The sequence below is a fragment of the Metabacillus litoralis genome (assembly GCF_020524045.1).
GTDB classification, from domain to species: Bacteria; Bacillota; Bacilli; order Bacillales; family Bacillaceae; genus Metabacillus; species Metabacillus litoralis_C.
In genome coordinates, this window is sequence record NZ_JAIVKL010000010.1 from 1 (window position 1) to 115,343 (window position 115,343).

The window sequence follows — 115,343 nt, forward strand, 5'->3', positions numbered from 1 at the left end:
TGGGATTACGTCGGATTGTAGCATTGATAATTCGCCCATCAACTTCACGACTTTTGGCAAACCGAACAAGACCAAGTTTAGGTAACTTGATATGTTTATCTAGAACTGCGATATTTCCACTGGTTTGCTTCGTGATATAGGATTGTACCTTATTCTTTTTACTTTTAAATTTAGGCGCTTTATTTTGTTTCTTATAATATCTTTGGTAAGAATCAGCCAGGTTCTCAACGGACTTTTGGAGGGAGATGCTATCCACTTCTTTTAAAAAAGGATAATGTTTTTTCAACTGTCGAACAGCTTTTACCGAGTTGTATTTATTGAAAAACTCACCTTTCCAGTTGTTAGAAGGTAATTGTCCGTTTTGTTTCATTCCCTCTACGATGTACCAATAAGCGTCCTTTTGCTTTTGTTTAGCAAGGAAGAAATTGAACACGAATCTGGAACACCCAATCGTCTTATTGATTAGCTCAATTTGTTTTTGGTTAGGGAAGATACGAAACTTAAACGCCTTTTTAACTAACATGATTTCACCTCACTCACCAGGAACGTATGTTCTAATTATACCATGACAGTGGGTGTTTTGGCTATCGCTAACCGCCATTCATCTCCCTCTTATCACTGAGCTAAAGCTCTTCACGCGATTGAAGAGGGAGTCTTCTGTCTGAGAATGATAAATAAAATGAAACTCTCTCCCCATACTTAAATCTTTAAGAAATTCCTCATAGCTATATACCATAAATTGAAACCCCTTTTCAAAACAATCCGTTCTGTTTACGACTGCACCCGATTTAATAAATAAACTGCAAAGCTGATAAGCAAAACAAATAAGATCCTAATACTGATACTCGAGCCTTTTCTCAAAATAGCTCAAAATTAAAAAATAAGTGTCAATTTCTTTTTGAAATTGGCACTTATCTAACTTAACAATGACACATTATTTATCGTAATTCATTTTCCATAATGAAATGAAAAGGAAAACGAAACCAAAGCCGAACAAAACAAGGCAATTAACTATCACATCACTGAAACCTAAGCCTCTTACTAAGATATCTTGATATCCAGTTAGTGCCCATGCATGAGGTGTGATTAAGGCAATTTTTTGCATCATGTCAGGCATAATGAATAACGGAACCATCGTTCCACCTAATGCAGCTAAGGTTAAAGCAAGTAATACCGACCATCCAGATATTTGAGAGTCAGTTTTAAAAATTGCAGCAATTAACATTCCTAAGCAAGAACTTGCCCAAACAAGTGTTAGTGTAACGAAAAGCAATCCTGTAAATGAAGAACCTAAAGACATATCAAATACAAAGTGACCAAAAGCAAACAGTACAACAACCTGTATAATACCGATAAAATAGTTAGGAATCATCTTTCCAATAAATAACTGCCAATGATCTACAGGTGCAGATAATACTCTTCTAAAAGTACCATCATTTCTTTCATTTAAAAATGAGCGTCCTGCATACATTATAATAAAAAATGCATACATAACCGTATATCCTGGTACATTTTGTTGAAAGGCATCTGGACGATCAACCACATCACCTTCTGAAGCAGAGTAATTTCCAATCGTAACACTAGGGTTATTTAGAGAGAGCTTTGCAGTGTCTACCAACTCTTCTTTCATTTCAGTGAGATCTGGTTCATTGTCTTCCTCATTTTTCACTTGTGAAGAAACAGGCTGAGATTGATTGTTTGTAACAGTGTTAAGTTGATTACTAAGAATCGTGATTTGCTTCATATATTCATTTTCTACTTTTTGAATTTCCTTATTTACATTTTGTTTTATGTTTGATACTTGATTTTCAACCATTCGACTAACTATATATTCAACCTCAAATCCTTGAGCAACACCTTCTAATGCTCTTCCTATAATTGAGGTCATATTTGCTTGAGCAGGATCTTCAAAGGTGACTAATTCGATTTGATCTCCAGTTTGAATCTTACTTCCAAATTCTTCAGGAATGATTAAAGCTAATGGGTACTTTCCATCTTCCACCATGTTTCTAACCTGTTCTTGAGTGAAATCTTTCTCATCATTTGATGTTTCTAACTTAATTCCTTCTGTATTTTTTAGTAATTTAACAAATTTTAATGATTCTTCTGTTTTATCTTGATCAACGATTGGTATAGCTATTGCTTCATCCCCTCCGCCCTGAAATACAGGCATTAAAGCAAAACTCATAATGGTAATCAGCATTAAAGGTAGCATAAACAACACGACAATTGCCCCAGGGTCCTTCAACATAATTCTTAAATCTTTTTTCGCGATTGCCCACCATTGCATAGTAGAAAAATCTCCTTTATCTATAAAGTTACTAATCTCTCAGTTTTTTACCTGTTTTATATAAAAATAAGGTTTCTAGTGAAGGGTGCATCATGTTTATCACCTTAATTTGGCTATCATTTTCATTTAAGATCTCTAGTAATTCGGCAACATTTTTGTTTATGTCTTCTACCAAGATATCCAGTTTATTTTCAGCTAATCGTATGTTTTTGACAAAGGATTTCTTTTGAAAAAGATCTCTCACTTGAACAACCTCTTCTTCATCTTCCCCTGATAACTCGACAACTCCACCATATACTTGTGAAACTAGTTCATTGACAGTTCCTAATGCAATCATTTTTCCGTTATCTACTATCGCTACCCGATCACATAATGCTGTCGCCTCTTCCATATAATGTGTTGTGTATATGATCGTGATTCCTTGGCTTTTAAGTAGTTTAATTAATTCATATATTTGGTTCCGTGATTGTGGATCAATCCCAACTGTTGGTTCGTCCATAAATACAACTAAAGGTTGATGTAATAAAGCAGCAGCAATATTGATTCTTCTTTTCATTCCACCAGAATAGTTTTTTATCGGCTCCTTGGCTCGATCTGCTAAGCCTACTAAATGAAGCAACTCCTCTACTCGTTCTTTTAACATTTTTCCTTTTATTCCATAAAGCTCTCCGAAAAATTTCAAATTATCAAAAGCATTTAACATTGGATATAGAGCAATATCTTGAGGAACAATTCCAACAATTTTCTTTACTTCTTTTCCGCTCTCTTTTACATCCAAGTCATTAATTTTGATTGTCCCATTAGATGGTACTATTTGTGATGTCATCATCGAAATTGAAGTAGTTTTACCTGCACCATTAGGACCTAATAAGCCAAAAACCTCACCTTTATTTATGATTAAATCCAAATCAATAACAACATGATGATTATCATATTGTTTATTTACTTTTTCACATATAATCATACTCATAAATAACTTTTCCTCCGATTTATAGTTTTTTAATGGAGCTAGATCGATTGTTATGGAATGAACTGTTTTCTTAAACTTGATATCAGAAATAGTTGTGGGTGTGACTTGTATATAGAAGTGTTATCTAGAAGACTATAAGAATTTCTTAGATGTTTTTTAGAGTTGGTGAATGAATTAAATTCAGTATAGTGGTTGAAATTCATAAGTATAATACCTGTGTGTGTGACATCTATGATGAATAAAGAAGGCTTTGTGTTAAAGCTTAAGGTTTATTTCTAGCACTTTGTTGATTGGCGTTGAATATATGAGACTCCTGCCTAAAAGCGTGTCGAAAGGAGCCCAAGACGCGCAGCAAAAAGCCGTAGTTGGACTTTTTCATTATTCTTCCTCAAAAAAGCGAATGTCTTTAACGGAAATCAACAACAAAGTTAAACAAAGCCTAAAAGAAAAACTTTAGATAATTTACATTTTTTCCATTTCCCACCACTTACAAAACTACCACATCCCTTTATATCCGTAAAGAATATTCAGTGAATTTAGATGTTTAACATGATTATTATGACTCCTGTCTTTGTGCGTTGAACAGATTTCAATTCAAACCTCAGATCTGATTTCGCAAACTTTGTAGCTTTTATTAGTCTCCCAAAGCAATCAGCACTGTATTAAGTCTAGCGGAATCTTTTCTTCATAAAATAGAACCCTTATAGTGAAAAAACACTGTTTTCACTCCGAATTTTGGTTACACAGCAACAATCGTTCAGAAAAGTGTCACCCTAAAAGAGCTAGACCCAGAAGCCACGACAAACTATAGAAATTTATATTATTATGCAAAAAGGAGCTGAATATCTCAGCCCCTTTTTGTTAACTCATAATTTTATTTTTCAATAAACCAATTTCCTCAATTTCAATCTCCACTATATCTCCAGGTTTTAAGAACTTTGGAGGATTAAAGCCCTTTCCAACGCCTGAAGGAGTACCTGTTGCAATGATATCTCCAGGCTCTAATGTTGTTCCTTGTGAAATCGTCGAAATAATATGTTCGATCGTAAAGATCATATCCTTTGTGTTTCCGTTTTGTCTTAATTGATCATTAACCTTTGTTTTTATAGAAAGATTATATGGATTTTTAATTGCCGATTTATGAACAAGAAATGGTCCCATTGGACAAGAGGTATCTAAGCTTTTGCCAAGTAGAAATTGCTTGTGCTTTGATTGTAAGTTTCTTGCTGTTACATCATTAATAATTGTATATCCAAATACGTACTCCATTGCTTCTTCTTCGTTTATCTTTTTCCCTTTCTTACCTATTACTATAGCCAGCTCTCCTTCATAATCAAGCTCACTTGTAATATGTAAATGTGGATCAATCTCCTCTTCATGTCCAATCACTGTTGTAGGTGCCTTAGAAAACAACATCACATGTTTTGGGATGTCTTCCACACCCCCCATTTCAATCGCATGTTCTCGATAGTTTTTCCCAACACAGAAGATGTTTTTAGATGGTTTAGCAATAGGTGCATTCAGTTTAATATCTTGCAATGGATAGAGATAACCTTCAGAGCCATCCACATTAATTTTATCAACGATTTGTTGGACGTCCTGGATGAATTTATCTCCTAAAGCAACACACTCAAACAGTGTTGTAGGAAAGGAAATTATTTCAAAAATATCTTTTTCGGCTTTGTGTAAATCAATCACTTTATCTTCATATAACAGCCCAATAAATGGCTCATTATGGATAGTTGCTGATACAAACTTCATCATATCTTCCTCCTTTATTTTTCTATTATTTTCTTCCTTTCTTCTTTTAACACGTTTCCTGCAAAAACTAGCACATCAATTCCAATAAATAGCTGTTCAACATTTCACATCTACCTTTACTTAAGGTTGATTTTGTATAAGATAACTTCTTCTAAAAGAGCTTAATCTTAAAGACTGTATAGATTCTTTGTATTTGTTGTTACATTTTTAGTTAATTCTTTTTCCGGGATTGAAAGTATATTCGATAAGCTAATGACGATTTCCTTTAAAAAAAGAGGAGTCGTTTCCCGTTCCTTAAACTTTTCATTAAACTGCCAAGGAGCATCTGTTTCAATTAATAGCTGGTGGACTGGAACTATTTTAGCTAATTGCTGATCGCGTTCTCGGTAACAAACTTCAGGTGTAACAGAAATATAATATCCACATTTCACTATTTCACTTACCGCCTTCTTTGATGATTTCAACCAATGAAAATGGGCCCTTTTTATCTCATGTTTCTTCAGAGATGCAAGTGCCTTCTCTGATTCTTCATGTACAGCATGAATGGCAATTGGTAAGTTCTCAGCTTTTGCGACCTGTAGGAACTGCTCCAATAATTCCTCGAATACTTCTTCATGATCATGTTTATATAATACATTTTTATTATAAGTTGGTAATCCAATCTCACCTATACCTGATAATAAATCTTTTTCCCTTTTTATTAAGTGAAGTAACTCCTGTAATTCCGTGGATGATGGTGGTGGAAATTCAGGATGATGCCCTATAGCGGCCCGAATAAATGTAGGATATTTTTGTTTCAATTTTAGAGTATGGTAGCTTGAGCTTAGGTTTGTTGCTACAGCTACTACACTCTCTATCCCATTCTCCTGCCAATCATGTATGTATTTTTCTAATAACTCATCTGGATATTGATCAAGGTGAATGTGTGCGTCAATCATCATTTTCTTAACCTCTCAATTATCATATCATTACCATTTCCTTTATAGTTACCTATCATTTTACATTGTTATAGAAAAACTGCACAAAAAAACTGTTTTTCCTCTTAAATGACAGAAGGTAATGCCTACATTTTTTGTAGAAATTTGTTATTAAATCAGTTATTTTAGCGAATGTAAGTTTTTGTTGAAATTACATTGTATAATAAGTTTGTTTACATAAATCATTTCTATCAGCCTACTTTACTAACGTCTAAATCACTAAGACGCGATGAATGCAAAACACCTAAATTAGGTATATGTAAGGAGTTTGATTATTAGAGCTACTCGGAAAGAGAGTTGATACCCCTGACAATATTAAGGGGCATATAATTTAAATAACGAGAGAAGGATGAAGATGATTGTTAATGAAATTGAACTAAAAAGAAAAACATTATTAACAATGGCAAAAAGATATGGTCTTACCTCAGTAGAAACGATTCGATGTAGTCAAGAATTAGATGTTCTTCTTCTTCAACAAATTAAAAAAATCAATACAGAGAAAAAAACGAAACAGCTAGATATAAGGTAAGTAGCCTCTTAGACTTTTATTCATTTTATTAAAGTGTTACTGTTCATTCAGCTATTTCTACATAACTTCAATAAACCACTCCAACTTTTCAGCGTTTAACACACAATTTTCCGTTTGAATCATAAAATATAATAAAAGCATTAAATATATACACAAAAAGGATGTTTTACATGCCAGCTATTGTCGGTGCTTTTAAGGTTAATGCTGTAGGAACAAGCAGCATTGTTCATGTTGGAGATGTTATTACAATTTCTCCTTATAGCGAAGTTAAAACGTTTGCTGGTGCAGGATCTTTTAACACTGGAAATGGTCTTAATATCTACAATCAAAACTCTGTAACAAATACCTATGATAATGATGTTATTGATCAGCCTATGGCAGGTAACTTATAACCTAACTCTTTGTCATTTTTGCCTTGAAGTTTACTTATAAGCCCTTTCTAGAAACAACAAGGGAGTGATTTCAATGAATTTCTATATTAATCAATCCATTTGTATTAATTATTTAAGAGTTGGATCTGTAACTAACTCTTCCGTTTTACAAATTGGGAGTGCCGGGATGATCAAACCTCTTTCAAATTTATATAATTCAGGTGGCTTTGTTCAAGCTGCACCACAAATTGAAACAGAGCAGCCTACTGGTGTAGTTCCTGAAGAGGCAGAGGGTCCTTTGGTACCTCTTTCTACTCCTACAGCATAATGTTACTGGGCATTCACCCATCTGATACGTCTTGCATACAATAAATCAAAGTTATTTTGAGCGAGGAATAAAGGTGGGTGAAGATATGTACTATAATACCGACACAATGCAGTATATCCAGCAGCTTCATCATTATGTTCAACAACAAGATAAAAAAATCCAGCAGTTAACTGATATCATACAGGAACTACGTGCAGATGTTGATCGTATTAAAAGTCAACCCGTCACAAATATTGAACGAATTGAATATAAGTTTGATCAATTAAAGGTGGAGCAGCTAGATGGTACGTTGAATATCGGATTAAATCCAACAGATCCGGAACAAATTGATCATTTTGATGTTCAGCAAAAAGGGTTAAACGTGAATGGTGTTCAACAACAGCTTCGAGATCAGCTTTTGAAGCAGTGTAGCCAAGACGTTAATCAATTTTTAAATAAAGATTGTGTTGGGTATATCCAACAAGCAGAAAAGCAATTTGGTTTAAGTTTAGATGATCCACATCGTAAACATATTATCGAAGACATAAGAAAACAAATAGATAGTCGGATCCAATATTACATTAATAGTCAACCACTAGCAGAACAAGATTCGTTGTTAAAGAAAAAACAAGAAATCCTGTCTAAAGTAAAACAAGATGTAGAAAATTCGATTCAACACTTTCTCCAACACTTTCCTAAAGATACAAAATAAGGATGTTCTATAAGGGTGATATTAAATGAATTTTACTGTTGTAAATAAAGATATCCAGGTAGGAGCAATAGATGTAACGGGTGTTTCTAGTTCATCCGTTTTTTTAATTGGAGATACCAATACAATTTCCCTTTCTTCAGTATTTGATACACCACCAGAATCATTAATCATTGGTCCTTTAGTACCGTTGGCGCCTCAATGATCAGTCGATTCTCACAAGTAACTTCAGCATATGTTAATTCAATAGGTATCTCTTCTGTATTTAATATTGGGGATTCACAGAGAATTACCCCATCTTCACGAGTTTTAGCGATTCAACGAGAAGAAGAACGTTATTCAGGTGATGAAGGAGATTTATCAGAATATCCTATCTATGAAGAGGAAATTCCACAACCACAATTTTATGAAAATGTTACGACTAATTTTTTTCATATAAATCCGAAAATAAGTGTTTCTAATGTAAATATAATTGCTATATCAAGTTCCTCTGTTTTTCAAATTGGTTCAACAAAGGACATTATCTGTGAAACTCGTGTTAAAAACACTCGACAACTGAAAGAGTAATAAAGATGACGGTTTGTCTATTTTCGTTAAAAATACGAACAATCAGAAAATCTTTCGCATAAAGTAAAGTACTAGAGAAATAAAAAGGATGTTTTTTATGCCAGCTATTGTAGGTCCAATTAAAATTAACAGTGTAGGTGGAGGCGTCGTTAATTTTGGGGATACCTTTTATTTATCTCCGAAAAGTCAGTCTAAAAGTGCCTCAGGCTCTGGTGGCGGAAGTACAGGAGATTTCCATATTATTAACAACGGTCTTAGTGCAACAAATATGATTGATCCTGATGTAACAGATCAAAACATGGTTGCCAATAATTAAAACAATAACAAGGGAAGAAGCTACGTGAGCTTCTTCCCTTGTTTTCGTTTTAGTTAGTACAAATCCGATCAATCTTGCTACACCTTAATATCATCGAAGACAACATTTACTACAAAAACATCTTGAAGTTGAATACAAATACCAAAAGATAATTCCTACCGACCTCTTTGTCGTCGTTCATTAGATTTTCTTATTTGGACTAATTTACTTGAGGGTTGTTTGCGAATCCATTTCACAAAGCTTTTAAGTTTCTCATCCCTTTTTAACTCATCAATTGTAGATAGTCGTGCAGCTAGTTCATCATTCATATATAAAGCATGAACTTGTTTATGGCAAGGAATACATAGTTTAGCAGTTGGCAAAAATGCCCCACCCATCTCTTTTGGTGTTAGGTGATGAATGGTTGTTTCAACATTTTCTCTTCCACAAAGCTCACATCTACCGATTTGTTTTTTTGACATTGTGACAATCCTCTAGTTTATAATATAGTACCTTCTAATTGGAGAAACCATTCCATTACAAAGATTCTAAATATACGGATGATCCTTTTCCTGATGGCTCTGCTGGTTCAACAATTAACTTTCTTGGTAATCTTGCTCGTAATTCTTGAACATGACTAATGATTCCTACAGAAAGATTTTGTGCCTGAAGCTTTTCAAGAGCAGTAATGACTGTATCCAACAGTTCAACATCCAATGTTCCAAAGCCTTCATCTAAGAAGAAGAATTGAAGTGGATATTCGCCACGAAGCTGAATTTGTGTTGAAAGTGACAATGCTAACGCAAGAGATGTTAAGAATGTTTCTCCACCTGATAAAGAAGAAACAGGTCTTCTAACACCACCATTTGCATCATCTCTCATAATAAATCCACCTTGTGAATCAACTTCTATTGCATATCTTCCTCTTGTTAATAAACTTAGTCTTTCAGAAGCATCTCTACTCACTTGTTGCAGTTGCTCTTCTGCTACATATTCCACAAAGCTATTTCCTTTAAAAACACTCGTTAATTTTTCTAATTTTTGCAGTAGATCATCTAGTTCTTTTTGGGCTGTTTCAATCGCAGTGAAGCGTTCGTGTTTGTCTAATAACTCTTGTAATGCGTTAGTGGCAGCACCTTTATTTGCAACAGCTTCCTCAACCATTGTTTTAGCTTCAAACTTCACTTGTTGAATTGTATTCCATTGTTCTAATGTTACCTCTTTATTAGACAGCTTTTCTATTATACGGTTTAAGTCTGTGTTAAGCTGCTTCATTTTATCCAGATAGAATTCAATCTCAGCCTTCATCTGTTGCCTTTTATTTTCTGTTAAAAGAGAGGTTAGTGTTTCTTCAATCGTATGAAAAGATGTGTTGTCACAGAACTTTGTCCACTTTTGTTCAGCTTCTAAAGTCTTACTAGTTGCTACTTCAAGTGTTTTTTCATTTGTAGCAAGTTCACTTTGAACAAGATGTAGCATATTTGTTTTCTCCTGCATTTCTTGATAAAGATTATTTTCACGATCTGTTAAGTCTTTAAGGTTTGCTTCTGTAGACTCAATTAGTGAAGATATTGAGAAATCAGCATTATCCGATATAAACTCTTTCAGTTTTTCTTGCTTTTCGTTTATTAACATCTCTCGATTATCAATTGTTGTTTTTAACCCAATTTGCTCTTCTGAAAGTTGTTGTCCTGATTTTTCTTGCGCTTTAACCATTGCTTGTTGTTCTTCAATAAAAGTAAAGCTTTTTTGAATTCGTTCACTTAATTGCTCATATTCTTCATCTTTTTTAGTCATTTCCTTTTGGTATTGTTCAAGATCATCAATTGGAATAGAAGAGAAATGATCTTCATAGTACGTTTTGTATTGTTCATATTTTTGTTTATTTTGTTTTTGTTTAACAGTCCACTCGTTAACATCAACGCTAGCAGTAGATATAAAATTACTGATTCTAAATTCTTCCTCTTTTAGCTCACGTAGCTGTTTTACGACTTTTTCAGCAGCTGCCTTAATTTCAAGAAAGTCTTGAGTCATTGCTTTAAATTCAGACTTGAAAATCTGGTAGATCTGAATAATTGAGAAATCCTGTTCTTTTGACACAAGTTCTTCCACATGAATTTCCTCTTGTTGTTGTATGTTCTCTAAAAAAGAAAAGTCAGATACAAGTTGCTGTGATAGGCTTTCTGCCTTTAGTTGTATTGTTTGTGTTTCTGCATTAATGCTTTGTAGTTGTTCTAGTTGCTGTTTAAGTTCTGCAGCTGTTACTTTTTCAGATTTCTGCGTTTGTTCTTCAATATGGATTGGGCTTGGATGCTCGCATGATCCACATACTGGACATGGTGTACCTTCCTCTAGCTGCTTCACTAGTTCAAAAGCAAGTTTTTTACTTTTTTCAGCTTCTTCTTGTTCTACAGCTTTTTCTTGTTGATTTTTTGCAAAAGCTACATATTGCTTATACTGTTTTTCATATTCTGCTACATGATAGTAAAGATTATTTAATCTAGTGTATTCATCTTGCAGCTGCTTTTGTCTTTTTATTCGTTCAGCCTCAATAAGCTGTTTTTTATGTTTTTCGTTATCTAATGTTTTTATTTTCGTATTTAAAAATTCTGCTGTTTCATTATGTTGTTGCTTGCTTTGAAGTACATTTTGCTTCGCTTCCATTGCAGCACGTAATTGTTCACGTTCTTTTGCTGTGACAAGCTTTGTTTTTTGTTCTTCTTGTAACAACAACTGCTTACTTACTGCTTTTTCAACTAACTGCTGTGCCTTCTTTAATAATGATTCACTCTCTTCACGTTGTTTTTGCAATTTTATATTTTTATTTTGAAGCTCTTCTAGATGCTTTTGATCGTTTTGTAAATCAATTTCCACTTTTTGCAATGAAACAAGTTTCTCACGTTTTGCTACTAATTTTGGCTCTTGTTCAGCTTTTTCTTTCCGTATCTTGTCATAATCTTGGCTTATTTGATCATATTGCTGCTTGATTTCACTATATCTTTTCTTTACTATTTCAAGATTAACTTCAGCTTCTTGTTTTTCTTTTCTAAGGTCTTGTAGTGCTTCAGCATAAGGTCGTAATGTTTCTGCTTCATCTGCCCTTTTTAGTTGTTGTTGTAAATCTTCAATTCTACCTTCTTGTTTTATTAAATTCACTTTTTCCTTCTCAAACTCTACCTTTTGCTGTTGAAGATCCCATAACACTTTTTTATCTTCGAATTCCTTCGTTACACTCTCGAATTCTTTATTGCGTTTTTGTAATAACACTTCGGCATCTTTTAATTGTTGCTTTGCTTCCTTTACTGCTTCAGAAGACGCATTTCCCAGACCCGTTTTCTCTGCTTCAAGCTCATTACGAGAAATTCTTGTTGCTGTTACTCGCTTCTTTAATTTTTTCATCAACTGATCACCGTATTGCTCTAAATGAAATAACCTTTGAAGCATTTGTCTTCTTTCCGCACCTTTTAATGAAAGAAACTCAGCAAATTTACCTTGTGGAAGTACAACAGCACGTGTAAAATCATCAATTGTTAACCCAAGAAGTCCGTACACTTTTTCATTAACGTCAACTGCTTTATCTGCTAAAACAACATGCTCTTCTCCAGCTTCAATTAACCTACATATCGCAGTTTTCACGCGTATATCGTCTGTTCTTTTGAACACACGTTCAACAACATATCTTTTCTTCGCTGAAGCATTTTCGAGTTCAAAAGAAAAGGAAACGGTCAGCTGGTCTTCTGCATGATTTAAAATGCCATGAGTATTATTCATTGCTCGCTCCACTTTTCCATATAAAGCAAGAGTCATCGCATCTAAAATTGATGACTTTCCACTTCCAGTCGGTCCAAATATTCCAAAAATCCCACCATCACAAAGAGAGTCAAAATTGATTGTTTGCTTTTCTCTAAAGCTATGCAAACCAGATACAGTTAACTGGATTGGCTTCATACCTCATCACCTTCCTCTGACTCTTCATCTTGTTGGATAAGCTCTAAAAATAATTTCACTAGCTCATCCTCAGGCTTTGCTCCACCTGTTTGCTTTTCATAAAATTGCGAGAATAATTGATCAATAGGTAAATTAGCTTGTCGTGTAGCAGCTACCTCTAACTCTTTTTGAAAAACAGGTCGAATGTGAATAAACCCTGAATGCCACTTACGTAAGCGATGAATTTCTTCAATTGAAAGTGTTGATGTTAAATGAATTTCTAAGTCAATCCATGCGGAAGAATCTCTTCCTTCATCAAGCCAATGATGAACTTGACTTATTCCTTGTGTCGCTTTCCATTTCACAAGAGGTCTTCCAGATGATAACGGTATCTCTTTCATTTCCACAGGCTTATTTGGCTCCGCATCGATAATTGTCACTGACTTTGCATATCCTATTTCTGAGAAGCTATAAGCAAGAGGTGATCCAGAATATCGTGTTAGTGTTTTCGCACGGTTAATATTTTGTGGTCGATGTAAATGACCTAATGCTACATATTGTGCAGCTTCAGGCATACTTGTTGCTGCAACTGTATATGCCCCACCAACTTCAATAGGTCTCTCTGAATCTGTTGAACTACCACCTGCTACATGAATATGACTCATCGCAATATTTACAGTGTCAGAGTTGAATTGTTTACTCATCATCGCAAAAAGCTCACGGATTTTTTCATCATATTTGTTTCTTAATAAAATTTCATCATGCTCTTCTGATAATACTTGTTCAAGTCTTGCTTCTGAAGGATATGCAAGTGCAGCTACCTTCATTTGCTGTCCTAGTCTTGGGATATCTACCTTTATCGTATCAATTATGGGATAACCAATTAAGTGGATTGAATGATTACCAGCTAGAGGAGATGCTGCTGAAAGGCGATCTGGATTATCATGATTTCCAGCAATCACAACAATAGGTCGTTTTCCATGATCAGATAACCGTGAAAGACCTTCATAAAATAATTGTTCAGCTGCAGCAGGTGGATTCACCGTATCAAACGCATCACCAGCCATTAAGATTGCATCAACTTTTTCTTCTTCTACTATTTTAACAAGTTCATCAATAAATTGAGCTTGCTCTGCCAAACGACTACGGCCCTCTAGAGATCTTCCAAGGTGCCAATCTGCTGTATGCAATATTCGCATGTCATCTACTTCCTTTCAAACTAGGGTCTTGTTTAGTTTTTGCTTTATTATTAGTTGTTTTTCACTCAATGATTTTATTGCTTTCGAAAACTAACATTTATTAATCAAATAAGGGAAGCTCACAAACATAGTGTCTATGTCTTGCTCACTTCCCTTGAATCTTGCTACCTACATTTGCATCAAATGACCACCATCAAAGAAAAATAGATATTTCTCATGTAGTGGTTTTTGAATAATATCTTCTATTGCTTTACTATATAAATCAATTTGAACTCTATAGCGATTTTTCAACGTCATTTCTGCTTCTGCATAGTTAGCAAACTTCCCTTTAATCGTATCCGTTTTATAATCTAGTAACACAATACCTAAGTCATCTTCAAATAAGAGATCAATAACACCTTGTACTAATATTGGCTCTCCATTGACTTTACCATTACTTTGTTCATCATATGCATAACTAAAAGGTACTTCACGATACACATTTTTAGCTTTTAACAATCTTTCTCCAAGAGGTGTAGAGAAAAAATTAATAATTTGCTCCATGTTTATAACGTCTGCTAGTTCTGATGATAAAATTTCTTTTTTAACAAGCTCGTCTATTAAGCTTTTTACACTAGCTTCTGTTATAGAATTTTCTAAATCTATATGCTGCATTACCGTATGCATCGCTGTTCCTCGCTCAGCAGCAGTAACAGACTTACTTTGCATAAAGCTTGGACGGTTGTATAAAAACGATTGTGATAATTGTTGCTTAATTAGCTGTTGATCACTGTATTCATCCTGAATCTCACGTTGACGTTTAAGCTCTGTCACTGATTGTTTTGAACGTTTCTTTGTTTCATCTTTAAATGGATACAACCATGATAGATGCTCTATAACGGAATTTTTTTGTTCACTTTCAATTGAAACAGCTTCACCAGCGTTAATAGATGACAAAAGATCAGAATTTACTTCCTGTTCTTCTTTAAATGGTTCAACAAGTTCTTCACCGTTTACTTTTTCGATGATCCACCTTGATAGATGCTGGGCAATATCTTCTTGTTGAGAGATTTGGCCTTCTGTTAAAACCGCACAATCATGATGTCGTATTAAAGCTGGTCCAACCCAATCTATATAGCTTTTCGCCTTAGCTCGTTCAAAGTCTGGTAAAAGCCAGTCAGTATGTGAAAGATGATTTTTCCAGTCTGTTATCGTTTTTTCCGCATCCTTTAATGTTCCAATGAGATATAACTTTTCTTTTGCTCGTGTTAGAGCTACATATAACACACGCATTTCTTCAGCAAGAAGCTCCATTCTCATTTTTTTCTTTAAAGCAATATAAGCTAATGTTGGATAGCTTACTCGTAAGTTAGGATTGATAAGCTTTGTACCAAATCCTAATTCTTTATCAAGTAAGTATTTTTTATTAAGATCCATCATATTGAACTGTTTAGACAGTCCTGCGACAAAAACAACTGGAAATTCTAATCCTTTACTACTATGAATTGTCATCAATCTGACAACATCCTCTTGCTCTCCTAATGCACGTGCTGCACCTAAATCGTCTCCACGATCCTGCATTCGTTCAATAAAACGGAGAAAACGGAATAATCCTCTAAAAGATGTTGCTTCATATTGACGTGCTCTGTCATATAATGCTCTTAGATTTGCTTGCCTTTGCTTTCCACCTGGCATACCTCCAACAAAGTCAAAAAACTTTGTATCACGATAAAGCTGCCAAATTAAATCTGAAACAGATCCTTGTCTTGCAAGATCACGCCATTGTTGTAAAAGGACCACAAATGGCTGTAGTTTATTATATAACTCCTGATGATGATCATTAGAAGACATCATAAACGCTTTCGCTGCATCGTAGAATGTTCCTTTGCGATCGAACGTACGAATGATAGAAAGTTCATTTTCATTTAATCCAACGATCGGTGATCGAAGCACAGCCGCTAATGGTATATCTTGAAACGGATTATCAATAATCTTCAACAACGACATCATAATCGCTACCTCAGTTGCTTCAAAATATCCATTTGATAAGTTGGCATAAACAGGTATTCCTGCCTGCTTAAATTCCTCCATAATTTGTGGAGCCCATGGCATAGAGCGTAGAAGAATAACCACATCTCGATACGTAATTGGCCTGGTATCATCAATACCTCTGTCATAAATTTGAAACTGCTGATCGATTAATGTTTTTATCTTTTTCGCCATTAATCTAGCTTCTAATTGAACAGTTTCTAACTCCTGTTCATCAAAAACACCTTCACGTTCTTCCTCAATATGTTCAGAGTCTTGGTCTTTTCCACCTCGTTCAACTAATAAAAGCTCTGTTTTCATTAGTTCACTGTTCGGATAAGAAGCTCCTAGCTTTAATTCTGCATCATGATCATACTCAATTTCGCCAACCTTCTCACCCATAATTTGCTTGAACAAATAATTTGTTCCGTCTAAGACTTCAGAGCGACTTCGGAAGTTTTTCGATAAATCAATTCTCATGCCAGTTTGATCTGCTGTTTGGTTAAATCGTTTGTATTTACTAAGAAACAGAAATGGCTCTGCTAGTCGGAATCGATAAATGGATTGCTTTACATCACCAACCATAAACAAATTACCCGTTGCTTCATTATCCTTTGTAACAAGTTTTAAGATCGATTCCTGAACAAGGTTCGTATCCTGGTATTCATCAACAAGTACTTCTACGAACTGTTGCTTATAATAGAAAGCTGCTTCACTTGGTTCTTGATTTTCTGTAGTAAGAATTTGTAAACAATAATGCTCTAAATCCGCAAAATCAACAATTCCCTTTTCCTTTTTCATTCCTTCATATCTTTCAGCAAATTGTTTCACTAAAGAAACAAGCTTTGAAACGACTGGATTTAGATGGGTAAAATCCTCCAAATAATGATCCAATGAACGAGAAAATAACTCATCTCTAAGCTGCTCCACTTGTTTCTTAGCTGAATTACGTAAAGCTGTAACTTGATCAGTTAAAGCTTTATCATACTGGTCGCCTTTAACAACCTTCGCTCTAGTTAGTTTAAATTGTTTAAGTTGCTTTCCCAAGAGATCCCATGAATGCTTACTTGCTATAATTTCTGACATTTGTTTTAAATCGTCATCCAAATTTTCAGCTCTAGGAGCAGGACCCGCAGGAAGCTTTGTTAATTCCATTGCCTGTAAAAGCTGATCTCTAGCACCCATTAGCTGCATTTCGATATCTTGAAGAAGGTAAGAGACAAAAGGCAGTGATTCTATATCTTTTCCTTCATTATTTTGGTAAATCGTTGCTAACTCATCAAGCCACGCTGTGGGAGTTGGATGAGATCTAGAGAAAAAGTAAAGTTCCCTAATCAATGTTTGCAACTCCAAATCACTGCGATCAGATGTATAACGATCAACTAAGTCAAAAAACTCATCATTATTTTCCAGGCTGTACTCCTCTTCAAATAGGTCGTCTAATACTTCATCAATCAATAACTGACCTTCTGTTTGATCAGCTATTCTAAAGCTCGGGTCAATATTAATTAAATAATAATATTTTCTTACAACCTGTAGACAAAAAGAATGTAGTGTTGAAATTGATGCTTTGTTTAGTAATGTAAGCTGTCTACGCAAATGAAGGGAAGAAGGGTTATTCTTTAATGCTTTTTCAAGTGCCTCACCCACTCGATTTCTCATTTCAGCAGCAGATGCATTCGTAAATGTCACAACAAGTAATGAATCAACATCAACTGGGTTTTCTCGAGAAAGGATTTTCCGAATGATTCGCTCAACAAGCACAGCAGTTTTCCCAGAACCTGCAGCAGCCGCTACTAAAATATCTTGTCCACTTGCAACAATAGCTTTCCATTGATCATCAGTCCATTGACTATTTTCTGGCTTAGCGATCATTTCACTCATTACCTATTCCCTCCTCTCTCATTCTTTTTAATACAGCATCATTTTTTTCGCTTTTTAACACACGATAATTATTTTCTTCTAACGAATCATCAAATTGACAAACTGATTTATATTCACAATATGTGCAAGGCTTTTTATCTTTAAGTTTATAAGGACTAATATCTATCACACCGTCTGTTATATTTGTCCCGATATTTTTAAAGGTCGTGCGTACATGGTTTCGTAACAGCTTAAACTCTTCCTCACTTGCAATGGAAGATGTAGAACGGAAGCCACCTTCTTTTTTCAATCCTGCTGCAATAATATTTGATGAACTACCTTCTGTTAAAGAATTGTCCATTAAACGAACGGCTTCTTCATCTCCAAGCAATAATCCCTTCATTTTAAATTTCTTAAAAATCTCATCATCTAATTTATCCTCTGATAACATAGTTGATGCTTGAATCATTGGGTCATGCACATGGAAATACAAAACACCAGCTGGGGTTGCTTGTACACCTAACCACTTCGTCGAATTTGAGATAATTACATCTAGATATGTGAGCATTTGTAAAGCTAAACCATAATATACTTCTGATAGTTGCACATTTTTTTCACTAGATTTGTAGTCAACAATTCTTAACAACACACCATTTTTCCCAGTTGCTTTATCGACACGATCAATTCGACCTGCAACTTCCATCGTGCAGCCATTAGGCAATGTAAAACGTATTGGTGGAAGCTCGCCACCTTTACCAAAACCAAGTTCTAAACCAATTGGTGCAAATCCACTTGCTTTCGCATGTTCACTTAAAATGGAAGAAGCACGTGAAAGAATTTTCTGTAGCTTTCTTTTTATATAATGATAGCGATTCGAGCTGAGTAAGATTTCTTTCTGCAAACGTGGTGCTAATTTTTCTACTGCATCGTTCGAAAGTCGATCACATTGATCTTTTGTTAGCTGCTGCCAATCGATGTTCAATTGTTGTAATCGATCTGAAATTAACTTAAGAGCCGAATGAAACATCTGGCCGATATCTGGCGCCTCTAGCTTAAAGAATTGTCGTTCCTTTAGTTTTAGTCCATGTGAAGCAAAATGAGAAAACGGACAGCTATTAAACTGTTCCATACGTGATACACTTCCTTGGATATGATCACTGTAAAGCTCGCGACTGACTGCGGTATCAAGCTTTTTCGGTTTATTCTCATAAGATAAACTACTTAAAACCCTTTGAGTGATATTTTTTGTTTCAGATAATACGAAATGATTATACGCATCCCACCAAATTGGCTGAATTGGGTAGCCTCTTTTCCATGCTTGAAGTTGTGAAGTAACATATGCCAACGTAACATTCTGATTCACCATAAAACTAAGTTGTTCTTCTATTGATAACTGTTCTGGTTCATTAATCAAGCGCTGCTTATTAATAAGTGGAAACATTTCTTCTATCCGTTTCAAGATGACTGAAGGAAGCAATGCTTTCCCTTCTTCATCAGCCATTGGGTATGATAAATAAAGCTTATCTGATGGACTTGATAACGACATATAAATAATGAAGTTTTCATCTAAAAGCTGCTGTCTTGCTGTTGGTGCTAAATCAATCCCTTGATAATGCAGCGCTTCTCTTTCATCTTCAGTTAGTATTCCTTCTTCTTTCGGTCGTGCTGGAATAACACCGTCATTTACTCCTACGATAAATGAACACTTCACATTAAAAAATCTCGACTTTTCAAAGTCTGCAATTAGCACCTGATCAATTGCTGGAGGTACTAGTGAAAATTTCATTGATTCCAGTCCCGTTTCTAGCATATCTGAAAACAGTTTTAATGAAATTTCCTCATCTGCTAACATCTCTACAAACTCATCTAATAAATTGATAACAGCCTGCCAAACTTGATCATGCTCTCTTGCTTCTAAAAGTTGTCCTCTATCTTCAGCTTCAATTCGAAGCTTTTCTATTTTCTCTGGAATTTGTAGCTCTTCTAAATACAGATATAATGCTTCAGCAAGAGATCTTCCGGTTTTACTTTGCTTAAACCTCTTCTGCAAATTTAAAACAGGTTTTGTTACAAGATCACGAAGATCATTCAACTTGTTCTCCATCTGCTTTTCTTCATCAGTCACAACAAATTCATCATCAAGAGAATAAAATCGACGATATCTCCATCGCTCATCTCTTGTCCATCTTGAGCCTTGAATACCATAAGAAAGAACATAGTTTTCTAGTAAATCCATATCTTCTCTTATTTCATGTTTATCCACATCAAGTGGAAAGAGCATCTCTGTTTTTATGCCTCTAAATACAGCTTCATATCTCCAGTACCCATTAATCATCTCTAATGTTGAACGAATTAATTCCACTAATGGATGATTTAACATTGAGCGTTTTTGATCGATGAAAAAAGGAATATCATAATCTCTAAATACTTGCTGAATCACATCTCGGTATTCATTAGCATTTCTAATAAGCAGTGCCATATCACGATAACGATATTGTGAACTCCTAATAAGTTCCTGAATTTCTCTTGCAATTCCTTCTATTTCTGAGCGACGGTTTGATGCTTGAAATAATGTTATATTTGTATTTTTCTCATACACACTAGTTGGTCGTGCATCATAATTAGCTTCCAAGTGACTTAATGAAGGATTTCTCGTAAAACGGTGCTGTTCATTAAGCAAGAGTGGCTGCTCCACTTCTTTGCCCACCTCACCGGCAAGCTGGAGGATTTTATAATACGTTCTTCCTGTCATTTGATAAAGATGTAGTTCATGAGGAAGATGTTCTTCATATGCCTTATCAGCAGTAAGAGCTATTTTTACATTTTTTGCATGCTTGATTAAAGACGCAACCACTTCATATTCCTGTGGTGTAAAACTATGAAAACCATCAATATAAATATCTGCTGATTTAAGAAAGCTTGATTCCTCGACCTTTTCCGCTAACAATTTTAAGTAATCCTCTGAATCTACATATTTATGACTTAAGTGAATTTCAAGTTGCTTATAAAGGATCGCCATATCATGTAGTTTATCTGTTAATGTTTTTTTATCTTGTTCTGTATGGGCATTTTCTAAATAATTCTCTAGTTCTTGTGGAGACAAACAATAACGTTTAAACTCAGTAAGCATAACTTCCAGCTGTTCAATAAAGCCATTTTTATCGCTAGCTTTAGCAAAAACCTTGAATTCTTGTTTATATTGTTCAACTAACTTTCTTAGCATCATTTGAATTCCAGTACTTGAAAGATGATGACGAGTCATGCCACCTGTTTCCTGTAAAACACGCCATGCTAAACGACTAAAGCTAAACGTTTGAGCTCGAATCATTCCCCCTAAATTTGGAGTGCGAATCAATTCATACTCAGCACCAAATGTCATTTGATCTGGAACAAGATAAATAATAGGCTTGCCAATAGGCTCTTCTTTTAGCTTATCTCTAATTTCATTTAATATCGTCTCAGTTTTCCCGCTACCTGAGCGACCTAGAATAAATTGAATGCTCATGTTATCCCTCACTATCGTTAAGAGTTATTAATCTGTTAAAAGTTACTCAAGTTTTATCTATTTAAATTTAGGTATTTGTTAAAGTTCATTTTTGACAGTTATAAAAAAGCCAGCTAGCAACTGTCAGTACTCCAATTTACCAAGGGAAAAATAAATACCACTCTACAATTAGCGTGGTAATAAAATCATATAATAATATTTATAAAAATTATCTATTCCGAATGAATTTACTCTCTCTCTATTTTACTTTACTTTTCAAGCAAATTCCATTTTTCATCACTACCAACATTTGTCTAAATTGATCTGAGCTTTATACACAGATTACTTGAAGAAATCATAAAAATAGATGAGGGGTGAGAAAAGTGAAGGAGCGTAATATTGCTGTTTTTATGTGGATTACTGCCGTATGTGTTGCAAGTAATATATATTTATTAATTCCGATCTACTCCGCTGTCGCTGATGGATTATCGATTTCATATGACGAAGCCGTATTTTCTAGTACAATCTTTATTTTTTGTTATGCCATAGGACTTTTAAGCTTTGGACCAATCTCTGAGAAATTCAGCAAAAAACATGTTCTCTTTCTCGGAATGATCATCTCTGCCCTTCTAACATTTTCTCTTGGCTTATCTTTCTCACAATCAAGCTTTTATATTTTCCGTGCTCTACAAGGTCTTGCTTTAGGTAGCTTTGCACCTGTCGCTTATGCATATTGCTTTGACAGCTTTACGCCAAAAATACGCACCTTTATTATCGCGATCATTAATACAGGATTTTTAATGGCAGGTATTATTGGACAGCTACTTAGTTCTTCATTTCTATTGATATTTAATTGGAGAGCTGTTTTTTATTTTTTAGGATTGATGTATCTTATTCTTTCATTTTTCACTTTTTATATTCTTCCTAAAACTTCATCTAAAAATTTAGTTTCTGAAAAAGTAAATTCTACTAGTAAGCTAGTGCAGCCATCAATAATAGTTGGCTTATTTCTTACTTTTTTCACATTAATGTCATTCGTTTCCTTTTACGAAGAACTTGCGCAATACTTTATTGGTCAAGAAAAAGTCCTTTTCTATACTCGCTGTATTGGCTTACTTGGAACACCACTCTCACTTTTTAGTGGAAAATGGTTAAAAAAACATCCTCCATTAAAAATCATCTTAGTTTGTTTATCCTTTATGATTGGTGCTTTCGCTTTTATGCTCCTAACAAAACAACTATTTCTCATCACATGTTTATCAATTATTTTTGTATCATCTATTGCCGTTTTAATTCCTAGTTTAATTACGTTTATTGGTGAATCAGCGGCTGACAAACGAGCAACAGCCATTTCCCTTTATTCTTTCACATTGCTAACTGGTGCTAGTGTCGGTCCAATGGTTTCAAGCTTTTTAGACTTTCAACACACCCTTTTTCTATTCATCTCAATATTTTGCATCGGATTTATTTCATTCTTTTTTCTTAGACGCTGTTAAAACATTGTTGGCTTTTTGTTACAGACAGTCGCTATCTGCGGAAAATAATGAGGTTCATTTTTTCCTCCGAAATAAAATAACAAAAGAGGCTAGTACATCCAGCCTCTAATCACAACAGTTTATTCTCTTTCTAAAAATAGAGCGACCCCAATACCACCGCCAACACATAAGGTTGCCAATCCTTTTTTAGCATTTTGTTGCTTCATTTCATGTAAAAGACTAACAACAATTCTTGAACCTGTGCAGCCTATTGGATGTCCTAAGCTTATTCCACTTCCATTTACATTCACCTTATCTCTGTTCAACTCAAGTTGCTTTTCAACGGCTAAATATTGAGCAGCAAACGCTTCGTTAATTTCTACAACATCTATATCATCAATAGACCAACCTAATGCAGCTAACCCCTTTTTCACTGCAGGAACTGGTCCTATCCCCATTACCTTCGGATCTACACCTGCTACTGAATAGTGTGAGATTTTTGCTAAAATAGGGATTCCCCTTTCTTCAGCTTCTTCTCTTGACATTAAAACAAGTGCAGCGGCTCCATCATTTAAAGACGATGCATTACCAGCTGTGACTGATCCTCCTTCTCTAAAAATTGACGCTAAGGACGCTAATTTTTCACTTGTTACCTGCTTAGGTCCCTCATCTTGAGAGATGGTTATATTTCCTTTTCTTGTACTAACATTAATTGGGATAATTTCTTCCTGAAACTTTCCACTTTCAATGGCAGCTAAAGCCCGAGTATGACTTGATAAAGCAAGTTCATCTTGTTCTTCTCTTGAAATTTGATATTCCTCTGCAACATTTTCAGCCGTTTCTCCCATCATAATATGATGAATCGGATCTTCTAATATCTCCCAAACACTATCTGTCACCTGACCATGCTGAAGACGAGATCCCCAGCGATGTTGCTTAAGTATGTAAGGACTTGAACTCATTGCTTCAACTCCACCAGCAATAACGATGTTTGAATGACCTGTTTGAATTTGCATAGCAGCCGATATAATTGCCTGCATTCCTGATGCACATTGTCTTTGGATCGTATAACCAGTTGTTTTATCAGGAAAACCTGCTATTAAAGCAGACGTTCGTGCTGTATTCGGTTCATCAGTTCTTTGAATACAATGACCTAAAATGACTTCTTCAACATCCTTTTTTTCCAACTTACTTCTTTTCACAACCTCATCTAATACTGGCACTGCAAGCTGTGTAGGCAACAAATCCTTGAAAGCGCCTCCAAAAGAACCAATAGGTGTCCTCACTGCAGCTGTGATAACAACTTCACGCATTTCCCATCCCCCTTAGTTAGTAAACTCGTAAAATAGTTATAAATCGGGTATGTACCCATGTTTTTATTATAATATAGATTTATATCATTTTATAAAACTTTCTTGATTTTGTTTGAAGACCTTTAGATTGGGGCTTCGGCTCGATTTTGTCTTTCATAAGCTTGAGACATTTAAGCGAGCGGAAAGACCGAATAAATGTCTGTCATAGAGGTGATGAAGGACTTAAGTGAGAGGAAAGACCAAGTAAATGTCCGTCATAGTGCTGATGAAGGACTTAAGCAAGAGGAAAGACCGAGTAAATGTCCGTCATAGTGCTGATGAAGGACTTAAGCGAGGAGAAAGACATAGTAAATGTCCGTCATAGTGCTGATGAAGGACTTAAGCGAGGGGAAAGACATAGTAAATGTCCGTCATAGTGCTGATGAAGGACTTAAGCGAGAGGAAAGAGATTAAGTAAATGTCCGTCATAGTGCTGATGAAGGACTTAAGCGAGAGGAAAGACCGAGTAAATGTCCGTCATAGTGCTGATGAAGGACTTAAGCAAGGGTAAAGACCAAGTAAATGTCCGTCATAGTGCTGATGAAGGACTTAAGCAAGGGTAAAGCATGAGTAAAAGTTCGTCATATAATTGATGAAAGACATAAGTACAGAGATGCGGTGTTCCTGGAAACTAAATTAGGAAATGTAATATTAGAATGTGTTCTACACAACGCAACAGTCGTGAATATTGTTGGGTTTTCTTTCAGAATTAAAGATCACTTAGAAAAAGAAGATGTTAATTCATTTTTGAACATTCATAAACGATCAAAATTGTACATCGCTAGCTTGACATTTACACATTTAAAGAGTAAAAACAAAAAATGCCAACTCTATAAGGAATATTTTCATCCTGAGAGTTAGCACTAGTCTTTGTTTTTTACAGTTCCGATAACATCAACAATTTTCACAAGTCCAAAATGACGGCTATCACGACTTTGAATTCGATTATCTCCAATAACAAAAATATAACCTTTTGGAATTCTAGTTTTATTTGTAATTTCTTCTAAGGTGAAATTACCTATTTGGTTGTTCACCTTATTTTTCTTTTCATCTAAAAACGGCTCGTTGACTTTTTTTCCATTAATAAAAAGCTGATCATCTTTATAATAAATTTCGTCGCCAGGTAATCCAATAACCCGTTTTACATAAATTTCCTGCGTATCTTCTAACTGAAAAAGAACAACATCAAATCGTTTAAGCGATTGAAAATAAATTCCTAACTTATTTATAGAGAGTAACCGTCCTTCTTCATAAGTAGGTTGCATAGAGACTCCTTCAACCTTGTATTCAACAAATATATAAGCTTTAACAAAAATAGCCAAAAAACAAATACCGACTGCTGAAAAAGCAATTCCTTTTTTCTTCATACGACCCTCCTACTTTAATGGTCTCTATTTTTAACTGTTATCGTTCTATTTAAACGATGCTCCACTTTTTTCCCAATATACCATAACAAAAAGATAACAACTCCTGCTATGATTGATCGAATGGGCTGAGTAATAAGTGCCTGAATATCCTGACCAACAAAGCTAACCATAAAAATCATCACAAACTTACCAGCTAACACAGCTAAGATAAATTGCCAAAAGCTTATGCGTGAAAGCCCTGCAACTACATTTATTGCTGCAGATGGTGTAAATGGAAAGCATAATATAAGAAAGAGTGGACTAAAGCCTCTACGTTCAATCCAGGTCAGTAGTTTTTTAATCCCCTTCCTTTCACGAAGCTTTTTAAAGATCGTAAATTGTCCGAGCTTTCTCATAATAATAAAGACAAGTATAGCTCCTGCAGAGGCACCTATCCATGATAGAAAAAAGCCCATCCATAGCCCGAAGGAGTTGACGTTCGCAACAATAAGTACAACTAGAGGTAAAAAAGGTAAAAAAGCTTCTAATAATGGCAATAATATAGCAAAAAAAGGACCAAATGAACGATATGTTTCAAATAGCTCCATTAATTGATCGATTGTAAATAGTTCCTGTAGTGTCTCCAAATTCATCTTATGCTCCTCAAATTAGTACCTTTACTTATTATCTATTCTACACATTAGTAACAAAACTTTAAAGTTAACAGCCCAATATTTTTCCTTGCATCCTACAGAAAGTTCAATTATAATCAATTAGAACAAGTGTTCTGTTTTGAAAGGAGCATTTATTTTGACCAGAATACCAAGTGATATCAGGGACATCATTGAACAATCAATCTATATACCCATGGCAATTAGTATCTTCAATCGTGACTTATCCACAATAGAGAATAGTCCATTTAAATTACATCGTCCGTATCTTACACTAGTAGAAGAAGCCTTGAAATTGGCTCAAAAAGATTTAGCTGATGTAAAACGGAATTTACATCAACATAAAATTAAAGTACATCAAGTTGAACGAGATGAAGCTTTTACATTGTATTCCTTTATCTTCAATGGATACGAAGAAAAACACAATTACTTTAATCCACGAATTCGTAATAAAGTTTCAGAGCTAATGGAAATGTATCTATTTAAGCCTACAAAATAATTGTATATGTTTTTCCTTCACAACCATGATGTGTAAAGGACACTAACTTCTATGTCCAATCGAACACCTTACCTATAAATCTTATGAAATACCAAAGTATTCTAAAAGGAAGAAAGATCAGTTCTGGAACGTAAAAAGCAATATCTAGCACACCGTCCATGAAAGTATAGCGATCTGAATTGTTCTTTCTTATTTCTTTTTTTCTCTTATATGTTTCTTTTCTTTTTTTCAACCACATAATGAATGCTCCTTATCTCTATTTAGAACTAATTATTTCATACATCTTATTAATCATTTACTACGGATCAGTGACAATAAAGTTTCTCAATAGTCACTAAAGCATTCCAAGTCATTTTAGCATTGTTATTAAGCTAGGGATTGATAAGAATACAAAAAAAGATCATATTAGTGAAAACGTTTGGAAGCTCTCTCTAAAAATGATCTCTTACTTTTATAAATATAGGAGGTGACACACTTAACACCCCCTATATTAAGTTTAATTAAAGTCCATAAGTGATAAGCACATTTTGTTAATCAAAAAGGCTATGTTAAAGCTTAAGGTTGTTTTTTAGCACTTGGTTGATTGGAGTGAAAGGCATGAGACTCCTGCGGGAGAAGCGTGTCGAAGGGAGACCCCACAGGCGCTTGCGCCGAGGAGGCTTCCTGACCTAGGAAAAAACGAACTGCATTTTTTCCCGGGAAAGCGAATGCCTGTAACAAAAATCAACCACAAAGTTTAACAGAGCCATCAAAAAAGCTCTATAATACTCTTCTTAATTAAGCAACTCATTGTTTTGTCAGATGATACATATAGACCGTCTAAGAAAAGCAAACACCTTGAGCAAGCAGATTTCAAAAAATACCTCTTTCATAATTAGGAATAACGATTTAACTCCCTAATAATTTGTTCATAAAATGTATTAACTTCACCCTCGCCTTTTGGCAATAATAGCATGTTCATCTTTCTTTGCTCTTGTTCAATTCTTGAAGACATAATTGTTCGTAGCTGAGCTGTACGGAAAAGCTGATTTTCAAAAGAACCAATTGACATATTAAGGATGACTGTCTTGTTATTTGTAAAAGTCACTTTAGTATTATCATGTTCAGCTTCTGAATATCCTTTTACATAGCTATGTGAAAGCCATGCACATTGTGGTCTTGATGAGGATGTCGTGGGGAAAAAATAGAGAGAATTCGTTGGATCAATGACGATTGGTGGTTTATGTGTTACGCCCATCACATCTTTTGTTCCATCCTTTCTACCCATATAACTACTACCATAGTAAGAGCAGCTTTCACTTATTAGTTCTAATGGACGTTTTTCTACTACAAGATTCTCCTCAACTTCCAGTACTTCCGAGAACATTTTATTTGTGGTATCAGGTAAAATTGCCATAGTAAAACGATTAATTGTATAATCTTCTACTTGGTTTGTATTTTTGCTCACTCAACTACACCTCTCACTTTTATTAGGTAATTACTCCCATAAACAATCTAGCATGTAAATTCTAAAATTTCTATATATTTACAAAAAAACAACAAAAAAGTGACTTCTTTTACAAATATGTAATGAAGTCACTTTTCATTTTGTTGCTGTTCTTCTGGCTCATTTACAAATTCATTCTCCTCATTAATCTCAAATCCTATAAGCGGATTTAAAGCAGTTGGAGATAGTTCCATCTCTCTTTCTTTTGACATTATTATTCACATCCTTAATAATAGCTTTTCCTTCGTTTACTATTTCATACAACTGAAATTTATTCCTGTTAAATTTTTTAAAAATTTTTAATATTTAGTTGATTTTTAAGCTCTTATTCCATACAATATAAAAAAGGCATCAGGGGTGATCTTTCATGAAAAATAAAAAGTCGTCTTACACTGAGATCATGAAGTCCCGTAACACAATGAAAAACGTTCCATCAGAACATCCTGTATTAGACATGTACATTCAAATGGTTGTTGATGAAGCTTTGTTTATCCGAAAGAAAGCATTGCTAGAAGAACGTATTAATGATGCACTTGACACAAAGAACAAAACAGTATTTATGACATTATCAAAAGAATACAGCGTATTGCGTAAGTTAGGATAAGTAGATTTATCTAAAAAGATCCAGCATCCTCGGATGAAGTATGAAGGTCGTTAGCTTTTCGATCTTTATCTTTAAAAGAGGTTACTGGATCTTTTTTGTATTCTAAGTTAAAGAAAAACATACTAATATTTAAATAAATGTACGCTCCATTACGTTACAAACACAAGATTCGCGGTGGTTGAAGCTCAGCCTCCTCCCTCGGCTAAGCCTGCTTATGTGTCAGCACTGCTTCCATAGGAATTGAGTGTCTTCCGCTCTCTATTCCACTCATTCTTAAAAAAGTAATAAGACCCGAACTATCAGGCGAAAGATCAATTGAACGATCACCTAATAATTCGGGTTTATTATTAGCTTAAATACTTATGTCCCAGCCACTTTTCACCTTAATAAGAGCTTCTACCTCTTCTTTAAGCTTTTGTAAATTGCTCTGCTTCAGTTGAGCCTCTCAATGCTGTTGTTGATGATGTTCCACTAGAAATTGTTTGAGCAACTTCATCGAAGTACCCTGTTCCAACCTCCCGCTGGTGTCTAGTAGCTGTATAGCCATGTACCTCACTACCAAACTCTGCTTGTTGTAGCTCAGAATATGCTGCCATCCCACGATCACGGTAGCCTCGTGCAAGCTCAAACATGCTATGATTAAGTGCGTGGAAACCAGCAAGTGTCACGAATTGGAATTTGTAGCCCATTTTCGCAATTTCTTTTTGGAAATTAGCGATCGTCTCATCATCTAGTTTCTTTTTCCAATTAAATGATGGTGAACAATTGTACGCTAATAATTTTCCTGGGAACTTCTCATGAATTGCATCAGCAAATTTTTGTGCTTGCTCTAAATTTGGCTCAGATGTTTCACACCAAATTAAGTCAGCGTATGGTGCATACGAAAGTCCTCTACTAATTGCTTGATCTATACCAGAACGAGTGCGGAAAAATCCTTCAACTGTTCGTTCCCCTGTAATAAATTCGTGATCAACAGGATCAATATCACTTGTGATCAAATCTGCTGCATCTGCATCAGTTCGAGCAATGATAATTGTAGGCGTTCCCATTACATCTGCAGCTAAGCGAGCAGAAATAAGGTTTTTCACAGCAGTTTGGGTTGGTAATAATACTTTTCCTCCAAGATGACCACATTTTTTCTCTGAAGATAATTGATCCTCAAAATGGACGCCTGATGCACCTGATTCGATCATTGATTTCATAAGCTCAAAAACATTTAATTGTCCTCCAAACCCTGCTTCTGCATCTGCCACAATTGGAGCAAACCAATCAATATCACCCTCATCCTCAAGATGCTGAATTTGATCTGCTCGCTGAAGAGCTTGATTTATACGTTTTACTACATTCGGTACACTGTTTGCAGGATACAAGCTTTGATCAGGATACATGTTTCCTGAAAGATTCGCATCTGCCGCTACCTGCCAGCCACTTAAGTAGATTGCCTTTAATCCAGCTTTCACTTGTTGAACAGCTTGATTGCCTGTTAGTGCGCCTAAAGCATGAATATAATCTTCTGTTTGAAGGTAATTCCACAGCTTTTCTGCCCCTCTTCTTGCAAGAGTGTGTTCAATATCAATTGAACCTCTTAAACGAATAACTTCTTCAGCACTGTAAGGACGAGTAATACCTTCCCAGCGTTTATCTAAGTTCCAGCTATTTTGTAGTGACTCAATTCTTTGATTATTCATTTCCCATTCCCCCATTTTGTTGTGTTATATTTGACTATTCTCATAAGAAAAATCAGGTTTATATTTATAGATTTCCTGTATGAAATCTATCATTGCAAACTATAGTTTTTCATAACTCGGGATTGTTAAAAAATCAGTAAAATCATCTAGCTTTACAAGTTCATCAAATACTGAAATTGCTTCTTCAAAATACCCCTTTTTAAATGCAATTTCACCAATTGTTTCTTTAATGCTACTAATCTCTTCATCTCTTAATTGGTCATAAAGTTTGAAAGTTAGTTTTCTTCCATCCTCTAAAATTCCACGTGGGTGACGAATCCATTGCCATACTTGTGCTCTAGAAATTTCAGCTGTTGCAGCATCCTCCATTAAATTGTGTATTGGAGCAGCACCTCTTCCACTAAGCCAAGAAGCAATGTACCTTATTCCTACATCAATATTCGTTCTTACGCCTTCTTCTGTAATCGTCCCATCAGGCACCTCTAGTAGGTCTTTAGCGGTTACTGCTACATCCACTCGTTTAAGATGAATTTGGTTCGGAGTTTTCATATGCTGATCAAAAACTTCTTTTGCCACCGGTACGAGTGCTGGATGTGCTACCCAAGTTCCATCATGACCATCAGTTGCTTCTCTCTCTTTATCAGCACGTACCTTATTAAATGCTTTCTCATTTTCTTCAGGGTTATTTTTTATAGGAATTTGTGCAGCCATTCCGCCCATCGCATGTGCGTTCCGTTTATGACATGTTTTGATGGCCAGTAGAGAATATGATCTCATAAAGTGAACAGTCATTGTTACTTGAGCACGATCTGGAAGAATAACAGATTCACAACTTCTAAGTTTCTTTAAATAGCTAAATATATAATCCCACCTTCCACAGTTTAAGCCAGCTGAATGTTCTTTTAACTCATACAGAATTTCATCCATTTCAAATGCAGCCATTATCGTTTCAATTAGAACTGTTGCCTTTATTGTTCCCCTAGCAATATTTAACTCTTCCTGAGCAAAAATAAATACATCATTCCAAAGTCTTGCCTCAAGATGATTTTCTATTTTTGGTAAGTAGAAATATGGACCGCTTCCTCTTTTAACAAGCTCATGAGCATTATGATAAAAGAATAATCCGAAATCTACTAAACTTGCAGACATTCGCTTACCCTCTAGTTCGATATGCTTTTCCTCAAGATGCCACCCTCTTGGTCTTACCTTCAACGTCGCTATATTATCATTCAGCTGATATACTTTACCGCTTTCATTTTGAAAAGTAATAGATCTACGAACAGCATCCCGAAGATTTATTTGTCCATTCATTGCATTTTCAAAGCTTGGTGATGTTGCATCTTCAAAATCTGCCATGAATACTTTAGCACCTGAATTCAAAGCATTAATAACCATTTTCCGATCAACAGGACCTGTGATTTCAACTCGGCGATCTTGGAGATCTTCTGGGATTGAAGCAACTGTCCAATCTTCGTTCCGAATATGTTCAGTTTCTTTCAAGAAGCCTGGAAGCTTACCATGATCAAGTTCCTTTTGTCTTTCGTTTCTTTTCTTCAACAGCTCTAATCTGTGATTACCAAATTTCCTTTCAAGCTTTTCAAGAAAATGTAATGCTTCTGGTGTTAGTACTTGATGAAATTGTTCTTGCATCTCTCCAACAACTTTACATCCTGTCATTTGTGTAGCCATCGCAGAAAGAACACCTCACTTTTATTGTTATAATACAGTTTTTTGTTACTAAAACTAATATATAACAGATTGATTGAAAATGGAACAATTTTCTTAAAAAAAGTAAAAAAAATCAAAATAGGTTAATTGGGACTGTATTTAGCTCCCTATATATCCATAAAAAATACCTAGTGCGAAATACACTAGGTCTAGAGAATCTGTTATAACACAGATTAAACATTATTGGAAAATGTAAGATAAACTTTTGAAACTAAAAATCAATATCTACTTCTTATGCTTATTATTTCTTCACATTTCCTTTTCCATGTTCCTCAAGGTAGATAATACGTTCAAGCATGGTTGGATGTGTATAACGGAAAATTTTTATTAATGTTGGTGGATTTACCTGACTTAAACCAGCTTTTGATAATTCCTGAAACGAACTAATTGCTGCTTCATGATTATTTGTCATCTCGATTGCATACATATCAGCTGATTTTTCTTGATAACGCGCAACAGTATTTGAGAGTGGATTTGAAGCAAAGGTTAATATTCCTAACAATAATAAAAACAGCGGAAAAGCCGTTAATTCCTTCATTGATTGAATTTTAAGCAATGAGCCAAAACGATTGATACAGAATTTCATGAGCCAATGTATAAACAATAGTCCGAACAAACTTAATAGTAAGTAACCTGCAATTCCAACATAAATATGCTTTTTCACATAATGAGCCATTTCATGAGCCATAATGAATAAAATTTCATCTTCATTAAGTTTATTTAATGTTGTATCCCATAAAACAATTCTTGAATTTGACCCTATTCCTGTTACATAAGCATTAAGTGCATTCGTTTTTTCTGACATATTTACTTCATAAACGTGCTCAGCCGGAATGTCTGATTTATCAGCAAGCTCTAGGATCTTTGTCTCTAACTCTTTCTTTTTTAATGGAGTAAAATCATTGTATAAAGGATCAATTAAAACGGGTTGGACAAACATTATAAACATTGAAAATGGAACAGAAAGTAACCATGCATATAGCCACCATTTTTTCTCAAACCGTCTAATCAACCAAAATACGACAATCACAATAAGGGTCATCAGTAAATAATTAACCCAAAAGTCTAATAGTTGATCTTTCATCCAAGCTGAAAAGGATTGTGTTGTAATATTATAGGACCTTGAAATTTTATACCCGATTAAATTAACTGGAAACGACAGTAATGCGACATATATAGATAACCAAAAGAAATATACCGCAGATTGTAAGATAGAAAATCTTGAAGTAGCTTTTGACCATTCTTGTGTTTTTCTTGATAAACCTGTGATTAAAAAGACAAATAATAAGAACCATTCAAATGGTACAGTAACCAAGTATAGAAAGTTCTTTATCGTTGAGTATTCCTGTGATAAAAGTTGTTCTCTTCCCGACATAAAGGTTGATGGATCAGCTGATGTTCCTAGATAAGGAACTGGAATACCAGTGTCCGAAAAGAAAAACAGATACCAATACACAAGTAATCCATAGATAAAATAGGCAAAAATAGATGCTGTTAGCCATTTCCTCAAGTAGACATTCCCCCTCGAACAAGCTCTTATTATAGTGTAGTAAGTACAGATTTCATTTAGAACTTAAAAGGACATTCTAGAGAACAACTTATGCCACTATCTTAGAAGAACATGCTATACAAAACAAGTGTCCCAATTGACCCCATAACAACAATAATCACATTTGCACCGGTAAACGCAATTAAGATTGCAGCAACTGCACCAATAATTCCAAAGAATAAATCATCACTTATTAGAAAAATACCTGGAACAATTAATGCACCTAATGTAGCATAAGGTACATTCTTTAATACATTTTGGACAAAAATCGGTAATTTTAATTGACTTAATGCCACAAGTGGAATCATTCGAGGAAGATATGTCACAAAGCCCATTCCAATAATCATCATTAAAATCATATTATCCACTATGATTCACCTCTTTATTTTCAACCTTGTGATAAACAAGCTCAACTACAACAGCTGAAACGATTGTTGACAAAACAATTGCCCATCCAGTTGATATTGCTTGAGAGGCATAGCAAAGCGAATTAAGAATTGCAGCAAGAACTGCTAAGTAGAGAACTTTGCGATGCTTTTTCAAAGATGGAATCAGCAGCCCTATAAACATGGCGTAAAGAGCAATCCCCATACTTTCTTGAACAGTTGTTGGAAGACTAGCTCCTATAACATAACCAACGCCTGAATTAATAACCCAGCTTGCATAGGAAATAAGCATTAAACCAAATAAATAACTTGCATTAACAGTTCCCTCTTTTGTAGAAGCAACTGTAAATGTTTCATCGGTTAATCCAAATGAATATAAAGCTTTTTTCCATAATGAGTCTTGTTCTACTTTTTCACTTAAAGAAGCCGACATTAAAAAATGACGAATATTCACAATAAATGTTGTGAATATAATTTCTATTACACCTGTTCCAACAGCAATTAAACTTAAAGCTATGTATTGTGAAGCACCAGCAAAAACGATTAAACTCATCATGACTGTTTCAGAAAGAGACAAACCTGTCGATTTTGCTAAAAGACCAAATGTTAAAGCAACCGGTAAATAACCAATCGCAATACTCAAACCGCCATGAGTACCTTGTAGGAAGCTAGATTGTTTTTTTCCTAAAGATGTGATTGTTGCCATCCTCTATTTCTCCTTTTCAAAAACCAATTATTTTTACATGATTTTCTGTGTTTCATTAAAAGTTGAGTTTTTTCTAGTCATAAATATTGATTAGAAAACTTACGTGAGGCTAACACATGAATTACTTAAAAATCCACACTTAAGCATAATAGATTAATAAATAACAGCTTGTTATTTGATGTGTATGATTAGCATATGTATGAGTTTGACTTGCCTCAAACCTCATTGAATCACCTTTTTTTAACACATAATCAACTTCTTGGATGATCACAGTTGCTTCACCATCACAAACAAGCACATACTCCTCCACACTACCATGATGACGATCTGATGTATGAACACACCCGGGCATAATCTCCATAAAATAGATTTCAAACTTTTTTGAGGAATCGAACGGAAAATAAGGATATACTTGTAATTGTTCATTATTTTCTGTTACCGCCGTTTTTTCTGAAAGCCTCACAACAGAAACTGTTGGCTCTTTTTCTTCAACTAATGATGAAAATGAAACCTGCAATCCATTTGCTATTTTCCATAGTGTATTAACAGTTGGACTTGACTCTCCTTTCTCAATTTGAGATAGCATTCCTTTACTTACACCTGTTATCTGTGCGAGCTGATCATAACTATATCCTCTAAGCTTACGAATATTCTTTAAATTTTCGGCAATTTGTGATTGAATTGAATTCATATTATCTCCCATAATTTGTTATTGTTTAATATATTATACAATTGTATTTTATAATATACAACATCTTTTGAAATACAATCTCCGTGCTTCAGAAGTGTGAAGTCTCTATACAAAATCTCGTATATTTCTTCCAATAATTCTGTCAACATTTTTGACGAGTCATTTAGAGTTACAAATTTGAAGAAAGTTTGGAATTCTTAAGGTGAGGTTATTTCTAACAAATTACTTCGAACAGATAACAAAAATGAAAGTATGTACGAAAAAATGAAGATAAACAACAGATATTGAGGTGATTAACATCATGAACCCTATTCCAAACAAGTTAATAATTAAGAATGGGACAATTTACTCTGAAGAAAAAGAAATAAAGAAGGGTTTTCTTAAGATAGATGGAGAAAAAATTAGTGATATAGGTGTTGTTGATGTTCTTTTAGATCCGCTTGATTACGAAGTCATTCATATCCCTAATAATTACAGTATTATCCCAGGAATGATCGATATTCACATTCATGGAGCAAATGGTGCTGATACAATGGACGCTACTAAAGAGAGTCTTGATATTATGGCTGCAACACTTCCAAAAGAAGGTACAACAAGCTTTCTAGCCACGACAATTACAGAGGATTCAAACGTAATTGATAAAGCTTTATTTAATGCAGGCAACTATATTAATGACACTAAGTCTGAAGGTTACGCGGAGGTATTAGGTATTCATTTAGAAGGTCCGTTTATTCATAAAGATAAAGCAGGTGCACAGCCTGTTCATTATATATTAGCCCCAAGTCTATCAACTTTTAAAGAATGGCAAAAAATCTCGGGTAATCAAATCAAGCTTGTTACACTTGCTACTGAGCAGCCTGGTGCTATTGAGTTGATTGACTATTTATCTCAACAAGGAATAATTGCGTCTATCGCACACTCACAAGCTACTTATGATCAAGTTGGAGAAGCAATACAACATGGTCTAACACATGTTACTCATCTATTTAATCAAATGACTGGCCTTCATCATCGAGAGCCAGGTATTGTTGGTGCTGCATTTTTTAGAGATGAGTTAATGGTTGAGGTTATCGCTGATGGAATTCATGTTCGTCCAGAGATGGTTAAACTTGCTTACAATCAAATCACAGACGAAAGAATGATTATAATAACTGATTCAATGAGAGCGAAATGGCTAGAGAATGGAAAGTATGATTTAGGTGGACAATTAGTAACAGTAACAGATGGAAAAGCGTTATTAGATGAGGATACGTTAGCTGGAAGTGTTTTAAAAATGGTAGATGCCTTTAAAAACATTCAACAATATACTGGTTGCTCCATTAAAAGTGCCATTAAAATGACTTCAGAAAATCCAGCAAAGCACTTAAATGTATTTAATCGTAAGGGAAGTATATCTATAGGTAAAGATGCTGATCTCGTTATTCTCGATGAAAAAATGGACGTATTTATGACAATATGTAAAGGGAGAATTGCTTATACAAAATAAGGAATCAGTGAATATACTATAGATGGATAAGCAGCCTTACCTCTCATAACTCATTTGAAATAGATGAAGGAGATGATAATTAGTGAAAATCATTACAGTAGAAAATTATCAAGAAATGAGTCGCAAAGCTGCTGAATATATCGTAGATAAAGTTATTAGTAAACCTGACCTAAATCTTGGTTTAGCAACAGGTGGCACTCCTAAAGGTGTATATAAAAACATTAAAGAAGATCACAAAAAAAATCATACATCTTACGAACATGTGACAACCTTCAATTTGGACGAATATATTGGTCTTAAGCAAGAAGATCCAAATAGCTATTATCAATACATGTATGAAAATTTATTTAAGCATATTAATATCTCATTAACTCAAACTAATATTCCTTCAGGTTTAAATGAAAACATTCAAGCTGAGTGCACTGAATACGAAAGAAAAATCGTTGATGCAGGCGGAATTGATTTACAGCTTCTAGGTATAGGAAGCAATGGTCATATTGGTTTTAATGAACCAGGAACTCCGTTTACAACAAAAACCCATGTAGTTGATCTAGCTTTATCTACCAAAAAAGCAAATGCGCGATATTTCGATAAAATAAATGAAGTTCCATCTCAAGCAATTACAATGGGAATTCAAACAATTATGAACAGCAAAGAAATTCTCCTCTTAGTCTCTGGAAAAGCAAAACAAGATGCAATGGTTAAATTACTAAGCGGTGTTGTGACAGAAAACTTTCCAGCGTCCATTTTAAATCAGCACCATAATACAACAATCATTGCTGACGAAGAAGCTATGGAACTTGTTAAAAATATGAGTTATGTACGCTAATGAAATGAACTGCAACTGATGTTTCACACTTAAGTTAAAATTCAGGCTGTTTAGTTTTCGTAAATTAGTGTTGCTGTTAATAACTTGAAGGAAACAGCAATGATATAAAGGTTAGTAGCTACCTTTCTTCTTAGACAAGTACCGATTATACCTGAAAACACATTAGGTAATAGGTGCTAGATACTAATGTTATATCAATAATCAAGAAAGCCTTTCTCTATGATCGGAGTTTTAAAATTACTTTTATAGCATTTTAGTGGAATGGAGCGGAAGACACTTGACTCCTGCGGGTGCAGTGGAAAGCAAGTGTCTGCAGCGAAATGCAACGAACTAGTTACAAGTTTAGAACATAACTAAAACACAAATAAAAAAGGTACATGTCCCTCAACCAATGTGGGACATGTACCTTTTTAAATTAGTAATGCTTTATCAGATAATGAGCTATCTGATTTAATTTTTGAGAACTCCTCCAGTAATGAACTTACTGTTAAGCCCTCTTTCTGTTTTCCTTCAGCTTGGAAAACAATGTTACCACTATCCATCATAATCAATCGGTTTCCTAAATCAACAGCTTGTTGCATATTATGTGTAATCATCAAAGTCGTCAGATTACCCTTTTCAACTAGCTTTTTCGTCAAATTAGTAATCAACTCTGCTCTAGATGGATCAAGTGCTGCTGTATGCTCATCCAACAGAAGAATATCAGGCTTTGTAAATGTAGCCATTAACAAAGACAATGCTTGGCGTTCTCCCCCAGATAGTAACCCAACTTTAGCAGACAATCGATTTTCTAATCCCAATCCTAACATCTCTAACTGTTCTTTAAAGAAGGTTCGGCGTTTAGAGGTCACACCAGGCTTTAATGTTCGTTTATGAACACGTGAATAAGCAATAGCTAAATTTTCTTCAATTGTTAACGTTGGAGATGTACCAGCCATTGGATCCTGAAACACTCGGCCAATATAGCGTGAGCGTTTATATTCTTGAACATCAATCATTGATTTCTCTTTAATAAGCACATCACCGTCATCAGGAGTAATTCGCCCAGCTATGACATTTAGTAAAGTCGATTTCCCAGCACCATTACTTCCAATGACAGTAACAAAATCACCTTCATTTAAAGACAAATTTAAGGAATTTAACGCTATTTTTTCATCAACAGATCCTTCATTAAACACTTTATATATTTGATTTAATTGTAGCATCGCCTACACCTCGCTTTCTGCGTAAGCCTTTTTTCCGCTTATCTTTTTGTTTATCAATTATTTGTGGAATAACTAGAGCTCCAATGACGATACATGCTGTAATCAGCTTCATATCACCAGTTTCAAAAAAGTTCACTCTAAGTGCCATAGCAACAATAATACGATATAATATTGCACCGATAATAACAGCAATTGTTGCTTTCACGATCGTTTTTGTCCCAACGATTGCTTCTCCAATAATAACTGACGCTAAGCCAATGATGATCATTCCGATCCCCATACCAACATCACTAAATCCATTGTATTGAGCAATGAATGCACCTGAGAAAGCAACAAGAGCATTTGATAATCCTAAGCCTACAATTTTAAGCATATCAGTGTTAGCAGAGAAGCTTGTAATCATATTTTGATTATCACCAACAGCTCTAATTGCAAGTCCCAGCTCAGTTTTCAAGAAATAATCTAAGATATATTTAATAACAAAGATTAAAATTATCATGATAATAACAACAGACCATGTTTTAGGAACAAATCCTTCAAGTCCAATTGAAATGAACAGCTGTTGGAGGGCTGCGTCAATTCCAAGCTTATTCCATCCCTCCAAAAGCTGTGTGAAAACTGTTTCTTCTTGTAATAGTGGTACATTTGATTTACCCATGATTCTAAGATTAATAGAATACAGGGCAATCATCATCAAAATTCCCGATAGAAGTGGATTGATGTTTCCTTTTGTATGCAGCACCCCAGTGATACAGCCAGCTAAAAAGCCAACGATTAATGCGACTAAAGTGGCAAGAAAAGGATTTACACCATTAACAATTAAAACGGCACTTACCGCTGCACCAGTAACAAAGCTACCGTCAACTGTTAAATCTGGGAAGTCTAATATTCGAAATGATAGGTATACTCCAAGAGCCATTATCGCATAAATTAAGCCTGACTCTACTGATCCAAATAGGGCTGTAAACATCTTTCATCACCTTTATTCTAGAATTTCTGCTTCTTCTTTCCATTCTTCTTTAATTTCAATTCCCATATCTTCTGCTGCTTTTGCATTAATTTGTAATTTAAGCTTTTGTGGATACTGAACAGGAATTTCATTTGCTTTTTTCTCACCATTTAAAATGCTAACAGCCATTTCACCAGCTTCAAAACCGATATCATAGTAATCAAAACCGTATGCAGCAAAGCCACCGCGTTCAACTGAATCTAATTCTCCAACAAATAATGGGATATCAGAATCACTAGCTACACCAATAACACTTTCAAGAGCTGAAACAACTGTGTTATCTGTAATTACGTATAAAGAATCAACTTTTCCTATTAAAGATTCTGTCGCTTGCTTTACTTCTGCAGATGTTGATACAGATGCTTCAACAACCTCTAAGTCTGTTCCTTCCATTGCTTTTTTCACTAATTCGATTTGAGCAACAGAGTTTTGTTCACCAGAATTATAGATCATTCCGACTTTATTGCCATCTATGTTTTCATCTATAAATTTCACAGTATTAGGAATTGCATCTGGATGTGTGTCTGTTGTACCAGTTATATTTGCACCTGGCTCTTCAAAGCTAGTTACCAATCCACCACCGATAGGATCTGTTACAGATGTAAAGATGATCGGAATATCAGTTGTTGCATTTAAAGCACTTTGTGCACTTGGAGTTGAGTTAGCAAATATTAAATCTACTTTATCTCCAACGAAATTATTTGCAATCGTTTGGCTATTATTTTGATCTCCTTGAGCAATTTGCACATCATACTCTACTTCTAAGCCCTTTTCCTCTAAAGCAGCTTTAAATCCTTCTAATGCCGCATCAAGTGATGGATGCTCAACAATTTGGTTAACACCAATTGTGTATGTTTTTGCTCCTTCAGATCCAGAGCCACTTCCTTCTTTCGTTCCTTCAGATGATGATTCACTTGAACCACATCCTGCTAATGCTAAAAAACTAGCTAACATAAGACTCGAACCAATTTTCCAACCTTTATTCATATTAAACTCCCCTTTTTAACGTTTCTATTTTTTGAATAATCCCTTTTACGCTTTTATGCTTTCATTGATTAAATTATACAGAAAAAGAGAAATAGTTCAATATTTTTTGAATATTTTCATAAATTTTCTTTTGTATTCAAACAGTATAGTTAGAATTCCAAAAATAATTTACCTATCTAAAGTTATTGAGAGAAAGCTTTAATAATCAATATCAGAAGCATTTTTGACAAAAAATAAAAAACACAAATACCAGAATGATATTTGTGTTTTTTCGGAAATTTCTCCTATTCTATATAATTCTACTAGTATACTATTTTTGTAAAACCTGATCTTTTAATGCTCTTCTCAAAATTTTACCTGTTGTATTCTTTGGTAATTCCTCTAAAAATTCAATAGAGCTTGGCACTTTATATTTAGCTATATGTTCCTTACAATAGTCAAGAAGCATTGCTTCAGTTACTTGATCATTTTTCACTACTACAAAGCATTTTACTGCTTCACCGAAATTCGGGTCTGGTATACCCAAAACAGCTACTTCAATGACATCTTCATGATTATATAGTACTTCCTCTACTTCACGAGGATATACATTATAACCACCAACAATGATCATATCTTTTTTTCGATCAACAATATAAAAGTATCCATCTTCATCTTTCTTTGCTAGATCTCCTGTATAAAGCCAACCATCTCGAATTGTAGCAGCAGTTTCTTCAGGCATTTTATAGTAGCCCTTCATTACATTAGGTCCTCTAACAATTAATTCACCAACTTGATTAGATGGTAGTTCCTCACCTAGTTCGTTTACGACTTTGTTTTCAACATTAACAATACTCGTTCCGATTGATCCAGCTTTTCTCGGGCGATCAAGGGGATTAAAGCATGTTACAGGTGAAGCTTCTGAAAGACCATATCCTTCTGAAACCATCACATTAAACTTTTGTTCAAATCCAGTTAAAAGGGCAACAGGCATTGATGCTCCACCAGAGATACAAATTCTTAAAGATTTTAAGTCATCTATGTTCGCTTGATCAAACTGAAGTAAGAAGTTATACATTGTTGGAACCCCAGCGAACACAGTTGCTTCATATTTTTTCACTAAGTTAAAAATAATCTCAGGACTAAATCGAGGTACAACAAGCAACGTTGCGCCATTCATAAGTGGAGCATTTAATGAAACTGTTAAACAAAACACATGAAACATAGGTAATGTTGTTACAACAATATCACTATTGGTTATATTTAAATAATTTGCTGTATCAATTGCATTACTATAAAGATTTTTATGTGTGAGCATCGCACCCTTTGGTTTCCCCGTTGTACCTGATGTATATAAGATGACCGCTATATCATCCTCATTTAACTCAGGACCTTGAAAATGAGCATTACCTACAGATAGCATCTTTGTAAACGATTTCATTTTTGTGAAAATAGCAAGACTTGAAACATCCAGATCAGATTTGTTTTCACTTGGCGGTGTTTCACACGTTATAATATGACCTACCTTTGGTAACACTGCATTCATTTTTTCAAACAACGGAATAAGTAAATCCAATGTGATCACAGCTTTCACATCACCATTGTTAATGATATAAGCAATTTCATCTGGAGTATAAATTGGATTAATTGGGATAACCGTTGCCCCTGCGCGAATTGCTCCATAAAGAGAGATAATAAAGTATGGTGAATTCCCTAATACAACGGCAACATGATCTCCTTTTGAAATACCCAATTCATTTAAGCTACTAGCAAATCGGTTAATTGCTCCTTCCAACTCTAAATAGGATGTTTCAGTGCCTTCAAAAATAATTGCTGGTTTGTTACCATATTCCTTTACTGTTTGTGATAACTGTAAAGATAAATTCATTCTCCCACCCCTTAGTAGTAAAAATGAATGAATAACCATTCATTTTTTAGTCATTAAAAAGCATACGGTTTATTACCAGTTTTCTTAGTTGCACTTTTAATAGAATATTGATTTCGATAAAAATAGAACTTAACGAAGCTTTGTGAACAAACTTGCTAATTATACAGAATTCCCCTAAGTCTTGATTTTACTGTCTACTCCGATAAGAACGGAAAAAATATTCTAACTTTATTATATTGAAAGAATTCATATTATTCAATCACCTGGAATTGATTCCATACATAATAGTTCAAAAAAATTCTATGTGTAAAGCTCTTAATTTACTTGTAATGAATTAAATTCAAGAAATAAACAGACCAAAAAGGTCTCAGACTGATGACAAACGTTTGATTTCTTTGTTACTCACCTATGCTGCGATGCTCATTACCAAGCAGGGTAAATACGCTCCTCACAAGGTTTGTGCCTCGAAAGTCAAGCGGTTTAATCAGTCTGATGGTCTTGTACATATACTATGTCTACAAACTGATACCAAAAAGGTCTGTTTAATAGATTAAATTAATAAATTCTGTTTTATCAACATTGCCAAAGTAGTTTTTAATATCGATTTCATTTAGGGCCTTTTCTATAGCCTCTCGATCATAATTTATTCCTGTTAATATACGTTCTACTTCTTCCACATCTCCTACTCCAAAAAAGTCACCGTAAATCTTACAATTCTCGATGATACCCTTTTGAACCTGAAATCTCACATCAATTTGCCCCACCGGAAAGCGATGTGAATGTTGATAATTAAATTTTGGAGATTTCCCATAATTCCAATTCCAATTTTGATAACGATCCTGTGATATTTCGTTGATTTTTTTCCAATCCTCTTCTGTTAAATCATACTTTGGGATTCTTTCTGTATCATTAAAAATTTGGTGTAGTAATAACTCCCTAAACTGCTCGATTGTCATTTTTTCATCAAGATATTCACTAATATTTGCAACCCTACTTCTAATCGATTTAATTCCTTTAGATTCGATCTTGTCTTTTTTTACTTTTAGAGCGGATACAACACTTTCAATTTCAGAATCAAATAACAATGTTCCATGAGAAAACATTCGTCCCTTTGTTGAAAACTGAGCATTACCTGAGATTTTTCTCCCATCACTAGCAATTATATCGTTTCTTCCACTCATTTCTGCTGTTACGCCAATTTTCCCTAATGCTTTCACAACAGGTTCTGTAAACTTTTTGAAATTATGAAAGCTATCACCATCATCTTTAGTGATAAAACTAAAATTCAAATTTCCTTTGTCATGGTAGACTGCACCACCTCCAGAAAGTCTTCTTACCACGTGAATATGCATCTCCTCCACGTAATTTGTACTAATTTCTTCAATTGTGTTTTGATTTTTACCAATAATTATCGATGGTTCATTTATGTAAAATAATAAATAAGATTCATTTGGGTCTAAGTGCTTCACAGCGTATTCTTCTATCGCTAAATTTATTTTCGGATCTGTAATACCTTGATTATCAATAAATAACATTTTTTTGCCTCCTCTAATCTTTACTCCATTGATATCCTGTTGATGCAAGAGAAATTCCCCCTGCATATTCCTTTTTTGCTTCTGTAATCAGATCATGATGATCTCCAAAATGCGGTAAATGTGTTAATAATAGTTGTTTTACATTTGCCTTATTGGCCAAGCGCCCTACTTCAGTACTAGTCATATGACCAGCAGTTGTTCCGTCCTGATTTGCATAAAAGCTACATTCTGCAATAAGCAAATCAGCAGCTTGCGAAAAGGAAATAAATTCATCTTGATAGCTTGAGTCAGCAGTATAAATGATTGTTGAATCACCATCAGATATTTTCATAGCAAAACAAGTTGCTGGATGAATTGTTCGTAAGAAAGAAACTGTAAATGGACCTATTGTTAGTTGTTTCGTGTGATCATACTCGATTCCTTTTGTGGCATCTTTGTAAGATAATTTTTTAAATGCTTCCTGATCAAACGTGTGTGCATAAATTGGTAATGTTTTTTGCTTATTCTGAAGAAGTGAGGTGACATAGCATGCATATTGCAGGGGCCCAATGTCTGCTACATGGTCATGATGATAATGAGATAAAATGACAGCATCAAGCTTATCAATAGAAATACTTTCTTGTAATTTAGATAATACTGCACTTCCACAGTCGATTAATAAGTGGAAACCTTTTGATTCAAGTAAATATCCAGAAGTTGCTTCATTCGCTTCTGGATAACCACCCCAAAAGCCAATTACCTTAAGTTTCATAAAAGATCATCCTCCTGGTTTTTCCTTGTATTATTATCACAATAATTATTATACAAGCTTGTTATCTATTCTTCACGTATTCACTGATTATGAGTCAAGAAGAAAAGAAGATATAGTTATAGACCCATTTTTAGTCCGCTTAACCCTAATATATCAATATTTAACTACTTTGAAAACAAGTTGTTACAAAACAGTTGTTGACACTACCCTAACTGTTATAATACAATGACAGTAACAAAAGACATGGAGGGGTTATACATGATGATTAAATTAACTGAATTTTTCAGAAACTTACCAAAAAAGCAATGCAAGGAATGCGGCAACGAAATCGAAGAACAGCATGAATGTTATGGAAATACATGCAATGAATGCCTACATGTAAGCGATCTCTAAAGTGTAAAATGTGCAGATGTATCTTCAACACCAAAAGCTTCTATTTCTAATGCTACAAGACAAGTGAACACTACCATTTTATCCTCAACTTCTCATTAAAAATGATGAAAAGAAAAAGGATGCTGATTATAACGTAATCAGCATCCTTTTTATGATGTCGCAACTAGATTTCTACGAAACATTGTAGAATCTCGTAATGCTAGCTTTGAAGCAAACTCGTGTTTTTCGAAAGAACGATATTGCTTTTTATGTATTTTTTCATAAATCACATCCATTGCCTTCGAAGCCATTTCCTCTACTGGCAGTATAACGGTAGTAACCCTAGGTTCAAGTAACTCTGTTATCTCCATATTGTCATAACCAACAATAGCAAGATCGTCTGGTAAGCTCCACCCTGCCTTTTTTGCTTCAGCAATAATTCCAGCAGCAACTGCATCACTACCAGCAAAAATGGCTGTGGGACATATTTTCAAGTTCTCTATTTCTCTAAATAATCGTTTTCCATCACCAACAGTGGAAACCCTTTCAAAATAGAGTTTACTTTGAAAATTAGCACCAGCTTCTTCAAGAGCCGCTTTAAATCCCTGCTTTCTAGCTGTCATTCCCTCACTTATATGTCCATTTGAGCAATACGCTATATGTGTATGTCCCCTTTCAAGCAAATGCTTTGCAATCATATAACCACTTTTTGCTTGATTAATATACACCATAGGTATTTCAGCTTGCTCCACAACTTCATTACAAAGAACAATTGGACCATAATTCAAATAAGAATCTATAATCGACCAATCGTTTTCAATAGATGTCATTATCACTCCATCAACCTGCTTCGTTTTAAGGAGGTTTAAATAACTTCTTTCTTTTTGTTTTGAGAATTGTGTTTGACAAATAATTAACTGATAGCCTTTTGCAGAAGCGGCCATTTCTAAAATTTCTATGAGCTGACTAAAAAATGGTGTCGATATTTTTGGAATTAATACAGCAATGATCTCAGACTTCTGATTTCTTAAACTTCTTGCAGCTGAATTCGGAACATACCCCAAATGTTCCATTGCCTGCTGAACAAGCTTTTTCTTTTCATCAGAAACATAAGGATGATCATTCAATACTCTTGATACCGTTGTTCTCGATAAACCCGCTAGCTTCGCGACATCTTCAATGGTAGACAAAATTTCTCCCTCCCCATAGGCTCTATGTTGCCCACCTTGTTTGACCTTTGGAAACGTTTTCATATTTAATTATATGAAAATATCATTTCAATTTCAATCTTTTTTTACATGAATTGTTAATTTAACGTCATTTACAAACAGTTTAAAATAAAGCTATTAGGATTAAAAAGAGTTCTTTCCCTTTAATGACAATAGGATGATGCACTAGGAAAGTCTATGTTTCTTTGCCATTCGAGCCGATGGCGCCTGGAGGTAGACACTAAAGTAAGCAAAAATTTATTTCTTTCTTATCTAGTAAAAAAGATGATCTTAGTGCTACACCTTTAGCACTAAGACCATCTTTTTATGATTCATTTTCTGCTCTGACCTAAACAATGTTTTTGAAAGGCTGTAGATCCTTTTGAAAAGAATAGCCATGTTTTCAGAAAGGGAACTTAATATACTTTATCACCATTAAAAATTGAATTTTTTACAACAACATAATCAACATGTCGAATGGCATCAAGATTTGTTCCACCTGCATAAGAGATAGATGATTGTAGATCTTGTTCCATTTCTGTTAATGTATCTTGCAAAGAACCTTTATGCTCTACAAACATTTTTTTACCCTCTACATTTTTCTTTTCGCCTTTTTGAAATTCTGAAGCTGATCCAAAATATTCTTTAAAAAGCTTGCCATCTTTCTCAGTTGTTTGTCCTGGAGATTCTTCATGACCTGCAAATAATGAACCGATCATAACCATTGAAGCACCAAAACGAATCGATTTTGCAATATCACCATGAGTTCTGATACCACCATCTGCTATGATTGGTTTGCTTGCAGCTTTTGCACACCAACGAAGTGCTGCGAGTTGCCATCCTCCTGTACCAAATCCAGTTTTGATTTTAGTAATACATACCTTTCCAGGTCCTATTCCAACCTTTGTAGCATCTGCACCAGCATGTTCTAGTTCTCTTACAGCTTCAGGTGTTCCTACATTTCCTGCAATAACAAAACTCTTTGGTAAGTGCTTCTTAATATGCTGAATCATTTCAATCACTGCTTTTGAATGACCATGTGCAATATCTATTGTGATAAATTCTGGAATTAGGTTTTCATTAGATAAATTTTCAACAAAACGATATTCCTCTTCTTTAACACCTACACTAATTGATGCGATTAACCCACGAGATTTCATATCTTTAATAAACTTCTCTCTTTTTTCAGGTTCAAAACGGTGCATCACATAGAAATAACCGTTTTCCGCTAAGTAAATCGCAATTTTTTCATCTATAATAGTCTGCATGTTTGCAGGCACAACTGGTAACTTAAATTGATGTCCACCTAGAGTAATACTTGTATCACATTCTGATCGACTATTCACAACACATTTTGCCGGAATTAATTGAATATCTTCGTAATCAAACACATTTTCCATATATAGCACCCCTAAAAACGAATATTAAAATATAATTGTTATATATTGTTCGTACATTAGGTAATTTACATGAATTTTTCTTCCATGTCAAAGTATTTTACGATTTTTTGTAAATTCCTATGTAGCGAGACTATCATTAAGTATTCGTAGATAATAACTATTCATACCTTTTTATAGGCTGTTTCGTAAACTTTGTTGTTTTTGTTTCATTGCGATGTAGAAACTCGGGTTCCACGGGGAGTAAGCTCCGAGACTCCTCAGCAACGCTTGCTCGATTCTCAACACTTTCTCTATTCCCGTAGAAAGTCTTAGTTCTTCCTCTCCATTCCACTCATTTTAAAAATAGGATTCAAAATCAAAAATCTATTTATGATAGATTGCAATAAAAACCCGAACGATTAGGTGGGAAATTAATTCAAATATCACCTAATCATTCGAGTTTATCTTTAGTTTATACTATTGTTCCAGCCTTACGTAAACCTAATATTATCTATGTTTATAACTCAAATATTTTAACAGTTCATCTAAAGTAAAAACTTACTATCTTAACGATTTTAAAGAGATTCAGCTGTTTTAAATTTGATAACCGAGCGATGCAATTTCTCATTTTGCATTTTCATCTTATTTATTTTTTCTACCATTTCAAAGGTTGATTCAAGATTCATTTTCATATTTTGATAAACATGGTTCATTCGAGAAGACATTTCTTTGAAACTATCTTGTTGTTCATATCTTTTTTCTTGAATGGTTGCCGTATCTTTATTTACTCGTTCCAAAGTGACAAGAAATTCTTTCATGAATGCTGTAACTGAAAAAACCTTCTCATCGATTAATCGAAATCGTTTTGGCATCTTTATTAGTTCATTACTTAAAAGCTCAATTTTTGCAGATAATTCAACAACTTCAGAAAACCCTTGTGTTGTTTCATTCGTAGTTGTTGTAATGATTTCTCGTATATCCTCTGTTGCAAGCTTCGATTTCAAAGCAAGCTTTTTAATTTCATTCGCTACGATCGTAAATCCTCTTCCAGCTTCACCAGCTCTTGCCGCTTCAATGCTTGCGTTTAATGAAAGTAAATTGATTTGATCAGAAACTTCTGAAATAATATCAACCATTTGTTTACTTTCATTAGCATCACTCGTGATTTTTTCAATATTTTCATGAAAAGAATTCATTTTATTGTTCACATCTGTATTGATGTCACTAACTTCATGAACAAATGAAGAAATATTGCTAACTTCTTCCTGAATCCAACTTAATTGGTCACCTATTTGTTCAATAGCAGAAAATGCTTGTTGAATTTCTGCAATAACTTGATTTTCAACCTCGATTTCCTTTTCTATCCATTTTTCTGAGTCTTCCACAAATGCATACGTTTCCTCAATTTCCTCCATTTGCAAACTTGCATTCTGCTTTGATTTTTCACTTAATGTTAAAACATGATCTGTTGTGTTAAGTACATAAGATGTTTGTGTTTTCACTTTATGAACAAGCTCATTTAATGTACCTAAAACGGTATTAAACGCTTCGTTTAACTCTGCCATATCTTCGCCTGGCTCATAAACAATTTTCTTCGTTAAATCACCCTTTGCCGCAGCAATTTCATTCATCGCCACAATTGTATCTAAAACAGAAATAGATGCACCATGTTCACTTACATTTAACCCAATCTCTTCTTCTTCTTTACCAACTCTTATTTTCATAGTAAATTTCATTACTCCATAGATTAAAAGCCCCATTCCAAAAGCCCAAACAAAAGCTGTTCCTATTCCAAGAAGCTGTACACCAATTTGTTCTAATCTTGTCGAACGAGCAAGGTTTTCTAAAGGAGCAAATAATGCCAATGCAAGTGTTCCCCATGCGCCACATACACCATGAACAGCAATTGAACCTATTGCATCATCAATCTTAAATACTGAATCGATCGTTCTTATAGAAAATACAACAATGATACCACTAATCGCTCCAATGATTAACGCAAATTCAGGTGTTAAAATATTTGCTCCAGCTGTTACTGATACTAAACCTGCTAAAATACCATTAAGTATATCCTCCACCTGAGGTCTTTTATCTAGTATCCAACTAATGAATAAAGCGGCCAATCCACCACTTACAGCACCAAAGTGTGTATTTAATGAAATAAGTGCAATATTTACATCAGCCACACCTGTTGAGCCAGCATTAAATCCAAACCAACCTAGCCACAAAATAAATACACCTGTCACTGCTAGTACTGCGTTAGACATCGCGAATTTCCTACTTTTACCATCAGTTGTATATTTACCAATTCTAGGTCCAACAATGATCGCTGCTGCTAAAGCTACCCATCCACCAATTGAATGAACAACTGTAGAACCAGCAAAATCTATAAAGCCTAACTTTTCTAACCATCCCTGGCTTTCTCCATTCCACAAACTCCCCCAAGCCCAGTGACCAAATATCGGATAAATGAGTCCACTTATCATGATCGTACCAATTATGTAAGCACTAAATTTAACTCGTTCTGCAATAGCTCCTGAAACAATTGTAGCGGCGGTACCAGCAAAAACAATTTGAAATAAAAGAAATGCCCAATTATAAGGATCTTCCTCTAAGCCTTGTAATAGAAATCCTTCAGCTCCAAACAAGCCTGATACAGAATCACCAAACATTAGCGCAAAACCTACTAATGCAAACACAACTGTTGTTATCAACAAATCAATCACATTCTTTAGAGCTACATTTATCGAATTTTTTGCTCGTACTAGTCCCGCTTCAAGCAAAGTAAATCCTGCCTGCATAAAAAATACCAAAAATGTAGCTATAACGATCCATAAAATATTTACATTCAGTATAATTGTCTCCATAATTCAACAGTTCCCTTCTGATGATAAGTAATATTACCTATAATGTTATATAATATATCATCCAGTGTGAAAATGGGGAATTTTCTGAAAAAATATTTTTTTTAGTTAGAAATTATAACACCAATTTGTAAAAAATGTAATTTTTGTTGATGGATAACAAAAAGGTATTAGATTCATAAAAGGAAAAGAGAATCATTCAAAATTACAAAAAGCTGATACTCAAGATTTATTGAGCATCAGCTTTTATCATTTTTACTTTCCCCTATCGAAGCGAAGCATGGAGTAAACAATAACAATGTTTTTAAAAAACGTTTAACTATATATTTTATACGAAAATGATCTCCGTTTTTTCCTTGTATTTTTGCAATTGAATGGTAGGTTCTCCAGTAGTAATAATTTTTGCTTCTTCAATTCGTGAAAACTTTGAAAAAGAAACTTCTCCAAATTTAGTATGGTCTGCTAATATATAAGATTCTCGTGATAAATGAATAGCTCTTTCCTTGATCTGAGCTTCTTCAGGATCTGGTGTTGTGAATCCAAGGTCATAATGAATAGCATTTGTCCCCATAAAACATTTATCAAAACGGTAATTTTTCAAACTAGTATAAGCATCTCGACCAATCGTTGCTTTGGTCACTTTTTTTACATAACCTCCTATAAAATACGTTGTAAAATCTTTATCTAGTAATGCTTCTAAGTGATCTACTCCATTTGTGACCACAACAATATCCTTTTGTTTTAAATAGCTTATCATCTGATATGTTGTCGTTCCAGCATCTAAATATATACAATCACCTTCATGTACTAATTCTGCTGCAAATTGAGCAATAAGTCCTTTTTCCTCAAAGTTTTTAGTTGTTTTCTCATTTACACTAGGTTCTTCTCGTTTACTTTGTACTAACGAAGCTCCTCCGTGAACCCGTTTTAAATAGTTTTGTTTCTCTAATTGATCAAGATCACGTCTTAACGTTGATTCAGATGTATTTGTTAGATCTACTAACTCCTGAAGCTTGACATTTTTTTTTGCTTTTAAAAGATCTAATATAATTTGATGTCTTTCAGATACAAGCATGCTCTAACCTCCCTAAATACCGCGGTATTACTTATCAATTTATTTTTTATCAGTCAATTTATTTCACCTTAAAAAGGTATCATAATATGTTTAATAAGTCTTTCATTGTGTGCATCATTATCTTCATTCTAATAGTTTATAAGAAAAAATGCATAGTAAATTTTGTAAGTAGTGAGGTCATATCTGAAGGAATACTTTTTATTTTCAACTGTACTACAACTATTATGATAACCTTATCCTCTGGCTTTAAGCCGTTATTTAAACAGCTAAAAAAGAGGCTGTGACATAAGTAATAAAGCTAATGATAAACCCGAATTATTAGGTGATATATCAATTAATCATTCGCCTAATAGTTCGGGTTTTTATTTGCTGTCTTAGATTTATTTTTTAATTTTGGAAACTATTTTTAAGAACTTAGTGGAATGGAGCGGAAGACACTCGACTCCTGCGGGTGCAGAGGAAAGGCTGAGACCCCACAGGCGCGAAGTGCCGAGGAGGCTCAGCTTCCTCCCTGGCGAATGGAGTGTCTGCAGCGCAATGGAACGAACTTATTTTTTTCAGCATAACTGAATTTAAACTTATTCGTCTTATTGCATCACTCATTTATTTATGTCCCATTCTCTTTTTAAAATCTTTTCTTATAATTTAGGAGCTACTCTATACTTCGTTCCTTGCTCATAGGAATAAGCAATCTCAATCAAGGTCGGTTCACTAAAAGCTATACCTGAAAACGTGATACCAACTGGCTCACCTTCATTTGTATAGCCTGCTGGTACAGTTATGGACGGATATCCCGCTACTGCAGGTAGAAGTGCACCTAAGTTATTTGGAAAAACAATGGCATCTAGTTGATGTTCTTCCATAACAGCATCAATACCTTGCTTTCTAGCCAAATAATAATCCTTTTCAAGACTATTAAGGTAAGTAGGATCCGTTAAATTTCCACTTGTTTCGTTTGAATCAAGAAAAAGTTTTTGACCATATTTTAATGCTTTTTCACCAAGTTGTTCATTCTTTTGGATCACATCAGAAAGTGTACGAACTCCTAAAGAAGAATCTACATTTTTTAAATATGCCTCTAAATCTGCTTTAAATTCATATAAAAGAACATTGATATCCCACTCTTCATTTGTTGAAGAAATAACAATTGGATCAATAACCTCTGCTCCAAGCTCTGTCAATTTTTCAATCGCACTATTCATCACTGCAAGCTGTGACTCAGTTAGCTCATCAAAATATGTTTCGCGAGCTATACCGATTTTCTTACCCTTTAATCCGTCTAACTTAAGAAATTCGGTAAAATCGACAGACAGTAGTTCATTACTTAGTGTAATCGGATCTTTCTCATCTGTTCCTTGTAAAACATTAAGAAGAATAGCAGCATCAGCTACTGTTCTTGCCATAGGACCTGCTGTATCTTGAGTATGAGAAATTGGTATAATACCTGTTCTACTGATTAACCCAACAGTAGGCTTAATTCCCACTATAGAGTTCTGACTTGCAGGACTTAGTATTGATCCACATGTTTCTGTTCCTACTGATACAGTTGCTAAATTTGCTGCAATTGCTGCTCCTGATCCTGCACTTGATCCTCCAACAATAAACCTCTCCCCATAAGGATTTAATGTTTGTTCACCTCTTGAGCTATAGCCAGTAGGCATATCCTCAGCAATAAAATTTGCCCACTCTGTTAAGTTTGTTTTCCCTAAAATGACTGCACCAGCTTCACGCAATTTCTTTGCAACAGTCGCATCATCTTGTGCATATGAATTAGCTAATACGAGAGAACCTGCACTTGTATGCATTTTATCTCCTGTATCAATATTATCCTTGATAACAACAGGTATACCATGTAAAGGGCCACGACTACCTTTCGTTTTTCTTTCATAATCAAGAGCTGCTGCTATTTGTAGTGCTTCTGGATTAACTTCTATCATCGAGTTAATCGAAGGACCTGATTGATCTATTTCTGATATTCTAGATAAATAGATAAGAACTAATTCTTTCGATGAAATTTCATTATTTTGTAGTTTTGTTTGAATATCATTAATTGTTGCGTCAATAATCCAATCATTTTTTAATTGTTCTAATTGCTTATTTTTCATCGACATTTTACCCCCTATATAAACTAACTTTTACTTTCATTTAGAATACATTATTTCGGTAATCGAATAAAGTATATAGATAGTTATATCATTGTAGCAGTTATCTATACTACTTAAAAATCTCAATAAAAAAAGCAATGGAGCTCCACTGCTTTTTTCGTTTATATTAGTTACTTTTCTCTAGATGCTTTAATACTACAGTTGAAAGGCAATCGATAAATTCCGGCTTAGCATTTGGCATTTCTGGGCGATAATAGCTAGCACCTAGTTCATCTGTGATAACTTTACATTCATAATCATTATCAAACAGAACTTCTAAATGATCTGCTACAAAGCCAACAGGGATATACACAAACGTTCTATAACCTTCTTCTGTGAATAAATCTCGTGTTAAATCCTGTACATCTGGACCTAACCAAGGTTCTGGTGTATTTCCTGCACTTTGCCAACCTGTTACATAGTTTTTAATACCAGCTTCTTTAGCAATTAAATCAGCTGTTTCTTGTAATTGTTGTGGATAAGGATCACCATTTGCAATAATTTTTTCAGGGAGACTGTGTGCTGATACAACAAGAACAGCAGAATCTCTTTCTTGTTCTGACATTTTTGCATATGTTTCTTTTAAGCGATCTGCCCAATAAGTAATAAACTTCGGCTCAGTATACCAGCTTTCGACTGAAGTAATTGTTAATCCACCAAGTTTTTCTGCTTCTTCTTTAGCTCGTCCATTATATGATTTCACACTAAATGTGGAGAAGTGTGGAGCGAGTACTATACTAATAGCCTCTGTAATCCCATCTTCATGCATCTGTTTAACAGCATCTTCAACAAATGGCTCAATATGTTTTAAACCTAAATACATTTTAAATTCAATATCATCTTGAATTTCATTTAAATGCTTCTCTAAATTTGCAGCTTGATCTAATGTAATTTTTGCTAATGGAGAAATTCCTCCAATTGCTTCATAACGGTCTTTTAAATCTTGTAGCGCTTCTGGTGCCGGCTTTCGACCATGGCGGATATGTGTATAATAACGTTCAATGTCTTCTTCTTTATATGGTGTACCATAAGCCATAACCAATAAGCCCATTTTTTTCTTACTCACGTCATTCACCTCTAATTCAATTCGTCAGCTTATCTTCTCATTATTGATCTAAATCATCCATTTTGGATGTGTTAGAATTAACTATTTTTAACCTTTTTAGAATAATCATGAACAAAAGCAGTCAATTTCTTCAAAGATTCAGGGTTTACTTGCGGAAAAACTCCATGACCTAAATTAAAGATATAACCATCTTGCTTCATTCCTTGATCTAATATAGCCTTTGCTCTTTCTTCGATTACTTCCCATGGTGAAAGTAATATAGCAGGATCAAGATTTCCTTGAAGTGTTTTTGTCAGACCCATCGTTCTTGCTTCTTGGACTTGAAGTCGCCAATCAAGTCCAACTACATCTAGTGGAAGATCATGCCATTCATGAGCTAAATGACTTGCACCAACACCAAACATAATTAAAGGTACATTTTCTTCTCTTAATTCACTAAAAATACGCTCCATCGTTGGCTTAATATAATAGCGATAGTCTGCAACATTAAGAGCTCCGACCCAAGAATCAAACACTTGAATCGCTTTAGCTCCAGCTTTGATTTGTGCTTTTACATACACAATACTCATCTCTGCTAACTTATCCATTAAAGCAAACCAAGCTTTCGGCTCTGAATACATAAATGCTTTTGTTTTATTATAGTTTTTTGATGGTCCACCTTCGATCATATAGCTAGCCAATGTAAAAGGAGCACCTGTAAAACCAATAAGTGGAACATTTAATTGTTCTTGTGTAAGTAACTTAATTGTATCTAATACATATGGAACATCACTTTCAGGATCAATTTCACCTAATTTTTCCACATCACTTAACGAACGAATTGGATCATCAATTACCGGTCCTATTCCTGATTTAATTTCTACATCTACTCCAATCGCAGGGAGTGGTGTCATGATATCTTTATAAAGAATGGCAGCATCCACTCCATATTGTTCAACAGGTAGCCTTGTTACATATGCACATAGCTCTGGTTGATGTGTTATTTCAAATAAGCTATATTTCTCCTTTATTGCACGATATTCAGGCTGTGATCGACCCGCTTGCCTCATATACCAAACAGGTACATGATCCGTTTTTTCTCCTCGACACGCCTTTAAAAACGTATCATTAAATATTCTATCTGCCATTTAAAAAAGGCCACCTTTCTATGTAAAAGGGGTATACCCCTTTATTAAATAATACTTATTATAATATAATACTGATTCTATATTATTCTATCTACCCTTTCAACTATAACGGTTTCATTACTTGTTGTATAGCTTTGATCTACAAATGTCAAAAAATTGACGAATAAAAAAACACGTGAAATTCACCTTAATTACTGGAACTAAAAAGGGTTGGTTTAGTGAATTGTGTAAGCATACCCTCTTTATTTGTTTGGACATTATATGGAGCAACAGAATAAGTGTTATCAGAAAAAACATTGATATAAGGAATTTCATATTGTCCTTCACCTTTAACTGTTCCAACAAGCTTAGAAGTCCCTGATTTGGATTTTTCATAAATACGATACTCAACACGCTCATCTTGCTGTGCCTCCCACTCGAGAGTTAATGTTATTAAGCCTAAGGGTTTAAACGTGTACTTGGCATCAACTCGATTTATTTCCTTTATGCGAATGGGACTTTCAAGATCTTCCACATCATCTGGTTTAGAAAACGCTACATTTTGATCCAAACTTGCATCTGTCAAAATATCTTTAAACAACTTAGTGGGATAAGAACTACCTTTTGTTAAATAATGATCTTTATCTGTTTTATCATATCCCATCCAAACCGCTCCAACAATATTCTCGGTATAACCAACAAACCACGCATCCTTTGTGGCACCATCTACATTCGGATATGAAGTTGTTCCTGTTTTTCCAGCTAATTCTCCTTTAAAACTTCCACTCTTTGCTGTACCTTCACTTACAACATGCTGAAGCATTCTCGTCATATCCCAAGCTGTTTGAGGAGAGTAAATCTGTTCGGATTGCGTATTATGTTCAGCAATTACACTTCCTTCTTTACTTTTGATTTCATTAATAAGGTGCTGCTCACTATAACTTCCACCTTTAGCAAACGTTCGATAAGCATTAGCCATCTGTATAGGCGTCACTCCTTCTGATAGTCCTCCTAAAGCAATAGCTAACCCATCGTCTTTAATACTGATTCCAAGTTTTTGTAAATACTCTTTGCTTTCTTTAATTCCTAATTCTGATAATGTCCAAACTGCTGCGGCATTTTTTGAAGAAACAATGGCATCAAACATGGTGACCTCGCCTGCATATTTTTTATCATAATTTTCAGGAGAATAATTTCCATATGTTTGCTTTTCATCTTTTAACAAGGAATAAGGTTCATATAACCCTCTCTCAAGAGCTGGTCCATAAACTGCAATCGGTTTAAAAGTAGATCCTGGTTGTCTTTGAACAGTAAGTCTATTTAACCCTTTTGGTACATAGTCACGACCACCGACAGCTGCTAATACCCCTCCTGTATTATTATCTAATAATATTAACGCACCTTGTGCAGCATCATCTGTTCCAGGAAAATATTCATTTTTTTGAAAGTAGTCATAAGCTGATTTTTGCAGTTTTGATTGAAGTGGTACAGTTATTGTATAACCACCTCTTAATAACTCTTCATTTGATATGGCATATTTTTTTTCTGCTTCATCGAACACCATATCAATATATGTTGAAAGCCACGGACGATCTTGTTTTTCGCTAACCTGTAATTTCACAGTCTTTCCTTGCGTTCGGACAACCTCATCATACGATATATAATTTTGATCTCCCATTAAACTTAAAATAACATTTCTACGTTCCTTACTTTTTTCAAGGTTATTAATAGGTGAATAATTTGTTGGGGCTTTTGGAATACCAGCAAGCACAGCTCCTTCCTCTAATGTTAGATCTTTGACATCCTTATTAAAATAGAACTTTGCGGCAGATTTAATTCCATATGCCCCGTGTCCAAAATAGACTTGATTTAAATACATCTCTAATAATTTTTTCTTGCTGTATCGTCTTTCAAGATTAACGGCAATGATTACTTCTTTCGTTTTTCTAAGGATTGTTTTATCATTCGTTAAGAAAATATTTTTTGCTAATTGCTGTGTAATCGTACTTCCACCCTCTACCTTACCACCTGCAAGGATATCTTTATAAAGTGCACGTCCAATCGACCTTATATCGATTCCATGATGATCATAAAATCTCTGGTCTTCAACTGCAACGAAAGCCTGCTGAACATACTCAGGCACTTCTGATACCTCAACCAATTCTCTATTTTCTAGATACAGCTTGGTAATTTCATTACCATCTGTATCAACTAATGTTGAAGCAGTATTCATCACTAATTTTTCTTCATCTATGACATAGTTCCCCATAAATATAATGAATAAATAGCCTAGTAAAGCAATAATGAACGTCATCACTATTGATAATCCTATCAAAAGAAATTTCTTTTTCATTCAAAATCACCCCTTTATATATCATAGTATTGTTAAAAATAGGTAGGTATATGTGCAAAACTCTAAAATTGGAAATAATCAATTAGTAGTTGTTATAATGATACTAGTAATAACGACCAAAATCTAACTATTGAGGTGAAGAATAAATGAATCTTTACATAACTTACGGTACTACTGACTATTTGGAAAAGATAAAAAAAGACCATCCAGATCAAAGCTTGCTTCATATGGAAAATATCGATACTTCGGTTCTTTTCCATGAAACTCAACAACAATCAATCTTTAATGAGCCAAAAAAATATGAAGTTCTTGATTCATCTGGTGAATTAGCTAATGGTTCTTACGCAGTGCTTAACAATATTCCTGTTTCAGCTGAAGGTAAACCGCTATTTGAACAACGTTTTAGTGAAAGAGCACGATTAATCGAAAGTGAACCAGGTTTCTCTGCAATTAGAGTATTAAGACCTAAAAGTGGTGACACATATATAATCTTAACATTATGGGAAAATGAGCAATACTTCAAAGCATGGCAGGATTCTAAAGCATATGAAAATGCCCATAAAAAAAGAGGAACAAGTGAGGGAGTCGATAAGCATTCTATTTTCCCACGACCTTCATATGTAACAACATATTCACTTGTAGATAATGAAGAATAAAAAATTCCTCTGCATTAGCAGGGGATTTTTTAAAAGTAGTAAACTCTAAATCAACCCTCTCTTTTCATTTCCTTACATTATCTGCACTTCTGACAATATTTCCTTGGAAATGACAATATCTTTCTACATAACATTACCCTATTTTTCTACAAGGTTTACGTATAATATTTAGGCTATGTTAAAGCTTAAGGTTGTTTTTTAGCATTTGGTTGATTGGAGGTGAATATATGAGACTCCTGCGGGAGAAGCGTGTCGAAGGGAGACCCCACAGGCGCTTGCGCCGAGGAGGCTTCCTGACCTAGGAAAAAACGAACTGCATTTTTTCCCGGGAAAGCGAATGCCTGTAACGAAAATCAATAACCAAGCACTTAACAAAATCTATTAAATATGGAAGATTGGCTATATAAACAAAACACCTATCAGGCATCAGATAGGTGTTTTGTTTAAAATTAGTTTGTTAGAATTTTGTCAATTAAAGATAACTCTTCGTTACTAAACTCTAGATTATTTAAAGTAGCAATATTCTCTTCAATTTGACTTACCTTACTGGCACCAATTAACGCCGAGGTTACTTTTTGATCTCTTAATACCCATGCTAATGCCATTTGTGCTAAAGATTGACCTCTCTCATTAGCAATCATATTCAATTTCTGTACTTTTTGAATAACTTCTTCCGTAACATCATCTTTATTTAAGAAGCTTTTAGATTTTAATGCTCTAGAATCACTTGGAATACCCTCTAGATAGCGATTGGTTAATAAACCTTGTGCAAGTGGTACAAATGCAATACAACCAACACCTTCTTCACTTAATAAAGATGTTAACCCATCTTCAACCCATCGATTAAACATGGAATAAGCAACTTGATTAATAACAAGTGGTGTCCCAAGCTCTCTTAAAATCGAAATCGCTTTTTTTGACTCTTCTGTCCCGTAATTAGAAACGCCAACATAAAGTGCCTTTCCTTGTCTTACAACTTGATCAAGAGCCATCATTGTCTCTTCAAGAGGTGTTTCTGGATCTGGTCTATGATGATAGAAAATATCAACATAATCTAACCCCATTCGATTCAAGCTCTGATCAAGACTAGAGATAAGATATTTTCTAGATCCCCAATCACCATAAGGACCTGGCCACATATCATAGCCTGCTTTAGTGGAAATAATCATTTCATCACGATAGCCCTGAAAGTCCTTTTTCAAGATCTGACCAAATGTTTCTTCAACTGAACCAGGAGGTGGCCCATAATTGTTTGCTAAATCAAAATGAGTAATACCCAAATCAAATGCTCTTTGAATTAATGCTCTAGCATTTTCAAAAGTATCTTCCCCTCCAAAATTATGCCATAAGCCTAAAGATAGAGCTGGTAGTTTAATACCTGATTTTCCACATCGATTATATTGCATTTCATCATATCTTTTTTCACTTGGTTGATAACTCATCTTGTGAAACCTCCGTTTATTTCTTTAATTTAGGCTGTTTACGTTAACTTTGTTGCTTTAACAACTCCAAGTAAACAGCACTATATAAAGCATAGTGACATCTTTTCTTCATAGGATAGTATCTATTTTGCTATAACAACAATGTTTTCACTGCATAATTAGGTCAATTAGCAACATTCTTTCAGAAAAGAACCTAAATTTATGGTCATCTCTATTTTATATGACATCTTTGTTAACGTCTAAATTTCTCCAAAAACCTTGTCGGATACTCACTTGGTAGCTTACTAATTTCCTCTAATTGATTCCAATGTTCATCACTCAATTTCCAACCAACACTTCCCATATTTTCTTCAAATTGCTCTAAACTGCTAGCACCAAAGATTGGTGAGGTGATTTCCTCTTTGTTATGCAGCCAATTTAATGCAACTTGTACAGGTGTTTTATTGATAGATTGAGCAATTTCTTGAACTGCATGAAGGATGTCAAAGTTTCTAGCATTAGCTCTATATTCCCAGCTAGACTCTCCAATTCCTTTTGATAGTCTGCCACTAGATGGAGTTTCACCTTGTTTATACTTTCCAGTTAAAAATCCACCACCGATTGGTGCCCATGGAATCACTCCTACATTTTCTTCTTTACAAAGTGGAAGAACTTCGCGATCCATTTCACGATTTAGCAAACTATATTGTGGTTGTATTGAGATGAAACGGACCATATTATGAAAGTCACTATAAGAAAGGGCCTTCATCATTTGCCAAGCTAAAAAATTTGAACAGCCTATGTATCTAACTTTCCCAGAACTTACAAGATCATCTAATGTTCTGATTGTTTCTTCTATTGGTGTGATATTATCCCATACGTGAAGCTGATATAGATCAATATAATCTGTATTCAAACGTTTTAAGCTTTGATCTACTCCTTCTAAAATTCTTCTTCTAGAGTAACCAAAATCATTTGGATGTGGACCTACCCGCATTCTAACCTTTGTTGCTAAAACAACCTCAGATCTTCGTTCCTTAATTGCCTTACCAACAATACGTTCAGATTCACCACCAACATATACATCAGCTGTATCTATGAAATTACCGCCTTGATCAAGAAATTGGTGAATCATATCTATTGATTGAGATTCATTCACCTCATTGCCGAACGTCATCGCCCCTAAACAAAGCTCTGAAACTAATAAGCCACTTTTACCTAAAGTTTTATATTCCATGTTCTCTCTCCCATCGTTCAGTTTAAAATTTACATCTAATTAAACTATTCGTTAATACTTGATATATTCCTTTAAATAAAGGAGATCCTTACATAGAATTATAACAATTAGAAATCTTTTACATTTGTTAGTTCAAATAGGAAATAGTATAAAGAAGGAGGTGAAAATATGCCAAACCCTTTTGAGGCAGTGTGGAATACATTAAAAATTGCTATTGATAATGGTAATGAACCTAAATCTCCAATACATATTATTGAAGTAGGAGATTTGTGGAAATATCTAACAATGATTGAGGAATTTACTCGGTATGACGAAATGGCATTAAATACTTCAACAGATGATGAAGTGTTAGAAACACTAAATGATGCCATAAAAATATGTGAGTCTCAGGTAAAAAAATTGAGTCAGTTTATGAAGAAGGAAGGAATTCCCTTGCCAGATGTGACTTCTCCTAAACCAAATTCAGATTCTAAAGAAATTCCTTTAGGAGTAAAGCTAACAGATGATGAAATTACCAATGGAATAGCATTCAAATTAGTTGTTAGTATGCAAGCATGTGCCAAAGGACAAGCTGATGCAATTCGAAGTGATGTAGGTTTCATCTGGCTTCAATTTTACACTGACTGGGTTGTTTTCGGCACTACTTTAAAAACATTAATGAGAAAACGTGGATGGATTAAAGTTCCACCATATTATTACCCACCTGGCTCTCCAAACCAATAAATTAAAATAGCCTTTTTCTTTTTAAAATACTGCTTAAAATGTAACAATTAGCGTCAAATTTTGAGCTGATATCAGAAATTAAGCTTTGGAAAATAGTAGTGAAAACAGCTATTTCAAAAAAACCAACTCTTAGCGCTGGAGTTGGTTTTTTCTATTACTTTTATGAAATTAGTTATGTTCGATTTCTCTAATTAACATAAATGAAAGATTCACTCGGATCGATAATTTTAACATCTTTTGGTACTTTCACATAGATAACGCTTTCTCCTCTTGCATCAAGATCATCGTTCATAGTATCAAAGAGACCAGCTTCTCCTGTAAACTGCGTTATCGTAAATTCTTTGGCAAACTTTCCGACTTGAATATCTAATGGTTCAGGATACATAATCGATAATGTATTTTCATTAAGCTCAACGATATATGGTTTTATTTCTTCTGTTACTTCAATATTACCTAAAATTGCTCTTGTATAATATTGAGTAACATTTATTTTCTGATCATCCGTAGACTTTCTTTCAACTAAAACAATATTACTTCCATGTTGCTCTTCAGCAAATATTTCAAGCTCATTATGTTCAAATGGGATATTCAGTTCTTCTCTCGTTAAAACTCCCTTTAGATTTTCTTCGCTTATTTTCTTACCTTCAAGAGCAGCAGTCAATAATGCATCACTCTCGCTTTGCGCATTAAGAATTTCTTTTTTATTATCCACAACATTCTTTGAACCTATATCAAACGGAAAAAGGTAAAATAGACAAACCGATAAAAACAATACAACAGCATATAAACCCAGCAACCATCTCAGATTCAACTTTTCATAAATGCCTGTGTTGCTTATAACTTTATTTAATTGGAAAGCTACAAATATCAAAAATAAAATGATAACAATTGGTAGAAGTGATATAAACATCATTTTCTCACCTCCATTTTATTCGAAAGAATGACTGAAAAGAAAAACAAAATACTTGATGTGAAACTAACTTTTGTTAAAAATAAGAGTAAAGATGATTCTTGGGCAAAAAACTTAACCACTTCCGAAACTAAAAACTCATCTTTCCCTTGATTGGCACTTACAATCGAATTACCAATGAGCAGTGCGGGAATTAAAACGCCGAACCACTTACTTATTTGAGTTACCATTCCGACAAAATATCCAATTGCAGCAAATAGAGTAATATATAAAAAACTAACAAACATACCTAACAGCAATTCTTGAAAACTAATTAATGTACCTAACGTGTAATCATCATGTAAAACAAATAATAAAATCACCTTTAGTAATATTCCAGATAGAATAGAGGTAACACCACCAACAATGCTTGCTATAATAAGAAAAAGGATATTAGAGAGATTGCTACTTAAGCGATTTGATATAAAGATAAAATCATCATTACGACTAGCTTTTGTTGTGATAATAATCGCACTTATTAAAGCCCATATGATCGTAAAGATGATAATAAGATCACCAGTTAAAAAACTGATATTTATGGAACCGCCATTAAAGCCCATACTAGTATTTCCACTTCCATTTGTTGAAAACAGTATTCCTACAACTTGAATAAATAATAGTGAGCTAAAAACACTTAAATAGGCATTTAACTTATATTGTGTTTGCTTTTTTACAATATCCCACAGCTTAACCTCTGTTAAAAACATCATCAATCCCTCCGATCGATTTATTTGTTAAATAAGAACAAACATCATCAGAAGGCACAGCACTTAATTCAATATTACTAAAAACAGTCTGTTCTTTTTCTCTTAGCGACAAATCATTTCTCACTACAGCGTAAAGTTGGTTTATTCCGATCTTTTTTTCGTAAAGAATCTCTCTATTTGATGTGATTTCTCTTACTTTCTCTTCATCACCGTTAAGAGCAATAGCATATTCCTTCAATTCCTCAAGAGATACATGAAGGCAATTTTCTCCGTCTTTAATAAGTAGAATATCTTCTAGCAGATCTTCAATTTCATTTAATAGATGACTAGATAAAATGATTGTTCTAGGGAAATTTAGATACTCTTTTAATAATGATCGATAAAAATCCTTTCTAACAGATGAATCCATTCCTGTTGTTGGTTCATCAAATATCGTTAAGGGGCATCTTGCAGCCAAGCCAATTATGCTGTTAAATGTACTTTTCATTCCTTTTGATAAATGATGATGTCTCTGCTTCAAGTTGAAAGAATAATAGGTAACAAGGCGCTTTGCTAAATCATTATTCCAATTGTGATAAAAGCTAGCCGCCGTTTTAAGAATGTCCTTTAATGTTAATGAATGAGGAAAAATCATTTGATCATCTATAAATATTCTGTTAGCTGAAACATGTAAATTATTAAATGGTTTTTCACCAAAGACAAAAGTCTCGCCCTCTGTTTCATGAATAAAACCAGCAATAATTTTTAAAATTGTTGTTTTTCCAGCTCCGTTTCTACCAATTAAACCTGTAATCTTATTTTCTTCAATTGAAAATGACAGGTGACTAAGTGCCTGTTTCTGGTGATAAATCTTTGAAACATCTCTACATTCAATTACTTTCATTCAGCATCCCCCTCATCTTTTTTTATAGCGAGTTTAATCATTTTTAGTAGCTCTGTCTCACTAACATGTAAACGCTCGGCTTCGATGACAAGATCATTGACTAGTTTCTTTAATATTTGGTTTTTTCTTTTTGTCAAAATAATTTGTTCAGCTTCTTTAGCTACAAACATCCCTAACCCTCGTTTTTTATACAAAATTTCTTCATCAGCAAGAATATTTAGTCCCTTAGCAGCCGTAGCCGGATTAATATTAAACATATCTGCCAGCTGATATTGAGAATAAATCTTTTCATCTTGCTTATGATTTCCTCTTAAAATTTCAGTCTCCAACCATTCGGCTATTTGAATGTATATTGGTATTGATTGATTTCCATCAAATTTCAAGCACAGACCTCCTTACACACGAACAAATGCGCAAGCGCCTTGGTCAGCCCCGACAAGCATAAGACGATTTAGAATAGAAGGCGTTCTTGGTCTTCAATTCTAAGGAAAAAAGGGGTTTATCTTTTCCCTCGAGGGGCTAGGCGCTCGAGCTGGATGTCGTGCGTTATCCACAGTTAAAGAATTTTATAATTTCCTAAACACTAATATACATAGTGCATCACTGTTGTAATGTACTATATACCTTTTTCCATAATTTATCAATAGGTAGAGGGTATTTTTACATTTAATTTCTAATTGGCTAAATAACTCAGATTACCCAAGTAACAACTATTTTACGAAAACAGCTCGCTAGGATTTTTTTGCACAAAAAAAGAATCAATTCCTTCTCACATTGAGAGGAAACTGATTCAAAGTCTTTATTTCATCATGTTTTCAATTTTCCCATTCTTCTTATCTACGTAATACCAGCCATAGGTAGCTGTATGTGAGTTATTATCTTGTTCAACTACTTCATATACATGTACAACATATTTGTTTGACTCTTGATGATCAACTCTCACTTTCATTCCTTGATCATTCTGTATACCAAGATGATCTCGAACGAACTCTTCCGCATCTGTTTTACTTATTAAATCTGTCTTTCCTTCATTTTTTAATGTAGGCTTTGTATCGCTTTCTACTTTTTTTGTTTGAATACCATCGACAACCCAATTTTGACCATTAAATACTATTCTGTAACTTATATTCACATGACCTAATAATTCATTATTTCGTTCTTGAATCACTTCATATTCATTGTCATTTATTTTTTTAATTTCAAAGCTTTTATTTGGCTCTAACCAAGTTGGTGAATCCATTGCTTTAATATAAACTCCATTACTTTCAACATTGAAATACGTATCAGCATATGTTTTCGCAAGCTTCTGTGACATCGTTTGGTTCAGGTGTGACATTAACTGCTCTTTTGTTTCAATAGATGTTAATTCACCATCGTTCTCAGCTTCTTGGGCCAAGCTTAAAAAGGTTGTTTTATAATCATTCATTATTTTTTCAGCATGAAATTCTGGTTTTTCGTTTGTTTCATTTTCATTGGCCTTTTGTTCATCCTCAGGATCTACTATTAGATTTGGACTTTCTTCTTGTTTAGCATCGTTATTTTCTTGTCGTGTTTGGGGCTGTTCGCTATCTTTTTTATTTTCATCACTAGTAGCATTGGAACAAGCAGCAACTAAAAAGCTAAGAAAAAGTAGTAATATCATTCCATAGAGTTTTCTCATTCTAATTCACTCCTTTCGTTTTGTTTTTCACTACTATTTACTTTGCTAAACATCAGCAAAAGCTCAAGGGCCTTGGTTAGGAAAAGAAAAACATCATTACAAATGTAAGAAAATTTACCTCTTCTTTATTTTGCCTTTGTACTCCAAATGAATGAATGACTCAAATCCTCCTAGAAATCCTAAAATAGAAAAATCACTACTATCGAGACTTCATTAAAAAATTCTTGTAATTTTCAAAATTTTTAACTACAATCGATCTAACCTATCAGGTTCATACAAACAACTACTTAGATTAAATTTCTTTCTATCTTAATACATTTGATATACCAAACATATGCTTTTACACAGACTTTCTTGTCTTAAAGAAAGCTTCACACTATCTTTTCAATTTTTAAGGAGGAACAATATGCTTAATCATTTATGGTCAACTTTAGACCAGCATTTTACTGAAATGATTGAAATTCGTCGATATCTACACATGCATCCAGAGGTATCTTTTCAAGAAGTGAAAACAGCTGCTTTTATTCAAAAATATTATCAAGATCTTGGTGTTGAAATACGAGAAAATGTTGGCGGAAATGGAATTGTTGCAACAATTAATGGAGAATTTTCTGGTCCTACTGTTGCATTGCGTGCTGATTTTGATGCTCTACCAATACAAGATGAAAAAGATGTAGAATATAAATCAACTGTGCCTGGGGTTATGCATGCTTGTGGTCATGACGGACATACCGCGACATTACTTGTTTTAGCTAAAGTACTTTATCAACATCGACATTTATTAAAAGGAAACGTTGTACTTATTCATCAGCATGCTGAAGAATATGCACCAGGTGGGGCTTTACCTATGATTAAAGATGGCTGCTTAGATGGTGTTGATGTTATCTTCGGAACTCATCTTTGGGCAAGTGAGCCAGTAGGGAAAATTCAATATCGTTCAGGTCCAATCATGGCAGCAGCAGATCGATTTGAAATTAGGGTGCATGGTGAAGGTGGACATGGCGCACAGCCTCATAAAACAAAAGATGCTATATTAATCGGCTCTCAAATTGTTACAAATCTACAGCAAATTGTTAGTCGAAAAGTGGATCCTGTTTCGTCTGCGGTGGTATCGGTAGGATCATTTGTTGCAGAAAATGCTTTTAATATAATTGCTAATACAGCTAAACTCATTGGAACTGTTCGCACATTTGATGAAGACATTCGGACTCAAATTGAAAAAGAAATCGAAAATGTTATCAAGGGAACTTGTTTGATGAATAACGCTGAATACGAATATGATTTTGTTAGAGGCTATCCAGCAGTTGTAAATCATTATGATGAAACTGAATTTCTTAGAGAACATGCATCACAGGTTCCTGGTGTGTACGAAGTAGAAGAAATTCCACTTCAAATGGGCGGCGAGGATTTTGCTTATTATTTGCAGCATGTGAAAGGAACCTTCTTTTTTACTGGAGCTAAACCTGCTAATTCAAGTGATGTTTATCCTCATCATCATCCGAAATTTGATATTGATGAAAAAGGCATGTTAATAGCTGCCAAAACATTATGCAAAGCAACGATTCAATATCAGCTTGATTATTGTGAATCAAATGAACTTAATCTAAATAAATAAATAAAAGCAGAGGTTAGGACATAGTATTTAAGCTAATGATAAACCCAAATGATTAGGTGATATGTCAATTAAACATTCGCCTAATAATTCGGGTTTTTATTTGCTTTCTTTAATAGATTTTTTGGTTTTGGTAACTATTTTAAAGAATTTAGTGGAATGGAGCGGAAGACACTAGGGCACCTGCGGGACGCAGAGGAAAGGCTGAGACCCCACAGGCGAAGCGCCGAGGAGGCTCAGCTTCCTCCCCGCGGAAAGCGAGTGTCTGCAGCGCAATGGAACGAACTTGTTTCTTTAAGCTTAACTGAATTTAGATTTATTCGTCTTTTTTTACGACTTCTTTAATTTGCCCCCACCACCCGTTTTTTTCACTATTGCTGTTTAGAAAATAACCTTAAACGATAGCAATTCATTGCACATTCACCTAATTGATTTAGCAGCTGATAATTTGCCACGCCACCGACAACTGCTCCAATACCAGGCAACACTTGCATTAGCTTAACTAAATCAATATAATCCCGATATTCTTGCTGAAATACTCGCCAATCTAAATCCTTTATTTCATGTTTTTTCACTTCCCATTTCTCAACTGTTTCAAGAACTTGTTCTTTATGAGTGTCACTGGAGAAAGCTAATTGAAAAACATATAATAAAAATAACCGTTCTTCATATTCCTTCGTACTGAATCCATAAATACTTGCTACTTCAAATAAAAATTTCATTTTAATTCCGAGTAATAAAGGAAAATCAGCTAGTCCTAGAAAGATTCCACCAGCACCTGTGGAAGCACCTTCTATTGCAGCCGTTTTTTTAAAGGTACCAATTGATTTTACAACTAATTTTTCTCGCTCCTCAAAGGTTAAATTTTCTATTTTCTTTGGAAAAGTGGTCATATTAGATCCTACAAGAGTTGCTTCTACCATTTTTTTAATACTTTCTGTTATCGTCAGATGAACTTTTTCCGGGATAAAAGTATTCATCTTACTTTGTGCTTTTTTTGATGTTCGTTCAAAAAGTGAAGGTCTTCTTAAAAGTTTATGCTTCCATAATCTAGCTTCTTCAGCCATTTGAGATTCATACCCCATCATTACCCAACCTTTTCTTTTTGCTTTATTCGGTTATTCATATACACAAAAACAAAAATGGCTACAAATGCTAATCCAGACAAAAGCGTTATAGCAAATGTTACTATGTCTGCAGTGAATAGTGTTACTAGAGAATACACACTCACTTGAATAAGTAACATTCTAAACATTATTTTTAAAAAGCTCGTAAGTTTTCGAACTTCTGCTTTAGGATATAAATTAGGTAGCTCTAAAAGTTCATAATGCTTGTAAAGACTCATAATTTGAATACCAGTTAAAAAGATAAAAAAGATTGATACAATCGCATTTCCATAAAGCTGGTCATCTATAAACGTTATAATAATACTTCCGATCAAACTGAGTCTCACAAAGATCCCTAAATAATCTCCAGATCTTAAAAAGGCTCTTATAAATAAATACTCATAAACATTATCTTGTTGATATGCTACCTGCTTAACAAACCAATCCAAATATTTTCTTCTTTTTGCCTGTTTTTTGAGCTTTGGTACATCTGTAAACAAGTTTGCAATCTTATAAAAGGATTGCTTTTTACTATCCTCTTTTTGAATTAATTGCTCCCACTTTATTGCCTTTTTAGATATGATTTTAGAAAAATAGAAATCGTATGCAAACATAATAATAAAAACAATGCCTACAAAAATATACTGCTGTGAAAGAAGGAAAAAGATGGAAAGGACATTTATGGCAAACCTTACAATAAGATCATTCCACTTTGAAGATGCCTCTGTAAAGTAGCCCATTTTCCAGCTTATTCGCAAATTCCAAAACTTTATGACTAAAAGAAGCAAAATACTTAGCAAAAGTACTCTTGCATTTGCGTTAGTTGCCTTTAAAAATAATGGTGCAAAAAGTATCATTGTCACAATCACAATAAAGGATTGGGATATCATACTATAAGAAAATGCTTTCTTAAAATAGGAGTCGAGCTTATGCTCCATTGGCAGTAGAAAGACAATATCCGCTTCTTTTAATAATGTTCGTACGCCGGAAGTTATGATAATAAACGCAAATGTAAGCGTCATAATGAATACAGCTGGAAAATCAGGTGGTAATACTTCGAGCCATTTAGAATATGTTAAAGCACCACCTGCACCTAAAAAGATGAAGACAAATAAAAGATGGTCATTTAACATGTATTTTAGATAAGCTCTCGTTTCATTTATATGATGATTTATTCTTGTACTCCAAATTTCCTCAATGCTCTTCATCTTGATCTTCCTTTGTTAATTGAATATATAGATCATCTAAAGTAGCATTATTCATGCCAAACTGTTCCCTTAATTGAAGCAACGTCCCTTTTGCGCGAATTTCTCCATTATGTAAAATAATAAACGAATCACAATAACGTTCAGCTGTTGCTAAAATATGTGTAGACATCAAAATACCTGAACCTTGATTTTTTGCTTTCTCCATCATCTCTAGTAATGAGTTTATTGCAAGTGGATCCAAACCAACGAATGGTTCATCAATAATATAAAGGGAAGGCTCAATTAAAAAGGCACACATGATCATGACCTTTTGCTTCATTCCTTTAGAAAAATGTGCCGGAAACCATTTTAAACGTTTCTCCATGCGAAATTCTTTTAATAATGGCTCAAGACGTTTATTAAAGGTTTCTTTATCAAGTCCATATGCCATTGCCGTTAATTCAAGATGCTCATGTAAAGTGAGTTCTTCATATAAAATTGGCGTTTCTGGGATAAAACTAAACTGTGAACGATAGCTAGATGAATCCTCTGCAAAGGATTTTCCATTAATTAAAATTTTCCCTTTGTGTGCTTCCATTGTTCCAATAATATGTTTTATTGTTGTACTTTTACCAGCCCCATTTAAACCAATTAAGCCAACAATTTGACCTTTATTCACCTCAAAAGATATTTCTTTCAAAACAGGATTTCGAGTATAACCACCCGTTAATTTTTCTATTTTAAGCAATGTCATTTAGCGGATCTCCTTTATCTTTAAATTCAATGTATTGTATCGTTAAAAATTAGAAGGAAATTTGCGGTTTACTCGATCATTCTGACTTTCACAGTATTTCTACTTTGGTCCTGAGTAAATCACTCCTAATTTATTGGCGATCATGTTATAAAAGTCCTTCTTTTAATAGTATCAAAATCACGTTAACATGTCCTAATTAAGAAATATATTTTCTTGTATAATCTTTTTATCTTCGGACATCATAATTAGTGAGGAAGGGTTACTTGTCAAAACGAAAACTTCTAAATGAGGTGTTTGTTCCAGACATTCTATTCTAACTCAAGGGATTTACTTCTTTTCCATTGGATTAACACTTTTCGAAATGAGGTGTCTACGGGCCGTAATTCTGCTGAATTAGAAGCTCGCATTTAACATCATTTTGTAAATGAGGTGTTTGTCAAAGACAGTTCTCTCGTTTGTTAATGATTATATAAACAACTAACAAGGGGATGGTTGTATTGAACAATGGTGATTTCACATTCAGATAGCATTTAAATAAATGTTAAATGAGGTGTTTATCAAAGATAATGATCAATCATTATAAACCATTGGTATGACACAAAATTTCGAAATGAGGTGTCTACGGGCCGTAATTTTCTATAATTATAAGCTCGCATTAACATCATTTTGTAAATGAGGTGTTTGTCAAAATACAGTTCACACTCCGTTAGCTTTTGTTTTATCACTTAACAAGGGGATGGTTGCATTGAACAATGGTGAATATCACATCAAATAACATTTAAATAAAATGTTAAATGAGGTGTTTGTCAAAGATAATATCCCATTTATTGAGTAAAAATACCCTTTCTCGAGGAACAGGATGATCATTCGATCCATCCTGTTCTTTTTGATTTAATTGGTAAACAAGTATATCTAGTTTTCATGTTTTAGCTTCATGTTGTCGTCTTGTCCTCTTCTTTATTATGGTAAAATATTGATCTAGAGCTTGTAGCTAAACATTTTATACCTTAGAATAAGATTTAAAGTAACATACATACATGAAGAAAGCTGTTGAAACTTGTTGACTTAGAATATTTTTTAAAAAGGAAGTGTACGTACAATGAGTGATTGTATTTTTTGTAAAATCGTTAATGGAGAAATTCCTTGTGCAAAAGTTTTTGAAAATGACCATGTCGTTGCCTTTCTTGATATTAGCCAAGTAACGAAGGGTCACACACTTGTTATCCCAAAAGTACATAAAGAAAACATCTATGAATTAACTCCTGAAATCGCAAGCAAAGTTTTTGAAGTTATACCTCAGATCTCTAATGCCATTAAAAAGCAATTAAACCCTGTTGGCTTGAATTTATTGAACAACAATGGTGAACAAGCAGGTCAATCTGTTTTTCATTATCATATGCATATTGTGCCTAGATATGGCAAAGGTGATGGTTTTGGTGCTGTATGGAAATCACATGCTGATCAATATTCACCAGAACAACTACAAGAAATCGCTTCATCTATTAAAAGTGAACTTTCATAATTAAAAACAACAAAGCAACCGAAAATAGACTCCTTAAAAGGCTCTTTTCTGAACGAATGTTGCTAAGTAACCAAAATTTGGAGCGGAAACAGTGTCTTTTCACTATAAGCGTACATTTTAAGAAGAAAAGCTGCCACTAAACATAATATAGTACTGATTGTTTCGGCTATTTAAAAGCAACAAAGTTTTAGAAAACAGCCTATAAAAAAAGACCAAAATTGCAACGATCACGCAATTTTGGTCTTTTTTATTTTGGCTATGTTGGTTACCTACAAGATGAAAAAATAAATAAAACTCAAACATACACTCGTTAAAATTCTAAAAATCACAAATAAAAACGCTTACTTGAGAAAATTTCATAAAGATACAAATATTCAGTCTACATTTCCTTCCCTTTTCATGATAGGATATGAGTATTATTTTACGTACTAACTTAGGAGGGCAATACATTGAGAGCTTATAATTTTAATGCAGGACCAGCGGCTATACCATTACCAGTACTAGAACGTGCACAAAAAGAATTGGTTAACTTCAATAACACAGGTATGTCTGTTATGGAACTTAGTCATCGTAGTAAAGATTATGAAGAAGTACACAACAGAGCTAACTCTTTATTAAGAGAATTACTAGGAATTCCTGAGAATTATGAAGTTTTATTTTTACAAGGTGGAGCTAGTTTACAATTTTCAATGATTCCAATGAATTTTTTACAAGAAAACAAAACAGCACACTTCATTATGTCAGGTGCTTGGTCTGAAAAAGCACTAAAAGAAGCAAAAATGTTTGGAGAAACTCGAATCTTGGCTTCTAGTAAAGAAGAAAATTATACACATATTCCTAAAAACTATTCATTAGCTGATACTGAAGATGGTGCTTATCTTCATATTACATCTAATAACACGATTTACGGTACACAGTGGAATGAGTACCCAACAAGCTCTATTCCATTAATTGCTGATATGTCTAGTGATATTTTATGTAAAGAAATTGATGTTGAGAAGTTTTCACTCATTTATGCTGGAGCACAAAAAAATCTTGGTCCTTCAGGTGTAACTGTTGTTATAGCAAAAAAGGAATTCTTAGAAACAGCGAATGAAAATGTTCCAACCATTTTAAACTATTCTACACATGTCAAAAACAATTCTTTATACAATACACCACCTACGTTTGCTATTTATATGCTTTCTTTAGTTTTGGAATGGGTAAAAGAACAAGGTGGAGTGAAAAACGTTCAGAAAATAAATGAAGAAAAAGCAGGAGCTATTTATTCAGCAATCGACAATAGTGATGGCTTCTATAAAGCTCATGCATCAGATGATAGTCGCTCTTTAATGAATATTACGTTCACACTTCCAAATGAAGAATTAACAAAAAAATTCCTTCAAGAAGCAAAGGAACGTAACTTTATTGGTCTTGCAGGTCATCGTTCTGTTGGTGGTTGTCGTGCTTCTACATACAATGCTGTACCAAAAGAAGCATGTGAGGCACTAGCTTCTTTCATGAATGAGTTTAGAGATAATAATAAGTAAACATTAATTTTAAGCTAAAGATAAACCCGAAATGATTAGGAGATTGTTTCAATTAAACCTTCGCCTAATCGTTCGGGTTGTTATTTGTGTCTTCAGTAGTTGCAATGGAACGAGTTTATTTCTGCAGCTTAACTTGATAAATAAAAATCAGTTTTATATTTTATTATATTTTTAGGACGATTTCATTAATCATGTCTCAGCTTCTCTTAGCTTTTTTTGATCTCATTTTTAAAGAAATGGCTATGTTAAAGCTTAATGTTGATTTTCAGCACTTTGTTGATTGGAGTGAAAGGCAAGGCATGAGACTCCTGCGGGAGGAGCGTGTCAAAGGGAGACCCCACAGGCGCTTGCGCTGAGGAGGCTCCCGGACCTAGGAAAAAAGGTACTTTTTTCCCGGGAAAGCGAATGCCTGTAACGGAAATCAACAACAAAGTTTAACAGAGCCAAAGATATAAAATAACTGTACGTAAAAAACTTTTCTTGCTATAATAATTCTTAACTTCTCTCGCAATAGGAAATGAGTTCACTATTGGGGGGAAACATCTAATAAGAGATTAGAAGAGGAGAGATGAGAAATGAATACTAGAGTATTAGTTACACTATCTTTATTTTCTGCAATTGGGGCTGTATTAAATATGGTGATGCCTCCGTTTTACCAAGGCATGAAACCTGATATGATGTTAATCATGATGTTTATCGGAATAATCTTTTTTCCTAGTGTGAAAAACGTTACTTTGCTTGGAATTGTTACAGGAATTTTATCTGCTTTAACAACAACATTTCCAGGGGGACAAATTCCAAATATCCTTGATAAATTCATCACAGCTTTCGCTTTTTACGGTATGTTCTTACTCGTAAAGAAATTTGCACAAAAGGTAGCAGTAGCAACAGTAATGACTGTTATTGGCACAGTTGTTTCAGGAACAATCTTTTTAACAGCTGCTTTAATGATTGTAGGTTTACCAGGTGGAGCAGCATTTTCTGCTTTATTCATTGGTGTAGTATTACCAGCTACTATCTTTAATGCAGTATCAATGGTTGTTGTGTATCCAATTGTCCAAGCGATATTCAAACGCTCTAATTTAGCACTTGTATAAGTTTTTCATTCTAAAACATGTTAAGAGGTTGACCATATTAGGTCAACCTCTTTTTACGTTATTAGTCTTAAAGAAAGGCTCTTTTCTGAAAGATTCTTGCTTGCTAATTGCCCTCATATTGCAGTATAAACTTTGTTCTTATTGCATAATAAGTACTGTGACATTAAGAAAAAATGCCTCTATTTTTCCAAGAAACAGCTAAATGATGCGAATGCCTGTAACAGAAATCAATCAACAATATTAAACGTCATATCCTTTTAAAAGGCTTAAAACCCCTATTGAAAATACATTAATAAAATCCCTATTAAAAGCATAATCACTCCAGCAGAAGCTAATACAGTTACTTTTTGCTTAACAATTTTTTTAGGTGGATAAGATGCTGATTGCTGCAATAATTTGAAATAATGAAAAGCTCCAATAAAAAGTAATAAACTAATCACAAAAAATAAAAAAATAACACCTGACATACTCATCCTCCCTTCTCTTCCTCTTTACCTATAAGAAATCACTATCAATTGGAATGAGATATTTCTCCTCTCATCCAAAGGAAACGCTCAGGTCTCTTGCTCAATCCCTGTAAAAAAGACGAATCGGAATAGAATGTGACCTTTGACCTTTTTCCTTCAATTCCAAAATGACTGAACACAAGGCATACCTCGAAGGGCTAGGTGTTGAAGCTAGACACCAACACAATGGAAAAACACTTGTACTAACGCACCTTCAAACAATAAACAAACCCTCCTGCAAATCAACCAAATTCCATCTATAAAAATTTCATAAAGGACTTATAAATATTTATGCTAACAAGCCTTTAACTATGTATAATGTTTATTAAAGACACATGTTTGGGTAAGTTGTAAAGAAGAGGATTAATAGCAATCAATCAGTACATTTATCCATCATTTTGGAGGGATGAGTTATGTCAAAAAATAAAGCATTATTATGTGGACTAATCGTAGGTGGAGTAATCGGTGGAATCACAACCTTACTTACTACTCCTTCTTCTGGTAAAGAGCTTCGTAGCCAAATCAATCTTAGTCGTAAACAAATAGAAGATCTTTTACAACAATTAAAGACTGAAAGCAAAGCATTAAAAGAACAAATTGTTAAAACAGCTCAAGAAGGTTCTGAAGTTGTGAAAGAAGTATCTGCAGATTTAAAAAAATCGATAAATCAGTTTCAACAAGAAATTGAGCCACATAAAAAGGATTTGCAAAAGGAAATTGAAGAAATTGAAATGAAAATTAAACAACTTGAGAAAACTTTACAATAATCTGATTTTTCACTCATTACGATTAAATTGTTTTTCTCTTATTCAAAAAAGTGTGTTGGACAAGTATTGTTCACACACTTTTTTTCATTAAAAACCGTTGATATATATAGGTTTCATAAAATTTTTAAAAATTTCGTAAATTTATATCTTTATTAATCTTTATTTTATTGGCATAATAGAGAATAATACATTTGGGAGTCAGGAGTGACCGGTGATGAATCATAATGAAAAGGAATATACAATAAAAGAAGCCTTGTTATTTAGTCAACGAGTTGCGCAGCTGAGTAAGGCATTATGGAAATCTATTGAAAAGGATTGGCAGCAGTGGATTAAGCCGTATGATTTGAATATTAACGAACATCATATTCTATGGATTGCTGATCATTTAAATGGAGCATCTATTTCAGAGATTGCTAAATTCGGAGTAATGCATGTATCTACTGCCTTTAATTTTTCAAAAAAGCTTGAGGAAAGAGGTTACTTAGAGTTCTCTAAGAAGGCTGATGATAAGCGTAACACATATATTAAGCTTACTACTCAAGGTGAAGAGGTTTTATCAAAGCTGTTGGAAGACTTTAGTCCAGAAAGAAACTCTGTTTTAAAAGGAGCACTTCCTCTCCAAAATCTATTCGGGAAATTTCCTGAAATGATGGAAATGATGTGTATTATCCGCAATATTTATGGTGATGATTTCATGGAAATTTTCGAACAATCATTTCATAATATTGAGGATACCTACAATGAAGATGGGACATTAACGAAGAAATCTTCTCCCACTGAGGAACTGATTTCTAGCTAAATTGATCAATATGACGATTTCATTAACTCCAAAAAATCTGCCATTAATAAAGGATATAAATTCTGCTTGTATAGGGCTTGAATTGTTTCTTCTACTTCAAGTCTTGAATTTAAACTTCCTGCAAATCGCGTAAGGAGATCTGTAAAGATCACTAATCCTTGCGTTTTTTGTTCTTCATAAAGAGAATTTAATTCATAACAAAGTTTATCAATTTCTTCAATCTCTGTTTTACACAACCCTTTTTCCATAACTAGCTGATAAAAAGGAAATCGTTTTGTATCTACCATTTGTAATAATAGCGCTTGATAATATTCAAGTTTTTCCAAACGCTTTTCCATAGAATCCATGTAGTACCCTCTTTCTACTCATACATTATTGTTCTTTATTGTATACGATTAGCGATATTTTATAAAGTTTAATCCCTATATTATTACTCCATTAAAAAAGTGTTTAGATATTAATCGTCTTTTCAAAAGAACTTTGAGATGTCTTTTTTCATTAAAGCGTTTCCAATTACTTTTTACATATTGATTTTTTCTGCTCACCGTCGTACAGTATGGTAGTACTTAAGTTATAACATAGTTTGGACGGTGAAACGATGAACTGCTGGAAAACCATAAACCTTTCTAAGGACGTTGGAACACACAGAATATTATTTATTTCAATGCTAACAATGATTTTTGTTTTTATCTTAACCTATCTACCTATTAATTTATTTTTTTCAAAAGTTCATCTAAAGGACGGACATTTTTTAATGTTTGTACTATTATTAGTTAGCATGATTCCAGTTCATAAAATTCTTCATTTATTTCCATTATTACTTAGTGGATGTCCCGTGGAAATGAAGGTTAAACATTATTATTTCATTCCTTTTATACAAATAAAAGCGTGTAAAGAAATAAAAAAACATAATATGCTTTTATCATTAATAACACCTTTTATGTTTTTTACATTCATCTTCTTAATTGGAAGCATCATCTTCCCAGCATATATGCATTATTTTAGCATCGCAACGGCTATTCATATAGGTCTATGCGTACCAGATTTTATTTTCATTAAACACCTTTTACTCGCACCGAGATCTTGCTTTATAGAAGAATTTGATGATGGATACGAAGTACTTGTTCAAAAATAAGAAAGTAGCAGACCAATCTTTATCCTTTGGTCTGTTTTCATTCTATCCTTTCGTTGATCTATTCTGCTTTTAAATCTTCTTATTATCTATATAACATATTCACTATTTTTTAACTGGTTATTAGTTGTCAATGCTATCTTTTTCATAAATAGTTTGGTAATCTAATATGTATATGAAAGAGAAGGGGGATCTCATATGGTCATTTTCTTCATCTTGTTTGCAGTCTTTATCTTGTTTTATATAAACAAGCTTACAAATGCTCTATGTTTAGTACGCGAGATTCCTGAAGACCGCCAAACAAAGGTATTTAGAACAATTAATGTTCTTATCACGATATTGTTAATCTCATCATACATAGAAAATTTGTATACGTAATTCCGTTTAAACGCACTCAAGTCATTTAGACGCGCTTGTCATTTTTGTTTCATTCTATAGGCAGGTCATTTTTAAACATTTAGAGAAAAAATCCAGCCTATAGAGAAGCAGGAATACCGCATAAAAAGCATGATATCTAAGAAGAAATGATGCCACAATATACAGTGCTTTTTCCTTCAAAATCCCAAAAGCAACAACGTTTACGATAACAGCTTTAACGAAAAATAGAGGCTGACTCAATTGAGTCAGCCTCATCTTTATATTATAACCACGCTGCACCAACGATGATTAACAAGATGAATAATACAACGATTAACGCAAAACCACCTGAATATGCTCCGCTCATTATTACACCTCCCTTTCTTGATAAATAACTTTATACATAGCAAACTACTTAAATATTTGCCCATGTAAATAGAGAATATTAATAAAGGTAAGAAGCACCAATGATAATTAACAAAATGAACAGTACGACAATTAACGCAAAGTTATTTGTATATCCATGACTCATAACTAATTACCTCCTTTATCTTTTCACTTTATCTTATGGTCATTTGCTCTATCTTGATTGGACGTTTGCCCAATTTAGAACATTTCGTAATAAGGTATTTTAGTTCATACTAGCCTTCACTCTAAATTTCAACTTATAGATATGAAGCACCAATGATGATTAACAAAATGAACAAAACGACAAGTAATGCAAAGTTGCTTGATAAACCATGACTCATAACTAATTACCTCCTTTATCTTTTCACTTTATCCTATGGTCATTTGTTCTAATATGATTGGGTGTTTGCCCAAAAAATCTAAGTTAAATTATTTTAAATGTTCATTTTCATTCTTATTACCTTTTAAAGATGGCTCTGTTAAACTTTGTTGTTGATTTCCGTTGCAGGCATTCGCTTTCTGCGGGCGGTCCGGGAGCCTCCTCGGCTCAAGCGCCTGTGGGGTCTCCCTTCGACACGCTTCTCCCACAGGAGTCTCATACCTTTCACTCCAATCAACAAAGTGCTAAAAATCAACATTAAGCTTTAACATAGCCTTAAAGATAAGAAGCTCCTATGATAATTAACAATATGAACAGAACGACAAGTAATGCAAAATTGTTGGAAGAACCAAAGCTCATAATGAAATACCTCCTTTATCTTTTCTCTATATCCTATTATTTTTAAAAGACATTGTTTGGATGTTTGCCTATTTTAGAGGAATTTGTTATATTAAACCATTGTAAATTTCAAAAGATCGCTACATAATCCACTAAAAAACTTTTTGAACTTGTCACATTATGGTATAGTATTCCTTGTACTATCAGAAATTGGATCAAACAGTAGCAACAATCACTATTCAACGATAAAACATGACTAAAAAGGTCACGTTTTTTCTAATAAAGAATTTCTAAATAATTAAACTAGGAGTTGTATTAGAAGATGAAAAAGGTAGCAATCGCACTAGCAGCAGCAACAAGTCTATTTGCATTAAGTGCTTGTAACAATGCTGAATCAGAAGTTGTTGTAGAAACAAAAGCTGGGAACATTACAAAAGATGAATTTTACGAAGCAATGAAGGATCGTTTCGGTGGAGACGTTTTAACAGAGCTTGTTCATGAAAAAGTATTAAGTGAAAAATATAAAGTATCTGATAAAGATGTAGAAGCAGAATTTGAAAATTTAAAAACTCAATATGGTGCACAATTTGAAAGTGTTATACAAATGCAAGGTGAAGAAACAGTTAAACAGATGGTTAAAGTTGATTTATTAAGAAAAAAAGCTGCTGAAGCAGAAGTCAAAGTAACTGATGAAGATTTAAAAGCTTACTATGATACATTAGAAGGTCAGGTAAAAGCTAGCCATATACTAGTTGCTGATGAAGCAACTGCTAAAGAAGTGAAGAAAAAGCTTGATGCTGGAGAGAAATTTGAAGATCTTGCAAAAGAATATTCAACAGATCCTGGCTCAGCACAAAATGGTGGAGATCTTGGTTGGTTTGGTGAAGGTGCCATGGTTAAAGAATTCCAAGATGCAGCATTCAAGTTAAAAGAAGGCGAAGTAAGTGCTCCAGTTAAATCTGAATTTGGTTACCATATCATTAAAGTAACTGAAACTGTTAAACCTTTTGAAGAAATGAAAGAAGATTTAAAAGAAGATGTTCGTAAACAAAAGATTCAACAGCCTGATACAATGCAGAGCGCTCTTAACAAAGCCATTGAAGACGCAAAAGTGGATGTTAAAGAAGAAGACTTAAAAGACCTATTTAAAGCTCCTGCAAAAGAATAGTAAAAGAAAACAAGCAATAAAACGAGAAAAAATCGGTGAATATCACCGATTTTTTCTCGTTTTTCTTTGAATTAGCCGACAGACTGTTCTTCTTGAAGCTCTTGTTGTTGTTCTACAAGTGCTTGTTTTTTCTGACGTTCAAGCTCAATTCTCTCTATATACACTTGACCTTCTTTTTCAATAAATTCATCATCAATTTCCTTGTCTTGCTGATGTGTTTTAAAGGCCATATAACCACTAAGAATGATTCCAATAATACAAACATATATCCACCATGGCAAGAGTAACATCCATGCTCCCCCTTTTAAAGCCCTGTCCATTTGAACAAGCTATTTTACTCAAAGCATATGCAAGGCAAGCATGAATTAGAACATTATATTAAGTTAGAATCGGTAATAATTTATTTATGAAAAGTTGGTTTATAAAATGATCGATTATCTAATGCAAATATTCTTTCCGTATACTCACCAGGCTTAACTCGCTCAAGACCACGATCAAGCATATTCATTTTAGCATCAAGATTATCGATATAGTGTAATATTTCTGCTTCTTTGATCATTGGAGGTTTTGGACTTCCCCACTCTGCCTTTCCATGGTGACTAAGAACTAAATGCTGAAGAATAACAACTTCCTCACCTTCAATTTGTAACTGCTCAGCTGCCTTAGCAATTTCATTGACCATGATTGATATGTGACCTAATAAATTCCCTTCAACCGTATAAGTCGTACTAATTGGTCCAGATAACTCAATTACTTTTCCTAAATCATGAAGAATAACACCAGAATATAAAAGATCTGTATCTAGACTTGGATATAGAGTTGAAATCGCCTTGGCTAAATCTAACATAGACACAACATGATATGCTAACCCAGAAACAAACTCATGATGATTCTTCGTTGCAGCTGGATATTCAATAAAAGCAGCACCATGCTTTTTAAGTAAATGTCTAGTAATACGTTGAATGTTTGAATTTTCCATTTCAAATATGTATTGAGTAATCTTATCATTCATAACATCCTTTGAAAGTGGAGCGGTTTCTAATAAATCTGAGATGTTAATTTGTTCATCATCATGCTTAGGACGAATTTTACGGATTTTTAATTGATTGCGTCCTCGATAATGGTGAATATCTCCTAATATTTTCACAATGCTCTGAGGAGAATAAACTCCTTCGTCATCTTGTGATGCATCCCATAGCTTAGCCTCGATTTCTCCAGACATATCTTGCAGGATTAATGTTAAAAATGCCTTACCATTGCTGGCAATCCCTTTTACTGATGATTTTATAAGTAAATGGACGTCAACTTGATCTCCGACATCATAATTTAGAATTCCCTTAGCCATAAATATGCTCCTCCATTATGTAAAGTAATTTATAAGATCTCTTTAAATTTAGTCTTTGTTATCGCTACTTGATGACTATGCAGCTTGAAGTCAAATGAAGACTCGTAGGTTACTTTTGTGTGGAATTTACTCTTGTTCCACACACACATTGCAAATAGCTTGCATGAACATCAAACTTTCTATTTTGTATCGTTAGTATAGCATAGATCCATGAAAATACGCTTTAGAAACCTCCGTTAAATCACATGAACTTTCGAAAGATTAATCATGTTTTTAGTAGAAAAAGTAGTTGCGATGTGCTTGTGACAAGTAAAATATATCACTTGATTTTCTTGTTTAAGCTCATCCATCATTCGTAAAATATTGGATGTTCGTTGTTGATCGAAATGAACAAAGCTATCATCTATGATAATTGGTAAGTGAAGCTGTTCATTTATGTTTTTCACTAATGCTAATCGAATTGATAAGTATAATTGCTCTGCTGTTGCTTGGCTTAATTCTTCAGCAAAAAACTTCACACCATCGTTTCGCTCAACAATAAATGATTGCTTCCCATCTGGTAAATATACATTTTTGTATGAATTTGAAGTTAGCTTAGAAAAATAATAACCAATAGAATGAACAACTGCTGGCAATTTTTCCTCACGATGTCGTTCGATTGTTTTTTTTAATAAGTCATTCGCGAGAACTCCTACGATCCATTGGGATGCCTTTTCTCTAATTGTTGCCTTATCATTTTCAAAAGAATGTCTTTGCCTAGAATACGTTCCATTTTGCTCAATTTCTTTGATTTTTACGACAATCTCTGAATAGCGTTGCTGAGTTTCTTTTTCATTCTTCTCCAATTTATCTAATTCTTTTTCCACTTCAATTAAATCTGCTTCTAATTCGTTACTCGAATTGACCTGTATGAATTCAATCTTCATATCCCGTTCTGTTGCAAGTTGTTTTTCAATCCATAATTTCTGTTTAAGTAACTCTTCTCGCTCTTTATGAATCTTCGCTAATTTTCGAAATTCATCTTCGGTTTCACATGTACTACTTTTTATTAATTCTTCCTTCTGTTTCGTCAAATAGTTAACCTTTTCTCTGAGGATACGTATTGCATCTTCAGTTTCAACTCTTCTTTCATTATGCTTTTCAAGCATTTCCTGTTTCTCTTTTTCGTTTTGACACATTCTAGACATCTCATATAATGCTTGCTCTGAAGATACGTTTGAAATTTCAGCTACTTTCATTAATTCTGATATTTTATGTTCAAATTTGTAAACATCTTGCTGAAGAGAAGTTAATTCTCCTTCATACTGTTTTTTTTCTAATATCAACTGTTGAAGTTGCTGTAATAGTTCAAAAGCTTCTAATAATGTTTCTGGTGTCACTTTTTTATCTATTCGAAAATGATTTAACAGTTTATTGAATGTGACTGAGCTTTGAAATTGATCCTCTTCCCATTCCTCATACTGTTTAACAATCTTCTCATATGTTTTCTCATACTGCTTAGATAAAAGCTGTTCATGATGAATTTCGTGTTTTACAGTATTGTCTTTTTCTAATAACAACATCGTTTCAGATAAAATTGAACTGTTTGAAGAAAAGCTTGATTTTTCACCTTCATCTATGACTTCTTCAAGCTTAGTAAGTTTTGATGTTAAGTGATGGAGAAATGAATCTTTTTTCCCAATGCTAGTTTTTAAGATAAAAAGTGAAAAAAACATACTTACTACAAACATACCAGCTATAAGCCAATTTTTTTCTAACATAAAGAATAGGGAACATGTAAGTAACAAGACTGTTATAAGTGATACAATCGTCGTGCGTTGTTTTTTTTCTTTTTTAAATTCATCTTTTCTAATGTTTATTTCAGAAAGTATTTGTTGTTTTTCATTTTTTAATTGTTTTATATTTAGTTGATCTTCTTTATTTACCTTTTCTTCTAATTTACGTCTCTCTTCATCTAAAAGAAGCTCTTCTTTAAAGTTTCTTATCTTGTTCTCAGATTCTTCAAGATTTGCTTTTGTTTGATCAAATTGCTCATCAAGCATTTTTTTTCTTTGTTGAAGCTGCTGATCTAATCGTGCTGATTTTTTTATCGATTCTTTCATTTGAATGGTCGCGTTAATTTGCAAGATTTCTTCTTCCTTCATTGCTGGAAAAATTCTTTGTTTATAAAGACTAATTTCATGTTGTATCTTGCTTATTTTCTGCTGCAGTTGGATTATTCTCTTTTTCTTTTCTTCATAAACCGGAAGCTGCTCACGCCCATGCTGTACCTTAGGTAGGATACTAATGAGGTTTTCATCTAGAGAAAGAGCTGCTTCCTCGAGCAATATTTTTTCTCTTTTGCTTTTCAATGAGTGAAGTTGTGCCTCCATTGGCTGAAGAGTCATAATAAGCTGATCAAGCTGTTTAAGACCATCTTCTGGATATGCTGCAGAATCCGGTAAAGAAGCTAATTGATCTATACACCATTTTAGATCATTCAGAAGAGGCAGGACGGAAATAATCTTTTCAAGTTCTCTTTGTTTTTTTGAGCTATTTCTTTTCTTATTTACTAATAAGGTTAATTCACCATATAACTCTTCCTTCATTTTCAAAAGCTCTTGATATTCATTGTTTTGTCTCTTAGCTTCTAGCACTTGATTATGACTTTTTTTCAGCTTATCTAATCCTTCATTTAATTCAGGTTTTTTCCCATTCGGCTTATACAGCGAATCTCTTTGTTTAACTAGCTTATCTTCGATTGCAAATAACGTATCTGCTCCATAAATACTTGAAAGAAATAAATATTTCCCAATTTGATCAGAGTTCATTTTTTGAATTTGTTGTAAACCGTGTACATCAAAGGAAAAGATAGATCGATATGTTTCCTTGTCTATACCACTCATTAATGTTTGTAAGTAATCTTCACCTTTACTTGTTCCATCGTCTAATTCAATTGTGACGTTTCCACCATTTTTGCCTGGTAGACGCTCAATTTTGACTAGTCTATTATGATCTTCTACAACAAGATAACCTCCATATGCCGCTCCGTGTTTTGGTTCATATCTATTCTCCGTTTGTTGTTTAGTAGGAAATCCGAATAAAATACTATGAATAAAGGACATGATCGTTGATTTACCAGCTTCATTTTCACCATAAACAACCTGTAGGGTATCTCCTTGAAATTCAATATCCTTGTTTTCAAACTTCCCATATCCATAAATCATAAGCCGTTTGATTTTCATGCTTATCACCTCACTTTGATCCACTATTTTGTAATAGTTCTCTATGTAATAATTGTTCAGCTTCTTTCAATAACTGCTTTTGTTCTTCTAGAGTAAACTTCTCTAAATATTGCCTGAAAGTTGGGTGTTTTGCCAGTGGTTGAATGACCTCATCAAAAGAGGTATAATTTTCAACTGTTTTGTGTAAATCAGTCAAAAATGCATCTAGTTTAGGGTTGTTTTCTCTTGGTTGAATGGTTTTATTAATCAGCTTCACAACCCAAATAAAATGATCCTGAGTGTTTTCCTGTTCATTTAAGATATCTACTATATCTTCTTCCATTCCTTGTGCGTGTACAGTACTCGAAAATCGATCCATTCCAGTTAATACGATGGTTAAACAGGTTGACTTGTTTCTTTCTTTTATTTCAAACATGACTCTCTCACATCTTCTTAATAACTCTGTGATATTGTTTATGCCTTCAATTGAAACCTCTACCTCTTCCCAAATAACCTCCTCTGTAGAAACAAATTCAGTTCTTATATCAAGTCCATTCATTTCTACAATATAAAAACCTTTTTCTCCAGCTTCCTTTCGATGCCTTCCCTGAATATTCCCCGGATAAGCAATAAGTGGATTAGAATGATGTAAAATTTGTCTTTTATGAATATGGCCTAACGCCCAATAATCAAAACCTTTGGAAACAAGCTCACTTATTTTAAATGGACAATAAACATCATGCTCTTTATTTCCTTCTATTGATCCATGTAACATACCGATGTGGTATACAGAGGAATTATCATTTTTTATGTATTGATTTGAGATATTTTCCACTACTGATCTAGTAGGATAGCTATATCCATAGATATAGGCTAGTGGTAAGCCCTTCTTTGTGAATTTCTTCATTTCTACCATCTTACTAGAAAACACATGTACATTTTGAGGCCATTCAACCTCAAGCCATTTTCCAGACATGTGATCATGGTTTCCATGTATAACATATACATCTATTCCCGCTTTATCTAGCTTTTCAAATTCACTTTTTAATTTTAGTTGAGCTTTTAAGCTTCGATCCTCTTCATCATACAAGTCTCCAGATAATAAAATAAAATCCACCTTTTCTTTTATAGCATATGAAACAATCCTAAAAAAAGCTAAAAAGGTACTTTCTCTGATTACTTCAAACAAATCTGTGGGCATATGCTTTAAACCAACAAACGGACTGTCCAAATGAAGATCAGCCGCATGTATAAACTTAATATGTTTCATTTTTTATTCATCCTTTTATGTAGGGTTGTTTTCGTAAACTTTGTTGTTTTTAGAATCCTATTGGAAACGCCTCTTTATAAAGTCTAGTGGCATCTTTTCTTCTATAGATTGTCCCAGAGCCTTATGTAGTGGCGTTTTCAAGGTATACTCCCTTCATTTTACCATCACTAAAATACGAATGCACGTTCTACCCTACAAAAAAATGCTTTTTACCATTTTCATATAAAGCTGTTTTCCATACTTTGTTGTTGTTGTTGAGTTATTCATAATGCTTTCCAATTCATTTGTAGGATGAACGAGCCACCTCAGCAGAGCTTGAAGGCTAAACGTCCTTTTCTAGTAGAATCCAGCATGCGCAAGTGTCTCCCTCCATTCCACTATAAGACACTCTACCTCTTGGATTTTATCTGTCACACAGTTTAAACAAATATCTCACAATTTTTTACACAGCACACTAAAAAAGAGACTGGGACATAATTAAAGAAGTCATACAAAAAGACGAATAAATCTACATTCAGTAAGTTGAAAGAAACAAGTCTTTTCCATTGCGCTGCAGAAACTCGTAAATGTTAAGCTAGCGATGTACAATTTTGATGGTTTATGAATGCTCAAAAATGAATGAACATCTTCTTTTTCTAAGTGATCTTTAATTCTGAAAGAAGACCCAACAATATTCACGACTGTTGCGTTGGGTAGAACAAAATCTAATATTGCATTTCCTAATTTTGTTTCCAGAAACACGGCATCTCTGTACTTATGTCCTTCATCGATTATATGACGAACTTTTACTCATGCTTTTTCCCCGCTTATGTCCTTCATCGGCTCTATGACGGACTTGACTTGCTTTTTCCTCGCTTATGTCCTTCATTGGCTCTATGACGGACTTTTACTCGGGTTTCCTCTTGCTTATGTCCTTCATTGGCTCTATGACGGACTTTTACTCGGGTTTTCCTCTTGCTTATGTCCTTCATCGGCTCTATGACGGACTTTTACTCGGGTTTTCCTCTTGCTTATGTCCTTCATCGGCTCTATGACGGACTTTTACTCGGGTTTTCCTCTTGCTTATGTCCTTCATTGGCTCTATGACGGACTTTTACTCGGGTTTTCCTCTTGCTTATGTCCTTCATCGGCTCTATGACGGACTTTTACTCGGGTTTTCCTCTTGCTTATGTCCTTCATCGGCTCTATGACTTGACAGACACTCGCGTTTCACAAGAAGGAAGCTAGCCTCCCACGGAACGCCTGCTTAGGTCTCAGCCTTTCCTCAATTCTAAGTAGGTGCCCGAGTGTCTTCCGCTCCATTCCACTAAGTTCTTTAAAATAGTTTCCAAACTCAAAAAATCTATTAAAGACATCAAATAAAAACCCGAATTATTAGGCGAATGATTAATTGAAATATCGCCTTATAACTCGGGTTTAACATTAGTTTAAATACTCATGTCCCAGCCTCTGCTAATACTAATCCGATCTTTACTTTTACTTATCCTTTGACATCATAAGCGCTCGTTTCAGATCCTTAAAGGATGATGATTTGCCATAGATTAAGACTCCGCCTTTATATACTCGTGCTCCAAAAATCGCTAGAGCTGTAATTGAGATAAGCAGGATTGCTATGGATAGAGCGATTTCCCAAAATGGAATATTTAACATTCCTACACGTAAAAACATAATCATTGGTGTAAAGAATGGAATATAAGAGCTAATTGTGATAAATGGTGTTTCTGGATTTCCTAGACCAAACATCGCAATCATAAATGCTCCAACAATGATGAAAATCATTGGTGAGATTAATTGCTGTACATCTTCAATTCGACTTACAAGAGATCCTAAAAATGCAGCTAAAGTAGCAAATAAGAAATACCCTAGTAGAAAGTAAATTCCTGCATATATAAACGTAGAAGTGGGAATATCTGAGAACCCTAATAATCCGCCTGTCATTGAATTCAATTCGTCAATTTTAGATTGAATTGATGCATAACCAAACACAAGAATGACAAACATTTGTGTTAAACTAAGTAGTCCGATTCCTATTAATTTAGCAAACATTTGCTTTACTGGCGAAACACTTGAAATAAGGATTTCCATTACCCGTGAAGATTTTTCTGTAGCAACTTCTGTCGCTATCATACTTGCATAAAAAATAACAGAAAAATAGATAACAAATAACAACACATAAACAAGACCTCTTGCTTGATTTAGTTCTTCTTCTGTTTTTGCATTATCCTCTAGTGCCACTTTCGTTAATTCAACAGGAGTAAATAAAACATTTAAATCATTGGAATCAAGACCAAGTTGAACTCGACCAATCTCTTGTTTCATTTGCTGTAAAACCATTTCAATTTGTGAGAATATTCCACTATCCGTCATAGACATTGTTTTAACTGTTGCTGAAGGTAAGTCATTCTCATCCTTTGTTAAGATAATCATTCCATCGAATTCTTCATCTTGTACTTTTTTATCTAACTCAGCTTCGGTTAATGTTGACTTTTCTACTTCAAATGGCTTTCCTAATACATCTACATTTTCTTCAAAAATGTCAAAATAAGTATCCGTTTGATCGATAATAGCAAATGTTTTTGCTTCTTCATCTTTTTCAAAAGCTTGGATGATTGTTGATATATTTGATAAACCGAACAAAATTAATAAAGTTATTAAAGTAGTAATAATAAATGATTTCGTTTTGACTTTATTAAAGTAGGTATGACCGACAATGATCCAAAATTTATTCATAGGAAGCACCTACTTTTTCAATGAAAATATCATTTAATGAAGGCTCTTCAAGTGCAAATTTCCTTACAAATCCTTTATTTTGCAACTCATGAAATATCACCTTTGCTACTTCTTCATTCTCTATTTGAAGTTCTACACCTTCAGTCATTTTTTTGCATTTTATCACACCAGGAACAGAATGTAAGAAATCCATATCAAAATCGCCTTGGACAAATACATTTTTCTTACCAAATGACCTTTTAATATCTCTTAATGAACCATGAACTACTGGTTTTCCTTTATGCATAATACATAAATTCTGACATAATTCCTCTACATGTTCCATTCGATGACTAGCAAATACAATGGACGTACCTGCTTCTTTGAGATCTACTACCGCTTTTTTTAACAATTCAACATTGACAGGATCTAGTCCACTAAATGGCTCATCTAATATAAGTAGTTTGGGTTTATGTATAACAGAAGCAATAAATTGAATTTTTTGTTGATTTCCTTTTGATAACTCTTCTACTTTCTTGTTCTCATATTCTGACACATTAAATCTGTGTAGCCAGCTTTTCAACTCTCTTACTACTTCTTGTTTCGTCATTCCTTTTAATCTACCTAAGTAAATTAACTGTTCCTTTACTTTCAATTTTGGATATAGTCCTCTTTCTTCAGGTAAATATCCAATATGATCACTGACATTATAAGAAATTTTTTTCCCATCCCACAAAATTTCCCCATCCGTTGGGTTCAACAAACCCAATATCATTCTGAACGTTGTTGTTTTTCCAGCTCCATTTGCACCTAAAAAACCAAAAATTTCTCTTTCGGGTATTTGTATTGATAGCTGATCAACTGCAGTCTGCTTTCCAAAACGCTTTGACACATTTTCAATTGTAAGACTCATTCTATCCCTCCTCTCTTCATTCTACGAAATTGGTAATAGAAGGTTTCATTTTTTTGCAGGATAATCCATAGAAAAGTAAGAATTATATAATGATAGTATTTTACTACAACAGGGGGAATAATGATGGAAACGTACTATTTAACTGTATTTGAAAAAAATGGTGAAAAAATTTTAGATGAAAACTTTCAAGCTCAAACAGAAAACGAAGCAAAAGAAATAGCAGAGCAAAAGTTAGCAGAAAAAGAATTCTCAGCTAAAACACATCGTTGTACCACATCATCCGGGAAACTTATTGTTTTTGGTAGATAATAAGAAAAGCGCAAGCGCCTTGGTCAGCCCCGACAAGCATAAGACGATTTGACATGGAAGGCGTTCTTGGCCTTCAATGGCAAATTGGCTTATGACCTCGAGGGGCTAGGCGCTGGAGCTAGACATCCAAACTACGTACAAAACATATAAATTCTGATACTATAAGAAATGTGTAAGCGCCTGATCAGCCCTGACAAGCACAAGGATTATGAATAGATGGTGCTCTTTACCTTCTATTCATCATTGGCTAATGACCAAGGAAAAAGGAAGTTGTTTTTCCTTCGAGGGGCTAGGCGTTGGAGCTAGACACGAACACCTAACTTCTAAAAAAGATGACTATTGTGGTCTGTTATCTCAATAGTCATCTTTTTTCTTTTATTGACCTGTAAATTGCGCAACTCTCTTTTCTAAAAACGCTGCGACACCTTCACGATGATCTTTCGTTTTTCTCATTTGAAGTTGATTTTCTGTTTCTAAGTTAAGTGTATCTACTAATAATGATGTTTCTTGATTGCTAAAAATATTTTTTGTTGCAATCATCGCTTGTAATGGTCGCGCTTCCATTTTCATTTTCCATAATTGCATCTGTTCTTCAGTATCACCCTCATATACTGAATCAATCATCCCAATTTGCAAAGCTTCATCAGAACTTAACGTTTTTCCTTCCCAAATAATGTGTTTTGCGATATGCTCTCCAAGTCTTTTCTTCAAAAAGAAATGTCCGCCACCATCTGGAACTAATCCGATATTAATAAAGTTCATTGCTACTTTTGCCTGTTTTTCAGCTATTAGATAGTCACTAGCTAACGCAAAACTCAAGCCTAATCCTGCAGCAGCTCCATTTAGAAAGCTAACTGTTATAGCAGGTAATGTATATAGTGTAATAATCATTTCTTTAATTGTTTCCATTACAGGCTGGAATTGTGATTCATCATTACTTGATAACATTGTTTTCACATCACCACCAGCAGAGAAAGCACGACCTCTTCCAGTTATAAATAATAACTTAATATCAGAAGAAGCGATCTCTTTTAAACAACTTGTTAATTCCTGAAGCATGTTCACATCCATTGCATTCATTGACTGTACTCTATTTAAGTACAACGTAGCTGTTTTACCTTCTTGAACTAACTCAATCGTTTGATATGTCATCTTCATCCCCCTTATAATATATATCAATATATTAATTCGGATTAACAGGAAAGAAATCCTGCTTTTTAACGATCACTTTTAACGTTTTAGATATAAAAAACAATGAAATAGATAATGTAGATTACCAAATGCAAATAGAGAATGAAGGTTACCTTCATTCCCTATTGACTTTTGACGCAGAAAAAATTTGCCCTTTTAAATAGCTGACTAGTAGGCTATTTCTTTATATCACCCTAGAGAAAGAGACTGGGACATAAGTATTTAAACTAATGATAAACCCGAATTATAAGGCGATATTTCAATTAATCATTTTCTCCTAATAATTCGGGTTTTTATTTGATGTCTAAATTCAGTTAAGTTGAAAGAAACAAGTTCGTTCCATTGCGCTGCAGACGCTAGCGTTCCACGGGGAGGAAGCTGAGCCTCCTCAGCGCTAGCACCTGCAGGGTCTCAGCCTTTCCTCTTATTCCCCTAGGAGTCAAGTGTCTTCTGCTCCATTCCACTAAGTTCTTTAAAATAGTTTCCAAAATCAAAAAATCTAATAAAGATTTATCCGTCTTTTTGTATGACTTCTTTAATTATGTCCCAGCCTCATCATTAAAGTTTAATTTGTTTTTGAGAAAAATAAGTTTTCTAAGATTTTTATTTTTTCTTCTGTGTAATGCTTAAATCCATCATTATATGATTTAGGATCTTTTGGATTGGCAAACTGAGTGATTTTTCTTGATTGAGGATCAACAAACTTACTTGCCGCACCACAACCAATACCTATGATTGTTTGCTGTTCTTCCATGATCATAATATTATAAATACTATCTTGACCCTTTAATGCATAACCAACGTTTTCTAAATTACCTAAAATGTTTTTTTGACGATATAAATAATACGGTGCATAGCCATTTTCTTTTGTCCAAGAAACAGCATGATTCATCATTGTCCCAATTTCTTCACGACTTGCAACCTTATATTTATGTTTATTTTTGGTCATTTCTGATGCTCGTTTGAAAGAAAGTGTATGAACCGTTATTGATTCTGGCATCAGTTTTGCAGATTCTGATAATGTATAATCAAATTCTTCTACTCCTTCACCAGGTAAACCAATAATTAAATCCATATTGATGTTATTCATTCCCATGCTTCTAGCTAAATGGAATTTTTCAATTGTTTCTTCGACTGTATGATGTCGACCAATCGCTTTTAAGGTATCTTGAATATAGGATTGTGGGTTGATGCTTATTCGATCGATGTTATATTTATTTAAAACATCTAACTTTTCCTTCGAAATAGTATCAGGTCTTCCTGCTTCAACTGTTATTTCTCTAATATTTTTAACATCTGGAAAAGAAGTAACCATTTCCTCATAAAGCATATCCATCTCTTCAGCTGTAATACTTGTTGGTGTCCCTCCACCATAATAAACGGTCGTGATTTTGATTCCTTTTTCTTTTAACCAACGCCCAATTTCTCTCATTTCAAAATGAAGTCCACCTAAAAAAGAAGTAACAGATCCTTGTCGCCCGTTGATTGCATACGCCGGAAATGTACAATAAGCACATTTTGTTGGACAAAAAGGAATACCAATATAAATGCTTACTTCATTAGCAAGTTCATCTAAGTCAGGTATAACCTCTAACTGACGTTCAACAATCTCCTTCATTAGTTCAATCTTTTCAGTAGAAAGTAAATATTCATCTTTAAACATTCGATGGATTTCGGTTTCAGATAAACCCTCTTGACGCTTTTTATGATAAAGCTTAGTTGGTCTTATTCCGGTAAGAATCCCCCACTTCTGAACGATTCCTGTATATTCCTGAAGCAGTGTAAGATACACATATGAGAGGGTATTTTTCACTTGTCTTAGTCGATCTTTACCCTCTAACTTTTCGGCAATTTCTTTTTCTTTCATCGCCTCATACTGTGTTCCATCCTCTGTTCGTAGAAACCCTTTAATTAAAACGTTATGTTGGTCTTCATCAATAAAAAACTCTGCTTCAAGGGTAGAATCGCCTTTTGTAAAGCAGAGTTCTGTTTCTTCAAAAAACAAGTTACCGATCAATGTTAATGGTCGGTAAAATCGCTCATCATCAATACCTTTAATATATATTTTCAAGTTTATCACCTTATCTTTTTTCAGAACTTCTTTAAGTTTACAAAAATGCTGCTTTACCAGTCAATGTTAGATACTAGAAGTGTTTATACGTTTGTTAAAGTTAACCCCTTTTTCTCCATTAAATATCTAAGTGCTACCGAAAAACTTCTAAAAGATTCTGCTTTTATTTTTACCCCTGAAGTTACAATCTTTTTTATAAGCTGTGGTGAAAGACCAACATAATATGGTTCAACACCCATAAGAATAATCGCTTCTGTTAATTGATGAATTTCTCTACCTAATTCTTCTATTTCCATTTGTTCAATTTTTTCAAGAGTAATATCTGTTAAATCAATAATAGCAGACTCAATCGGGTTATTTTGTATATACATTAATATCTTTATTCTAATCTTCTCAAACCGTTCTTCTAGTAAGATACCCGTAATCGGTACTAAAATTGTATGAGGAATGATAGAGGGGATAATTGGTGCGGACATATCTAATATAGCTTCTTCATACTCATTGATCTTTTTTTCCAGTTTTTCTATATATTCCTGGCTCATAATTGTTCCTCATTTCTGTAAAATTCTGGGTATTTTTGATATGTAAAAAAATTCGTTTTAACACTTCCTATTACAATAGTAACAATTACCTATAGTTTGTCACAAGTATAGTTTTTTCTTGATCATCTTCTAAACAGAATTTTCATTGGTAACGAAGAAGTGTGGTAAAAGATTTGATTTCATATTTCTTTCAAAAATAATGATAATATTTCTACCTATTAAAATCATACAATGGTTATAACTATATCATTAGGAGGCTTTAAGTTGTGAAAATTCATCTTCCATTTTTCCTTGTAGCTGTTATTTTAGTTATTGGTTATTTAGATTCACCGCTTTTTAGTCAAAAAGAAGATTTTGTCACAAGCCTTCCTTTACCGGTAGAAGAATCAACATCAGCAAATGCACAGGAAAATAAGCAGGTAGAGTCCTTCCTAGAATTGGAGAGTAAGTTTGTTGAACTGAGAGAAGAAGATGGTTATACCGTTGAAGTTTATCAAGAGTTCGAGGTTTATAAAGACAAAGAAGGTAATTTAGTTGAAAGTATTCCAACAACTAATTACCATTACTTACGTTACAAGAAATAAGTTTTCCCCTCTCTAATTGAACTTACGTTGAGAGGGGATATTTGTTGTAAACAAAATTATATTTTTCCGTAATTTTGTTAATCTTTGTTAGGTAATTTAAGTGTCTTCAAATCCAATCGACAACAGTTAGATATCAACATCAATCTTTTGCATAGTCTCTTCGTTTAAAAAAGGAATTACATAAAATCAAAGTAATATCTAATAATATGAAAAAATACTGGTGAAGTATATGTTAAGCTATCAACACGATTAATATAGCTTTCCTTAAGAACATTTAATTTCTCTTGATCACCAATCAACAAATCACGTTTCAATACAGAGATTGTTAAACTACCAAAAAACCCACTTAAACTAATAATAATTCCAGATAATATACCAAATTTCATATCAAGTGGTGTTAAATAAGGGTAAATAAAATAGGAAACAAGTGTTGTAATGATCGCTGCGAAAATAAATCCTTCCCACGTAATAATCGGGTTTGCTGAAGGAACGACTTTTCTTTTACCAAAATATAAAGAAACTAAGTAATGAACAATATCATTTACTTGTGTTAATAAAACAAGAAACAACACAAGATTTGCTCCATATTCTGGTGTAGCAAATTGATAATATGCTAGATGACTTAAGCCAAATACCATCAACATTAATCCCCATTGTGTTGAACTAACTGATCTAAGAAAACCACTCGTTCCTTTTCCTAGCAATCTAGGTAAAGGTAAAAATAAAAACACATAAACAGGAATAAATACAATAAACATTCCATACCATCCGATCATAATCCAATAAAACTGTACCGGTATAGCCAAGTATGACCACAAAAATAAACGTCGATCTGCTTTTCTTGTTTTCATCATTGAGAAATACTCTTTTAGTGCAAAAAAACAAAGCACCATCAAAGATAACAGTGATACAATTGGGTTAAATAACGTTGCCATACAAAAAACGGCAAACATCCCCCACCAAGTTTTTACTCTTACAAATAGTTGTGAAAAGTCTTTCTCTGGTACCTGTTTTCTCATGAATAAAAATACGACATTCACCGTGCATAAACCAATAAAAATAATTGAAAGAGTCCATAATGTTGTACTCACCATTTACACCTACTCAGTAAAAATTAAGTCTGTTTAAGATAAAAACGAAAAGTAATAATTCATAATATATACTATAATAAAGCATAGAATAAATTGGAAAAATGTAAAAGAGGGAAAATATAATGAAACCTAATGCATATGTTTATATTTTGCTAACTGACACGGGAACTTTATTTACAAAATCAATAAAAAAATATACTAGAGCTCCGTATAATCATGCCTCTATCGCATTTAACCATGAATTAACAGAAATGTATAGCTTCGGTAGAAAAAATCCAAGCAATCCTATTAATGGTGGTTTTGTCAAAGAAGATATTTTTACTGGTACATATAGTAAATATCCAAAAACAACATGTGTCATATACAAACTTGAAGTTTCAGAGCGTGAAGTAGAGAAGATGCGAAGAGTTCTGAATGTCTTTATAAAAAACAAAAAGAAATTTCTCTATAATTTAGCTGGAGTTTTAGGTGTTTCACTAAATGAACCTGTTGAATTTAGCAATTCATACTTTTGTTCTCAGTTTGTTGCAGAAGTACTCCATCGAGCCGGCATTAAGTTGTGGGATAAGCTCCCAGCCCTTGTTACTCCTGATGATTTCAGACAACAGAAGCAACTTGAGGTTGTTTACGAAGGAAAACTGTTTGATTATCCTCCTATTAAAAGATAGGAAAGGTTTATAATCACTTATCTTTACTCCAGAGTTTTAGTTGATCAACAATTATTTTAGCAAGTACTGACATTGAAAAAAGAGTTAAAAATGACCAATGGGCATTCCACGATTTTTCTAAATAAATATCAACTAGTTTCATAAGTGGTAATGCAATATAAGATACGAAAATAGAAAAAATACTTATTGAAATTAAAAAGCTTTTCCATTTTAAGAATTTTTGATATAAGAGGCTTAATCCTATAGGGATGATAAATAAATTAGCTGGTAGCATGGTCGGAATGATAGGCTCTAATTGCATTCGGTAATCATACCAATCCATCGTTGTTGCAACATCATCTATGTTTTTATTGATCATGTAGACAATGCCTAGATACGCAACGGTAGCAAGAAAATTTTCTTTTTTAACAAAAATAAAAAATAAAATGACCATCAAAATACAAGTGACAAGCAGAAGCCACCACTGCCATGTGAACAGTGTGTAATTATTCCATAATTCCCACCTCAAATCTGTTAACTGATTTGATACTTTGTCGATTTCCTTTCCTAATTTCTCCAAATTACCACCTCCTCATATTATAATTGACAAGGAATATGAAAATTATTAATAATCTTAGGAGGCATGTATTTGAACAATTATAAAGTGATTTTATTTGATTTAGACGGTACACTATCAGATCCAAAAGTTGGAATAACAAAATCTGTTCAATATGCTTTACAAAGAATGGGCATTGATGAAACTGATCTTGATAAGCTAGAATGTTTTATTGGTCCACCATTACAGGTATCTTTTTCTGATTATTACGAATTTAATGAGGAAGAAACGCAGAAAGCTATTGATTTATATCGTGAAAGATTTAAAGAAAAGGGTATGTTTGAAAATAAGCTATATTCTCATATCACGTCTCTTTTAAAATTGTTAAAAGAGAAAAATTTCACTTTAGTAGTCGCAACATCCAAGCCTACTATTTTTGCTGAGAAGATTGCTGATTACTTTAATATAACGCAATATTTTGATCTTATCGTTGGAAGTCATTTAGATGGAACTAGATCCTCAAAAACTGAAATTATTCAATATATACTAGATAAGTACAAAGATTTTTCACATGAGGAATTTATTATGATCGGTGATAGAAAACACGATATTATTGGTGCAACTTGTACTGGCATCGACTCCATTGGGGTTACTTATGGATATGGCTCTTTTGAAGAATTAAACATATCTAAGCCAACACATCTTGTTGAAAGTGTCGATCAATTAAAAGAGCTTTTGATTCCTTTGAAGTGATTTAAAATTTATGCTTTTAAAAAAACAGGAACTATGAGTCCCTGTTTTTTTAAAATATTTCTATTTATCTATTTTAATTTTCCGGAGAAATTCTTGCCTTTGTTGTTTTCTGAAGTGTTCTTTAACCATATACCCTACACCTTCGTGGTTATTGGACCTTGTTACCCAATCAGCAGTATGCTTCACTTCAAAAGGAGCATTCCACATGGCAACTCCTAAACCTGCTGAGGCTATCATACCTTTATCATCTTCGGCATCACCTATTGCCACTGTTTCTTCTAAAGGTATCTTTAAATGTTTGGCCAACATTCTTAAGCCATATTCTTTTGAAAGACCTTTTTGAACAATTTCTAGTTGCTTATTCTGATTTGACTTTACATCAACACCTTCAAAAGCTTCAATGATCAATTGCTGTGCCTCTTCCTTTTCATCTTCTTTTGAAAAATACACATCGATCTTTGTTGCAGTTACAGGCTCATCACGAAGAGTATCACCTAAAGAATCAACAAATTGAACAGGATAAAACATAGAATCTGATGTATTAAGAATAGATTTACTAAGTAAGTTTGAAGCAATTTTTTTCCTATTTCCAATGGAATACCGTTCATGTGTAAGACGAATATTGCACTTGAAATTTTCAAGTACTTGAACAAGGTTAAATGTCATTTCTTCTGTTAATCTTTTTTCAAATAATGGTTCATCAAGATTATCAGCTATAAATGCCCCACCATGTGTAACAAGGTATGAATCTAGTTTTAATGCCTTTGCAAGCTTTTTCGCAGATTGGAAATGCCTGTTAGTTACTAGTGTTACATAAACACCTTTTCCTTTTACATACTCAATCGCTTCTTTCGTGGACGGCTGGAGGCGACCATTTGAACGAAGCAAGGTACCATCTACATTAAGTGCCAGTAATTTATAATTAGTCACTGCGGATCCTCCTTCTACAGATGTCAAAAACCTATTATGAGGTTATGTCCCTTTAAAAGAAAATAGAACTACTAGCATGTAAGAAAAGAGCAAGATGTCCGCTTATGTTTTTAGGAAAAATTGTCTTTTGAAATAGCTAGTTCTAGGGCTTTTCCTTTAATTTTCTATAGAAAAAAGAAGGGTATTTTAGTTCATTAAGCTGATGGCGCCTAGAGCTAGCCTTCAAAATCAAGTACAAGTTTTTTACCATTTTAAAAAAACAGAATGGAAATTCCATTCTGTTTTTTGTATGTACTTATTATTGCTCCATACTACCGTACAATTCTTCTAATGGCTTCATGATAATTTTGTTTAGTTCTGTTACTACCATGCTTAAACGTTGTTCAGCTGCCATTAGCTGAGAAATGGTTTCATGTTGCTGTACAAGTTGAACTGATTTTTGAGCTTGTTCAATTTCTTCTTCAGAAATTTCTTGTCCAGACATTTGTTTTTGTTGAAGACCTAATTGAATGTTACGGAAGTTCTCAAACATCTTACTTGCTGATTCATCCGCATTCACTTGATCATAAAGCTTACTTAAAGCTTTAAATTCATCACTTTCTCGTAAAGCTCTTTCTAAATTGTTTGCAACATCATATAAGTTTTCAGGCATATGATGAGCCTCCTTTCTAGTTTTGACCCATGTAGGCTCTCCCCTACACTATAACAAACTATTTGATAAATATCATATTATGCACTTAAAAAGGAATTAATTTCGTATATTTATGTTTAAATCTTTTGCTAGCTGACTTTACTTAAAACAGCATGACGAGTAAAGCTTGAAAGCCACCGATAATACCACCTAGTAAAGCACCTAAATACGTAATCATTTTAAATTCCTTTCGGGAAATCGAGAGGATCATATCTTCTAAACGATCTACAGCAAATGTTTCTACTTGTTCTTTAACAACCTCTTCTAATTTTAACTGTTTCATCATTCCATCCAAATGTGCAACAAGATAATTTGTTGCGACTTCAATTGCCTTAGGTAACCATTTGTTAATGATTACTTCCTCATTTGGTTTTAGGTATGTTGAGATCGGCTTTGATAGCAAGTTGTTGATGTTTAAATTATCAACAATACTATCTAATAGCCCTGATCCTTTTTTTATGACTCCCCATTTTTCATCAATTTCTTCAAGAGTCATTTCTTTCATGTTATTCCATTCACGTGCAATTAGCGTTGTTAAGAGATTTTTTGTTTCTTGATTTTTTAAGAACTTAATAACTTCTGGTTGGACCTTGTCAACAAGACTATCATTACCAAGAAACATACCGATCATATTCCCAAGCATCCCTCTAGTGGATAAAAAGTCTTCAATCATCTTTTTGAGCTTTTGCTTTCCTTCAGTACTCTCAAAATAAGTAATTCCTTTTTCAGTTATAAACTGTGCCACCTTTGGAATTGCTACGTATAGTTCATCCTCCACGTGTTGAGGTAATATTTGTTGCAATGATTTATTTTTATTTTCACCTATCAATTCATCATATTTACTAGAAGCAAATTCCTTTAGCTTATTATTTACTAGTTCAGTAGGATTTTCAATAGATATAGCTGCCATTATTTGTTCTGGCGTTTTTTCTGAATGTGTTAGCTTTTTAACTTGAGTTTCTCCCCAAGATATCATCTGATCTTTAAATTGCGATTGAAGAAATTTACGTTTAATTCCTTCAGCTGTTAACAGATGCTCAACAACCATTCGTCCAAGCTGATTTGCTAACTCCTGTCTTCTCTTTGGGATGAGTCCAGGTGTAAAAGGAACTCGTTTGCCAAAAATAAAGATAGGATTGTATGGACGAAATAACATCTTGATTGCCAATGAATTTGTTACACCACCGATTGCTGCACCAATACCAATCATAATTACTACTAAAAATAAATCTTTCATCACCATCTACCTTCCACCACTTCACCGATTTTAATTCCTTTTCATACGATGTTTTATAAACATCAGCCTATACACATTATAGAGCTTGTCTTAACACCGAGCAAATGAGGGATATGCATTATGAACCAAACATTAATTGAAATATCGCCATCGCACACTTCTTCGAGACCTTTTATTTGTGAAATAACAGAAGGTCTCAGAAAACATTTAGGTTTATCTAAATACCTTCAATCCTTGAAAATTAACTGTGGAATGCATACTGTAACATGTCCAGTCGTATTAATAAATGAGGAACATTTAAGTTTGTCTCTCACTACCAATATTCTTGATGAATTATATTTACCAAATCATACCTTTACACTTCAAGCAAAACAGATCGATTCTGCACAAATAAGACTTGGACCAATAATTGGTGTATTAACAGAAATTAGAACTAAGCAAGAATTGAGCTTTGGATCTATTCATGATTTTTGTCAAGAACTTGCACGATATTGTCATAAGAATGGATGCTTACTATATATATTTTCACTAAAAATGTACAACAAAGATCATATGACAGGCTACTGTTTTTCTGACAACAAATGGATAAAAATATCTGTACCATATCCAGATGTTGTTCATAACCGGATACATTCTAGAAAACTTGAACTATCAAAAGCCTTTTTATCTGTAACAACTGATTTTATTGAAAATAAAATCCCCTATTTTAATGATCGTTTTTTAAATAAATGGGAGGTACATCAAATTCTATCAGCAAGTGAGCACCTTATTCCTTATTTACCTGATAGTCAGTTACTTGAATCTAAAGCTACTCTAGAACAAATGCTTCATGAAAAAAAGGATGTTTTTATCAAGCCAATTAACGGCAGTCAAGGAAAGCGGATTTTCAGAGTGATTGAAAAAGACGATCAATCATACCTTTTGGATTTCACAACCTTTTCTGGAGAAATTAACAAACAATATGAAAGTTTTTATCAGCTATTCTCCTCTCTTTATCCGAGATTAAAAAGAGAAGGCTTCTTAGTACAAGAAACAATCAATCTAAAAAAATACGAACATAACACACTTGATTTTAGATTTTTATGTCATAAAAAGGATCAACAAAACTGGAAAGTTTCATCAAGCGTTGCTAGGGTATCTGGAGACAACCAATTTGTTGCAAATCTTGCAAGAGGCGGGAGTATTTTTCAAATCAAGGATTTGTTAAATAAATTGTATGGCGAAAAAGATAGTTTGCAATTACGAAAATTATTAGCGGAATTATCTCTTGAAATTGTTGAAGTCATTTGTATTCAAGCAGGTGGTGAGTTTGGAGAATTCGGTATTGACCTTGCTTTAGATGAAGAAGGTAAGCCTTGGATTATTGAGGTCAACACAAAGCCTTCTAAATCAGAAGATGACCCAAAAAAAGGCAAAGTTCGTCCTTCAGCACGGGCAATCATTAACTATTGTCTATTTTTATATAACCAAAAGTAATCCTAAGTAAGATCGAAGGGAATGACAGAAATGCAGAAGAAAACATTAGGTTTTTTAGTTATTAATAAAAAGCATGAAAATACGTACATTACTGAAATTGCCAAAAGAAGTGAGCCCTACAACATCGAATGTGTACGATTTGAACCTACGTCTATTGATCCTACTTCATTAATGATTACTGGCGAGAAATTTGAACCAAAAGCACAGCAATGGGTGGACACGTCCTTTTCAATTCCCTCCTTTATTTATGATAGATGCTTTTATAACAACCAACAAGCCTCAAAAAAGGGAAAACCTATTGTTGAATGGCTAAAAAAAAATCCGACTACTACTTTTTTAGGATTTGGCTTACCAGATAAATGGAAACTTTACACTTCATTACTTAACGATCAAACAATTGATCCATATCTTCCACCAACTGAACTTTTAAATGATTCAATACAAGTGATCAAGCATTTAAAGCTATCTGGTCCATGTATTTTAAAACCTATTCATGGATCAAGAGGTGTTGGGATCATTGCCGTTAAGCAATCTTCAGATAGCATAACTGTTACTTATCATAAAGGCCATGATAAAAAACATAAAGTTTTTTCATCACTAAAAGATTTGTCAAAATGGTGTGAAAAGCTAATTCTTCAACAACCCTATCTGCTTCAACCTTACCTCCCATTAACAGATGCTAACAATTATCCTTTCGATATCCGTTTATTCATGCAAAAAGATAGAAATGGCGAGTGGCATTTAATTGAAAAAGGTGTTCGTAAAGGGTATCATGGGTCCTTTTTATCAAATTTAAACAGTGGAGGAGATCCTTTACGTTTTCAGGACTGGTCCCAAGACTTAACACATAAGCAAAAATATTTACTCGAAGATGAATTATCTACGATTATCGATTGTTTACCACCATTACTTGAAGAGAAATTCAAGCAGCTTTTTGAGATTGGTGTTGATATTGGTTATGCCAAGGATGGATCAATTTGGATTCTAGATATAAATTCTAAGCCTGGCCGTAAAACGTTCACAAAAACAAATCCACATCTTAAAGAGCAGCTTTACAAAGCGCCATTAGAATATTGTCAATATCTTAGTAAATATAACAATGTTAAAGGAGTCGAAACAAATGACTGACATTTATTCTATCAACATATCAAACTCTAAAGATAACATCGTTTACCTACCACTAACAACAAGAACAAACAATGAGATAAACACAATTTCTTTTGGCACAATTAATCGATCTTGTGAAGTAAGATATCTTCCAGAACTGAAAGATTATATTGTTATACCTGAACAGCTATGTAAAGATCTTCAACTACCGAGCGATGGAAAAACACATTTGATTTTCCATGATCAGACTCTTCACTTAGGACCTTTAATTGGCATTTTTACAGCTGGCTTTACAGAATCACCACTTCGCCCTATTGGAGAGCGGTCAATATTTTTTGCTAAGTTTTTATCTCTTGATCAATCTATCGGCTTATTTACATTTGTCTTTGGCGCTCATCATATAGATTGGGAAAATGGCACTGTTGAAGGCTTCACACATGGTAAAAATGGTTGGAAAAAAAGCAGATTCCCTTTTCCTAATGTTGTGTATGACCGCTTACCAAATAGGCGGATCGAAAACCATCAAGCTCTTAAATTAGTAAAAAAACGGTTAACTGAAGAATATTCCATTCCATGGTATAACCCAGGATTTTTTAATAAATGGTCCGTTCATCAACTTCTTATTCACGATTCAAAAGTTGCGAAATATTTACCTGATACCATTCAAAAACCTACCATTAGCCAAATGGAAGAAATGCTATCAACTTATCAAAACATTTATTTAAAGCCTGTAAATGGTAGCTTAGGACTTGGAGTGTTTCAGTTAATGTATTCTCGTGAAGAGAATACATATTATTCAAGATATCGAGATGATCATGAGATAAATCGCCTAAGAAAATATCCTTCTCTCGAACATTTTTTAAAAGTAGCTTTTAAAGATCGTCTTCTTTCTAGTTATTTAGCTCAGCAAGGAATCAAATTAATTCGTTTAGAAGGAAAGGCTATTGATTTTAGAATTCATACGAATAAAGATGAACATGGAAACTGGAAGATTACTGCTCTCGCTGCAAAAGTAGCAGGTAAAGGCAGTGTTACAACGCACTTAAACAATGGTGGTGTTGTTAAAACATTAGAGGAAATTTATGAAGATCCACAAAAACGCTTAAAAGCATTTCATGATTTAACTGAAGCAGCCATTTCTTTAAGTGAGAGTATTGATAGCAAAATTACAGGTTTTATTGGTGAAATTGGATTTGACTTTGGCATTGATCAAGAAGGAAGAGTATGGATGTTTGAAGCAAATTCGAAGCCTGGAAGATCCATTTTTTCACATCCAGAACTTAAAGATGCAGATCTTTTATCACGAAAAAGCTCTCTACAATACGGGTACTACTTAACAAAAAAAGCGATTTTTTATCCTGAGGATATCATAAATGAAGAAGCTTAAATTCTTTCCTTTAGTTGGCATCTTGGCTAGCAATGGTAGTAAAAAAGATAGCTTCCGTGGTGATGCTAGCTTATTCAAAGCTATTCAAAAACAGCTGATGAGCAAAGGTGGTCTTTCTTTTGTATTTACAACAGATCATATTCAAAAAGATTGCATAATTGGCTTTATATTTAGTGAACAACAGCAGAAATGGGGAAGAACTACTTTCCCTTTTCCATCAATTATCTATAATAAAATTTCATCTAGATCTGAAGAAAAATCAACTGCTTTTCAAACCATTCAACAATTATACCTTGATGAGAACAAGCCCTTTTTTAATTCTGGCTTTTTTAATAAATGGGAGTGCTACAAAGCTTTAGCACAAGAAAAAGAGCTACAACTACATCTACCGAAAACTTGGCTCCACTCAAGAAGTAATAATATTTTGGATTTACTTGAGACACATGCTATATATGCAAAACCCACAATAGGGCATAAAGGGAAAGGAATCTATAAGCTTGTAAAAGAAGAAAACACATTCTATATCCTATCTAAAGACAAGTGCCAGACCTATAACGAAGAGCAGTTTTTATTAAAGATCGATACGATTTTGACAGAATCATACATACTACAACAGGAAATTAAAACAGATACTGTGGAAGATTGTAAATATGATTTAAGAATTCATTGTCTCTATCATAAAGATAGTTATTATATTACTGGTATAGGTGTTCGGAAGGCTGCGAAAAACTCGATTATTACTCATGTTCCTAATGGAGGCGAAATTATTCCATTTTCTAAGGTAGCCAATAAATGTTCAATTCACGACCTAAATCACCTTGCTCATACAGTTGGAACTTGCCTAAGTAAACAAATAGGATTTGTTGGTGAGTTTTCAATGGATGTGGGAATCACACCAAATGGTACGCCCTACATCTTCGAAGTGAATTCTAAGCCCATGTTATTTGATGAAATTGATATTCAACATAACCGAATAACAAGGCTTGTCGATTTATTTTTTGAGCTCACAAACAAAAACCATTAATTTCCTAAAGGGATTGTTCCCTTTCATGACGTATTAATTCATATACTAAGACAATTCCTATTTGACTTATGACCTAGGAAAAAGGGTTTTATTTCTTCCCTCGAGCCGATGGCACCTGAAGCTAGACACCAAAACTACGTGCAGAATTATATGCTTTCTTATCTTTCAAAAAAGGAGCGAGTGAATTGATTACACATTTTCAATACAAGCCATTATTTAAACAAGCCAATTTACCAGGGTGGAGAATTTCTTTTTATTTTAGAGGCACACAATACGATGGAATTTATCATAAAAACGGACAAATTGAATGGGGAGCTGCTCCACCTCCAAAGGAAGACGAAACAAATCTTCAATCACAAATTCACGAATTAATGCTATTTCATGTATATGAATGATTGAATCTCTTAACGCACAAAATATTGTGTATAAGGAGGTTTTAAAATGACTAACAAACATGATGCTGTTAAACAAGATGTGAATTATGAAGGCAAAGACAAGGCCTACCTAGATATTGATCGTATGATTAATGAAGGTTTATCAGGTGGCTCTGTTCATATGAGAGATGAATCAACGAATATCGAGGAAGCAAGAAACCTGACAAAAGAGGACCCACCACATAAAGTTGATTAAAGCTTAAGCGTCTTAAATAACCCTTACGAGCATAAAATGATTTAGAAATGTGGGCGTTCTTTATCTTCATTTCTATATTAGCTTATGGGCTATGGAAAAAAGGCTTTTAAAAAAAGAAATCACTCCCCCCTTTATTACGTTTTATTCACAAAGTCCAATAAGTGGGGGATGTTTTCTTCCTATACAAACTAAAGCGCCTTTACTTTTCCAATGTAATAAGATACCATCCAGCTTCTTTTACAATCGGGGAATATGATGATATCGATAAGTCCGCATGTTTAGCTATTTTTCCTATCTCTTCTTTTGTAGGCAAAGGGAAAAGATTTTCATAAGCAGAAAAAAAACTATTAAACACACTAGAAAATTGTTGTCCATGCTTTCCATTTTGGATCGGTGTCATAATGGATATAGTTCCTCCTTTTGACAGCCACTTCCCAATATGTGTAAAAAGTTTTTTTCGATCTTCTGTTGACAAATAATGAAGTAAATTATGAACCATGACAAAATCAATTTCTGTTTTAGGATACCATTCAAAGGCATCAACATGTTCAATCGTTATTCTTTTGACATGCTCTGACCTTTTTTTCGCTTCGATTGACACTTCTTCATTTGCTTCTAATCCATACATATTTATTTGCGGATATTTTTCTGCTAATTTTTGCAAATACCCTCCATGTCCACAGCCTACATCAACAAGTGTTTGTACATTATTTTTCTTCACTAATTTAGATATTTTCCTTAATGCAAGCTGCTCTAACATAGAGGAAGTTTGTGCCACTACAGTACCATGCAATTCCTCATTAAAGGTATGTTTTTCTTTCGTTTTCATGACTGATGGGTAACTCAATAGTGTTGGAATATGTAATTCCATCATTTCCTTTAAGATCGCACCACTTGAAGAAGGATTATTTTTTGAAGCTGGTAGCATGATTTTCTTAATTGTACGAAATCTACCTTTTGAGCCTTTTTTCATATAAGAAATGGCTACACCTACGTCCATCCATCTTTGAAGTAGATCTTTTTGCAAACTATATTTTTCTGCCACTTCCTCAATCGTCTTTGGCTTTTTAAATGCTGAATACAAATTTAACTCATATCCTACGTACGCATGCCAAGTATATAGAAAGGGCATATTTCGTTTCATCCAACCTCTAGCCTTGAAAATTCGAATATACTCAGTAATCATTTTTCAACTCCTCCTTGGTATCTCCATGGATAATCATCTTTACTCGTGAATAAAGTATCAGACTGCAACATTTGAACACTTTGAAAAGATCGAGTTGGTAATAAACCAATTTGAATAAGCCGCTCATAAAAGGACTCTTTCCACATACCTAGCCCTGAAATATTTAGCATTTGTTTATAATGCAGCATGTCGTCATGTTCCATTTGTTGAAATCCACGCCCACGAATTCGTGTGAAATACCGAAAAGGTTTTGAATAAGCTAGAGCAGCCAAATGACTAATCGATAATAAGTGCTTGACCCTTGGTTTTCTAACTTGCTCAAACCAATTAAGTTGTTTTATTGAAAAACGATTTTGCTCTTCCATCCAACAAATTAAATCTCCTAAAGCATCTCCATCCTGAATGGCCAAATTCATCCCTTCACCTGCCATAGGATGTACATTATGTGCAGCATCTCCAATAATGACCTTATTTCCTTTACTATAGCTGTTCGCATGAAATTGAAAGGGAATCATCAATTGAATATTTCTCCAAGAGGGGATTTGATTAACATAACGATCAAGCTCTGGACTCAGAGAGATGACCTTTTCAAAAAATGCTTCTATTCCCTGTTCCTTAATTGCCTTATATTCTCCGGAAGGAATTAAATAGACAGATCGCACTTGATTATTAGGTAATGGAAATAATCCTAAAAATGTATCTTTCGTCGAAATCATTTTGCCCTCTGTTAAATCATCTGGTCTTGGAAAGTTGACAGTTAAAAAATGATGATCATAGGTATGCTCTTCCCCATCTATTCCAATATGTTTCCTTACTTTCGATCTCCTTCCCTCTGCACCAACAAACACCTTCGCATTCATTTGTAAGGTTGTACCATTGTAGTCAATTAGAGCGGTATCTTGATCGATAAATTCAGTAAACCTAGCTGGCTGATAATAATGAAACGTCGAGAATTTTTTTGACTTTTTCAACAAAATTTCTTTTAGTTTTTCATGTGGAATCATCAATCCATAGTTATATGGCGTGTTAATCACTCGATAATCCATCTTTGATTTTCTTGTATTTTGATAAATACCTGATTTGTATTTCATTTCTTCTACTGTAATGCTGTGAAGAGGATGACCATTATCTCGAATTTCATCAGCAATGTTTAACCTTTGGAATATTTCTAGGCTCTTAGGCTGTAAAAGCTCTCCTTTATACATATGAGAATTGCCCTTTTGCTGCTCAACAACGGTAACATCGATTCCACACATCGCAAGTCTTAAGGCAACAGTTAATCCACCAACACCTCCACCAATAATCAAAACATCTGTATTCATCCATTCACCCCTTAAATTGAATCTTTTTACGTTTTCCTTCTTTTTCCCCTGCTAAAAATGTCCGAAACATGCAAACTCTCTACTGTTAAAATCTACTCTAGATCAGCAAGCGTAAAGGTTATAACTAGCTAAGAAAGCTTAGTAATGCTAAAAAGTAGAGATGCTCTTTGTCATTAATCCAAATTAGCTACTATAACTCCGAGGACATGATGCTAGACTTAGTTACCCAAAACTAAGTACCAAGTCTTAAAATTTTTAACTTCTAAAAAAAAGACTGACATTTGCCAGTCTTTTACTCATCTTCACAAGATTGTTTTCCTAATTTAAAGCGTTCTAAAAACTCGTTATATCCTTCAATCTTTCCTTGGATTTTTGCTTTTGTGATTTCATCTACATTTTCTTCATCTAGCTTTTGGCAATTTTCTTTTATTGTTGTTTTCAAATAAGATGCTATCGCTGTTTCATTGAATGTTTCTAACATGGAAAGTCCTCCTTCATTCTTGTCTTACCTTTTTCTTACCCTTATATTTCAAAAAATAACTTGTAATACCGATCAATAAGCTTTTAAGCAGTCCATTTCTTTTCTATAATGTAAGTAAGACTTATTGCACGAAAAGAGGAATTTTCATGCTAGATAAATTAATGCAGCATTTTAAACATGCAATGACTACAAGCTATTCTCCTAATGACTCAACATATGAATGGTTTCAAACTGAACTTGGTCAAACTTTTGGTATTCTGAAATCTTCTCTATCAGAAACCGAAAAAAACTTACTTTCGTCTCTCTTTCAACATACACAACCGTTAAGTGAAGAACATTTATCAGTTAATCAACAAAAGTGGGTTGATTTTTTATTCTATGAAAAACAAATTATTCCTTCTCCACTTCCATCTGATCAAAGTGGTGTGCGATTTTATTATTTTTATTTAACTAAACCTATAGATGATAAACAAAGCTTTGAAGAAGCTGTACAGGGAATTCTTAATTCAGATCTAGTTCTTTGGTTGAGTTATTCTCATGGCATCATTATTGAGGAAAAACCAACAACTGTTTTGGAGATAGAATCATTAAAAAACTTAAGTGATACATTAACAAGTGATTTTTTTGTAGAACCATTTCTATACATTGGACAACTTCAAAAAAATGATTCTGACCTTAGAGTAAAATTCAAGTTAGAACATAACTGTTTTCAGGCGCTACATCATGCATCAAACAGAGAAAGAGTTGTCAGCTTTTATGAGGCACTTCCTTTACTGGTACTCAAAACACCATCTAAAATTAATAAAGATTTATTATCAAACCATTTAGTAGAAGCACTTGAGGATAATGAGCTAATTCATACAATTGAAGCTTTTCTTCAATCGAATCTAAATGCTTCTTCAACAGCGAAACGATTATTTATTCATCGTAATAGTCTTCAATACCGATTAGAAAAATTGCTAGAAAAAACCGGATTAGACATACGAATTTTTTCAACTGCTGCCTTTATTTTTCTTGCCATTACGATCGTACGCCTTAAAGATTAAAAACTATTCAATTATATAAATTACAAGTTGCACAAAAATAGCCTATTTTTTTCGTGCAACTTGTACGTTTACTTTACTCTCTGAAATCCCTTACAATGAAAATAAGTTAAAACGCTTTCAGAAATAGGGAGGAATAATAAAATGGCAGAGATTCAATTAAACAATATTTATAAAATTTATGATAATAAAGTAACAGCAGTAGAAGATTTCAACCTTCACATTCAAGATAAAGAATTTATCGTATTCGTTGGTCCATCAGGTTGTGGTAAATCAACTACACTTCGTATGGTTGCTGGATTAGAAGAGATTTCAAAAGGTGATTTCTTCATCGATGGAAAACGTATGAATGATGTAGCACCAAAAGATCGTGACATCGCAATGGTATTCCAAAACTATGCATTATATCCACATATGAATGTTTATGACAACATGGCATTTGGATTAAAGCTTCGTAAATTACCAAAGGATGAGATCGAGCGTCGTGTAACAGAAGCTGCGAAAATTCTTGGTCTTGAGCAATATTTACAACGTAAACCTAAAGCTTTATCTGGTGGACAACGCCAGCGTGTTGCATTAGGTCGTGCAATCGTTCGTGATGCAAAAGTATTCTTAATGGATGAGCCTTTATCTAACCTTGATGCTAAGCTTCGTGTAGCAATGCGTGCTGAAATCACGAAATTACACCAACGCTTACAAACAACGACAATTTACGTAACACATGACCAAACTGAAGCAATGACAATGGCAACTCGTCTTGTTGTACTAAAAGACGGTATCATTCAACAAGTTGGTTCACCTAAAGAGGTTTATGATAAACCAGAAAACTCATTTGTTGGCGGATTCATTGGATCACCTGCAATGAACTTCTTCAAAGGTACACTTGGTGAAGGTAAATTCACAATGGGATCTACTTCAGTAGCTGTTCCAGAAGGTAAAATGAAATATCTTCGTGAGCAAGGCTATGTGAACAAAGAAATCCTTATGGGCGTTCGTCCAGAAGAAATCCATGATGAGCCTGTATTCATCGATTCTTCTCAAGGAACAAAAATCACAGCTAAAATTGAAGTTGCTGAGTTAATGGGTGCTGAAACTATGCTTTACTCAGAAATCGATGGTCAAACGTTCGTAGCACGTGTTGATTCTCGTACTGATGTTAAACCTGGTCAAGAACTTGAATTAGCTTTAGATATGAATAAAGCTCACTTCTTCGATATTGAATCAGATTTAAGAATTCGTCCAGCTGGCGAAAAATAAATAGCAAAACAAAAGCCATGTTCTTAGTAGAACATGGCTTTTGTTTTTACTCACTCACCGAATTTGATTCTTGATGCTGACAAACTGGGCAATAAAAATAATGAATACATTCATGATTTTCTAAAGAATTTGCATATCCATCAAACAATTTCATGATATCTATATCCATATATGCACTATAATCATCAAAATAATCTGTTACTTTCCCTCTATCCTCCATAAGACTTTGGCAATTAGGACATTGGATTGACTTCATCTCAAATCCATTACATAAAGGACATAACCCCATCCTTTCATCTCCTTTAACTCTAACTCTTCATAGCGTTAGATTCTCTCAAGTTGAGATTAATTATGTAATGTTCAGCAGCTAAATCATCTGTTATTATCATTAACATTTCAAAGTAACTCTACAAGTTTAGGGTATTTTCTTTCACTTGTTGTTTTTCAAATCCGAAATATATAACATCGAAAGGATTCTTTTACTTTTACCTAAAATGATGAATATAGTTAAATTTTATTTGAGCAATATTTTAAATAACATTAATTTTTTCTTAAAGTTTTTATAGGAGAAAAAATTACCAAAAAAAAAGTGTATATAAATTTTCAAATCATCCATAATACTTAGTAACAACAAAGCAACAACATATTTTCAACTCACAAAATTAAATCAATGGGTTACGCCGAGTTAGGCGGTGAAGGACAACACTTCATAAGTTTGGTGCAAATCCAACTAACCCAACCATTATAACTATTATGAGGAGATGAATGACAGATGGCACAAAACAGTTCAAACAACAGCAATTCGTCTAACCAACTAGTAGTACCAGGAGCTTCTCAAGCAATTGATCAAATGAAGTATGAGATTGCTTCTGAATTCGGAGTTAATCTTGGTGGAGAAACTACTTCAAGAGCTAACGGTTCTGTAGGTGGAGAAATCACTAAGCGTTTAGTATCAATGGCTCAACAATCTATGAGCGGTTATACTCAACAATAACAATTTCATATATTTGGCTAAGAGGCTGGCACATTGTGTCAGCCTCTTCTTTTTTTGCCGTTTTTTTATAACAATAAGTATCAAACAAGTTCTATAAACCATATAGTATAAAAAACCTCTATACATCTTTTTTAACTAATCCATCGATATTCGTTCAAATAGAAATTTATAAGAAATGTGCAAGGTAAAAAAATGATACTTTCTTACTTTGTAAAAAAGGGGCGAATTGGTATGCTTGACTCTGTCGACTGGAAGCAAGTTGCTTTCGTAGGTTACACTCTATTTCATGAATATGTTGTTTATATAAGATTTCCTCAAGTATATTATTGGGAGGAAGCAAAAAAGAGAATATAATTGAACCAAAAAGAGTCTGGCACAATTTTTCCCTCTGTCGGTCTCTTTTTTGTTATGACTGTTTTTGGAACCGCCTTTATGAAGACTGTAGCTTCTTATAGGATCATTTCTTTTATTTGAAAGCCTATGTTAAAGTTTGTAGCAATGAAGGATTTTCCTACTTTCTATAAGATGCCAATAATACTACATAAAATACAACCATTATTTATTTACTCCCAAATGATGTATGATATGGAGAGTATGTATTCATAATTATTTTTAAAATTGTAAATTGGATCTTGAGGTGAATTTAATGAAAATTGCATTATTAGGTGCGACTGGTCGAGTTGGAAATGAAATTTTATCATTGCTATTGAATGCTGGGCATAGTGCTACAATATTAGTTCGTACACCTGAAAAAATACAGATTTCATCTCCATCATTAACAGTACTCAAGGGAGATGCAACGAAATATAACGACATCGAACAAGTTATAGTTGGATCTGATCTTGTGATTAGTGCCTTAAATACAGATGGCACAAATACTCTCTCAGTCGCTACTCCCTACATTATTTCAGCAATGAATAAATTTGGGCTGAATCGTCTAATCACAATCGGTACAGCTGGCATTTTACAGTCTCGTTTGGAGCCAGAAGAATATCGATTTCAATCAAGTGAATCTCGAAGAAAAACAACGAGAGCCGCTGAACAGCATTTAACCGTTTACCACCAACTGCAGGGAAGTAAATTAAATTGGACAATCGTGTGTCCAACATACCTCCCAGATGGGGAGCTTACTAAAAATTACCGCTATGAAGCTGACTTCTTACCTGAAGATGGTAAGGAAATTTCTGTTCAAGATACAGCTCATTTCGCTTTTCAACAAATAAAAAGTGAGGAATTTATGAAAAAGCGTGTTGGAATTTGTTATTAACATTTTTATGGGCTAGCTGACTAAATAGAACATATCGAACAGACCTCCACTGCTGGTCGCTCGCTAATATGAAGCTAAATAATATGAAGACCTATCCTTGTGCTTCAACTAATATTTGTTAACATCAGGATGGTAACGAGCAAAGCAACTTCACAACATTAGGGATTCAAAAAGTATACTGTTAATTCCACTAAAAAAGAAGGAAGTGGATGTCAAAGGTAATCCACTTCCTCCTTTCTTTCTTCGAAGATCATCCTATTTTCTCTGTCTGATTACAAGTGATCGTAGAAAATCACTCATAAACACCAATGCTTAGTCTTTTATCACTCGCTCTTAAGAGTATCTTTGTTTTATATTTTGCTATTACTCTTCTATGTACACAGCCGTGCCATAAGCGATAATTTCTGATGCGTTTTGCATAACAGCAGATGATTCTAATCTCATACAGACAATGGCATTTGCACCTTTTGTCTTTGCATCTTCTACCATTCTGCCAATGGCCTTTTGTCTAGCTTCTTCCATCATTTCTGTATATTCCTTTAACTCTCCACCAACG

109 protein-coding genes (1 of these 109 running past the window's edge) are annotated in these 115,343 nt (G+C 33.9%); 38 read left to right on the forward strand and 71 right to left on the reverse strand.

Features of this window, described 5'->3' with window-relative positions; all coding sequences use genetic code 11:
• The 5 genes from LC076_RS15445 to LC076_RS15465 all read right to left on the reverse strand — a co-directional run.
• Positions 1 to 523 (reverse strand): helix-turn-helix domain-containing protein (locus LC076_RS15445; RefSeq protein WP_226670005.1); only part of this gene is annotated, 523 nt, incomplete at its 3' end.
• Between the two features lie 411 nt (positions 524 to 934).
• Positions 935 to 2,290, reverse strand: coding sequence for an ABC transporter permease (locus tag LC076_RS15450; protein WP_226670006.1), 1,356 nt, complete (start codon positions 2,288 to 2,290; stop codon positions 935 to 937).
• A gap of 31 nt (positions 2,291 to 2,321) precedes the next feature.
• A complete protein-coding gene (locus LC076_RS15455; RefSeq protein ID WP_226670007.1) occupies positions 2,322 to 3,260 on the reverse strand; it encodes an ABC transporter ATP-binding protein in 939 nt (312 codons plus the stop codon).
• Positions 3,261 to 4,121: 861 nt separating this feature from the next.
• Complete coding sequence (locus LC076_RS15460; protein WP_226670008.1) at positions 4,122 to 5,021, reverse strand: fumarylacetoacetate hydrolase family protein; 900 nt, start codon at positions 5,019 to 5,021, stop codon at positions 4,122 to 4,124.
• A gap of 167 nt (positions 5,022 to 5,188) precedes the next feature.
• A complete protein-coding gene (locus LC076_RS15465; protein WP_226670009.1) occupies positions 5,189 to 5,962 on the reverse strand; it encodes a TatD family hydrolase in 774 nt (257 codons plus the stop codon).
• A gap of 391 nt (positions 5,963 to 6,353) precedes the next feature.
• Between LC076_RS15465 and LC076_RS15470 the strand changes: the two genes are divergently transcribed.
• From LC076_RS15470 to LC076_RS15500, 7 genes are all read left to right on the forward strand, one after another.
• Positions 6,354 to 6,527, forward strand: a complete 174-nt coding sequence (locus LC076_RS15470) for an aspartyl-phosphate phosphatase Spo0E family protein (RefSeq protein WP_264191575.1) — start codon at positions 6,354 to 6,356, stop codon at positions 6,525 to 6,527.
• Between the two features lie 170 nt (positions 6,528 to 6,697).
• Positions 6,698 to 6,919 (forward strand): spore germination protein, encoded by a 222-nt coding sequence (locus LC076_RS15475; protein WP_226670010.1) that lies wholly within the window; start codon positions 6,698 to 6,700, stop codon positions 6,917 to 6,919.
• A 73-nt stretch (positions 6,920 to 6,992) separates the two neighbouring features.
• A complete protein-coding gene (locus LC076_RS15480; RefSeq protein WP_226670011.1) occupies positions 6,993 to 7,226 on the forward strand; it encodes a spore germination protein GerPB in 234 nt (77 codons plus the stop codon).
• Between the two features lie 85 nt (positions 7,227 to 7,311).
• Positions 7,312 to 7,917, forward strand: a complete 606-nt coding sequence (gene gerPC / locus LC076_RS15485; protein ID WP_226670012.1) for a spore germination protein GerPC — start codon at positions 7,312 to 7,314, stop codon at positions 7,915 to 7,917.
• Positions 7,918 to 7,942: 25 nt separating this feature from the next.
• The gene (locus LC076_RS15490; RefSeq protein ID WP_226670013.1) at positions 7,943 to 8,119 is read left to right on the forward strand and encodes a spore gernimation protein GerPD; all 177 of its coding nucleotides are present in this window, start codon (positions 7,943 to 7,945) and stop codon (positions 8,117 to 8,119) included.
• A complete protein-coding gene (locus LC076_RS15495) occupies positions 8,116 to 8,481 on the forward strand; it encodes a spore germination protein GerPE (RefSeq protein WP_226670014.1) in 366 nt (121 codons plus the stop codon). Before LC076_RS15490 ends, LC076_RS15495 begins: the two co-directional genes overlap by 4 nt.
• Positions 8,482 to 8,578: 97 nt before the next feature.
• Positions 8,579 to 8,797 carry a spore germination protein gene (locus LC076_RS15500; protein WP_226670015.1) on the forward strand — a complete coding sequence of 73 codons (219 nt, stop codon included), beginning with the start codon at positions 8,579 to 8,581 and terminating at the stop codon, positions 8,795 to 8,797.
• Positions 8,798 to 8,952: 155 nt separating this feature from the next.
• Here LC076_RS15500 and LC076_RS15505 read toward each other — a convergent pair whose 3' ends face one another.
• The 5 genes from LC076_RS15505 to addB form a co-directional block, all read right to left on the reverse strand.
• Positions 8,953 to 9,258 carry an HNH endonuclease gene (locus LC076_RS15505; protein WP_226670016.1) on the reverse strand — a complete coding sequence of 102 codons (306 nt, stop codon included), beginning with the start codon at positions 9,256 to 9,258 and terminating at the stop codon, positions 8,953 to 8,955.
• A gap of 55 nt (positions 9,259 to 9,313) precedes the next feature.
• Positions 9,314 to 12,724 (reverse strand): SbcC/MukB-like Walker B domain-containing protein, encoded by a 3,411-nt coding sequence (locus LC076_RS15510; protein ID WP_226670017.1) that lies wholly within the window; start codon positions 12,722 to 12,724, stop codon positions 9,314 to 9,316.
• Positions 12,721 to 13,902: an exonuclease SbcCD subunit D gene (locus LC076_RS15515; RefSeq protein ID WP_226670018.1), complete on the reverse strand. Its 1,182-nt coding sequence runs from the start codon at positions 13,900 to 13,902 to the stop codon at positions 12,721 to 12,723. Before LC076_RS15515 ends, LC076_RS15510 begins: the two co-directional genes overlap by 4 nt.
• 168 nt (positions 13,903 to 14,070) lie before the next feature.
• Positions 14,071 to 17,793 carry a helicase-exonuclease AddAB subunit AddA gene (gene addA, locus LC076_RS15520; protein WP_226670019.1) on the reverse strand — a complete coding sequence of 1,241 codons (3,723 nt, stop codon included), beginning with the start codon at positions 17,791 to 17,793 and terminating at the stop codon, positions 14,071 to 14,073.
• The gene (gene addB / locus LC076_RS15525) at positions 17,786 to 21,277 is read right to left on the reverse strand and encodes a helicase-exonuclease AddAB subunit AddB (RefSeq protein ID WP_226670020.1); all 3,492 of its coding nucleotides are present in this window, start codon (positions 21,275 to 21,277) and stop codon (positions 17,786 to 17,788) included. The genes addA and addB overlap by 8 nt, the downstream gene beginning before the upstream one ends.
• A 362-nt stretch (positions 21,278 to 21,639) precedes the next feature.
• On the opposite strand from addB, the gene LC076_RS15530 reads away from it, so the two are divergent.
• Positions 21,640 to 22,752, forward strand: a complete 1,113-nt coding sequence (locus tag LC076_RS15530) for an MFS transporter (protein WP_226670021.1) — start codon at positions 21,640 to 21,642, stop codon at positions 22,750 to 22,752.
• Positions 22,753 to 22,871: 119 nt separating this feature from the next.
• Here the strand turns inward: LC076_RS15530 and LC076_RS15535 are convergent, their stop codons facing one another.
• The 3 genes from LC076_RS15535 to LC076_RS15550 all read right to left on the reverse strand — a co-directional run bounded on the left by LC076_RS15535 (position 22,872) and on the right by LC076_RS15550 (position 26,076).
• On the reverse strand, positions 22,872 to 24,044 hold the full coding sequence (locus LC076_RS15535; protein ID WP_226670022.1) for a thiolase family protein: 1,173 nt from the start codon (positions 24,042 to 24,044) through the stop codon (positions 22,872 to 22,874).
• 902 nt (positions 24,045 to 24,946) lie between these two features.
• Complete coding sequence (lepB, locus tag LC076_RS15545) at positions 24,947 to 25,450, reverse strand: signal peptidase I (RefSeq protein ID WP_226670023.1); 504 nt, start codon at positions 25,448 to 25,450, stop codon at positions 24,947 to 24,949.
• A 14-nt stretch (positions 25,451 to 25,464) separates the two neighbouring features.
• On the reverse strand, positions 25,465 to 26,076 hold the full coding sequence (locus LC076_RS15550; RefSeq protein ID WP_413466000.1) for a TVP38/TMEM64 family protein: 612 nt from the start codon (positions 26,074 to 26,076) through the stop codon (positions 25,465 to 25,467).
• Positions 26,077 to 26,239: 163 nt separating this feature from the next.
• Here LC076_RS15550 and LC076_RS15555 point away from each other — a divergent pair, with 163 nt between their 5' ends.
• Positions 26,240 to 26,599: a hypothetical protein gene (locus tag LC076_RS15555; RefSeq protein WP_226670025.1), complete on the forward strand. Its 360-nt coding sequence runs from the start codon at positions 26,240 to 26,242 to the stop codon at positions 26,597 to 26,599.
• Positions 26,600 to 26,648: 49 nt separating this feature from the next.
• Here LC076_RS15555 and LC076_RS15560 read toward each other — a convergent pair whose 3' ends face one another.
• From LC076_RS15560 to LC076_RS24200, 3 genes are all read right to left on the reverse strand, one after another.
• Positions 26,649 to 26,837, reverse strand: coding sequence for a hypothetical protein (locus tag LC076_RS15560; RefSeq protein WP_226670026.1), 189 nt, complete (start codon positions 26,835 to 26,837; stop codon positions 26,649 to 26,651).
• A gap of 636 nt (positions 26,838 to 27,473) precedes the next feature.
• On the reverse strand, positions 27,474 to 28,046 hold the full coding sequence (locus tag LC076_RS15565; protein ID WP_226670027.1) for a competence protein ComK: 573 nt from the start codon (positions 28,044 to 28,046) through the stop codon (positions 27,474 to 27,476).
• Between the two features lie 128 nt (positions 28,047 to 28,174).
• Complete coding sequence (locus LC076_RS24200; RefSeq protein ID WP_264191576.1) at positions 28,175 to 28,297, reverse strand: hypothetical protein; 123 nt, start codon at positions 28,295 to 28,297, stop codon at positions 28,175 to 28,177.
• A gap of 155 nt (positions 28,298 to 28,452) precedes the next feature.
• On the opposite strand from LC076_RS24200, the gene LC076_RS15570 reads away from it, so the two are divergent.
• Positions 28,453 to 28,689: an IDEAL domain-containing protein gene (locus LC076_RS15570; RefSeq protein WP_146949467.1), complete on the forward strand. Its 237-nt coding sequence runs from the start codon at positions 28,453 to 28,455 to the stop codon at positions 28,687 to 28,689.
• A 407-nt stretch (positions 28,690 to 29,096) separates the two neighbouring features.
• On the opposite strand, the gene aceA is transcribed toward LC076_RS15570, so the two are convergent.
• The 6 genes from aceA to LC076_RS15600 all read right to left on the reverse strand — a co-directional run bounded on the left by aceA (position 29,097) and on the right by LC076_RS15600 (position 35,437).
• Positions 29,097 to 30,377 (reverse strand): isocitrate lyase, encoded by a 1,281-nt coding sequence (gene aceA / locus LC076_RS15575; RefSeq protein WP_226670028.1) that lies wholly within the window; start codon positions 30,375 to 30,377, stop codon positions 29,097 to 29,099.
• Positions 30,378 to 30,476: 99 nt separating this feature from the next.
• Positions 30,477 to 32,066, reverse strand: coding sequence for a malate synthase A (gene aceB, locus LC076_RS15580; RefSeq protein ID WP_264191577.1), 1,590 nt, complete (start codon positions 32,064 to 32,066; stop codon positions 30,477 to 30,479).
• A gap of 280 nt (positions 32,067 to 32,346) precedes the next feature.
• Positions 32,347 to 33,615: a M48 family metallopeptidase gene (locus LC076_RS15585; protein ID WP_226670029.1), complete on the reverse strand. Its 1,269-nt coding sequence runs from the start codon at positions 33,613 to 33,615 to the stop codon at positions 32,347 to 32,349.
• A 101-nt stretch (positions 33,616 to 33,716) separates the two neighbouring features.
• Complete coding sequence (locus LC076_RS15590) at positions 33,717 to 34,022, reverse strand: AzlD domain-containing protein (RefSeq protein WP_226670030.1); 306 nt, start codon at positions 34,020 to 34,022, stop codon at positions 33,717 to 33,719.
• On the reverse strand, positions 34,015 to 34,746 hold the full coding sequence (locus LC076_RS15595) for an AzlC family ABC transporter permease (protein WP_226670031.1): 732 nt from the start codon (positions 34,744 to 34,746) through the stop codon (positions 34,015 to 34,017). Before LC076_RS15595 ends, LC076_RS15590 begins: the two co-directional genes overlap by 8 nt.
• 139 nt (positions 34,747 to 34,885) lie before the next feature.
• Entirely contained in the window at positions 34,886 to 35,437 is a 552-nt protein-coding gene (locus tag LC076_RS15600; protein WP_226670032.1) for a helix-turn-helix domain-containing protein, read from the reverse strand.
• Positions 35,438 to 35,738: 301 nt separating this feature from the next.
• On the opposite strand from LC076_RS15600, the gene nagA reads away from it, so the two are divergent.
• Together nagA and nagB are read left to right on the forward strand one after the other, a co-directional pair.
• The gene (gene nagA / locus LC076_RS15605) at positions 35,739 to 36,923 is read left to right on the forward strand and encodes an N-acetylglucosamine-6-phosphate deacetylase (RefSeq protein ID WP_226670033.1); all 1,185 of its coding nucleotides are present in this window, start codon (positions 35,739 to 35,741) and stop codon (positions 36,921 to 36,923) included.
• A gap of 82 nt (positions 36,924 to 37,005) precedes the next feature.
• Positions 37,006 to 37,752, forward strand: coding sequence for a glucosamine-6-phosphate deaminase (gene nagB / locus LC076_RS15610; protein ID WP_226670034.1), 747 nt, complete (start codon positions 37,006 to 37,008; stop codon positions 37,750 to 37,752).
• Between the two features lie 410 nt (positions 37,753 to 38,162).
• Here the strand turns inward: nagB and LC076_RS15615 are convergent, their stop codons facing one another.
• The 6 genes from LC076_RS15615 to LC076_RS15640 all read right to left on the reverse strand — a co-directional run bounded on the left by LC076_RS15615 (position 38,163) and on the right by LC076_RS15640 (position 45,106).
• Positions 38,163 to 38,957 (reverse strand): ABC transporter ATP-binding protein, encoded by a 795-nt coding sequence (locus tag LC076_RS15615; RefSeq protein WP_226670035.1) that lies wholly within the window; start codon positions 38,955 to 38,957, stop codon positions 38,163 to 38,165.
• A complete protein-coding gene (locus LC076_RS15620; RefSeq protein ID WP_226670036.1) occupies positions 38,932 to 39,927 on the reverse strand; it encodes an ABC transporter permease in 996 nt (331 codons plus the stop codon). Before LC076_RS15620 ends, LC076_RS15615 begins: the two co-directional genes overlap by 26 nt.
• 12 nt (positions 39,928 to 39,939) lie before the next feature.
• Positions 39,940 to 40,953, reverse strand: coding sequence for an ABC transporter substrate-binding protein (locus LC076_RS15625; protein WP_226670037.1), 1,014 nt, complete (start codon positions 40,951 to 40,953; stop codon positions 39,940 to 39,942).
• Positions 40,954 to 41,263: 310 nt separating this feature from the next.
• Positions 41,264 to 42,820 carry a fatty acid--CoA ligase family protein gene (locus LC076_RS15630; protein WP_226670038.1) on the reverse strand — a complete coding sequence of 519 codons (1,557 nt, stop codon included), beginning with the start codon at positions 42,818 to 42,820 and terminating at the stop codon, positions 41,264 to 41,266.
• Positions 42,821 to 43,362: 542 nt separating this feature from the next.
• Positions 43,363 to 44,355, reverse strand: coding sequence for a lipoate--protein ligase (locus LC076_RS15635; RefSeq protein WP_226670162.1), 993 nt, complete (start codon positions 44,353 to 44,355; stop codon positions 43,363 to 43,365).
• Between the two features lie 13 nt (positions 44,356 to 44,368).
• Positions 44,369 to 45,106 carry an MBL fold metallo-hydrolase gene (locus LC076_RS15640; RefSeq protein WP_226670039.1) on the reverse strand — a complete coding sequence of 246 codons (738 nt, stop codon included), beginning with the start codon at positions 45,104 to 45,106 and terminating at the stop codon, positions 44,369 to 44,371.
• Between the two features lie 258 nt (positions 45,107 to 45,364).
• Between LC076_RS15640 and yhfH the strand changes: the two genes are divergently transcribed.
• The gene (yhfH, locus tag LC076_RS15645; protein WP_146949485.1) at positions 45,365 to 45,499 is read left to right on the forward strand and encodes a protein YhfH; all 135 of its coding nucleotides are present in this window, start codon (positions 45,365 to 45,367) and stop codon (positions 45,497 to 45,499) included.
• A gap of 149 nt (positions 45,500 to 45,648) precedes the next feature.
• On the opposite strand, the gene LC076_RS15650 is transcribed toward yhfH, so the two are convergent.
• From LC076_RS15650 to LC076_RS15685, 8 genes are all read right to left on the reverse strand, one after another.
• Positions 45,649 to 46,668: a LacI family DNA-binding transcriptional regulator gene (locus LC076_RS15650; RefSeq protein WP_226670040.1), complete on the reverse strand. Its 1,020-nt coding sequence runs from the start codon at positions 46,666 to 46,668 to the stop codon at positions 45,649 to 45,651.
• Positions 46,669 to 47,102: 434 nt separating this feature from the next.
• A complete protein-coding gene (gene guaC, locus LC076_RS15655) occupies positions 47,103 to 48,086 on the reverse strand; it encodes a GMP reductase (RefSeq protein ID WP_226670041.1) in 984 nt (327 codons plus the stop codon).
• A gap of 554 nt (positions 48,087 to 48,640) precedes the next feature.
• Complete coding sequence (gene amt / locus LC076_RS15660; protein ID WP_226670042.1) at positions 48,641 to 50,932, reverse strand: ammonium transporter; 2,292 nt, start codon at positions 50,930 to 50,932, stop codon at positions 48,641 to 48,643.
• A 325-nt stretch (positions 50,933 to 51,257) separates the two neighbouring features.
• Entirely contained in the window at positions 51,258 to 52,004 is a 747-nt protein-coding gene (locus LC076_RS15665) for a DeoR/GlpR family DNA-binding transcription regulator (RefSeq protein WP_226670043.1), read from the reverse strand.
• Positions 52,005 to 52,642: 638 nt separating this feature from the next.
• On the reverse strand, positions 52,643 to 54,109 hold the full coding sequence (locus tag LC076_RS15670) for an amidase (RefSeq protein ID WP_226670044.1): 1,467 nt from the start codon (positions 54,107 to 54,109) through the stop codon (positions 52,643 to 52,645).
• 166 nt (positions 54,110 to 54,275) lie between these two features.
• Positions 54,276 to 55,214, reverse strand: coding sequence for a ferrochelatase (hemH, locus tag LC076_RS15675; RefSeq protein ID WP_226670045.1), 939 nt, complete (start codon positions 55,212 to 55,214; stop codon positions 54,276 to 54,278).
• Positions 55,215 to 55,291: 77 nt separating this feature from the next.
• On the reverse strand, positions 55,292 to 56,341 hold the full coding sequence (gene hemE / locus LC076_RS15680) for a uroporphyrinogen decarboxylase (protein ID WP_226670046.1): 1,050 nt from the start codon (positions 56,339 to 56,341) through the stop codon (positions 55,292 to 55,294).
• Between the two features lie 187 nt (positions 56,342 to 56,528).
• Positions 56,529 to 58,673: a transglycosylase domain-containing protein gene (locus tag LC076_RS15685; RefSeq protein WP_226670047.1), complete on the reverse strand. Its 2,145-nt coding sequence runs from the start codon at positions 58,671 to 58,673 to the stop codon at positions 56,529 to 56,531.
• 146 nt (positions 58,674 to 58,819) lie between these two features.
• Between LC076_RS15685 and LC076_RS15690 the strand changes: the two genes are divergently transcribed.
• Positions 58,820 to 59,329 carry an antibiotic biosynthesis monooxygenase family protein gene (locus LC076_RS15690; protein ID WP_226670048.1) on the forward strand — a complete coding sequence of 170 codons (510 nt, stop codon included), beginning with the start codon at positions 58,820 to 58,822 and terminating at the stop codon, positions 59,327 to 59,329.
• A gap of 449 nt (positions 59,330 to 59,778) precedes the next feature.
• Here the strand turns inward: LC076_RS15690 and mgrA are convergent, their stop codons facing one another.
• A complete protein-coding gene (gene mgrA / locus LC076_RS15695) occupies positions 59,779 to 60,771 on the reverse strand; it encodes an L-glyceraldehyde 3-phosphate reductase (protein WP_226670049.1) in 993 nt (330 codons plus the stop codon).
• A gap of 232 nt (positions 60,772 to 61,003) precedes the next feature.
• On the reverse strand, positions 61,004 to 61,987 hold the full coding sequence (locus LC076_RS15700; protein WP_226670050.1) for an aldo/keto reductase: 984 nt from the start codon (positions 61,985 to 61,987) through the stop codon (positions 61,004 to 61,006).
• 168 nt (positions 61,988 to 62,155) lie between these two features.
• Here LC076_RS15700 and LC076_RS15705 point away from each other — a divergent pair, with 168 nt between their 5' ends.
• On the forward strand, positions 62,156 to 62,710 hold the full coding sequence (locus LC076_RS15705; RefSeq protein WP_226670051.1) for a DUF3231 family protein: 555 nt from the start codon (positions 62,156 to 62,158) through the stop codon (positions 62,708 to 62,710).
• 187 nt (positions 62,711 to 62,897) lie between these two features.
• Here the strand turns inward: LC076_RS15705 and LC076_RS15710 are convergent, their stop codons facing one another.
• From LC076_RS15710 to LC076_RS15730, 5 genes are all read right to left on the reverse strand, one after another.
• Entirely contained in the window at positions 62,898 to 63,623 is a 726-nt protein-coding gene (locus LC076_RS15710) for a hypothetical protein (RefSeq protein ID WP_226670052.1), read from the reverse strand.
• Positions 63,620 to 64,366 carry a hypothetical protein gene (locus LC076_RS15715; protein ID WP_226670053.1) on the reverse strand — a complete coding sequence of 249 codons (747 nt, stop codon included), beginning with the start codon at positions 64,364 to 64,366 and terminating at the stop codon, positions 63,620 to 63,622. Before LC076_RS15715 ends, LC076_RS15710 begins: the two co-directional genes overlap by 4 nt.
• The gene (locus LC076_RS15720) at positions 64,347 to 65,249 is read right to left on the reverse strand and encodes an ATP-binding cassette domain-containing protein (protein ID WP_226670054.1); all 903 of its coding nucleotides are present in this window, start codon (positions 65,247 to 65,249) and stop codon (positions 64,347 to 64,349) included. The genes LC076_RS15715 and LC076_RS15720 overlap by 20 nt, the downstream gene beginning before the upstream one ends.
• The gene (locus LC076_RS15725; RefSeq protein WP_226670055.1) at positions 65,246 to 65,632 is read right to left on the reverse strand and encodes a GntR family transcriptional regulator; all 387 of its coding nucleotides are present in this window, start codon (positions 65,630 to 65,632) and stop codon (positions 65,246 to 65,248) included. The genes LC076_RS15720 and LC076_RS15725 overlap by 4 nt, the downstream gene beginning before the upstream one ends.
• Positions 65,633 to 66,048: 416 nt before the next feature.
• Positions 66,049 to 66,909 (reverse strand): hypothetical protein, encoded by an 861-nt coding sequence (locus LC076_RS15730; RefSeq protein ID WP_226670056.1) that lies wholly within the window; start codon positions 66,907 to 66,909, stop codon positions 66,049 to 66,051.
• 406 nt (positions 66,910 to 67,315) lie between these two features.
• Between LC076_RS15730 and LC076_RS15735 the strand changes: the two genes are divergently transcribed.
• Complete coding sequence (locus LC076_RS15735; protein ID WP_226670057.1) at positions 67,316 to 68,524, forward strand: amidohydrolase; 1,209 nt, start codon at positions 67,316 to 67,318, stop codon at positions 68,522 to 68,524.
• A 368-nt stretch (positions 68,525 to 68,892) separates the two neighbouring features.
• On the opposite strand, the gene LC076_RS15740 is transcribed toward LC076_RS15735, so the two are convergent.
• Genes LC076_RS15740 through LC076_RS15750 form a run of 3 tightly spaced genes read right to left on the reverse strand, consistent with a single transcriptional unit; the run spans position 68,893 to position 71,568 of the window.
• Entirely contained in the window at positions 68,893 to 69,609 is a 717-nt protein-coding gene (locus LC076_RS15740) for an EcsC family protein (protein ID WP_226670058.1), read from the reverse strand.
• Entirely contained in the window at positions 69,609 to 70,835 is a 1,227-nt protein-coding gene (locus LC076_RS15745; protein ID WP_226670059.1) for an ABC transporter permease, read from the reverse strand. The genes LC076_RS15740 and LC076_RS15745 overlap by 1 nt, the downstream gene beginning before the upstream one ends.
• Positions 70,822 to 71,568, reverse strand: coding sequence for an ABC transporter ATP-binding protein (locus tag LC076_RS15750; protein ID WP_226670060.1), 747 nt, complete (start codon positions 71,566 to 71,568; stop codon positions 70,822 to 70,824). Before LC076_RS15750 ends, LC076_RS15745 begins: the two co-directional genes overlap by 14 nt.
• A gap of 1,099 nt (positions 71,569 to 72,667) precedes the next feature.
• Between LC076_RS15750 and LC076_RS15755 the strand changes: the two genes are divergently transcribed.
• From LC076_RS15755 to LC076_RS15765, 3 genes are all read left to right on the forward strand, one after another.
• Positions 72,668 to 73,090: an HIT family protein gene (locus tag LC076_RS15755; RefSeq protein WP_226670061.1), complete on the forward strand. Its 423-nt coding sequence runs from the start codon at positions 72,668 to 72,670 to the stop codon at positions 73,088 to 73,090.
• Between the two features lie 449 nt (positions 73,091 to 73,539).
• Positions 73,540 to 74,619 (forward strand): 3-phosphoserine/phosphohydroxythreonine transaminase, encoded by a 1,080-nt coding sequence (gene serC, locus LC076_RS15760; protein WP_226670062.1) that lies wholly within the window; start codon positions 73,540 to 73,542, stop codon positions 74,617 to 74,619.
• A 575-nt stretch (positions 74,620 to 75,194) separates the two neighbouring features.
• A complete protein-coding gene (locus tag LC076_RS15765) occupies positions 75,195 to 75,716 on the forward strand; it encodes a tryptophan transporter (RefSeq protein ID WP_226670063.1) in 522 nt (173 codons plus the stop codon).
• Between the two features lie 275 nt (positions 75,717 to 75,991).
• Here LC076_RS15765 and LC076_RS15770 read toward each other — a convergent pair whose 3' ends face one another.
• Entirely contained in the window at positions 75,992 to 76,183 is a 192-nt protein-coding gene (locus LC076_RS15770; protein WP_226670064.1) for a hypothetical protein, read from the reverse strand.
• Positions 76,184 to 76,635: 452 nt separating this feature from the next.
• On the opposite strand from LC076_RS15770, the gene LC076_RS15775 reads away from it, so the two are divergent.
• Together LC076_RS15775 and LC076_RS15780 are read left to right on the forward strand one after the other, a co-directional pair.
• Entirely contained in the window at positions 76,636 to 76,989 is a 354-nt protein-coding gene (locus tag LC076_RS15775) for a YtxH domain-containing protein (protein WP_226670065.1), read from the forward strand.
• A gap of 214 nt (positions 76,990 to 77,203) precedes the next feature.
• Entirely contained in the window at positions 77,204 to 77,788 is a 585-nt protein-coding gene (locus tag LC076_RS15780; protein ID WP_226670066.1) for an HTH-type transcriptional regulator Hpr, read from the forward strand.
• A 5-nt stretch (positions 77,789 to 77,793) separates the two neighbouring features.
• Here the strand turns inward: LC076_RS15780 and LC076_RS15785 are convergent, their stop codons facing one another.
• Positions 77,794 to 78,135, reverse strand: a complete 342-nt coding sequence (locus LC076_RS15785) for a DUF1878 family protein (RefSeq protein WP_226670067.1) — start codon at positions 78,133 to 78,135, stop codon at positions 77,794 to 77,796.
• Between the two features lie 251 nt (positions 78,136 to 78,386).
• Here LC076_RS15785 and LC076_RS15790 point away from each other — a divergent pair, with 251 nt between their 5' ends.
• Complete coding sequence (locus LC076_RS15790; protein ID WP_226670068.1) at positions 78,387 to 78,923, forward strand: DUF3267 domain-containing protein; 537 nt, start codon at positions 78,387 to 78,389, stop codon at positions 78,921 to 78,923.
• 195 nt (positions 78,924 to 79,118) lie between these two features.
• Positions 79,119 to 79,298, forward strand: coding sequence for a hypothetical protein (locus tag LC076_RS15795; protein WP_226670069.1), 180 nt, complete (start codon positions 79,119 to 79,121; stop codon positions 79,296 to 79,298).
• Positions 79,299 to 79,560: 262 nt separating this feature from the next.
• On the opposite strand, the gene LC076_RS15800 is transcribed toward LC076_RS15795, so the two are convergent.
• The 4 genes from LC076_RS15800 to LC076_RS15815 all read right to left on the reverse strand — a co-directional run bounded on the left by LC076_RS15800 (position 79,561) and on the right by LC076_RS15815 (position 80,424).
• Positions 79,561 to 79,644, reverse strand: coding sequence for a YjcZ family sporulation protein (locus tag LC076_RS15800; RefSeq protein ID WP_146949682.1), 84 nt, complete (start codon positions 79,642 to 79,644; stop codon positions 79,561 to 79,563).
• Positions 79,645 to 79,722: 78 nt separating this feature from the next.
• The gene (locus LC076_RS15805) at positions 79,723 to 79,809 is read right to left on the reverse strand and encodes a YjcZ family sporulation protein (RefSeq protein ID WP_146949683.1); all 87 of its coding nucleotides are present in this window, start codon (positions 79,807 to 79,809) and stop codon (positions 79,723 to 79,725) included.
• 133 nt (positions 79,810 to 79,942) lie between these two features.
• Positions 79,943 to 80,026, reverse strand: a complete 84-nt coding sequence (locus tag LC076_RS15810) for a YjcZ family sporulation protein (protein WP_146949684.1) — start codon at positions 80,024 to 80,026, stop codon at positions 79,943 to 79,945.
• Positions 80,027 to 80,340: 314 nt separating this feature from the next.
• Positions 80,341 to 80,424 carry a YjcZ family sporulation protein gene (locus LC076_RS15815; protein ID WP_146949685.1) on the reverse strand — a complete coding sequence of 28 codons (84 nt, stop codon included), beginning with the start codon at positions 80,422 to 80,424 and terminating at the stop codon, positions 80,341 to 80,343.
• 301 nt (positions 80,425 to 80,725) lie between these two features.
• Here LC076_RS15815 and LC076_RS15820 point away from each other — a divergent pair, with 301 nt between their 5' ends.
• Positions 80,726 to 81,571 carry a peptidylprolyl isomerase gene (locus LC076_RS15820; RefSeq protein WP_226670070.1) on the forward strand — a complete coding sequence of 282 codons (846 nt, stop codon included), beginning with the start codon at positions 80,726 to 80,728 and terminating at the stop codon, positions 81,569 to 81,571.
• A 71-nt stretch (positions 81,572 to 81,642) separates the two neighbouring features.
• Here LC076_RS15820 and LC076_RS15825 read toward each other — a convergent pair whose 3' ends face one another.
• From LC076_RS15825 to LC076_RS15855, 6 genes are all read right to left on the reverse strand, one after another.
• Entirely contained in the window at positions 81,643 to 81,861 is a 219-nt protein-coding gene (locus LC076_RS15825; RefSeq protein ID WP_226670071.1) for a sporulation YhaL family protein, read from the reverse strand.
• Between the two features lie 110 nt (positions 81,862 to 81,971).
• Positions 81,972 to 82,916, reverse strand: coding sequence for a 3'-5' exoribonuclease YhaM (yhaM, locus tag LC076_RS15830; RefSeq protein WP_226670072.1), 945 nt, complete (start codon positions 82,914 to 82,916; stop codon positions 81,972 to 81,974).
• Between the two features lie 236 nt (positions 82,917 to 83,152).
• Positions 83,153 to 86,140 carry an ATP-binding protein gene (locus LC076_RS15835; RefSeq protein ID WP_226670073.1) on the reverse strand — a complete coding sequence of 996 codons (2,988 nt, stop codon included), beginning with the start codon at positions 86,138 to 86,140 and terminating at the stop codon, positions 83,153 to 83,155.
• A 10-nt stretch (positions 86,141 to 86,150) separates the two neighbouring features.
• A complete protein-coding gene (locus tag LC076_RS15840; RefSeq protein WP_226670074.1) occupies positions 86,151 to 87,389 on the reverse strand; it encodes a metallophosphoesterase family protein in 1,239 nt (412 codons plus the stop codon).
• 1,476 nt (positions 87,390 to 88,865) lie between these two features.
• Positions 88,866 to 90,119, reverse strand: a complete 1,254-nt coding sequence (locus LC076_RS15850; RefSeq protein WP_226670075.1) for an ABC transporter permease — start codon at positions 90,117 to 90,119, stop codon at positions 88,866 to 88,868.
• Entirely contained in the window at positions 90,112 to 91,011 is a 900-nt protein-coding gene (locus LC076_RS15855) for an ABC transporter ATP-binding protein (protein ID WP_226670076.1), read from the reverse strand. The genes LC076_RS15850 and LC076_RS15855 overlap by 8 nt, the downstream gene beginning before the upstream one ends.
• A 123-nt stretch (positions 91,012 to 91,134) precedes the next feature.
• Between LC076_RS15855 and LC076_RS15860 the strand changes: the two genes are divergently transcribed.
• A complete protein-coding gene (locus LC076_RS15860; RefSeq protein ID WP_226670077.1) occupies positions 91,135 to 91,320 on the forward strand; it encodes a YhzD family protein in 186 nt (61 codons plus the stop codon).
• A gap of 375 nt (positions 91,321 to 91,695) precedes the next feature.
• Here the strand turns inward: LC076_RS15860 and LC076_RS15865 are convergent, their stop codons facing one another.
• The 3 genes from LC076_RS15865 to LC076_RS15875 all read right to left on the reverse strand — a co-directional run bounded on the left by LC076_RS15865 (position 91,696) and on the right by LC076_RS15875 (position 95,124).
• Positions 91,696 to 92,478 (reverse strand): enoyl-CoA hydratase, encoded by a 783-nt coding sequence (locus LC076_RS15865; protein ID WP_413465999.1) that lies wholly within the window; start codon positions 92,476 to 92,478, stop codon positions 91,696 to 91,698.
• 598 nt (positions 92,479 to 93,076) lie between these two features.
• Complete coding sequence (locus LC076_RS15870) at positions 93,077 to 94,582, reverse strand: coproporphyrinogen III oxidase (protein ID WP_226670079.1); 1,506 nt, start codon at positions 94,580 to 94,582, stop codon at positions 93,077 to 93,079.
• Between the two features lie 83 nt (positions 94,583 to 94,665).
• Positions 94,666 to 95,124, reverse strand: a complete 459-nt coding sequence (locus LC076_RS15875) for a hypothetical protein (protein WP_226670080.1) — start codon at positions 95,122 to 95,124, stop codon at positions 94,666 to 94,668.
• 266 nt (positions 95,125 to 95,390) lie between these two features.
• On the opposite strand from LC076_RS15875, the gene LC076_RS15880 reads away from it, so the two are divergent.
• Positions 95,391 to 95,708, forward strand: coding sequence for a hypothetical protein (locus LC076_RS15880; protein WP_226670081.1), 318 nt, complete (start codon positions 95,391 to 95,393; stop codon positions 95,706 to 95,708).
• Between the two features lie 176 nt (positions 95,709 to 95,884).
• Here LC076_RS15880 and LC076_RS15885 read toward each other — a convergent pair whose 3' ends face one another.
• On the reverse strand, positions 95,885 to 96,727 hold the full coding sequence (locus LC076_RS15885) for a phosphatidate cytidylyltransferase (protein ID WP_413466001.1): 843 nt from the start codon (positions 96,725 to 96,727) through the stop codon (positions 95,885 to 95,887).
• Between the two features lie 194 nt (positions 96,728 to 96,921).
• On the opposite strand from LC076_RS15885, the gene LC076_RS15890 reads away from it, so the two are divergent.
• Positions 96,922 to 97,467: a hypothetical protein gene (locus tag LC076_RS15890; protein ID WP_226670083.1), complete on the forward strand. Its 546-nt coding sequence runs from the start codon at positions 96,922 to 96,924 to the stop codon at positions 97,465 to 97,467.
• Positions 97,468 to 97,480: 13 nt separating this feature from the next.
• On the opposite strand, the gene LC076_RS15895 is transcribed toward LC076_RS15890, so the two are convergent.
• On the reverse strand, positions 97,481 to 98,026 hold the full coding sequence (locus LC076_RS15895) for a CBO0543 family protein (RefSeq protein ID WP_226670084.1): 546 nt from the start codon (positions 98,024 to 98,026) through the stop codon (positions 97,481 to 97,483).
• A 69-nt stretch (positions 98,027 to 98,095) separates the two neighbouring features.
• On the opposite strand from LC076_RS15895, the gene LC076_RS15900 reads away from it, so the two are divergent.
• Positions 98,096 to 98,755 carry an HAD family hydrolase gene (locus LC076_RS15900; protein WP_226670085.1) on the forward strand — a complete coding sequence of 220 codons (660 nt, stop codon included), beginning with the start codon at positions 98,096 to 98,098 and terminating at the stop codon, positions 98,753 to 98,755.
• A gap of 60 nt (positions 98,756 to 98,815) precedes the next feature.
• On the opposite strand, the gene LC076_RS15905 is transcribed toward LC076_RS15900, so the two are convergent.
• From LC076_RS15905 to LC076_RS15915, 3 genes are all read right to left on the reverse strand, one after another.
• The gene (locus LC076_RS15905; protein ID WP_226670086.1) at positions 98,816 to 99,685 is read right to left on the reverse strand and encodes a Cof-type HAD-IIB family hydrolase; all 870 of its coding nucleotides are present in this window, start codon (positions 99,683 to 99,685) and stop codon (positions 98,816 to 98,818) included.
• A 298-nt stretch (positions 99,686 to 99,983) separates the two neighbouring features.
• Positions 99,984 to 100,337 carry a YlbF family regulator gene (locus tag LC076_RS15910; RefSeq protein ID WP_226670087.1) on the reverse strand — a complete coding sequence of 118 codons (354 nt, stop codon included), beginning with the start codon at positions 100,335 to 100,337 and terminating at the stop codon, positions 99,984 to 99,986.
• Between the two features lie 142 nt (positions 100,338 to 100,479).
• On the reverse strand, positions 100,480 to 101,619 hold the full coding sequence (locus LC076_RS15915) for a DUF445 domain-containing protein (RefSeq protein WP_226670088.1): 1,140 nt from the start codon (positions 101,617 to 101,619) through the stop codon (positions 100,480 to 100,482).
• Positions 101,620 to 101,733: 114 nt separating this feature from the next.
• On the opposite strand from LC076_RS15915, the gene LC076_RS15920 reads away from it, so the two are divergent.
• From LC076_RS15920 to LC076_RS15945, 6 genes are all read left to right on the forward strand, one after another.
• Positions 101,734 to 103,089 carry a YheC/YheD family protein gene (locus LC076_RS15920; RefSeq protein WP_226670089.1) on the forward strand — a complete coding sequence of 452 codons (1,356 nt, stop codon included), beginning with the start codon at positions 101,734 to 101,736 and terminating at the stop codon, positions 103,087 to 103,089.
• A gap of 30 nt (positions 103,090 to 103,119) precedes the next feature.
• Complete coding sequence (locus tag LC076_RS15925) at positions 103,120 to 104,217, forward strand: YheC/YheD family protein (protein WP_226670090.1); 1,098 nt, start codon at positions 103,120 to 103,122, stop codon at positions 104,215 to 104,217.
• On the forward strand, positions 104,210 to 105,583 hold the full coding sequence (locus tag LC076_RS15930; RefSeq protein ID WP_226670091.1) for a YheC/YheD family protein: 1,374 nt from the start codon (positions 104,210 to 104,212) through the stop codon (positions 105,581 to 105,583). Before LC076_RS15925 ends, LC076_RS15930 begins: the two co-directional genes overlap by 8 nt.
• Complete coding sequence (locus LC076_RS15935; protein WP_226670092.1) at positions 105,570 to 106,607, forward strand: YheC/YheD family protein; 1,038 nt, start codon at positions 105,570 to 105,572, stop codon at positions 106,605 to 106,607. Before LC076_RS15930 ends, LC076_RS15935 begins: the two co-directional genes overlap by 14 nt.
• Positions 106,608 to 106,792: 185 nt before the next feature.
• Positions 106,793 to 107,002: a YheE family protein gene (locus LC076_RS15940; RefSeq protein ID WP_226670093.1), complete on the forward strand. Its 210-nt coding sequence runs from the start codon at positions 106,793 to 106,795 to the stop codon at positions 107,000 to 107,002.
• A 46-nt stretch (positions 107,003 to 107,048) separates the two neighbouring features.
• Positions 107,049 to 107,237: a hypothetical protein gene (locus LC076_RS15945; RefSeq protein WP_226670094.1), complete on the forward strand. Its 189-nt coding sequence runs from the start codon at positions 107,049 to 107,051 to the stop codon at positions 107,235 to 107,237.
• Between the two features lie 199 nt (positions 107,238 to 107,436).
• Here LC076_RS15945 and LC076_RS15950 read toward each other — a convergent pair whose 3' ends face one another.
• The 3 genes from LC076_RS15950 to LC076_RS15960 all read right to left on the reverse strand — a co-directional run bounded on the left by LC076_RS15950 (position 107,437) and on the right by LC076_RS15960 (position 110,226).
• Entirely contained in the window at positions 107,437 to 108,423 is a 987-nt protein-coding gene (locus LC076_RS15950; RefSeq protein WP_226670095.1) for a class I SAM-dependent methyltransferase, read from the reverse strand.
• A complete protein-coding gene (locus LC076_RS15955; protein ID WP_226670096.1) occupies positions 108,420 to 109,745 on the reverse strand; it encodes an FAD-dependent oxidoreductase in 1,326 nt (441 codons plus the stop codon). Before LC076_RS15955 ends, LC076_RS15950 begins: the two co-directional genes overlap by 4 nt.
• 292 nt (positions 109,746 to 110,037) lie before the next feature.
• Positions 110,038 to 110,226 carry a hypothetical protein gene (locus LC076_RS15960; protein WP_226670097.1) on the reverse strand — a complete coding sequence of 63 codons (189 nt, stop codon included), beginning with the start codon at positions 110,224 to 110,226 and terminating at the stop codon, positions 110,038 to 110,040.
• 146 nt (positions 110,227 to 110,372) lie between these two features.
• Between LC076_RS15960 and LC076_RS15965 the strand changes: the two genes are divergently transcribed.
• A complete protein-coding gene (locus LC076_RS15965; protein WP_226670098.1) occupies positions 110,373 to 111,272 on the forward strand; it encodes a PucR family transcriptional regulator in 900 nt (299 codons plus the stop codon).
• 141 nt (positions 111,273 to 111,413) lie between these two features.
• Positions 111,414 to 112,526 carry an ABC transporter ATP-binding protein gene (locus LC076_RS15970; protein WP_226670099.1) on the forward strand — a complete coding sequence of 371 codons (1,113 nt, stop codon included), beginning with the start codon at positions 111,414 to 111,416 and terminating at the stop codon, positions 112,524 to 112,526.
• Between the two features lie 46 nt (positions 112,527 to 112,572).
• On the opposite strand, the gene LC076_RS15975 is transcribed toward LC076_RS15970, so the two are convergent.
• Positions 112,573 to 112,815 (reverse strand): hypothetical protein, encoded by a 243-nt coding sequence (locus LC076_RS15975; RefSeq protein ID WP_226670100.1) that lies wholly within the window; start codon positions 112,813 to 112,815, stop codon positions 112,573 to 112,575.
• 483 nt (positions 112,816 to 113,298) lie between these two features.
• On the opposite strand from LC076_RS15975, the gene LC076_RS15980 reads away from it, so the two are divergent.
• Positions 113,299 to 113,520 carry an alpha/beta-type small acid-soluble spore protein gene (locus LC076_RS15980; RefSeq protein WP_146949545.1) on the forward strand — a complete coding sequence of 74 codons (222 nt, stop codon included), beginning with the start codon at positions 113,299 to 113,301 and terminating at the stop codon, positions 113,518 to 113,520.
• Between the two features lie 646 nt (positions 113,521 to 114,166).
• Entirely contained in the window at positions 114,167 to 114,787 is a 621-nt protein-coding gene (locus LC076_RS15985) for an NAD(P)-dependent oxidoreductase (protein ID WP_226670101.1), read from the forward strand.
• A gap of 363 nt (positions 114,788 to 115,150) precedes the next feature.
• On the opposite strand, the gene LC076_RS15990 is transcribed toward LC076_RS15985, so the two are convergent.
• Positions 115,151 to 115,343: the 3' portion of a YbjQ family protein gene (locus tag LC076_RS15990; protein WP_226670102.1), read on the reverse strand. The gene runs 125 nt beyond the window's last position; the window shows 193 of its 318 coding nt (coding positions 126-318); its start codon lies beyond the right edge, outside the window; its stop codon occupies positions 115,151 to 115,153.

What these genes read in the sequence shown, in the direction of transcription:
- LC076_RS15450 (WP_226670006.1), bottom strand. Translation starts at nt 2,290, where the DNA reads ATGCAATGGTGGGCAATCGCGAAAAAAGATTTAAGAATTATGTTGAAG.
- LC076_RS15455 (WP_226670007.1), bottom strand. Translation starts at nt 3,260, where the DNA reads ATGAGTATGATTATATGTGAAAAAGTAAATAAACAATATGATAATCAT.
- LC076_RS15460 (WP_226670008.1), bottom strand. Translation starts at nt 5,021, where the DNA reads ATGAAGTTTGTATCAGCAACTATCCATAATGAGCCATTTATTGGGCTG.
- LC076_RS15465 (WP_226670009.1), bottom strand. Translation starts at nt 5,962, where the DNA reads ATGATGATTGACGCACACATTCACCTTGATCAATATCCAGATGAGTTA.
- LC076_RS15470 (WP_264191575.1), top strand. Translation starts at nt 6,354, where the DNA reads ATGATTGTTAATGAAATTGAACTAAAAAGAAAAACATTATTAACAATG.
- LC076_RS15475 (WP_226670010.1), top strand. Translation starts at nt 6,698, where the DNA reads ATGCCAGCTATTGTCGGTGCTTTTAAGGTTAATGCTGTAGGAACAAGC.
- LC076_RS15480 (WP_226670011.1), top strand. Translation starts at nt 6,993, where the DNA reads ATGAATTTCTATATTAATCAATCCATTTGTATTAATTATTTAAGAGTT.
- gerPC (WP_226670012.1), top strand. Translation starts at nt 7,312, where the DNA reads ATGTACTATAATACCGACACAATGCAGTATATCCAGCAGCTTCATCAT.
- LC076_RS15490 (WP_226670013.1), top strand. Translation starts at nt 7,943, where the DNA reads ATGAATTTTACTGTTGTAAATAAAGATATCCAGGTAGGAGCAATAGAT.
- LC076_RS15495 (WP_226670014.1), top strand. Translation starts at nt 8,116, where the DNA reads ATGATCAGTCGATTCTCACAAGTAACTTCAGCATATGTTAATTCAATA.
- LC076_RS15500 (WP_226670015.1), top strand. Translation starts at nt 8,579, where the DNA reads ATGCCAGCTATTGTAGGTCCAATTAAAATTAACAGTGTAGGTGGAGGC.
- LC076_RS15505 (WP_226670016.1), bottom strand. Translation starts at nt 9,258, where the DNA reads ATGTCAAAAAAACAAATCGGTAGATGTGAGCTTTGTGGAAGAGAAAAT.
- LC076_RS15510 (WP_226670017.1), bottom strand. Translation starts at nt 12,724, where the DNA reads ATGAAGCCAATCCAGTTAACTGTATCTGGTTTGCATAGCTTTAGAGAA.
- LC076_RS15515 (WP_226670018.1), bottom strand. Translation starts at nt 13,902, where the DNA reads ATGCGAATATTGCATACAGCAGATTGGCACCTTGGAAGATCTCTAGAG.
- addA (WP_226670019.1), bottom strand. Translation starts at nt 17,793, where the DNA reads ATGAGTGAAATGATCGCTAAGCCAGAAAATAGTCAATGGACTGATGAT.
- addB (WP_226670020.1), bottom strand. Translation starts at nt 21,277, where the DNA reads ATGAGCATTCAATTTATTCTAGGTCGCTCAGGTAGCGGGAAAACTGAG.
- LC076_RS15535 (WP_226670022.1), bottom strand. Translation starts at nt 24,044, where the DNA reads ATGCGTGAAGTTGTTATCACAGCTGCAGTGAGGACACCTATTGGTTCT.
- lepB (WP_226670023.1), bottom strand. Translation starts at nt 25,450, where the DNA reads ATGAAGAAAAAAGGAATTGCTTTTTCAGCAGTCGGTATTTGTTTTTTG.
- LC076_RS15560 (WP_226670026.1), bottom strand. Translation starts at nt 26,837, where the DNA reads ATGTGGTTGAAAAAAAGAAAAGAAACATATAAGAGAAAAAAAGAAATA.
- LC076_RS24200 (WP_264191576.1), bottom strand. Translation starts at nt 28,297, where the DNA reads ATGTCAAAAGAAAGAGAGATGGAACTATCTCCAACTGCTTTAAATCCG.
- LC076_RS15570 (WP_146949467.1), top strand. Translation starts at nt 28,453, where the DNA reads ATGAAAAATAAAAAGTCGTCTTACACTGAGATCATGAAGTCCCGTAAC.
- aceA (WP_226670028.1), bottom strand. Translation starts at nt 30,377, where the DNA reads ATGAATAATCAAAGAATTGAGTCACTACAAAATAGCTGGAACTTAGAT.
- aceB (WP_264191577.1), bottom strand. Translation starts at nt 32,066, where the DNA reads ATGGCTACACAAATGACAGGATGTAAAGTTGTTGGAGAGATGCAAGAA.
- LC076_RS15595 (WP_226670031.1), bottom strand. Translation starts at nt 34,746, where the DNA reads ATGGCAACAATCACATCTTTAGGAAAAAAACAATCTAGCTTCCTACAA.
- LC076_RS15600 (WP_226670032.1), bottom strand. Translation starts at nt 35,437, where the DNA reads ATGAATTCAATTCAATCACAAATTGCCGAAAATTTAAAGAATATTCGT.
- nagA (WP_226670033.1), top strand. Translation starts at nt 35,739, where the DNA reads ATGAACCCTATTCCAAACAAGTTAATAATTAAGAATGGGACAATTTAC.
- LC076_RS15615 (WP_226670035.1), bottom strand. Translation starts at nt 38,957, where the DNA reads ATGCTACAATTAAATCAAATATATAAAGTGTTTAATGAAGGATCTGTT.
- LC076_RS15620 (WP_226670036.1), bottom strand. Translation starts at nt 39,927, where the DNA reads ATGTTTACAGCCCTATTTGGATCAGTAGAGTCAGGCTTAATTTATGCG.
- LC076_RS15625 (WP_226670037.1), bottom strand. Translation starts at nt 40,953, where the DNA reads ATGAATAAAGGTTGGAAAATTGGTTCGAGTCTTATGTTAGCTAGTTTT.
- LC076_RS15630 (WP_226670038.1), bottom strand. Translation starts at nt 42,820, where the DNA reads ATGAATTTATCTTTACAGTTATCACAAACAGTAAAGGAATATGGTAAC.
- LC076_RS15635 (WP_226670162.1), bottom strand. Translation starts at nt 44,355, where the DNA reads ATGTTATTTATTGATAATCAAGGTATTACAGATCCGAAAATAAATTTA.
- LC076_RS15640 (WP_226670039.1), bottom strand. Translation starts at nt 45,106, where the DNA reads ATGAAACTTAAGGTAATTGGCTTTTGGGGTGGTTATCCAGAAGCGAAT.
- yhfH (WP_146949485.1), top strand. Translation starts at nt 45,365, where the DNA reads ATGATGATTAAATTAACTGAATTTTTCAGAAACTTACCAAAAAAGCAA.
- guaC (WP_226670041.1), bottom strand. Translation starts at nt 48,086, where the DNA reads ATGGAAAATGTGTTTGATTACGAAGATATTCAATTAATTCCGGCAAAA.
- amt (WP_226670042.1), bottom strand. Translation starts at nt 50,932, where the DNA reads ATGGAGACAATTATACTGAATGTAAATATTTTATGGATCGTTATAGCT.
- LC076_RS15665 (WP_226670043.1), bottom strand. Translation starts at nt 52,004, where the DNA reads ATGCTTGTATCTGAAAGACATCAAATTATATTAGATCTTTTAAAAGCA.
- LC076_RS15670 (WP_226670044.1), bottom strand. Translation starts at nt 54,109, where the DNA reads ATGAAAAATAAGCAATTAGAACAATTAAAAAATGATTGGATTATTGAC.
- hemE (WP_226670046.1), bottom strand. Translation starts at nt 56,341, where the DNA reads ATGGCAGATAGAATATTTAATGATACGTTTTTAAAGGCGTGTCGAGGA.
- LC076_RS15685 (WP_226670047.1), bottom strand. Translation starts at nt 58,673, where the DNA reads ATGAAAAAGAAATTTCTTTTGATAGGATTATCAATAGTGATGACGTTC.
- LC076_RS15690 (WP_226670048.1), top strand. Translation starts at nt 58,820, where the DNA reads ATGAATCTTTACATAACTTACGGTACTACTGACTATTTGGAAAAGATA.
- mgrA (WP_226670049.1), bottom strand. Translation starts at nt 60,771, where the DNA reads ATGAGTTATCAACCAAGTGAAAAAAGATATGATGAAATGCAATATAAT.
- LC076_RS15700 (WP_226670050.1), bottom strand. Translation starts at nt 61,987, where the DNA reads ATGGAATATAAAACTTTAGGTAAAAGTGGCTTATTAGTTTCAGAGCTT.
- LC076_RS15705 (WP_226670051.1), top strand. Translation starts at nt 62,156, where the DNA reads ATGCCAAACCCTTTTGAGGCAGTGTGGAATACATTAAAAATTGCTATT.
- LC076_RS15710 (WP_226670052.1), bottom strand. Translation starts at nt 63,623, where the DNA reads ATGATGTTTATATCACTTCTACCAATTGTTATCATTTTATTTTTGATA.
- LC076_RS15715 (WP_226670053.1), bottom strand. Translation starts at nt 64,366, where the DNA reads ATGTTTTTAACAGAGGTTAAGCTGTGGGATATTGTAAAAAAGCAAACA.
- LC076_RS15720 (WP_226670054.1), bottom strand. Translation starts at nt 65,249, where the DNA reads ATGAAAGTAATTGAATGTAGAGATGTTTCAAAGATTTATCACCAGAAA.
- LC076_RS15730 (WP_226670056.1), bottom strand. Translation starts at nt 66,909, where the DNA reads ATGAGAAAACTCTATGGAATGATATTACTACTTTTTCTTAGCTTTTTA.
- LC076_RS15735 (WP_226670057.1), top strand. Translation starts at nt 67,316, where the DNA reads ATGCTTAATCATTTATGGTCAACTTTAGACCAGCATTTTACTGAAATG.
- LC076_RS15740 (WP_226670058.1), bottom strand. Translation starts at nt 69,609, where the DNA reads ATGATGGGGTATGAATCTCAAATGGCTGAAGAAGCTAGATTATGGAAG.
- LC076_RS15745 (WP_226670059.1), bottom strand. Translation starts at nt 70,835, where the DNA reads ATGAAGAGCATTGAGGAAATTTGGAGTACAAGAATAAATCATCATATA.
- LC076_RS15750 (WP_226670060.1), bottom strand. Translation starts at nt 71,568, where the DNA reads ATGACATTGCTTAAAATAGAAAAATTAACGGGTGGTTATACTCGAAAT.
- LC076_RS15755 (WP_226670061.1), top strand. Translation starts at nt 72,668, where the DNA reads ATGAGTGATTGTATTTTTTGTAAAATCGTTAATGGAGAAATTCCTTGT.
- LC076_RS15765 (WP_226670063.1), top strand. Translation starts at nt 75,195, where the DNA reads ATGAATACTAGAGTATTAGTTACACTATCTTTATTTTCTGCAATTGGG.
- LC076_RS15770 (WP_226670064.1), bottom strand. Translation starts at nt 76,183, where the DNA reads ATGTCAGGTGTTATTTTTTTATTTTTTGTGATTAGTTTATTACTTTTT.
- LC076_RS15775 (WP_226670065.1), top strand. Translation starts at nt 76,636, where the DNA reads ATGTCAAAAAATAAAGCATTATTATGTGGACTAATCGTAGGTGGAGTA.
- LC076_RS15780 (WP_226670066.1), top strand. Translation starts at nt 77,204, where the DNA reads ATGAATCATAATGAAAAGGAATATACAATAAAAGAAGCCTTGTTATTT.
- LC076_RS15785 (WP_226670067.1), bottom strand. Translation starts at nt 78,135, where the DNA reads ATGGATTCTATGGAAAAGCGTTTGGAAAAACTTGAATATTATCAAGCG.
- LC076_RS15790 (WP_226670068.1), top strand. Translation starts at nt 78,387, where the DNA reads ATGAACTGCTGGAAAACCATAAACCTTTCTAAGGACGTTGGAACACAC.
- LC076_RS15795 (WP_226670069.1), top strand. Translation starts at nt 79,119, where the DNA reads ATGGTCATTTTCTTCATCTTGTTTGCAGTCTTTATCTTGTTTTATATA.
- LC076_RS15800 (WP_146949682.1), bottom strand. Translation starts at nt 79,644, where the DNA reads ATGAGCGGAGCATATTCAGGTGGTTTTGCGTTAATCGTTGTATTATTC.
- LC076_RS15805 (WP_146949683.1), bottom strand. Translation starts at nt 79,809, where the DNA reads ATGAGTCATGGATATACAAATAACTTTGCGTTAATTGTCGTACTGTTC.
- LC076_RS15810 (WP_146949684.1), bottom strand. Translation starts at nt 80,026, where the DNA reads ATGAGTCATGGTTTATCAAGCAACTTTGCATTACTTGTCGTTTTGTTC.
- LC076_RS15815 (WP_146949685.1), bottom strand. Translation starts at nt 80,424, where the DNA reads ATGAGCTTTGGTTCTTCCAACAATTTTGCATTACTTGTCGTTCTGTTC.
- LC076_RS15820 (WP_226670070.1), top strand. Translation starts at nt 80,726, where the DNA reads ATGAAAAAGGTAGCAATCGCACTAGCAGCAGCAACAAGTCTATTTGCA.
- LC076_RS15825 (WP_226670071.1), bottom strand. Translation starts at nt 81,861, where the DNA reads ATGTTACTCTTGCCATGGTGGATATATGTTTGTATTATTGGAATCATT.
- yhaM (WP_226670072.1), bottom strand. Translation starts at nt 82,916, where the DNA reads ATGGCTAAGGGAATTCTAAATTATGATGTCGGAGATCAAGTTGACGTC.
- LC076_RS15835 (WP_226670073.1), bottom strand. Translation starts at nt 86,140, where the DNA reads ATGAAAATCAAACGGCTTATGATTTATGGATATGGGAAGTTTGAAAAC.
- LC076_RS15840 (WP_226670074.1), bottom strand. Translation starts at nt 87,389, where the DNA reads ATGAAACATATTAAGTTTATACATGCGGCTGATCTTCATTTGGACAGT.
- LC076_RS15850 (WP_226670075.1), bottom strand. Translation starts at nt 90,119, where the DNA reads ATGAATAAATTTTGGATCATTGTCGGTCATACCTACTTTAATAAAGTC.
- LC076_RS15855 (WP_226670076.1), bottom strand. Translation starts at nt 91,011, where the DNA reads ATGAGTCTTACAATTGAAAATGTGTCAAAGCGTTTTGGAAAGCAGACT.
- LC076_RS15860 (WP_226670077.1), top strand. Translation starts at nt 91,135, where the DNA reads ATGGAAACGTACTATTTAACTGTATTTGAAAAAAATGGTGAAAAAATT.
- LC076_RS15865 (WP_413465999.1), bottom strand. Translation starts at nt 92,478, where the DNA reads ATGAAGATGACATATCAAACGATTGAGTTAGTTCAAGAAGGTAAAACA.
- LC076_RS15875 (WP_226670080.1), bottom strand. Translation starts at nt 95,124, where the DNA reads ATGAGCCAGGAATATATAGAAAAACTGGAAAAAAAGATCAATGAGTAT.
- LC076_RS15885 (WP_413466001.1), bottom strand. Translation starts at nt 96,727, where the DNA reads ATGAGAAAACAGGTACCAGAGAAAGACTTTTCACAACTATTTGTAAGA.
- LC076_RS15890 (WP_226670083.1), top strand. Translation starts at nt 96,922, where the DNA reads ATGAAACCTAATGCATATGTTTATATTTTGCTAACTGACACGGGAACT.
- LC076_RS15910 (WP_226670087.1), bottom strand. Translation starts at nt 100,337, where the DNA reads ATGCCTGAAAACTTATATGATGTTGCAAACAATTTAGAAAGAGCTTTA.
- LC076_RS15915 (WP_226670088.1), bottom strand. Translation starts at nt 101,619, where the DNA reads ATGGTGATGAAAGATTTATTTTTAGTAGTAATTATGATTGGTATTGGT.
- LC076_RS15920 (WP_226670089.1), top strand. Translation starts at nt 101,734, where the DNA reads ATGAACCAAACATTAATTGAAATATCGCCATCGCACACTTCTTCGAGA.
- LC076_RS15925 (WP_226670090.1), top strand. Translation starts at nt 103,120, where the DNA reads ATGCAGAAGAAAACATTAGGTTTTTTAGTTATTAATAAAAAGCATGAA.
- LC076_RS15930 (WP_226670091.1), top strand. Translation starts at nt 104,210, where the DNA reads ATGACTGACATTTATTCTATCAACATATCAAACTCTAAAGATAACATC.
- LC076_RS15935 (WP_226670092.1), top strand. Translation starts at nt 105,570, where the DNA reads ATGAAGAAGCTTAAATTCTTTCCTTTAGTTGGCATCTTGGCTAGCAAT.
- LC076_RS15945 (WP_226670094.1), top strand. Translation starts at nt 107,049, where the DNA reads ATGACTAACAAACATGATGCTGTTAAACAAGATGTGAATTATGAAGGC.
- LC076_RS15950 (WP_226670095.1), bottom strand. Translation starts at nt 108,423, where the DNA reads ATGATTACTGAGTATATTCGAATTTTCAAGGCTAGAGGTTGGATGAAA.
- LC076_RS15955 (WP_226670096.1), bottom strand. Translation starts at nt 109,745, where the DNA reads ATGAATACAGATGTTTTGATTATTGGTGGAGGTGTTGGTGGATTAACT.
- LC076_RS15960 (WP_226670097.1), bottom strand. Translation starts at nt 110,226, where the DNA reads ATGTTAGAAACATTCAATGAAACAGCGATAGCATCTTATTTGAAAACA.
- LC076_RS15965 (WP_226670098.1), top strand. Translation starts at nt 110,373, where the DNA reads ATGCTAGATAAATTAATGCAGCATTTTAAACATGCAATGACTACAAGC.
- LC076_RS15970 (WP_226670099.1), top strand. Translation starts at nt 111,414, where the DNA reads ATGGCAGAGATTCAATTAAACAATATTTATAAAATTTATGATAATAAA.
- LC076_RS15975 (WP_226670100.1), bottom strand. Translation starts at nt 112,815, where the DNA reads ATGGGGTTATGTCCTTTATGTAATGGATTTGAGATGAAGTCAATCCAA.
- LC076_RS15980 (WP_146949545.1), top strand. Translation starts at nt 113,299, where the DNA reads ATGGCACAAAACAGTTCAAACAACAGCAATTCGTCTAACCAACTAGTA.
- LC076_RS15985 (WP_226670101.1), top strand. Translation starts at nt 114,167, where the DNA reads ATGAAAATTGCATTATTAGGTGCGACTGGTCGAGTTGGAAATGAAATT.